The following is an 88,930-nucleotide window of genomic DNA, read 5'->3' as shown; positions in this document are numbered from 1 at the left end:
GAATCTGATTCGGAGGGAAGTTGAAGGACCTTCCGTCCTTCCGTCCCGGCCGGTCGGCCCGGACGCGGAGCTGTCCGTCGGGAGCCCGGGAAGTCCGAGGGTGCCGAGCCCGCCGCGTCCGACGGAGGGCATGGAGCTGCTGCTCGAACTGGGCCGTTGTGAACCGCGCATGGCGCTCGCGGGCAAGCCGCTGGCGGATCAGGCCGCCCGGGTGGAGGGGCTGCTCGCGGGCGGCTGGAGCCGGGACGCGTTGACGGGCATCCTGTCCGCCCCGCTCCCGGAGAAGATCACCCGAAGTGTCGGCGCCGTCCTGGCAGCCCGGCTGACGAAGGTGCCCCCGTTCCCGCCCGCCCACCGGCCGGCCGAAGCAACTGCCCCCGCTCCGGTGCCTCGCCCATCGAAGCCGGAGTGCGCCGGTCGGGACGGAATGTGCGGTCGATACGTCTCGGCGGTCGGGAAGTTGTGCTCGGCGTGCCGAGACTGAAGAGTGTTTTCCACTCTAGGCTGGCAGCATGGCACTTGACCCTGCGCTCCCGGTGGGACGGCGCATTCAGTACTACCGTGAGCGGGCGGGGAAGTCGCGCCCTGTGTTGGCTGCCCTGCTGGGGCGATCACCGGCATGGCTGAAGCAGATTGAGACCGGAGTCTTACTGCCGCCGCGTCTTCCGATGCTGATGAAGGTCGCCCAGCACCTGGGGATCACCGATCTGTCGGATCTGACCGGCGACGTGTCGATTCCTCGTACGCTTTACTCCGGCATAGAGCACGAGGCATTGGCCTCCGTTCGTCGGGCTGTCGATGGTGCACCGCTCGGTCTGGCCAGCGGGCCTGCGCCGAACCTGGATCACATTGCCGCGCAACTGTCTGCCGCGTGGCGGACGAGGATGACGCGGGGGGATCACCGTTCCGCGCTGGCCGCGCTGCTTCCGCCGCTCGTCTCGGCAGCATCGATCGCGGCGTCACACCCGGGGTGTTCTGACCGTCGGCGCGCTGAGGTGATGTATGCCAGTGCGCTTAATCTGACGCAGATGTACGCCGCGTTCCAGGGGGACGGCAACCTCGTCTGGAGAGTGGCGTCCACTGCGCTCGCCACAGCGCGGGCGTCGGGCGACCCGGGCGCCATCGGCCAGGCCTGCTGGTTCCTGGTGGAGGCGTTCCGGAAGTCGGGGCAGTGGGACAGCGCGCAGGCGATGACGGAGGATGCCCTCCGTCTGCTGGACCCGGTACGAGCCGAATCCCCACACCTGGCGGCAGCCTGGGCTGACATGGCCTTCCACGCCGCCATCACCCACGCCGTCGCGGGAGAGGGCGGCGAAGCGTGGGGGTGGATCGACAGGGCGTCCGCCGTGGCGCAGAGACTCCCGGCCGACTTCTGGAGCGCTCCGACGTCATGCTCTGTTCAGGCTGTTGCGTTCCACTCGGTCACGGTCGCAGTGGAGCTGCGCCAGGCCGGCACAGCACTGCGCTGGGCGCGTCAGCTGCCTGATGAAGAGATCAAGGCAGTCCCCCGGCGGGGACGGCATTTGATTGAGGTAGCGCGGGCACACGCACTTCGCGGGGATGCGGATCAGGTAGTGACCCTGCTGACGAGTGCCGTCGAGGTGGCACCTGAGACGGCCCGGTGGAATGAAGAGGCCCGTTCCATGGTGCGCGGGCTCGTCAACGGCCCACCAGTCGGCCAGGCGCAGGCAGCCGGTCGACGCCTGGCCGACGCCATCGGAGTCGCTGCCTGAAAACAGGGGGTAGAAACTCTGCCTCGCCTCCCCCGGAAGAGCCCGTAGCGTCGACTGACGTTACGGGCTCTTGGCATGAGGGAGTACTGATGGCATCGGAGACGCGGCGGCGCGGCAACCCGGTCAGGCCAATTCCCAAGCGGCAGAGCGGTATAGCGCCGAAGTCCTGGGTGCCGTTGGACGACTACCTGAACGCCCGGCGTCCCAGCGCCTTCGACAGCACTGCCGAGGAGCTGAGCAAGGCTGCTGTCCTCGCGTACTGCGAGTGCGTCAACTGCACTGTGGGAAGGTCGGCGTGAGTGCCTTCCTGCCGGTTCCGCCCGCCGAGCGCCGGGGGCGCGGGCCGTGGCGGTTCCTGGAGTGGACGCTTCAGGCCGACGTCACGCCGGACCGGCCTCCTGTCCGCCACCGGTTCCGGTGCGCGGGGGAGTACGAGGACGGTCAGCCGTGCGAGGAGGAGGGACCGGTCTGCGACGACTTCGCGGAAGCGCAGCGCTGGGCGTACCGGCACCTCAAGGTTCACCAGGATCACCGGAGCTACGAACACGTGGCCGTGACACCGTGGTTGATGGTGCCGGCGGAGGAACCCAGCTGATGAGTACTGCGAACAAGGCCGTCGCCAAACGCGTGTCGAACGCGGGCGCCGGGTGCGCCGAGTGCGCACGTCTCGCACAACAGGAGCGGGACGCCAGCGACGTATACGACTACTCCGCGGGCACCGACGCCCGGGTACGGATGCGCCGTCACCGAGACGAAACACACCGGTGACGGACGACGGCCTGGAGGACTACCGCTCCGCCGCGGAACAGGCCCGGCGGGGACTGCGTGACCCCCGCCGGCTCACCGCCGCCTACGCGGTGTCGGTGGCCGGCATCGCCGCGTTCATCGCAGTGCTGCTCATGCCGCGCACAGCCCCCTGACCACCTGACGTACCTACAAGAGAACAGAGTTCATGACCGCCTTCACGCTCCACAACGACGCCGGGGTCGACAGCGGCACCTACGACCGCATCAGCCGACTCCTGGCCAGGGCCGCGCCGCTGGCCGAGCGGCACTCCCGGCTGAGCCTGCCCGACCGGGCGAGCGTCCGCATCGTCTCCACGGAGCAGTTCGTCTCCTTGACGGCCGACCACGGTGAGTACACCATGCGACAGGCCGCCGACGCGTTCCCCGCCGGCTCCGGATCGCGTGACCGGGCGCTCGCCGAGGTCCAGGCGTGCCGGGACGGCTTCGAGCGGGCGGCCGCCCAGAGCTGGCCGATGGTCACGGCCGCCGTTGTCTGCCGGTCCACCGCCGGAGACCCGGAAATGATCACCATGCCCGAAGGGCACGCCGAAAGCCGCGCCACAGACCGCTACCTCACCGGCGCGTTCGCACACGAGTGGACCCACCTCGCCCAGAACAAGGTCTGGCCCGCCATGCCCTACGCCCACATACGAATCGCCCTCCAAGCCGACGCCGACGGCCTCCCACCCGAGCAGCGCCGCACCACCCACCACGTCATCGAAGGCCACGCCCAATGGGTCCAGCGCCAAACGGTCCAGGAACTGTGCGGCGTGGCCACCGCACAGCTCCGGCTGGACGGCGAACCGAAACCCACCAAACGATTCCGCCGCCTCAAAACGCAATCACCCCTGATCAGCATCTACGACCAGGGCGACGCCTTCATCAGCGCCCTCCACGACACCGGCGGACACCCCCTGATCGAACGCCTGCTCAGGAACGAAGACCTCCTGCCCACCCTCGGCGAGATCACCAACCCCACCACCTGGCTGGAACGCTACGCCCCGGCGATGAGCGGGGCGTGAGAACGGCGGCCCCGAACTGCCGCCAACCCCTGGGCCGGTCCGGCCGTCCGTAACCCCACGGAGGACGGCCGGACCATCAACGGTGCCAGTTCGTGGTGACGGAGCAGTCCGGCTGATGAGCGATCCGGAGAGAGCCACCGAGAGCGAGGCGCCGAAGCGACAGGCTGCCGCCGGTTCCGTCCTCTGGTCCCCTTCGGCGCCGTCGTGCATGTCGAACGCGGGTGGCCCTCGGTGGCGTTCGGGCGGCCGGGAACCGGAAGCGGAAGGATCGGTTTCGGCCAGTTGTGTCACGCGCGGATGCATTCGTCCCCGGCTGCGGCATGCTGTCCGCACAAGTTGTCGGTACTGGGACAAGGAGAAGGTCATGCGTCGAATAGCAGCCCTGGGCACCGGAGCGGCGCTGCTCGTGGCGGCGGGAGTGATGGCGGCGCCGCAGGCGTCGGCGACCTCGTACTGCTTCACGGACCAGGGCACCAACTGGGGCTCGGTGAGCTGCCAGACCACGGCCCCGAAGAACCACTGGCAGCTGGTGCTGGTCTGCGAGAGCAACACCGTCAAGGGGATCCGGCAGACGGTCACGGGCCTCTGGCACACCGGGGACGGGAGCGACAAGCTCTACTGTCCGAACGGTTACAGCGCGGCCCTCACCAACGTCAACAACGACAACTGACGCTACTGGCAGGGGTGTCGGCCCTCATCGCGCGATGGCGGGCCGGCCCCGGCCTCGGCCGGCCGCAGTACGCGCGTGCTTCTCCCTCCTCCTCGGGTGGGAGGCCCGGATACGGCGGGGGGACGACACAAGTTCACACTCTGAGGCGACGTCAGACGTGCTCCCGCGGATCTACCGTGCTCGGCATGACCAGACTCCGACGTACCGCCGTTGCCGTCCTGCTCGCGCTCGCTCTGCCGTTGCCGATCGCCGGGGCGGGTTCGGCCTTCGCCGCGCCCGCGCCCGCGTCCGCCGCGCCCGTTGCCGACACCGCTGCCGCGGGCCCGTCCGCCGGGCGGCTCGATCTGCCCCGCCCGACCGGCCGGCACGCGGTCGGCCGCAGCACGCTGCACCTCGTCGACCGGAACCGCCAGGACCCGTGGGTGCCGTCCGCGGGCCCGCGGCAGCTGATGGTGTCGATGTACTACCCGGCCAGGCCGGGGACGGGTGGGCCCGCCACGCCCTACCTGACCGCGGAGGAGGCCCGGCTGCTGCTCGGCGACCAGGTGCCGGGCGAGGGCATTCCGCCCGAGGTGGTCACCGGCCTGCACCCGTGGGCGCGCACGGACGCGCGTCCGGCGTCGGGCAGGTTCCCGCTGGTGGTCCTCTCGCCCGGGTTCACGCTGCCGCGCGCCACGCTCACCGGCCTCGCCGAGGACCTGGCCAGCCGCGGGTACGTCGTCGCCGCGGTCGACCACACCTACGAGACCTCCGGGACGACGTTCCCCGACGGCCGGACCCTCGCCTGCGCCATCTGCGACTACCCGGAGACGGACCGGACCGCGCTGGTGCCCCCGAGCCGGGCCAAGGACGTCTCCTTCGTGCTCGACCAGCTGACCGGCCGCCGGCCGGCCTGGCCGTACGCCCGCATGATCGACCGGGACCGGATCGGTATGGCCGGGCACTCCATCGGCGGCAACGCCGCCGCCTCCGCGATGACCGCCGACCGCCGGATCCGCGCGGGCGTGAACATGGACGGCAAGTTCTTCGACCCGGTGCCGTCGGCCGGGCTCGGTGGCCGCCCCTTCCTGATGCTCGGCACCCAGGCCGTCCACAGCACGACGGGCTGGGACACCAGCTGGCCCGAGGCCTGGACGCGCCTGGACGGCTGGAAGCGCTGGCTGACCGTCACCGGTTCCGACCACAGCAGCTTCACCGACTCGCCCGTCATCGCGGCGCGGGCGGGCTTTCCCGACCCCGAAGGGACGACGATCGCCCCGCTGCGGGCCGAGAAGGTCACCCGTGACCTTGTCGCCGCCTTCTTCGACCTTCAGCTGAAGGGCATTCCGCAGCGCCTGCTCGACGGCCCCTCGGCGGCGTACCCGGAGGTCGTCTTCCAGCGGCCCTGACACCGGCCCCCGCCCCGGCCCCGGCCCCCGCCCCGGCCCCGACTCCGGCGCCAGTCCCGGTCCTGACACCGATCCGGCGCCACCGGCCCACCGGCCCCGTCCGGCCGGTGGCGCCGGGTTCAGGCCGGTCCGCCGCTCCCGGACGGCGGCGGAACCCGGTCCGCCGGCTCCTCCGGCGGGCGGAAGGCCGCCGGGGCGGCGAAGGCGGCGCGGCGGGTGGCCCGGCGGAGGGCGCGCAGCAGGGGGGTGCCCAGGGAGAGGCAGAGGACGACGGTGAGGGCGGCGCGGGGGAGGTCCCAGCCGAGCGAGGTGGTGAGGCAGTAGGCGGCGAAGCGGACCAGGTTGGCGGAGAGCGGGTCGCCGGGGACGAAGGAGATGGAGCCGGAGAGGCCGGCGATGTAGGGCCAGCCCTGGAGGTTCATGACCGTGCCGTAGAGCAGGGAGGCGACCGCCCCGTAGCCGGCGAGCAGGGCGAGTTCGCGGCGGCCGCGCAGGGTGGCCGCGCCGGGCAGCAGGCCCGCGCCGAGGCAGACCCAGCCCATGGCGAGCATCTGGAACGGCAGCCAGGGGCCGACCCCGCCGGTCAGCAGCGCCGAGGCGAACATCGACAGGGAGCCGAGGACGAAGCCGAAGCCCGGGCCGAGTACCCGTCCGGAGAGGACCATCAGGAAGAACATCGGCTCCAGCCCGGCGGTGCCCGCGCCGAGCGGCCGCAGCGCCGCGCCGGCCGCGGCGAGCACACCGAGCAGGGCGACGGACTTGGCGTCCAGGCCGGGTGCGCCGCCGCCCGCCGTACGGCCCTCGGAGATCTGGGCGATCACCACGGCGAGCAGCAGCGGGAGGAGCAGGGCGAACAGCCAGGGGGCGTCGGTGGCGTGGCCGACCAGGGCGGACCGGGCCGAGGCGAGCAGCGGCCAGCCGAAGGCGACCACGCCGACGGCGGAGGTGAGCAGCAGGACGGCGACGGAGCGGCGGCCGAGCGGGACGGGGCGGTTCATGCCGGTACGCCCCCGGCGAGGGCCCGTTCGACCTGGTGGACGGTGAGCCAGGGGGAGGGCGCGAGGATCTTGGCGACCTGCGGGGCGAAGGCGGGGGAGGAGACCACCACATCGGGCGTCGGGCCGTCCGCGACGATCTCGCCGTCGGCCAGGACGGCCGTGCGGTGGGCGAGTTCGGCGGCCAGCTCGACGTCGTGGGTGGCCAGCAGGACGGCGTGCCCCTCGGCGGCGAGGGCGCGCAGGATCTCCACCAGGCGGGCCTTGGCGGCGTAGTCCAGGCCGCGGGTCGGCTCGTCGAGCAGCAGCAGCGGGGGCCGCGCGGTGAGGACGACGGCGAGGGCGAGGGTGAGCCGCTGGCCCTCGGAGAGGTCGCGCGGGTGGGCGGTGTCGGCGATCCCGGGCAGCAGCCGTTCGACCAGCGCCCGGCAGGTGCCGGGGTCGGCGCCCGCGTCGGTGTCGGCGGCGGCGCACTCGGCGGCGACGCTCTCCCCGTACAGCAGGTCGCGCGGGTCCTGCGGGACGAGGCCGACCTGCCGGATCAGCTCGGCGGGCCGGGTGCGGTGAGGGGTACGGCCGCCGACCCGGACGGTGCCGGAGGCGGGTGGGTGCAGGCCGACCAGGGTGCCGAGCAGGGTGGACTTGCCGGCGCCGTTGCGGCCCATCAGCGCCGTGATCTCGCCGGGGTGCAGGGCGAGGTCGACCCCGCGCAGGGCCGGGACGGGCCCGCGCTTCACCGCGAGGCGCTCGGCCACGGCGACGGGGGGCCCGGCGGGGGAGGGCGCGGCGGCGGGCCGTCGGCCGTCCAGCCGGGTGCGCAGCGGAGCGGCCCTGCGGCGGGCGTCGCGGACGGAGAGCGGCAGCGGGTGCCAGCCCGCCAGCCGGCCGAGGCCGACGACCGGCGGGTGGACGGGCGAGTGCGCCATCACCTCGGCCGGCTCGCCCAGGACGGGCGCCGAGCCGGGGGTGAGCAGCAGCACCTGGTCGGCGTACTGGACCACCCGCTCCAGCCGGTGCTCGGCCATCAGCACGGTGGTGCCGAGGTCGTGGACGAGCCGCTGCAGGACGGCCAGCACCTCCTCGGCGGCGCCGGGGTCGAGGGCGGAGGTGGGTTCGTCCAGGACGAGTACGCGCGGGTGGACGGTGAGCACCGAGCCGATGGCGACACGCTGCTGCTGGCCGCCGGAGAGCGAGGTGAGCGCCCGGTCGCGGAGTTCGGCCAGGCCGAGCAGGTCGAGGGTCTCCTCGACGCGGCGCCGCATCACGTCCGTCGGCAGGCCCAGGGACTCCATGCCGTAGGCGAGTTCGTCCTCGACCGTGTCGGTGACGAAGTGCGCCTGCGGGTCCTGGCCCACCGTGCCGACCAGGTCGGCGAGTTCGCGCGGGCGGTGGGTGCGGGTGTCGCGCCCGCCGACGGTGACCCGGCCGTGCAGCACGCCGCCGGTGAAGTGCGGCACCAGCCCGCTGACGGTGCCCAGCAGGGTGGACTTGCCGGAGCCGGACGGGCCCACCAGCAGGCAGAGTTCGCCCTCGGGGACGGTCAGGTCGACGCCGTCGAGCGCGGGGGCGGCGGTGTCGGCGTACTGGACGGAGACCTGCTCGAAGGTGATCACGAGGCCCTCCGGGGCGGGGTCGGGGTGGCGAACGCCGGTATCAGGCCGACGAGGACGGCGAGCACGGCGGCCAGCGGCAGCGCGGGGGCGGTCGGCGGGACGACGGTGGGGGCGAACGCGGCCGGGTCGCGGGTGGACAGCCAGATCAGCGAGCCGGCCACGGCGGCTCCCGAGCCGGCCGTCAGCCACTCGGGCAGTGACCACGGGTCAGGCCGGTAGCGGGTCCTGACGGAGCGTCGGCTGCCGAGCAGCAGTCCGGCGAAGGCGGCGGCCAGGCCCAGCAGCAGGACGGGCAGCGCCCAGCCGGTGCCGTCGGCGGTCAGCAGCCCGTACGCGGCGAGGCAGATGCCGAGCAGTCCGGCCAGGGTGAGGGCGGCGGTGGCCCGGGCGAGGCGCGGCGGGACGTCGGCGCTGCGGCCGAAGCCCCGGGTGTCCATCGCGGCGGCCAGCGCCACCGAGCGCTCCAGCGCGCCCTCCAGGACGGGCAGTCCGACGCTCAGCACGGCGGCGATGCCCCGGTCGGTGCGCCCGCGCAGCCGGCGGGCGGCGCGCAGCCGCTGGACGTCGGCGACCAGGTTGGGCGCGAAGGTCATCGCCACCACGACCGCCACGCCCGCCTCGTAGAGCGCGCCGGGCAGGGCGCGCAGCAGACGGGCCGGGCTGGCCAGGGCGTTGGCGGCGCCGACGCAGACCAGCAGGGTGGCCAGCCGCAGGCCGTCGTAGACCGCGGCGAGCAGCCCCTCGACGGTGACCCGGCCGCCGATCCGCACGCCCTGGGCCCAGGCGGGCAGCGGGACTTCGGGGAGGGTGAACAGGACGTGCGTCCCGGGGACGGGTGAGCCGAGCAGCACGGCGAAGACCAGGCGGATGCCGAGCACGATCAACCCGAGCCGCAGGAAGGCGCCGTAGGAGCGGGACCAGGGCGCGTCACCGCGCCGGGCGGCCACCACGTAGCCGGCGACGGCGGCGAGCAGGAGCAGCAGTACCGGGTTGGTGGTGCGGGTGGCCGCCGCGCCCAGCCCGAGCGCCCACAACCACCAGGCCCCGGGGTGCAGTTGGCGGGGGCCGGTGGGCGGTCGGGTGGCGCGGGCTGTGGTCACGGGAGGTCCAGGGGGAGGCGGCGGTGCGGAGGGGGCTGCGGAGGGGCGCCGTGTGGGCTCGGGCGGTTCAGCGGCGCCGGCGCGCCTGCCGGACGGCGCCGGCGGCCAGTGCGGCGACGAGCGCGCCGCCCGCGATCAGGCCGAGCTCGGGGCCGCTGCCGCCGGTGCCGCCGCCTCCGGAGCCGCCCCCGGAGCCGCCGCCCCCGGACGGCTGGTGCGCCGCGCCGAGCTGCTCGCCGCAGCCGGCCTTCGGGTAGCCGGCGATGGCGCAGAGCATGCCGTTGGTGTCGTAGCGCAGCGGTGGCACGACGGCGGCCAGCACCTCGGCCGAGCTCGCGCTCGTCGGGACGGCGGCGCAGGCGGTGCGGGGCTCCGGCGGGGTCTCGCCGGAGGCGGCGTCGGCGGCGGTGCCGAAGTCCAGCACCACGGCGACCCGCTTGCGCCCCGCCTGCTCGGGTGTCCCGGCGCAGGCGGTGGCGAAGTCCCCGGGGGTGCCGGGCCGGGCGGCGTCCTGTCCGCCGTCGGGGCTGACGGCGAACCGCCAGCCGTCCACGCTCCCGTCCGGCGGGACGTACACGGCGGGGCCCTGCTGCTGGTACGCCCAGCCGGTGCCGGACCACTTCCAGAACGACCAGTACCGGTACCCCGCGGCCTGGGCGGGCGCGGCGCCGAGCGTGAGCAGCAGCCCGGCGGTGAGCGCGGCGACCAGGGCCACCAGGGCGGCCGGCCGCCGGGCGGTGCCGGTGCCGTCAGTGGTGCCGGTAGTGGTGATGACAGGCGGGTGGTCCGGCCGGGTGGTCACGGCTTCAGGCCGCGCTTGCGCTGGAGGCTGAGGATCAGACCGCCGCCGACGCCGATCAGCAGGCCGACGCCGATCAGCCAGTACTGGCCCATGCCGCCGTCCTTCTTCCCGTCCTTCTTCGCGGCCGAGGCGGACGCCGAGGGCGCGGCGGTGGCGGCCTTGGGCGCCGGGCCGAGGGCGGTCAGCTGCGCGACCAGGTCGGCGCCGAAGGCGGCCGGGTCGCGCTGGGCGGCCTGGGCGACCAGCAGCAGGGTGGCGGTGGCGGAGGCGTCGGTGCCGCCCTTGGACCAGGTGCCGCCCTCCTTGGCCAGCCAGTCCACCGCGCCGGCGGCCTGCTGCGGGTGGCCGCCCTGGATCAGGCCGAGCGCGGCCCAGGCGGTGGCGGTGTAGTCGGGGGTGGGGGCGGCACCGGGGGTGGTCAGGGCCAGGTGCCCGCCGCCCGCCATGAGCTGCGCGGTGAGGTAGGCGCCGGCCGCCTCGGCGGAGTCGGCGCGCGGCACGGTCTTCTCGGTGGAGCCGTCGGCGCAGGTCAGGGCCTTGGGCGCGGCATCCGTCCGGTTGGTGTTGGCGACCGGCAGCCGCCCGCCCGCCGCCGCCGGCGCGGTCTGGGCGGTGGCCAGGGTGTTCGGGGCGAGCGCGCCGGCCGGGTCGGGCTGGTAGGCGAAGGCGCCGCGCTGGTCGGCGGGCGCGGCGCAGCCGAGCTGGAACAGGGCCAGCCCGTCGAAGGCGCTCCGGCCGTCCTTGGCGACCTGCGCCGGGTCCGCCTTGGCGGCGAACAGCGCGTTCACGGCCAGGCCGGTGGAGTTGGCGTCACCGGGGCTGCCGGGGTTGTACGCCCAGCTGCCGTCCGTGTTCTGGGTGGCCTTGAGCCACTGGACGCCCTTGTCGACGGTGTCCTGGTGGCCGCCGAGGGCGACCAGCGCCTGGATCGCGACGGCGGTCGCGTTGCTGTCCTCGGTCCTGGCGTCGCAGGCGGCGGCGGTGTCCGCGCGGAACGACGGCCAGCCCCCGTCCGCGCACTGCTGGCCGGTCAGCCAGGAGACGGCGGAGTCGGCCGGGGTCACCCTGGCGCCCGCCAGCGCGGTCAGGGCCAGCGACTGCCGCCACACCCCGTCGTACGTCGGGTCGCCCTTGCCGTACAGGCCGTCGGGGGCCGCGACGGGGCTCGGCGAGGGACTGTCGGCGAGGGCCGGCGCGGCGGCGGCGCCGGTCAGCAGCGCGGCGGACAGGGCGGCGGCGCCCAGGCGGGCGGCGGTGAGCATGGTGGGGGGAGCGCCTTTCGGTGAGCGGTGTGGTGGCCCGGGTGGGCCGTTCCGTAGTCCTCGACGGTGCCGGGCGGTGGTGTGCCCGGGTCGGCCGCTCGCCTCTCCCCGGGCGCTCCGACTCGCCCGGCCGTCCTGCGCGGGCTCACGGCTGCGGGGTCAGTGCCGGAGTCGCACCGGCTTTCCCCGGAGGAGAGGCGGATGGAGTTGTGCTTCCCGACGACTGTAGCCGCCGGGCCGGGGCGGCCGGAAAGCCGGCGGCTGGAACACGTTCCAGTCAGGGCAGGGAGAGCAGCCGGGCCGCGGTGTGCAGATCGGCGCGGACCTCGGCGATCGAGGAGCGGCCGGAGAGCCAGGAGACCAGGGCCGAGTGCCAGGTGTGCTCGATCACCCGGACGGCGGCGCGCTGGCTCTCGGTGGGCGGCCCGGACTGGCCGATCGCGTCCAGGATCAGCTGGCCGGTGGCCATGCTCACCCGGTCCACCTCGGTGCTCACCGACCGGTCGGCGAAGGACAGCGCCCGCACCATCGCCTCGGCCAGCAGCGGCTCGCGCTGGAGCGCGTGGAACGCCCGGGTCAGCGTCTCGGCGACCCGCGGCGCGGGCTCCCGCTCGCTCGGCGGATGCCGCCTGACCTGCTCCTGGAGGCCCTGCAACTGCTCCAGCATGACCGCGACCAGCAGGTGCACCTTGGACGGGAAGTACCGGTACAGGGTGCCGAGCGCCACCTGGGCGCCCTCCGCCACCTCCCGCATCTGCACCGCCTCGTACCCGCCCCGGGCGGCCAGCGCGGTCGCGGCCCGCAGGATCCGCCGTCGGCGTTCGGTCTGGCGGGCGGTCAGCGGGGGGTCGGCGGACGGGGTGGCGGCCGCGGGTGTCGCGGGGGTCACGGGCGAGGGCAAGGGGTGCTCCCGGGGCGCGGTAGTGGCGGTCTGCTCCAACGGATCCAGCAGGTCCAACGGGTCCAGCGGGGGTGAACGGGTTCAGCCGGTCCGACGGGTTCCGGGCGGGTCCCGGCGCCGTTCGCCGGCCGGGGTTCCGGCGTGGCGTGAATCACCGGCCCTGGCTTCTGACGGGAAGCTACGGGCCGGTATCTTCGAGGTCTCTCATTGTTCATATGGTCGACGGCAGGCTCCGCGCCACACTGAAACCTGATCTACTTTAGCGACCGGCAGCACAGACAGCAGCAGAGATATGGGGGCCGAGGATGACCGCGCAGCCGCTGCGGATTGCCCTGCTGTCCTACCGCGGCGACCCGTTCTGCGGCGGCCAGGGCGTGTACGTACGGCACCTCTCCCGGGAGCTGGCCAGACTCGGCCACCACGTGGACGTGATCGGGGCCCAGCCGTACCCCGTGCTGGACGAGGTCGAGGGGCCGGGCTCGGTCCGGCTGGTCGAGCTGCCCAGCCTGGACCTGTACCGCGCCGACGACCCCTTCCGCACCCCGGCGCTCGCCGAGTACCGCGGGCCGGTGGACGTGCTGGAGTTCGCCACCATGCGCACCGGCGGCTTCCCCGAGCCGCTGACCTTCTCGCTGCGCGCCCGCCGGTACCTCGCCCTGCACAAGGGCCGCTACGACGTGGTGCACGACAACCAGACCCTCGGCTACGGCCTGCTGGGCCTGGCCCGGCACGGCTTCCCGCTGGTCACCACGGTCCATCACCCGATCACCGTGGACCGGCGGCTGGAGCTGGACGCGGCCCCCGACCGGCTCAAGCGGCTCTCGCTGCGCCGCTGGTACGCCTTCACCCGGATGCAGCGCCGGGTCGCCGCCCGGCTGGACCACATCATCACCGTCTCCGAGACCTCCGGGCGCGAGATCGCCGAGCACCTCGGCGCCGCGCCGGGCGCGATCTCGGTGGTGCCGATCGGCGCCGACACCCGGCTCTGGTCCCCGTCCGAGCGGGTCGCCCGGGTGCCCGGCCGGATCGTCACCACCTCCAGTGCGGACGTCCCGCTCAAGGGCCTGGTCCACCTGGTCGAGGCGCTGGCCAAGGTCCGCACCGAGCGGGACGCGCACCTGGTGGTGGTCGGCAAGCCGCAGAAGGAGGACGGGCCGGTCGCCGAGACGGTGCGCCGGTTCGGCCTGGAGGGGCACATCGAGTTCCGCAGCGGCCTGACCGACCAGGAACTGGTCGACCTCTACCGCTCGGCCGAGGTGGCCTGTGTGCCGTCGCTGTACGAGGGCTTCTCGCTGCCCGCCGCCGAGGCGATGGCCACCGGCACCCCGCTGGTCGCCACCACCGGCGGGGCGATCCCCGAGGTGGCCGGGCCGGACGGCGAGACCTGCCTCGCGGTGCCGCCGGGCGACGCGTACGCGCTGGCGGCGGCGCTGGGGCGGCTGCTGGACGACCCGGGCCTGCGCTCGGCGCTCGGTGCGGCCGGACGCGAGCGGGTGCTCGCCCGGTTCACCTGGGAGCGGGCCGCCGAACTGACCGCCGAGGGCTACCGGGCGGCGATCGCCACCGGAGCCGGGCGGCGCGCCCGGTCGGGACCGGGCTGGCGGTACGTCCCCTGAGCGGCCCGCCGGGCGGCCCGCGCCGCACCACCGGCGGCCCGTCGGATTCACCTGACGAAGCGTCAAGAACGTGTGGTACCAAAGGAATGGGAGCCCGCAGTGCTGACCGTCGATTTCTCGCGCTTCCCGCTCGCCCCCGGCGACCGGGTGCTCGACCTGGGCTGCGGCGGGGGCCGGCACGCGTTCGAGTGCTACCGGCGCGGCGCCCGGGTGACCGCCCTCGACCAGAACGCCGAGGAGATCGCCGAGGTCAGGAAGTGGTTCGCCGCCATGGAGCAGGCCGGTGAGGCGCCCGAGGGCGCGTCGGCGGTCGCCGTCGAGGGCAACGCGCTGGCCCTGCCGTTCGAGGACGAGTACTTCGACAAGATCATCATCTCCGAGGTGATGGAGCACATCCCCGACGACAAGGGCGTGCTCAACGAGATGTTCCGGGTCCTCAAGCCCGGTGGCCTGCTCGCCGTCACCGTGCCGCGCTGGCTGCCCGAGAAGATCTGCTGGGCGCTCTCCGACGAGTACCACGAGGTCGAGGGCGGCCACATCCGGATCTACCGGGGCGACGAACTGCTCGACCGGCTGAAGGACGCCGGCCTGGAGCCGTACGGCACCCACCACGCGCACGCGCTGCACTCGCCGTACTGGTGGATCAAGTGCGCCGTCGGCGTGGACAACGACAAGGCGCTGCCGGTCAAGGCCTACCACCAGCTGCTGGTCTGGGACATCGTCGGTACCCCGGTGATCAGCACCCTCACCAAGGCGGCCGAGAAGGCCCTCAACCCCGTCATCGGCAAGAGCTTCGTCGCCTACGCGGCCAAGCCGAACCGGGCCGAGCCGAACCGCGCCGAGCCGAACCGGGCCGACGCGTGACCGCGGCCGTCCCCGAGGTGCTGCTGCTCGACGGGGTGCTCGACGCCGAGCAGGCCGCCGGGACCGTCCGCTCCATCCTCGCCGAGCAGCGCCCCGACGGCGCCATACCGTGGTTCACCGGTCACCACCTCGACCCGTGGGACCACACCGAGGCCGCGATGGCCCTGGACACGGCCGGCGAGCACGCCGCCGCCGAGGCCGCCTACCGCTGGCTGGCCGCCAACCAGAACCCCGACGGCTCCTGGTACGCCGCGTACGGCTACGGCCCCGGCGGCACCGACGGGCTGGTCTCCAACCCGTCCAAGGAGACCAACTTCTGCGCCTACATCGCCGTCGGCGTCTGGCACCACCACCTCAGCACCGGCGACGACACCTTCCTGGAGTGGATCTGGCCGGTCGTCAGACGCGCCCTGGACTTCATCGTCTCGCTGCGGCTGCCCGGCGGCCCGATCCCCTGGCGGCTCGACGAGCACGGCGCGGCGACCGACGAGGCGCTGCTCACCGGCTCGTCCAGCATCCTGCACGCGCTCCGCTGCGGCCTCGCCCTCGCCGACTACCTGGAGGAGCCGCAGCCCGACTGGGAGCTCGCGGCCGGGCGGCTGCGGCACGCCGTCGCCCACCACCCCGAGCGGTTCCTGGACAAGGACCGCTACTCGATGGACTGGTACTACCCGGTGCTCGGCACCGCGCTGCGCGGCCCGGCCGCAGTGGCGCGGATCGAACGGGACTGGGACCGCTTCGTCGTCCCCGGCCTCGGGGTGCGCTGCGTCAGCGACCGGCCGTGGGTGACCGGCGGCGAGAGCGCCGAGCTGGCCATGGCGCTCTGGGCGGTCGGCGAGTCCGACCGGGCGGTGGACATCCTGCGCTGGATCCAGCGGCTGCGGCACAGCGACGGCTCCTACTGGACCGGCTACGTCTTCGAGGACGACGCCGTCTGGCCCGAGGAGCGCACCACCTGGACCGCCGGGGCGCTGCTGCTGGCGGTCGCCGCGCTCGGCGGCGACCCGGCGACGGTGGCGGTCTTCGGCGGCGAGCAGCTCCCCGCCGGGCTGGTGGTCCAGGACTGCTGCTGAGCCCGCGCGCACACGCCGAAGGGGCGGGACCGGAGTAATCCGGTCCCGCCCCTTCGGCGTCGTGCGGGTACGGCGGGGTCAGCCGCGCTGGATGCCCGAGGTGTCGGCCAGCACGCCCTGGGCGCCGTCCTGGAGCTGCGCGACCAGCGCGGCGCCGCGCTGCTCGACCGCCAGGTACCAGGTGCCGGGAACCAGCTCGCCGACCGGGGCGCCGACCGGGTTGTCCTTCGGGGCCAGCGGACGCGGCGCCGGGACGGCGAACCAGAACGGCGCGAAGTCGGACGCCGGGGCCGGGGCCGGCACCGGGGCGGCCTGGGCCTGGGCGGTCTGGGCGGGCGCCGGAGCCTGCTGGGCCGCCTGCTGCGCGGAGGCGTCCTGCGGGTAGCCGTAGCCGGCGGGCTGGCCGCCGAACGCCGGGGCCGGCGCCTGGTGCGCGTCCTGGCCGGGCGCGGGGTAGCCGTACTGGCCGGGCTGGCCGGCCTGCGGGGCCGGGTAGCCGCCCGGGTAGCCCTGCACCGGGGCCGGGCGGTCGGTGACCAGCGGGACCTTCAGCGCGGGCACCAGCGGACCGGCCGCGGCGGCGCCGGCGAGGACCACCAGCGAGATGACGGCGAGCCAGGCGCCGATGCCGTGGTTCACGCCGTCCGGGCCACCGCCCAGGCCCCAGATTCCGGCCCAGAGCGCGGAGACGGCGAAGGCGATGCCCCACTGGTCCAGCCGCAGGCCGAGCACCTGGCGGCTGGTCGCGGCGGCACCCTGGAAACGCTGCACCAGGATCAGCACCGCGGCGAGGATGCCGAGCAGGAAGACGGAGGGCAGGACGGGGAACAGGATGGTGTCCCACGCGTTCTTGGACGTGTCCCCGCAGTACCGACCCTTGCAGTCCACGGTCCAGTACGGCAGGAAGGATGAGATGGCGAGCAGGACGGCCGCACCTGCGACGGCGGCGTCTCCCCTGCTGAGAGCGCGCAGATTCACTAACGTTCCCCTCGTGGTGTTGTCGTGGACGGCCCGGTTGGGCGGCCGTCCGACCGGCCGGAAAACTGCCGAACGGACCAAGAGCCTAGGGCCAACCGCCCCGCGGGCGCACAGCGGGCTCGGGAATGGGGCGAAGTCGTTGCAAACCACGCGGTCCGGACCGGCGCGCGGGCCTGCTAACGCGCGGTCAGAAACGTGGTCAGCGCGTCCGCGATGCCCTGGGCGGCCTGCTGGCGCCACTGAGGGTCCGTCATCCGTTCGGCGTCCGTCGGGTTGCGCATGTTACCGCACTCGATGAACACCTTCGGCACGGCCGAGAGGTTCAGTCCGCCGAGGTCGGAGCGGGTGTCCAGGCCCTCGCTCGCGATGTAGTCGGCGTACGGCTCACCGGTCGCCGTGCGGAAGGAGTCGCGCAGCAGCAGGCCGAGCCGGTGCGAGGGGGCGACGATCGCGGAGTTGTCCGCCTTACCGGCGACCACCCGGGCGGGCATGATCACGTGGAAGCCGCTGCCGCCGGCCGGGCCGCCGTCCCCGTGCACGGAGACCGCCACGTCGGCGTGCGCCTGGGCGCCGGCCCGGGCGCGCTCGTCGACGCACGGCCCCCACGGGCGGTCGCCCTCGTGGGCCAGGACCACGGTGGCGCCCCGGGCGGTCAGGATCGCGCGGGCCCGGCGGGTCACGTCCAGGGTGTACTCGGCCTCGGTGTAGCCGGCGTCGGTGGAGGTGCCGGTGGTGTCGCACTCCTTGCGGGCGTTGCCGACGTCGACCTGGCGGTTGATCTCGGTGGGATGGGTGAAGTTGCCGGGGTTGTGGCCCGGGTCGAGCAGGACGGTGCGGCCGGTCAGCGAGGTGGGGGCCGTTGACGCTGCCTGTGTCGTCGGTGCCGTTGGTGCCGCCGGGGTCTCGGCGGCGGCCGGGGTGTCCGAGGGGCTCGGGGGGCCGGACGGGGCCGGGGTGTCCGAGGGGACCGGGGTCGCCTCGGTGGCGGACGGGTCCGGCGGTGCGGCCTCCGGAGAGGTGACCGCCGGTGCGGCGGCGCCCGCCGGGGTGTCGTGGTGGACGGCCCGCCAGCCCAGCCAGCCGGCCAGGCAGAGCGGCACCACCGCCCCGGCCACGGTGGTGGCGCGCAGCAGGGCGGAGCGGCGGGACGGCTCCCCGTTCGGGCCGGTGCGATCGGGGGTGGTGCGGGTGGTGCGGGTCACTGGCGGGTCAGATCCTGTCCTGGGTCCGCGGGGTCAGACCGAAGGTGTCGGCGATCGCCTTCCACTTCGTCACGAAGTCCTTCTTCGCCTGGGTGGCCTGCGGGTTGAGCTCGTCGGCGTGCTTCTTGTCGGCGGTGGCCGGGGCCGTTCCGGAACAGCCCTGGGCCGCGACCGTGCGCGCCCAGCTCGCGTACGCCCGGTCGATGTCGGCGGAGAGCTGCCAGGCGGACTTCAGCGACTGCGTCGCGTCCGCGCCGCCGGGCAGGTCGGTGACGGTCAGGGCGCCGAGCTTGCGGAGCAGTTCGTCGCGCTGCTTGGCGCCGGTGTCGAAGACCTGCGCCGCGCTCTCGATGTCGGCCTTGGACGGGCAGCTGCTCACCTTGGCGACCGCGCTGCCGATCGGCGCCTTCGCGCTCTCGCCCTGGGCCAGCAGGTCGTCCAGCGCCTTGGCCTGGGCCTGCGCGCCGGGGCCGGCCGCACCGGCGGTGGGGCTCGCGCCCGGGCTCGCCGAGGCGGAGTCGGTGGGGCCCGGCGGCGTGGTGGCCGCCCCGCCCGGTGCGGGCGCCGGCGGGTTCCCGGCGGGCGTGGTGTCGGTGGCGGCGGGCGGGGCGGGGGCGGCCTGGTCCTTCGTGGAGCCGTCGTCCCGCACCGCCCAGAAGAGGCCGCCGCCGAGTGCCAGGACGACCAGCAGCGCGAAGCCGATCAGCAGCGGCGCCCGCTTGTTGCGGCCGCTGTCCTCGTCGTCGAGGTCCTCGTAGCCGGCCGGGTAGTCCGGCTGCGGCTGCCCGGGGTACGGGCCGTAGCCGTACGGGGGCTGCGGCGGGCCGGCGGGCGGGGCCGGGGGCTGCGGGTAGCCGTAGCCGCCGGAGGCCTGGGGGGCCGCGTGGCCGGGGAAGCCCGTGGCGGGCGGGGTGGCCCCGAGGTGGAGGGGGGCGGTCGGGGCGTCGTAGCCGCCGTCCACCGGGCCCGGGCCCGGGTACGGGCCGGCCGGCTGTGGCGGTGCGGCGGGCGGTGCGGCGGGCGGGGGTGTGGCTGCCGGGGGTGCGGGCTGCTGCTGCGGGCCGCGCACCCAGCCGCCGGCGCCGCCGCGCGCGGTGGGATCCCAGACCGCCGGCGCGGTGTTGTGCCGATCCGTCATTGCGCTAGCCCCCACCGTCTGCCCGATGCTCTGTCTGGTGCCGCTGCCGCTGCCGCGGGCGCCCCGTACGCCGCGCGGACACCGTACCGTTCGAGCCCCCGCCCGACAGCCCCGGCACGACGTTAGAGCATCCGCCGCCGCCCGTGGGACGGTCCGTCGATCCTGGGACCCCGGCGGATGCCCGCGGCCTCAGCCCGCGGCGCGCCGCAGCACCCGCAGCGAGCCCGTCACCGAGACCTCCTCGAACCCCTCGGCGAGCGCCCGCAGATACACCCGGTACGGCGCCTGGCCGCCGTCCGCCGGGTCGGGGAAGACGTCGTGCACCACCAGCAGGCCCCCGGGCGCCAGGTGCGGCGCCCAGCCCTCGTAGTCGCCGGTGGCGTGCTCGTCGGTGTGGCCGCCGTCGATGAAGACCAGGCCGAGCCGGCCGCCCCAGAGCGCCGCGATCTGCGGGGAGCGGCCGACCAGGGCGACCACGTGCTCCTCCAGCCCGGCCGCGTGCAGGGTGCGGCGGAACCGGGGGAGCGTGTCCATCCGGCCCACCTCCCGGTCCACCAGCGTCGGGTCGTGGTACTCCCAGCCGGGCTGCTGCTCCTCGGAGCCGCGGTGGTGGTCGACGGTCAGCGCCACCGTGCCGGTCTCCCGGGCGGCGGCGGCCAGCAGGATCGCCGAGCGGCCGCAGTACGTGCCGATCTCCAGCACCGGCAGACCGGTCCGGCGGGCCGCCGTCACCGCCGCCGCGTACAGCGCCAGGCCCTCGTCCACCGGCATGAACCCGGTCGCCGCCTCGAACGCCGACAGCACCTCGGGCGTCGGGCGGGTGCTCTCCAGGACGTCGGACATGGTGCGCTCCTTGCCGGGGGTCGGTGGGCGGTACCGCCCGCCGTCGGACCCTACTGGACGGTACGCCGGGGTGTCCCGCCCACCTGCCCGCCGCCCGTCCGTGGCCGGCCCGTCCGCCGTCAGCCCGCCAGCAGGACGCGGGCGACGCGTTCGCGGTGAGGGGCCAGCTCGGCGGTGATGGCGGTGAACTCGGCGGGGGTCGCGGTGATGGCAGCCGGTACCGGCGTGGACCGTTCGAGCAGCGCCAGCCGGAGATGGGTCGGCGGGTGGGTGGCGTCCACGGCGCACCGGTCCAGGGCGGAGCGGCGCCGCAGCCGCTCGCGCTCCAGCGGGGGGACGGCGGCGAGGTGGTCGCGCAGCCGCTCCCAGAGCGCGTCGGAGGCCGGGGTCAGGTCGCGCGTTGCCTCGGCGTGCGCTGCCCCGGCCCGGGCGGCCCCGGCGCGGGCGGCCATGCCGCGGCGGCCCGCCCGGGGGCGGTTCTGGTGGTCGGCCCGCAGCCGGGTGACCAGGGTGCCGACGGCCCCGCCGAGCAGCAGGGTCTCCAGCATCCCGCGGGCCGCCTCGGTGGACGCGGTCCGCGCGGCGAGGGTGTCCGCGTGGTACTCGGCCTGCTGCCCGGCCCGGGCGGTGAGCCGGTCGAGCAGCAGCAGGGCCCGCCAGAACAGCCAGGCGAGGCCGTGCAGCACCGCGCCGCTGATCAGCTCGGCGAACTGGAACAGCAGCCGCAGGCCGCCCGGCTACCCGGGGTGCTCGCGCGGCCGGGCGAGGTCGTGCCAGTGCGCCAGTGCGCCGATCGCGGAGGAGAGCCAGAGGCCGCGCCGGTGGTCGGCGTTGACCCGGTGGGCGAACTCGTGGCCGAGCAGGGCGATCCGCTGCTGCTCGTCGAGCGCCTCCCAGAGCGGCAGACCGAGGGTGAGAACGGTCCGCCGGCGCAGCCCCACCACCCCGATGCTCGCGTTGAACGACCCGTCGATCCGGATCACGCCGACCGGCCCCGTCCCGAGCTGCGCGGCGATCCGGTCCGCCAGGCCGTACAGGGCGGGCGCCCGGCGGCGGTCCAGCAGATGCTCGTCGCGCGGCACCCGGCCGAGCCTCGGGCGCAGCAGGACGACGACCGCGAGGGCGGCCGCGCCCAGGCACCTGAGCGGGGTGTTCCCGGTGACGAGCAGCCAGAGCGCCCAGCCGAACAGGGCGGCGGTGGCCAGGTGGACGACGGCGGCGACGGCGGCCGCGGCGAGCCAGTCGCGCCGGCCGGTGGCGGTGCCGCGCCCGGCGGCGAGCTCCCGGTAGAGCTGCTCGGCCCGGTCGGCGGCGGCCTGTTCGCGCCGGACGGCCCGGGTGCGTGCGGCCCCGCTCTTCTCCGTGGGCTCGGCCTCGGGCTCCGGTGCGAGGTTCCACTCGCACCGGGGGCACCAGACGGTGAAGCGCGGGTCGGCGTCCAGCCGCGCGGCGCAGCGCGGGCAGGTCCGGACGGAGTCGGCGGTGGTCGTGACAGGTGTGGACACGGCGGATGATCATGCCAGTGGGGGCCGACACCACGCACCCGGGTTCCGCCGGGTGGGTGGAACGCGTTCCAGTCCGGACGGGCGAGGCGTGCCAGAATCGGCCCGACCACCGATCCGCGGGGACCTCGGGAGCAGCTCCATGCGCGCAGCCATCCTGCACAAGACCGGCCAGGACACGCTCGACGTCCGCGACGACGTGCTGGCGGTCGGCTTCGGCCCCGGCAAGGTACGGGTCCGCCTGCGGGCGGCCGGCCTCTGCCACTCCGACCTCTCGGCGATGAGCGGCGTGCTGCCGCAGCCCGCGCCGTTCGTCCCCGGCCACGAGGGCGCCGGGGACGTGCTGGAGGTCGGCGAGGGCGTGAGCGGCGTCGCCGTCGGGGACCGGGTGGTGCTCTGCTGGATGGCGCCCTGCGGCCGCTGCGCCCACTGCGGGCGCGGGCGCGGCCACCTGTGCGTGGCCAGCCTGCGGCGGCTCGGCGCGCCCGCCTTCCGCTTCGGTGACGGCGGCCCGGACGGCCCGGTGGAGGCCTCGGGCTTCTACGGCACCGGCGCGTTCGCCGAGGAGGTGGTGGTCGACCAGGACGCGGTCATCGTGGTGCCGGCCGACCTGCCGTACGAGTCGGCCGCCCTGATCGGCTGCGGGGTGACCACGGGCGTCGGCGCGGCGGTCAACACCGCCCGGGTCGAGCCGGGTGCCTCGGTCGCGGTGCTCGGCGCGGGCGGGGTGGGCGTCGCGGCCGTGCAGGGCGCCCGGGTCTGCGGCGCGGGCCGGATCACCGTCGTCGACCCGGTCGTCTCGCGGCGGGAGCGGGCGCTCGCCTTCGGTGCCACCGACGCCCTCGCCCCCGAGGAGCTGAAGGCCGCCGCCAAGGCCCTGCCGGGCGGCGGGTACGACTACGTCTTCGAGGCGGTCGGCCGCGCGGCCACCGTCCGGGCCGGGTACGAGGCGGCCCGGCGCGGTGGCGCGGTGGTGGTGATCGGCGCCGGGGCGCAGGACGACCTGGCGCAGTTCGGCATGGGCGAGCTGTTCTTCAACGAGAAGCGGCTGCTGCCCTCGCTGTACGGCGGCGCGTCCGTGCCGAGCACCATCGCACTGGTGACCGGGCTGTGGCGGGCCGGGCGGATCGACCTGGCCGGGATGGTCACCCACCGGGTCGGGCTGGCGGACGTCAACGAGGCCGTCGCGCAGATGCGGAGCGGCGAGGCGCTGCGGACGGTGGTGACGTTCGACTGACGGCGGTTGCGCAGGCCGAACGGGACAGGGCCCGCCGTGGTCGGCGGGCCCTGTCCCGTTCGGCCTGCGCCGCGTGCGGCTTCGGTCAGCCCCGGTCGGTACCGGCGCCGAGCCGGTGGCGGCCGTGCGGGTCGGCCTCGGGACGGTCGTCGGCGGCGGAACGGCCGCGGTGACGACCGTGCGACGCGCTGTCCTCGGCCGTGGTCTCGTCGGCGTCGGTCCCGAGGGTCGTGGGTCCGGTGGTGTCGGTGAGGGTGTCGGACATCAGAATCGTCTTTTCCGTGCGAGGGTGCAGGTGCTTCGGCGCCTGGCCGGCGCCGCGGGCGCGATCGGGCGCCTGGTCGGGCGCCGGAAGCGCGCCACAGCCGGTGATCACGGCCCGCGTCCCGGCCACCATAACGGCCGGAACGGGCGAGATCCTATCGAGATCATGACGGGTGCCCGGTGACCGGCGCGGCACCGCGCGGGCCTGCCGACCCCCACCAGTGGCCGACCAGTTCGCGGTAGAGCGGGGACAGCACCTGGAGGTCGCCGTGGCGCGCGAGGACGCCGCGCCCGCCGTCCAGCAGCAGGACGCGGTCCGCGCGCAGGGCCGAACCGAGCCGGTGCGCCACCACGACGAGCGTTCCCGGCCGGGCGGCGAAGGCCCGTTCGACCCGGTCCTCGGCGGCGGCGTCCAGATGGCAGGTGGCCTCGTCGAGAACCACGACGGGCGCGGGGGAGAGATAGGTCCGTACCAGTGCCAGCAGTTGGCGCTCCCCGGCGGAGAGCGCGGCGGGGTCGGCGATCACGGCGTCCAGGCCGCCCAGCCGGGCGACGAGGGCTCCGGCGCCCAGCAGCTCGACCGCGTGGGTGAGCCGGGCCTCGGTGGGGGCGGCGAGCCAGGCCAGGTTGGCGCGGACCGGGCCCGGGAAGATGTACGCCTCCTGCGGCAGGAGCGCCACCAGGCGGGCGCGTTCGGGGCCGGGGAGGGTGTGCGGGCGGACGCCGGCCACGGTCAGCCCGCCGCCGAGCGGTGCGAGCAGGCCGGCCAGCAGCGCGGCGAGGGTGGACTTTCCCGTTCCGCTCGGGCCGACCACGGCCAGGTGCTCGCCTGGGGCCGTCGTCACGTCGAGGTTCGCGAACACCGGCTCGGCGCCCGGGCCGTGGGCGTAGCACAGGGAGGTGAGCCGGACGGTGGCGGTGGCCGCCGCCGCAGGTGCGCAGGGCGGCTCGGCCGGGCCGGGCCGGGGCGCTTCGGGCCCGGCCGGTTCGTGTTCGGCCGGTTCGTGTTCGGCCGGGTCGTGTTCGGCCGGGTCGGGGGAGGTGGCGGCCAGGCGGTCCAGTACGACCGCGAGGCCCAGCAGCCAGCCGCCGACCGTACCGGCCAGCGTCCGCACCGCCGGGTCGAGTTGTTGCAGCAGATAGGTGGTGACGCCGAGCAGCTCACCGGCCGTCAGCCCGCCCTCGTCGAGCAGCCAGGGCGCGGCCGCGACCACCGCGAGAACGGGCAGCCGCCCGCCGAGCGCGACCACCAGGGAGCGGAGCGCGGCGGCCCGGCCGAGTGCGCGGGAGGCGGCCGCGCTCGCCTCGGCGGTCGCCGTCAGCGCCTCGGCGACCCGCCGGTCCGCGCCCGTCGCCTGGATGTCGCGCAGCCCGTGCAGGGCGGGCGCGGCATCGGCGGCCAGGCGTTCCTCGGCGAGCACCACGGCCCGGCGGCGGGCCACGAGCGGGCGCAGCAGGCGGGCGAAGAGCGCGCCCGAGGCGAGCAGCGGCAGCAGGACCAGCGGCAGCACGGCCGGCGCGAGCAGCGCCAGACCGGCCAGGGCGGCCACCAGGGTGACCCCGACGCCGCGCAGGGTGCGCAGCAGGGTGGCGGTCAACTGGCGGGCGGATTCGACCTGTTCGGTGAGCCGGGCGACCTCGGCCGGGTCGGCGTGCGAGCGGGCGAGCGCACCCCGGACCACCCGCTCGACCAGGGCGTCCCGCAGCGGCTCGACCACGGCCGCCAGATGCGGGAACCCGGCCCGCGCCGCATAGGCGCGGACGGCGGTCGCCGCCCCGAACCCGGCCAGCCAGGCCACTCCGACACCGGGCCGCCCGGCGAGGAAGCCCTGGTCCACGGCGGCCGACACCATCAGCCCGGACAGCAGCGGCGGCACCGCCTCCGCTCCGGACCAGGCCAGCAGCCGGAGCAGCGGCCCCCGGGTGGTGGCGAGCCGGTGGGCCAGCAGGGCCCACCCGGGGGAGCGGGCGACGAGGAACCGGCGGGCCCCGGCGCGCGGGGAGCTGTGGCGGCCCATCAGGCGGTGGCCGCGTCGAGGGCGGCGCCGGAGAGGGCCGCGCCGGAGAGGACGGCGCGGTAGTCGGGGTCGGCCAGCAGTTCGGAGTGCGGGGCGAGGGCGCGCAGCCGGCCGCCGTCGAGCCAGGCGACCAGGTCGGCGCGGGCGGCCACCGTGCCGCGGTGGGCGACCGCCAGTCGGGTTCGTCCATGGGTGGCGCGGTCGAGGGCCTCGGTCACCTGGTACTCGGTGGCGAGGTCGAGCCCCGAGGTGGCGTCGTCCAGCACCACCACCCGGGTGGGGTGCGCCAACAGCCTTGTCAGTCCGAGGCGTTGAAGCTCTCCGCCGGATATTCGCAGTTCGTTCAGCGGGGTGTCCCAGCCCTTGGGCAGCCGCCGCAGGAAGCCGTCCGCGCGGGCCGCCGCGGCCTGTTCGGGGCCGGCGCCGTCCAGCGCCTCGCGCACCGTCCGGCCGACCAGTACGGGCCGTTCGAAGGCGTGGCCGACGGCGCGGCGCAGCTCGGACGCGGCCAGTTCGTCCACCGGGACGCCGTCGATCAGCACCCGGCCCTCGTCCGGGTCGCGCAGCCTGCCGGGCAGGGCCGCCAGCAGCGACTTGCCGCTGCCGGAGCTGCCGACCAGGGCGACCGTGCGGCCGCCCGGCACGGTGAGATCGACCGGTCCGAGCAGGACCCGGCCGCCCTCGCGCACCACCACGCCCCGGAAGACGAGCTCGCCGGTGCCGCCGTCCGGCAGGGCGCGCGCCCCGGTGGCCGCCGGGGCGAGGGCGAACAGTTCGTCGACCCGGGCCTGCCCGGCCCGCGCGTGGGCCACCCCGACCAGCGCCTCGATCTGCTCGAACAGCCCGGCCCCGAGCGCCGCCCAGCCCGCCGCCGCGGCCAGCGACCCGGGCGCCAGCGCGCCCGCCGCCACCTGCGCGCCGGCGGTGGCCAGCACCGCGACCTCGACCACGGCGATCAGCAGCGTCGCCTGCCACGCCGTCCGGCGCTGGGCGGACCAGAGCGCGTGCCCGGCCGCCGAGAGCGCGGGCAGCGGCGCCAGGACACGGACCGCCTCGCGCCGCTCGGCGCCGGCCGCGTGGATGCTGCGCAGCCCGGTCAGCGCACCGGTGAGCCGGGCGGCGAGGTCCGCCTGGACCTCCTGGTAACGGACGAACACCTGCCCGGCCTCCCGCAGGAACAGCCTGATCAGCACCACTCCGGGCACCACCCCGGCGAAGAAGGCCAGTGCCAGCCAGGGTGACAGCACCCCGAGCCCGACGATCGCGCCGGCCGAGGTGAACAGCGCGGTGGCGGCGCCGAGGGCGGCGGGCAGCCGGCCGCCCGCGTCGGCGGCGGAGCCCACCAGGCGCGCGGCCAGGTCGCCGGGGGGCGGCCCGCCGCGGAGCAGCCGGCCGCCGGGGCCGAGGGCGAGCAGCCGGCGGACCAGCCGTGCCCGCAGGGCGGCGGTGGCCTCGGCCGCGCAGGCCGGACCGGCCGCGGCGGCGACCGCGTTGGCGGCGGCGGCCGTCCCCAGGACGAGGACGAGCAGAACGAGGGCGCCGGGCCCGGGTTCACGGTCGAGCGCGGCGTCGACGGCCCCGGCGAGGGTGGCGGGCAGGGCCAGCGTGGTGGCGGCCTCGACGGGCAGGGCGACCGCCAGCGCGAGGGTCCAGCCGGTGGTGGGGCGGCGGGGCATGAAGGGCTCCCGTCGGGTGAGTGGTCGAAGGAGAGGGGGCGAAGTCGAGTGGACGAAGAAGAACGAGGAGGAGGGCGAACGGGTCGCCGGGAAGCAGGACGGCGCCGTCCCCGCCTGTCCGGACAGGCGGGAACGGCGCCCGCGGGTGCCGCGTGACTAGCTGATCGTGAAGATCAGGCAGGTCAGGATGAGACAGGTGTACTGGCAGCCGCCGCCGTGGCCGGTCAGCTCGACGGACTCGGTCTCCGGCAGCTCCTGGAGCGCCGCGAGGTCGGTCTCGAAGTCCACCATGTTCTCCATGATCGGGTTCCTCCCCTGGTACTTCCGCCCGCCGCGATCTGCTCTGCGGGCGTCGGGTGTTGCTCCCCGGGCGGCTCGGTCCGCCGCGCCGGGGTCCGTCCCCGGGCCGCAAGGCCCGGGAGTCTGTGGGGCCGGGTGGTTACCCCGGCCGGCCGGTCCGCAGGAAGGCGGCCAGCAGTTCGTGGAGCACGGCCGCGCCCTCCTCGGCCAGCACCTCGTGCCCGGCGCCGGCCGCCTCCACGTACCGGAAGTCGGCGCCCTCGGTGCGTCCGATCCGCAGCAGCTCGTGCCGCAGCGAACGGGACTGGCTCACCGGGACGACCTCGTCCCGGTCCCCGTGCACCACCAGCAGCGGTGCGCTCAGCCGGTGCGCGAGCTGGAGCACGTCCCGTGGTCCGCGGGCGTCCTCGATCGGCTCGCCGCCGCCCAGCCGGGTCGTCAACGCCCTGACGGGGGGCGCCGCTTCGGCCAGCAGCCGGCCGCCGGACAGGAACGGTGCGACCACCGCGCAGCGCGCGACCTGATCGGCGGGCGCGTGCGCGGCCGCCAGCAGGGCCAGGAACGCGCCGTAGCTGACGCCGAACAGGGCCGGCGGTTCCAGGCCCAGCGCGGCGCGCTGACCGGCGATGCCCTCCAGCAGGTACAGGATGTCGTCGAGGTCGGGACCGCCCCAGGCGCCCCGGATGGCCATCGCGTGCGCCACCCCGTAACCGGTGGAGCCGCGCTGGTTGGGCGCCACCACGGCCAGGCCCTCGGCCGCCATCCGCTGCAGTGCCGGATCGAACTCCAGCCGCCAGGCGTCCGCCGGGCCGCCGTGCAGTGCGAGCACCAGGTGCGGGCTGCTCAGCCAGCCGTCGCCGCCGTACACCACGGCCTCCATCGGCCCGGCCGGTCCGGCGAGTTCGAGGCTCTGCGCGGGCTGCCAGCGGCCGCCGTCGCACGGCGGGGTGCTGCCGTCCAGCCGCCAGCCGGGCAGCGGCGTCCGGGAGACGCGCGGTGCGCCGGGCTGCCAGGGCAGGATGGTGTCCCGCCACGGACCGGGCAGCCCCGAGCCGAGCGGCGCCAGTTGCAGGGGCAGCGGCACCGGTCCGGACACGGCGGTGGGCGGGCCGTGCCGCAGCAGCGCGTCCACGTCCAGGGTGGCCAGCGCGGCCGGGTGGTCGGGCGACGAGTACGGCAGCCGCAGTCCCGCCGCCGACCAGTGCCCGACCGCGCCGAGCCGGCCGGGCGGCACCGGCAGCGGGTCCAGCCGCCCGGCGGCGGGCTGCCACAGGGCGAGCGCCGAGCCGGCGCCGTGGTCGATCTGGACGACCACCCGGGCCCCGTCCGGCGCGGGCCGCAGGGCGACCGGCCGCAGGAACATGCCCGCCATGTGCAGCCGGTCCGGGAACCGCAGCGGTGCGTCCCCGCCCAGCACGCCCCAGCCGAGCCGGTCGGTGCCGGGCGCGTCGCTGCGCACCATCGCGAAGCGGCTGTCCGGGTCGAACAGCACCAGCCGGTCGTTGCTGCGCTCGCCGATCTCCAGCAGCGGGCTGACCGTGCCGTTGCGCAGATCCAGTACCACGGTGCGGACGGTTCCGGCGCTGACCCGGTCGAGCGCCAGCAGGGCCCCGGTGTGGTCGAGCCAGACGCCGCCGCCGTGCAACCCGGGGATCTCGGCGAGCTGTTGGGGCTCGCTGCCGTCGGCGCGCACCAGCCACACGGTGGTGGCAGGCCGGGTGTCGGTGCCCAGGACGAGCGCGACCGGCGCGCGGGCGGCGTTCGGCGGACGGGGGTCGCCCGGGGCCGCCGGGATCGGCAGCAGCCGCAGTCCGGGCATCCGGATGGAGGCCAACTGCCTTTCCATGGTGGCTGGTTCACGGCCGTCCACGGAGGCCCGGAGCTGCACCAGGTCGTGCCGTTCGCCGTCGTGCCGGCAGACCAGCACCGAGCCGTCCGGCAGCGCGATCAGCTGCGAGCGCAGGCTCTCGGACCGGTTCCCGGGCAGCGGCAGCGGGGTCGGCAGGGCGGGCCCGACCGGCGGCAGGTGCCAGCTCTCCGCGTACCAGCCGCCGTCGGCGGCGGAGGCCAGACAGGCCGCGTGGCTGCCGCCGGCCGCGAAGGTGAAGCTGAGGCGACGCAGGGCCTGCGTCGCGGAACGGGTGGCCACGTTCATGCCGCACTCGTCTCGTTCGGGCCCGGCCGGGTGCGGCCGGTCGTCCGGGGGTGGCGGGCCGCGGCGGGCGGCACCGGGTCCACCCAGAGCCGGGGGCCGCCGTGCCGCAGCCGCAGCAGGAAGGCGAGCGCGCCCGCCGTGCCCGTGCCGTACGCGGTGGCGCAGCCGGTACCGGTCTCGTCCGGCAGCACCAGCAGTCCGTCCCGCAGGGCCGACCTGGCGGCGATCAGCTGCGCCAACTCCTCGGCCCCGGAGCGGAATTCCGCCTCACCGGTGGCCTCGGCCAGGTCGAGCAGGTACTCGCCGCCGCCGGCCAGCCCGTGGCAGGCGCTGACACCGCTGTGCCAGCGCCCGGCCAGCACCGCCCGCCCGGCGGCGAGGGCGAGTTCGTACGCGGTGGCGTCGCCGGTGGCCTGCCAGAGCCGGATCAGGAAGCTGCCGGCGCCGGAGGAGCCGCTGCACCAGTGCGCCAGCCGGACGTGCTCCGGGTCGCCCGCGCTCTGCGGCCACCAGGCGGTCCACGGTGCGCCGTCGCCGTTGTCGCCGTCGCCCCGGCGGGCGGTGGCCGCGAGGGTGCGCCCGGCCTCGGCGGCGCCGGCGAGCAGCGCCGCGTCGCCGGTGGCCTCGGCGGCGGCGAGCAGGAAGGCGCCGATCCCGGCGACCCCGTGGGCGAATCCGAGGTGGGTGATCCCGGCCAGCGCCGAGTCGAAGTCGCGCGGCACCGGCCAGACCGTGCCGTACGGCTCGCGCCGGGCGGCGGCGAGCAGCGCGTGCCCGCAGCGGGCGGCCCGGTCCAGGAACTCCCGGCCGTCGTCGTTCGCACCGGCGTCGTCGTTCCCGTCGGCGCCCTCGGGCAAGGGTGCCGCGGAGAGGCGGAGCTGGAGGAGGCCGGAGCCGGCCGCGCCGTGGCAGACGTCCGGGTTGGGCCAGGTCACCGGGATCCGGCGGGCCAGGGCGGTGGCGCGCTCGGCGAGCGGGCGGTCGGCCAGGGCCCCGGCGGCGTCGAGCAGTGCCCAGGCGACGCCGGAGCGGCCGAAGTGCAGCCCGGGCAGGACGACCGGCTCGGCGGCGCACCGGCGCTCGATCCACTCGGCGGCGGTCCGCGCCGTCCGCCGGGCCTCCGCGCGTATCCCGTCCGGCAGCCCGTCGGCGAGCGCCGCCCGGGCGAGCAGGGCGAGCACCCCGGCGGCGCCGTGCTGCACATTGCACGGGTCCGACCGCTGCCCGGCCGGCACGACGGGCCAGAGCCGGTCCGGCCGCTCGGGTGTGGCGCTCACGGCGAGATGCCGCAGCCCGTCGTGCAGCACCCGGTCGACGACGGCCGCGTCGCGCTCCCGGGCGGTCGTCTCGGTCCGCGCGGGTCCGTCCATGGGTCCGCTGGTGGGCTCGGGCCCGGCCGCGAGCGCCGCCCGTGCCTCGTCGAGGCTCCAGCGCCGCTCCGGCTCCCGCGCCCGGAGCCCGAGGACGACCGGGGCGAGCCGCCGGGCGGTGCCGCCGGCCCGGGCGGCGAGGGCGAGCCAGCGGCCCAGGCGGTCGGCGACCGGGCGGGCGTGCGGCAGGTCCTCGGGGAGCAGTGGATCGTGACCGGTGGCGAGCAGGAAGAACAGCCCGCCGAGCGCGTACAGATCGGCGGCCGGCTCGGCCCTGCGGCTGCCGTCGGTCACCAGGGCGAGCCGCCCAGGCCCCTGTTCGGGTGCGCGGTAGCCGGGGGTGCCGGCCGAACCGGCCCGGGTGCCGGCCTCGGCGGCCAGCTCCAGGTCCACCAGCCGCAGCGAGCCGTCGGGCCGGACCAGCACGTTGCCGGGGGAGAGGTCGCGCAGCACCAGCCCCTGGGCGTGCACCCGCTCGACCAGGTCGAGCAGGGCGTGGGCGAGCGGTCCGGCCTCGGCCCAGTCCACGTCCGGGCTGCCGTCGCGCCGCAGCCGTGCGGCGACCCAGGCGCCCAGCGGCTGCCCGGCGATTCGTTCCTGCACCAGGAACAGCGAGTCGTCCTGCTCGATCAGTTCGACCGGGCGCGGCGCCAGCCCCTGCCCGTCCAGCCGGGCCAGCATCGCGGCCTCGTGGCGCAGTGCCGTCCTGGCGTCGGTGCCGGAGCGGTCGACCTCGATGTGCGCGCGGGCCTGCTTGACCACGACCTCCGCGCCGCCGCCCGCGTCCCGTCCGAGGAAGACGCCGCCCTTGGCGCCGTGCCGGACGGCGGCGGTGAGCGCGTACCGTCCGGCGAGCAGCACCCCGCCGGCCCGCTTCGCGGCGGCCGGCTTCGGCGTACCGGTGGCCGGCCCGCGCTCACCGCCGCCGTCCGGAGGGCCGCCCGCCAGCGGGTCGCGCGCCCACGGCGGGCAGCGGTACGAGGCGCCGCGCACGTCCTCGACCCGCTCCCCGGCGGGTCCGTGCAGGATCGACCGGTACGCGCCGTCGTTGCCCAGCTCGGCGCGGGCCGCGAAGGCGCCGTACCGGTAGTGGACCCGGCTGCCGGGCCGGTACGGCCGGTCGGAGAGCACCACCGGGCCGGGCCGGCCGGCCGTCGCCCGGTGCAGCGCGGCGGCGAGCCGCCGGAACTGCTCGTCGTCCCGGGGGTAGACGGTGATGAACTTGCCCGCAGATCCCCGGTCGCTGTTACGGGAGTTGAGCTCGTGCAGCCGCTCCGGACCGGCGGCGAACTTGAAGGTGCACGGGTCGCCGGCCAGCACTCCGGCGACGGCCGCCAGCACCGCGCCGCCGACCTCGGACGCCGCGCTGACGTGCAGCTTCCAGCCCTGTCCTGCGGGCTCTTCCGGGACGCCTCCCGCGGTCGGCCTGGCCGTGCACCAGAAGCCCTCGACGGTGACGTCCCAGTCGCCGCCTCCCCGGCCCCCGGCGCCGGCCAGCGCCGTCCGCGCGACCTCCGGCCACGGGCCGGCCGCATCCGGCCCGTGGCCCGCCGATCCCCTGTCCCCGGCCGTACGCAGCGATGTGCCCGCCCCCATCCGCATTCACACCCCTTCGTCTCGGCCGCCGCCCGCCGGTGCCCACTGCTCCGGCACCCGGGCGCACGGCCACGGCCTGATCGGTTTCTCGGAAGTACGGGAGCGCCGCCCCGGCCGCGTCCGCCCCGGGCCCGGTCACACCTGGACCCGCTCTTCGGCGGAGCGCCGTCCCGACCCCCCGGGTCGGGGCAACTCCCGTTCGCAGAACTGAAGTTACTTTCGAGACGGGGGAGGCTCAACGCGAAGGCGGTCACTTCACTCGTAAGGGTGATCTGGAACGGGTTTCGAATATGTGCGAACGGGCCGGTGTGAGCAGCGCCCGCCCGGCACCCCGGCGCGCGGCGCCCCCGGGGCGCCGTCCGAACACCTCGAACCGCAGGTTGACGCGCACCCGGGCGTCCGCCGCGCCCCCGCCGCACAGCGGGCCGCGGCCCGGCCGGCGGCCCGACCGCCCCCGCGCGCACGGTAGTCTCGACAGGTGCCGAAACTGTCCGACGTCATCACCGCGCTCGAAGAGGTCTACCCGCCGCAGTGGGCGGAGTCCTGGGACGCCGTCGGCCTGGTCTGCGGAGACCCTCAGGCCGAGGTCCGTCGCGTGCTGTTCGCCGTCGACCCCGTGCAGACGGTCGTCGACGAGGCCGTCGAGTGGGGTGCCGACCTGGTGGTCACCCACCACCCCCTCTATCTGCGCGGCACCACGAGCGTCGCCGCCACCACCTTCAAGGGCCGGGTCGTGCACACCCTGATCCGGCACGGGATCGCCCTGCACGTCGCGCACACCAACGCCGACCACGCCGACCCGGGCGTCTCGGACGCGCTCGCCGAGGCCGTCGGAGTGCGGGTCACCGGCCCGCTGATCCCGGACCCGACCGACCCGCTGGGCCGTCGCGGTACCGGGCGGATCGGCCTGCTGGAGCCCCCGCTCACCCTCTCCGCCTTCGCCGCGCAGGTCGCCGCCGGCCTGCCGGCCACCGCCGCCGGCGTCCGGATCTCCGGCGACCCGGACCGGCTGGTCGGCCGGGTCGCGGTGTGCGGCGGCTCGGGCGACAGCTTCTTCGCCGAGGTGCGGGCGGCCGGCGTGGACGCCTACCTCACCGCCGACCTGCGCCACCACCCGGCCTCCGAGGCCGCCGAGGCGTCGCCGGTCGCGCTGGTCGACGCCGCGCACTGGGCCACCGAGTGGCCCTGGCTCACCCTGGCCGAGCGGGCTCTGCACCGGGCCGCCGACGCGTCCGGCTGGGCCGTGGAGACCAAGGTCTCCCACCGGGTCACCGACCCGTGGACCGCGCACGCCCCCATGTCCTTCACCGCCTGACCCGATTCACAGGAGCTCTCCGCTTGAACGCCGCGCCCGCCGACCAGATCCGCCTGCTCGACCTCCAGGCCATCGACTCGAAGCTCGACCAGCTGGCCCACCGGCGTCGCAGCCTGCCCGAGCACGCCGAGATCGAGAAGGCCACCGCCGACCACACCGCGCTCAAGGACCTGGTGGTCGCCGCCCAGGCCCAGCAGGGCGACACCGCCCGTGAGCTGACCAAGGCCGAGCAGGACGTCGAGCAGGTCCGCGCCCGGTCCGCCCGCAACCAGCAGCGGCTGGACTCCGGCGCGATCACCTCGCCGAAGGACCTGGAGAACCTCCAGCACGAGATCGGCTCGCTCGCCAAGCGCCAGGGCGACCTGGAAGAGGTCGTCCTGGAGATCATGGAGCGCCTGGAGTCCGCGCAGACCCGGGTGACCGAGCTGGGCGCGCGGCTGGAGCACTCGACCATCGTCCTCACCGAGGCCGAGGGCCGCCGCGACGCCGCGTTCGCCGAGATCGACGCCGAGGCGGAGAAGGTCAGGCGCGACCGCGAGGCCGTCGCCGCCGTCGTCCCGGCCGACCTGCTCAAGCTCTACACCCGCCTGCGCGAGCAGCAGGGCGGCGTCGGGGCGGCCCGCCTCTACCAGCGCCGCTGCGAGGGCTGCCGGGTCGAGTTCGCCGTCTCCGACCTGAACGCCATCAAGGCCGAGCCCAAGGACGCGGTGGTCCGCTGCGACAACTGCGGCCGCATCCTGGTGCGCACCCCCGACTCGGGCATCTGATCCGGTGGCGGGGCGCAGGTTCATCGTCGAGGCGGACGGCGGTTCCCGGGGCAACCCGGGGCCGGCCGGCTACGGCGCGGTGGTCCGGGACGGTGACACCGGCCAGATCATCGCCGAGGCCGCCGAGTTCATCGGCCACGCCACCAACAACGTCGCCGAGTACAAGGGCCTGATCGCCGGTCTCAGGGCGGCCAGGGAGCTCGACCCGGACGCCTCGGTGGACGTCCGGATGGACTCCAAGCTGGTCGTCGAGCAGATGTCCGGCCGCTGGAAGATCAAGCACCCCGACATGCAGCCGCTCGCCGCCGAGGCGCGCACCGTCCTGCCGCGCGGCCAGGTCAAGTACACCTGGATCCCGCGCGAGCGGAACAAGGACGCCGACCGGCTGGCCAACGAGGCGATGGACGCGGGCCGGGCCGGCCGGCAGTGGGAGCCGAAGGCGGCCGGGGCCGTTGCCGCGGGTGCCACCACCACCACCGCCGTCGCCGTCGCCGAGGAGCCGCCGCTGGAGACCGCCGCGCCCAAGGTGGGCTGGGCGGCCTCCGCCGACCTCGGCACCCCGACCACCTTCGTCCTGCTCCGCCACGGCGAGACGGCCCTCACCCCGGAGAAGCGGTTCTCCGGCAGCGGCGGCAGCGACCCGGAGCTCTCCGAGAAGGGCCGCTGGCAGGCCGAGCGGGCCGCCGAGGCGCTGGCCGCGCGCGGCAGCGTCCAGGCCGTGGTCAGCTCCCCGATGCGCCGCACCCGGGAGACCGCCGAGACCGTCGCGGCCCGGCTGGGCCTGGAGGTCCGGTACGAGGAAGGGCTGCGCGAGGTCGACTTCGGCGACTGGGAGGGCCTGACCTTCGCCGAGGTGCAGCAGCGCTACCCGGACGACCTCAACGCCTGGCTGCGCTCCACCAAGGCCAAGCCGACCGGCAGCGCCGAGAGCTTCACCACCCTCACCCACCGGGCCGGGGTCGCCCGCGACAAGATCCTCGCCCGCCACCCCGGCAAGACGGTGCTGGTGGTCTCGCACGTCAGCCCGATCAAGACGCTGGTCCGGCTGGCGCTCGGCGCCCCGCCGGACTCGCTCTACCGGATGGAGCTGTCGGCCGCCTCGCTCTGCGCCGTCCAGTACTACGCGGACGGCAACGCCTCGGTGCGGCTGCTCAACGACACCGGCCACCTGCGCTGACCGCCCGGGGAGGCGGGGCGCCCGCCCCGCCTCCCCGGCGCCTCAGTGCACCTCGGTGACCACCACGTCCAGCTGCCACGGCTTGCGGGCGGTGCCCTCGGCCGCGACCTCCACCCGGTGGCCCAGCTCCGCCAGCGCGTCCACCAGCTCGCCGGGCGTCTTCGGCTCGGCGCCCGCGACCAGCAGGTCGCGCACCAGCCGGCCCTTGGTGGCCTTGTTGAAGTGGCTCACCACCGAGCGCTTCAGCACCCCCGCGACCTCGCGCTCGTGCAGCACCCGCACGGTCGCCGTCCGGGAGGCCACCTCGCCGGCCGGCTTCCACGCCGCCGCGTACGCGGAACTGCGCAGATCCAGGACCAGCCCGTCCGTCACCTCCGGCAGCACGGACGCCATCGCGCTCCGCCAGTACGCCCCGAGCGCCCCCGGTCCGGGGAGTTTCACACCCATCGAGCAGCGGTAGGGCGGGATCCGGTCGCCGATCCGCACCGCTCCCCAGAGGCCGGAGAACACCAGCAGCGAACGTTCGGCCCGGTCGTACGCGGCCTCGTCCAGCGTGGCCAGGCCGAGGTTGTCGAAGAGCACCCCGGTGTACACCTCGCCGGCCGGCAGCGCGCCCGCCGTCGGCAGGCCCGCGTTGCGCGCGAGCTCGCCGCGCAGGCCCGGGCTCAGCCCGAGCACCTCGGCGGCGGTGTCCTGGTCGCCCCGGCAGAGCCCGACCAGGGCGTCCAGCACCTGCGCGCGCGCCGCCGTCAGCCCGGGCAGCGAGAGCCGGTCGAGCGCCACCGGCACCCCGCCCCCGGACGCGGCCTTGCCCTCCGAGGGCGGCAACAGCACCAGCACAGCGGACTCCTCAACGGTTTGCGGTGGATCAACGGCTCGCGCTGGATCAACGGTTTGCGGTGGACAACCCCGCCACCCTACGCAAAAGCCGGCCCGGCACGGCACCTCACCTGGGGCCCGGCCCCCGGCCCGCCGCCGCGACCACGGCCGCCCCGGCCCCGAGTGCCAGGCAGAGCGGCGAGTAGTAGCGGACGTTCAGCCGCCTGAACCGCTCGGTGCGCTCGGTCAGCCCGCCGAACACCAGCGGCCCGGCCGCGCCGCGCGCCAGCAGCACCCCGGCCACCGCCCGGACGCCCGCCCGGCGCACCCACCGCGGCCCCGCGGCCGGCAGCACCCCGGCCTCCGCGCCCACCAGGCAGGCGGCCGTTCCGAGCGCGCCGGCCACCGCGAGGCAGGCCGCCGCCGACGGCGCCCCCTCGCCCGCCCCGACCATCGTCTCCGCGAACTCCTCCGGCGTCCGCAGCGGCCACGGCGTCACCGCCCACAGCGCGTGCAGCGCCCCCGTCGCCGCCAGCGCCCCGGCCACCGCCGTACCCGTCACCCGAACCGCGTCCATCGGCCGAACCCCCTGTGATCATTGTTCCTCCGGCCACCCTACGAGCACTTACGCCCTCCTCCCCGAAGCCCTTCGCCGGCTGATTCACTGGGCCGCACGGCTGTCACCCCTCTACCGTGGGGCGGAGAAGGAGCGTGACGAGATGACCCTGCACCCCCTGGACCTGGTCCCCGGCGACGACGACGCGGTGGAGGAGTCCCTGGCCGTCCGCCTGCCCGCCGACCTGCCACCGCAGACCCGGCAGGCCCTGGAGTTCGCGCTGCGTGCGGCGGCGCAGGCCGTGATGGCCGGGCGGATCAGGGTCACCGAGGCGCCGGGGGCGGACCGCGCCGAGCTGGTCCTCGAGGTCCGTCAGTCGGAGGTGCCGCCGTCCCTCACCGAGCCGTCCCTCACCGAGCCGGCCCGGCCCGGCCGGGAGGAGCGCCGGGCCGCCCTGGTGAACCGCATCCGCGAGGCCAACGCCGAGACACTGGAGAGGCTCGCGGACCTGTGACCGCCCAGGACGGGACGCGCCGGGTCGAGTACCTCGACCTGGAGGACGTCAGCTACCTCGCCGGCGGCCCGCGGAACATCCGCGACCTCGGCGCCCTGCTCGCGGCCCTCGGCCGGCCGCAGGCGAGCCTCTTCGGGGGCGACGCCTACCCCGACCTCTGGACCAAGGCCGCCGCCCTCGGCCAGAGCCTCGCCCGCAACCACCCGCTGATCGACCGGAACAAGCGCACCGCCTTCGAGGCCATGCTGCTCTTCCTCGACTACAACGCCGAGCCCTACACCGACCCGCACCCCGACGCCGCCGTCGCCTTCATGCTGCGCCTGGCCACCGGGGGCTACGACGACGCCGTGGCCCTCGCCGCCAAGGACCTCCGCGCGCTGCTCGGCCGCTGACCGGGGGCCGGCCGGCCGGGTACCCCGGCGGGACCGGCGCGCCCCGCGTCCGGTTCCGCCGGGAATCACCCGATTCGCCCTACGCTGCCTGCATGCCACGCCGAAAACTGCGCGTCAAGGCCGCCGACTCCGCCCGGATCAACGCCGAACTGGCCGAGCTGCGCGCCCGCCTGGAGATCCACACCGAGTGGCCCGAAGCGGTACTGGCCGAGGCGGAGGAGGCGGCCGACGCACCGCGGCGGCCCGAGGACGACGCCACCGAACTCTCGCTGTTCACCGTCGACCCGCCCGGCTCCCGCGACCTCGACCAGGCGATGCACCTCGCCCACCGGCCCGGCGGCGGCTACCGGGTGCACTACGCGATCGCCGACGTCGCCGCCTTCGTCCGCCCCGGCGGGGCGATCGACACCGAGGCGCGCCGCCGCGTCCAGACCCTCTACTTCCCCGACCACCCCGTCCCGCTGCACCCCGCCCGGCTCTCCGAGGACGCCGCCAGCCTGCTGCCGGGGGAGACCCGCCCGGCCCTGCTCTGGCAGCTCGACCTGGACGCCGACGGCGCCCTCGTCCTCGCCGACCTGCGCCGCGCCCTGGTCCGCTCCCGCCGCCGGCTCGACTACGCCGGCGTCCAGCGCGCCCTGGACGCCGGCGGCGCCGACGAACAGCTCGCGCTGCTCGCCGCCGTCGGCCGACTGCGCGAGGAGCGGGAACGCGCCCGCGGCGGGATCAGCCTGCCCGTCCCCGAACAGGAGATCGAGGAGACCCCGCGCGGCTACCTCCTCGGCTACCGCGCGCCCACCCCCGCCGAGGGCTGGAACGCCCAGATCTCCCTGCTCACCGGCCTGGCCGCGGCCGACCTCATGCTGGACGCCGGCGTCGGCCTGCTGCGTACCCTGCCCGCCGCCCCCGCCACCGCGTACCAGCGGCTGCGCCTGGTCGCCCGCGCGCTCGACATCGACTGGCCGGACACCCTCCCGTACCCCGACCTGATCCGCTCCCTCGATCCGGACCTCCCGCTGCACGCCGCCTTCCTCAACGAGTGCACCGGACTGCTGCGCGGCGCCGGCTACCGCGCCTTCGACGAGGCCCGGGGCCTGCCCGCCCCCGCCGACCCGGCCCATGCCGCGCTCGCCGCCCCGTACGCGCACTGCACCGCGCCGCTGCGCCGCCTCGGCGACCGCTTCGCCCAGGAGGTCTGCGCGGCCGTCGCCGCCGGCGACGAAGTCCCCGGCTGGGCCCGCGAGGCGCTGCCCGCCGTCCCCGTGCTGATGGCCGGCGGGGACCGCCGCTCCGCCGAGGTCGAGCGGGCCTGCGTGGACCTGGTGGAGGCGGAACTGCTGGCCGGGCGGGAGGGCGAGGACTTCACCGCCGTGGTCGTCGACGTGGACGGGGAACGGCCGGGGTACGGCACCGTCCAGCTGCGCGAGCCCGCCGTCCGGGCCCGCTGCGACGCTGCTGGGGACGGCGCTGGGGACGGTGACGGGGACGGTGACGGGGACGGCCGCGACGGCGGTCCCGGCCGGGCCGGTCTGCCGCTCGGCGGCCTGATCCGGGTCCGGCTCACGGTGGCCGATCCCGCCACCCGGACGGTCCGCTTCGCCGCCGTCTGACCCGTCCGGGTGGGAGGATCGACCCGTGGCCCATCCGATCCCCTCCCGTACGCCGACCCCTTCGGGCACGGAGTTCACCGCGCTCGGTCGGCGCCGCAGGCTGCTGATCCTCGCGATCTGCTGTCTGAGCCTGTTCATCGTCGGGCTCGACAACACGGTGGTGAACATCGCGCTCCCGGCGATCCAGAAGGACCTGGACGCCCCGGCCTCCGGCCTGCAGTGGATCATCGACGCCTACACCCTGGTGCTGGCCTCGCTGCTGATGCTGTTCGGCTCGGTCGCCGACCGGTTCGGCCGCCGCCGGGTGTTCCAGACCGGGTTGCTGCTCTTCGTGCTCGGCTCGCTGCTCTGCAGCCTGGCGCCCAGCCTGGAGTGGCTGGTGGTGTTCCGCGCGGTGCAGGCGGTCGGCGGCTCGATGCTCAACCCGGTGGCGATGTCGATCATCACCAACACCTTCACCGAGCCGGCCGAACGGGCCCGGGCGATCGGCGTCTGGGGCGGCGTGGTCGGCATCTCCATGGCGCTCGGCCCGCTGCTCGGCGGCTTCCTGGTGGACGGCGCGGGCTGGCCGTCGATCTTCCTGATCAACATCCCGATCGGTCTGGCCGCCTGTCTGCTGACCGCCCGCTACGTCCCCGAGTCGCGCGCCCCCAGGCCCCGGCGGCTGGACCCGGGCGGGCAGCTGCTGATGGTGGTGCTGCTCGGCTGCGGCACCGCCGCGATCATCGAGGGCCCCGGGCACGGCTGGACGTCCCCGCTGATCCTCGGACTCGCCGCCGCCGCCGTCGCGGCGCTGATCGCCTTCCCGCTCTGGGAACGGCGGGTCGCCGAACCGCTGGTGGACCCGAGGTTCTTCCGCAGCGCGCCGTTCACCGGTGCCACCGTGACGGCCGTCTGCGCCTTCTCCGCGCTCGGCGGCTTTCTCTTCCTCAACACCCTCTACCTCCAGGACGTCCGCCACTACAGCCCGGTCGAGGCCGGGCTCTGGACGCTGCCGATGGCCGGGATGATGCTGGTCTGCGCGCCGCTGTCGGGCCGGATCGTCGGGGGCCGGGGCCCGCGCGGCCCGCTGGTCGCGGCTGGCCTCGGGCTCACCGCCAGCGGCATCCTGCTCACCCGGCTCGCCGCCGACTCCCCGCCGGCCCTGCTGCTGGTCGCGTACGCGCTGTTCGGCTTCGGCTTCGGCATGGTCAACGCGCCGATCACCAACGCCGCCGTCTCCGGCATGCCGCGCGCCCAGGCGGGCGTGGCCGCGGCGGTCGCCTCCACCAGCCGGCAGGTCGGCCAGTCGCTGGGCGTCGCGGTGATCGGCACCGTGGTCACCTCGGCCGTGGTCGGCCCGTTCACCACCGGCTTCGCCCCGGCCAGCCACGCCGGCTGGTGGATCGTGGCGGCGCTGGGCGTCGCGATCCTCGTCCTGGGCCTGGTCACCACCACCGCCTGGGCCACCGGCACCGCCGCCCGGGTGGCCGCCTGCTTCGGCGCCGAACCGCCCGCGCCCGGCCCCGGGGTGCGGGAGGCCTCGTCCGAGCGGCTACCATGACCACTACGGCGGACGAGCCGGCCGGGCGGTCGCGACGGGTCCTCAGGGGCTCGCCGAGGAACGTCCGGGCTCCACAGAGCAGGGTGGTGGGTAACGCCCACCCGGGGTGACCCGCGGGACAGTGCCACAGAAAACAGACCGCCCACCGCCTCGGCGGCGGGTAAGGGTGAAACGGTGGTGTAAGAGACCACCAGCGACCGAGGTGACTCGGCCGGCTAGGTAAACCCCACCTGGAGCAAGGTCAAGATCGGTGCCCTCGGGCGCCGTGCGCGGATGTCCGAGGGCTGCTCGCCCGAGTCCGCGGGTAGACCGCACGAGGCTGTCGGCAACGGCAGCCCTAGATGGATGGCCGCCTCCCCGGGCCGCGCAAGCAACCCGGGAGACAGAACCCGGCGTATAAGGCCGACTCGTCCGCCGCCTAGCTTGAGTGAGGCCCCCCGACCTGCAAAACAGCAGGTCAGGGGGCCTCAGGCTTTGAGCCACCCCGGGTTGTCAATCCAGGGTGGTTCTGCCCGTTCGGGGCCGTTTCTTGGCGCTCTGTGGCGATGGTGTGGCGGTGGTCGCGACCGGATTACCGCTCCGTCTGCCTGAGAACCAGGTCACGATAGGGGAGTGAAACCGTCGGGTGGCCGACGATGCCCAGGGCCTTCTCGATCTCCTCGACCAGCTCAGCGGCGCCGTCCGGGGTGGCCCGGATCACCTCCGTCTCCACGAAGACACCCGCCCCAGCCACGGTGTCGATGCTGACGGAGACACCGGGGATCTCCGGGTGGCGGTGGGTGACGCGGGTCTTCACCACCCGGACCAGTTCCCGCATACCGATGTTGAGAAGAAGCCGTTCGGCGCTGATCGCCTGAGCGGCCCCGGCGAGGATCGCGTTAGTCTCGACCTTGGACACCATGTCGTCCTCGCGGTGCGTGGTGCCGTTGGAAGCGGGCTTGTAGGTGATCTCAGCGAAGTCGCCCCGCCGCCGAACCCGCAGGCACTCGACAGTCTCCAGGTAGTCGACGTCCAGCCTGCTGTAGTAGGTGTCCTCCTCGGTCACGGGCGCTTCCGTCACCGTGGCGAGGAACTGCGAGAGCGCGATGTCCGTGCACTCGTCGAAGATGTCCCCGTCGACCGTGAAGTGATCGCCGTAGCGCTCGCTCAGCGCGTGCATCATGCGCTTCTGCGACTCGGGCAGCCACTCGGCGTCCGTCAGGCGGTAGTGAACCCGCTTGTGCCCCGTCCGGGCGTCGATCCAGTCCGCCGCCATCTGCCCATCGAGGAACGGCACGAAGCCGAGGGCCCCGGACCGCCAGATGTGGTCCCGGAAGGTGATGTAGTGCCGCTGGACCTCGCGGAAGATCCCGACCGGCGCGGAGACGAACGCGGCCGTTCCGGTCGCGAGCTCACCGACGGGGACGATGCGGGAGTCCTGGCGGGTGACCACCTCGTCGTGGGCGCCGTGGTACGGGTGCGTTCCCTCCCGGAGGTACTGCGGCAAGAACATGCGGAGGAACTGAATCCAAGACCTGGCGGCGAAGGTCTGCACCGAGCGTTCATGCAGCGACGTACCGTCGACGGCGTACACGTCGCGGTAAGCGAAGAGGCCGCCCGGCCGGAGCACGGTCGGGATGGTGCGGATCATCGAGTGGAGCCCGTTGTAGCCGCCGCCGTAGCTGTAGACCTCGTGCAGCAGCGCGGACGCGCTGATCACGTCGACGGGCTCCGGCAGCAGCGTCCCGATGTCCTGGGCGAACCCGCTGACGAGTTCGACCGTGCCGACCTTCTGGAACTCGGTCATCGCCTCGTTGAGCGAGGCCGAAACGACGCCGGGAACCTCGACAAGCGTGAGGTCCACACCTCGATGCGTGCTGCCGCCGGTAGCGAGCTGCGAAGCAAGGAAGATGACCGCCGAGCCGCCACCCGGCCCGATCTCGACCGCCTTCGGGCGGTCGCTCCGAACCCGCTGGAGGGCTTGGTAGGCCAGAAAGCCCTTCTCCTCCCCATGCGCGTTCGCGGCCACGTCGAGGTAGCCGGCATCCGTCTTCGACTCGGTGGCGAACTTCGATCCGTTCAACTGTCCACCCCAGAATTCGAGTTGGTTTGCTGGATCGCTTACTTGGAGTCCCGTGCTCGGGCGGCGTCGAGCTTCCGCCGTAGCCGGTAGCGCCGTGCGAGCTGGCGCCGAGACGAGCTGAACATCGTCACGGGCCAGGTGAACTGGAGGTACACGCCCCACATCCACGCAAGGGTGTTGCGTGGTTCCGTGACCAGAGAGCGAAGAGCACGGCCGATGACGACCGCGCGTGTGGGCCTCACGAGGCGAGCCCCTTCTGGGCCCTCGTACGGGCGGGGCCGTAGACGGGAAGCAGCTCCGGCGTCGGCTCAACCTGCTCGACCTCGCCGGGCAAGGTGGTCCACTCGATGCCGCCTCGACGGGGGCGGAGGTAGACCAGACCTCCCCTCGTCTCCATGCAGACGCCCTCGCAACCGAGATTGGCGCGGTCCCTAACGACCTCGCCGGTCTTCGGCTGATAGATCACCGCGTGAGACCTCTTGCGAACCGCCACTACAGCTCCCTAGAGCACAAGCTTCGTGTCCTAGGGCAGAAGGTAGAGCTTGGGGAAGTGCTTTCGGGTCGAATGTCGGTGCACTAGTGTGTTCCTGAGTGACTATCACCTCGACCGAGGAGTAGCGCATGGCCAGCCCAAAGACGTTCACCGCGATCGCTGACCACTACCGGCAGGCGATCCTCACAGGCGAACTTGTGTCCGGTGAGAAGCTCCCCACGAACAGGGAGATGTGCCAGCGGTGGAACGTGGCGACAGCAACCGTCAGTAGGGCCTTGAACCAGCTGCTGGTTGAAGGACTCATCAGGACCAGCCCCCGCGGAACCTTCGTGGCGGACGAAGCGACGGCAACCGCGACGGGACGGGATCGGCTGTCGATGGTCCAGCGGCTGAGGTCCAGCCTGACGGAAGGCGAGACCAGCCGGGTCACGGCGGCCGAGTTGGTTGTTCCGCCCCTGTACGTGCAGGACATCTTCAGTCTCGACCCCGGCGACCAGCTTGTACGACGTGAGTACGTCGCCGGGCGTGGCAAGACCCGCACCATGCTGGCGGTGGTCTGGTATCCGGCGCACTTCGCTGCGTTGGTGCCCGACTTGCTCTCGACCGCGCCCAGCAAGAATGCAGGGCTCGCCGCGAAGGTGCTTGAGGCATCCGGCCGGACGATCACGCATGCCCGGGACGACGTGCACGCCCGGGAGTGTGATGCCCGGGAGGCATCGGCGTTGGGGCTCCGCGTGGGATCGCCGGTGCTGGGAGGGGTTCACCGCTGGTCTGATGATGAGGGCGTGATCGAGTTCGGCCTCTGGGTCGTGCCAACACGAGTCACGATCGGCTACGAGTACGGCACCTGAGTAGCTGGCCTCGGATCACTACCGAACGAAAGAACCGCCCCGGCCGAGTTGGCCGGGGCGGTTTGCTTTGTTTCGAGCGTTCAGAGCAGCGCCAGGAACGGGTTCCCGGTCACGACCGGCTCAGGGCGGGGAGTGGGAGCGGACACGGGAACCGGGGGCGTGGTCTTGGCTGGGCGGTAGGTGTCCATGCGGACCACGGTGGCCGGGCGTTCGTCACGCTGAGTCTGCGGCCGGCTGTTCGGAGCGTGACCGGCCTCCTCCTCTGTGAGGGTGTAGACCGTGGACGGGCGACCGAGGCCGGAGCGGTCCAGGGTGACCTTCACTCCGGGCAGTGCCTTGACCTCATCGGCGGAGGCACCCACGTACGGCAGCAGTTCGGAGGACTTCGCCTTGCCCCCGTGCATCTCGATCCGGGCTCGGACCTTCTCCGCCAGTGTCGGCACCCGGCGGGTGGGCTTGGCAGTCGCCGCCGTGCCACCGGTGATGTTGACCGCGCAGCGGACGCTGTAGCGCACCAGGGAGAAGGCGGCGGCCAGACAGGCGGGGTCGATCACCTCCAGCCGCTCAGAGGCGGCCAGGCAGGCCGCCACCCGGATGGTTTGTTCGGCCGTCCGCTCGACGTACACGGCCTGTGCCTCGGGAAGGTTCTCCGAGATGATCCGGGCGTACCGGCGGATGACCTTCCACAGCGGCCGGGCGTCCTCTCCGAGGCTGATCACGTGGCTGTCCCCGGCCGCCCAGTAGTAGGCCTGAGTCAGATCCCACCCGTTCACCTCAGGCAGGGTGGCCTCGTCGTCGTCCAGCATCGGCACGGCCCCCAGCGTGAAGGGCATGATGCGGTTGTAGCTGCCTCCGGCCGCTTCCGTAGCCCCGATGTACTTGGACCAATCCGAAGGCGTTATGTGAGCATGGAATACGACCGCCGGATCGTCCACGCTTTGGGCCTCGGCCTTCGTGGTGTTCCGGATGGGGGCCCCGTCCCAAGCGCTTCGGAGCTTGGCGGTGAAGCTGGCATCGCGCCGCACACGTCGCAGGACCTCCGACCACTCTTCCTCCACCACCAGGGCCCGGACGTCGCGTCCGGCCTCCGTCTTCTCCGTGGCCTCCACCTGTTCGGCAAGGTAATTCACCAGGCTCGCACCGGAAGTGATCCCGGACGTGGTGTGAGTCTCCAGGAAGCGGCCAAGGGCAGGTTTCATGATGTGCTGGGCGGCCCGCAGAGCCGTGCCCTTCCCCTTGCCCGTGCCACCGACCAACGCACTCCAGACCAGGGCCGGACGGGCATTGCCCCGGCTGGACACCTTCACCGTCTGGCCGATGGCAGCACTCCAGAACGAGAGGGCCGCTACGTAGATGCCGACCGGATCGCACTCGACGTACGGGCTGACCTTCTCGACGGCCCGGCCGATGGGCCCGTACAGGGCGATGGTGCTCAACTTCTCTTATCCTGAGACTGGTTGGGATCGGGTGGCCGGGCCGACCCCGGCCACCCAGGTACGTGCTGCTGGTCAGGCCGCTTGCTTGGCTGCCACCCGGTATGCGTGGCGGACCGATGCGGGGATGGGACCCTTGGCGTTCACCGTGTAGCCCTGAGCCTTGGCCCAGTCACGTATGGCCTGCGCTTCGGACTTGGCCTTGACGGCCTGAGCGTCCACCTTCACCGGTTCGGGAAGGGGGTCACCGCCCCTGAACTCTCCGGCGCACACGGCGTCACGGAACGCACCCGGCCGCGTGGCGTCAAAGCAGAGAAGCCCGTACTCAACTGCGTCTTGCAGCTTCTTAGTTGCTCGCTCCGCGCCCTCACCGCAGATGATCAGAACGGTGCTGCTGTCCGCACGGCCCACCACCTCATAGCCCAGGTTGCGGACGGCCCCCCGCGCGTCGTCCCACTCGTACCCGGGGATCTCACCGGACACCATCACGGTCGGACGGGCCCCCGGCTCAGCCTCGGTCGCGTCGTCCTCTCCGGCATCGTCCTGGTGGTCCTGCTCGGCCTCCGTCACGGACGGCTCATCGGTGATAGTCACGGCTGGTTCGGCAGCAACCGTGAGGTTCCCCCGAGGTGCGGAAGGTTGCCGGACATGACCTGATAGGTCGCGAGAAGGGAGCCTCTGCCATGGCTGCACCGATGAAGTACCCCAATGCCGCGTAGTTAAGGGGCGGTTGGGCCGGTCAAGACCACGTCCGGGTGGTTTTCCAGTCCGCCGAAGGCAGCGGTGGAGATCATGAAGGCGGGACCCCGGGTAGAGCCAGGAAGCCGACCAAGGTCTTCCTGCCCGAAGGGGTCCCGTTGTCCGATGATTGTGCCACTGTCGTGCTTGCTCGTACCGTCACCATCGCGAAGGGTCTGTACGCGCCGGGACATCTGGGGGAGTTGACCCGGCAGATTCCCTTCGAAAAGACATTCAAGAGAGCCCTGGCCGTTGCGGGCCTTCCGGCGGACTTCCGGTTCCACGACCTTCGCCACAGCTTCGCCTCCCACGCCCTCGATCAAGGCGTGCCGGAGGCGACCGTGCAGCTCTACATGGGCCACGCCTCGGCGGAGGAGCTGAAGGGCACCTACCACCACCAGGTGAAGGGAGCGGCGGCCCGGGACCGGAAGGCCCTCGAAACGGTCTTCTTCACGGAGACCAGGACGTTGCGATCCCGGATGTCGTGGAGGTGGACGACGAGGAGGCGGCCTGATGCGTGGCGGTTGGCCGGGGCGTGGCGATCGCGTGGCGATCCGGCCCCGACGGATGACATCGCCGCAGCTCACAGCTCATATGGCGACAGTTCCCGGCGTATAAGGCCGCCTCGTCCGCCCCCTGACTTGAGGCAATGCCCCTGACCTGCGCTTTCGCAGATCAGGGGTCATTTGTCCTTCGCGGCGTGGCACGCATGCGCCGATGATGGCAGCCGGTGCTCTCGCTCACGGGGCCTTGGCGTAGTCAGTCGTATCCTTCACCTGCCGGTACACGGCATCACCGACCCAGTGGCAGTACAGCGACGTTCCTGGAATCGAAAGTCGGGGGGAGTGCTGCCCCGCCGAGGACCAGGCCGCGACCTCGGCCCGCGGCTTCCGGTTGTTGTTGAGGGCGGCGACGAACTCCAGCGCGGGCTTGAGATCGGTATCGGCCGACATCATGATGCCGATGTCGTATGCGTCCTGGGAGGCCAGGGCGACGAAGTCGACGGCCAGCTGGACATCGATGCCCTTCTCCTGAGCGGGGTCCGCCGGCCACCCCTGCGGGTATCGCAACGGCCGGGTCACCAGGTGTACCAAGGGGTCGCGTTGCCACATGGCGTGCTGGCGACGGGACGCGCCGTATGAACCGGGCTGTTTCGTCGCGTCCGGCTGTCCACGGTAGATCCGGACCTGGGTCAGCTGCCTGTCATAAGGGCTGTCCCGGGTGATGTGCTGGGCCAGCGCCACTGGGTTGACATGACCGCAGGGCTGAGGGTTCCCAGTGGCTGTGGAATCGGCGACGCGCGCCTCCGTAGACGTTCTGGTAGTCCAGGAAGACGATGACCCGGTCCGGCACGCGCCCCTCCCCGCGGGGCGCTCCAGGCCCCCAGGAACGAAATAATCCCCGCCAGTGCGGGCTATGCCCGGACGGCGGGGAGGAATGCCTCAAATATAGGCGTGGGCGAGCCGAACGCGCAGCCGGAGCGCCACCCAGGGGTGAGACCTGCGTCACATTCGCTCGAACGGGTGGCCAAAGATGCTGCCGGATTCGAGTCCGCAGTGGGCGATCGACAACCGGTTCGATCGGTGGCAGGCCGCCTCCGCCCCCTCTTCCCCCCTGGCCCGGTCAGCCCGGGTGGGCGCCGACCGCGTCGCGGATCCGGTCGCCCAGGCCGCCGTTGACGCGGGCGCAGTTGGCGCAGCAGAAGAACCGGCCGGACACCTCGACGCCGTGGCCGACGATCCGGACCTGGCAGTGTTCGCAACGCGGCGCGAGCTTCTCCATCGCGCACTCGAAGCTGTCGAAGGTGTACACGTCGCCGGTGATCGTCTTGATCTCGAAGGCCAGCCAGTAGTCGTTGGAGCAGACGTCGCAGACCGCCATGGGGCCGTCTCCCTTTCCTGGTACGGGGCTTGCTGTCGGGGCCGGGCGGCCGGGTGGGCCGCTCGGTCCCTCCCAGTGTCGGAGCCGCCCCCGGGAGCGGCCACCCGGCGCGGGCGATCAGGCGGACGGGCGGGCGAGGGCCCGCGGTCAGGCCGACCGGGCGGCCAGCTCCTCCAGCGCCCGGACGGCCGGCTCGGCGGCGTCGGCGGCGACGAACAGGTGGTCGTGATGGAACCCGGCCACCACGTTGCAGCTGATCCCCTCCTCGGCGAGCCGGCCGGCCACGGCGGCGGTCAGGCCGACGGCCTCCAGCGCCGAGTGGATCCGCAGCGTGATCCAGGCCGCCACGTACTCGTAGCGCAGTCCGAGCGCGTCCGCCTCCTCCTGCGCCACCACCACCGTCACCCCCTCCGGTTCGGCGACGGTGACCACCGGCCGCATCCCGGCGGGCACCTTCGCGGGCAGCGTGCAGTACACGTACCGCCCCGGGTTGAGCTGCGGGTGCATCCCGCGCAGCAACGTCGCAAGATCTCTTTCACCGGCCATGCCCGCCACCGTAGCGGCTCGGCCCGGGCGGGGGCGGTCCCGGCGGATGTGACGTTCAGGGAGAGTCGACACCACCCGGTCGGTCCAGCCGGGGTCCGAGGCCTCCTCCGGGAGGGCGGTCGTGACGGGGCGGCGTTCCCGGGGCGTCGGCCCAGGAGGCTTGCGGCGCTCGGCAGGTCAGGTCCTCGGCCGGGAGTCTGCCCGTGGTCAGATAGGCCGTGAGGCTCTTGTCCGCACAGGAGTTGGAGCCGTGGACGATGTGCCCCTCGCCTCCGGCGACGGTGACCATCCGGGAGCCGCGCAGGGCCCGGTGCATCCCCTGGCCGCCGGCCAGGGGCGTTCCGGGGTCCCACTCGTTCTGCAGGATCAGTGCACCGACCTTGTTGTTCACCGTTGTCCCGGGCTCGCTGCCCTCCTTCCAGAAGGCACACGGCTTGATGTTGGACGCGAAATCGCCGTACAGCGGATACCGGGCCTTGTCGCGGATCGCGTCGCGGCGGTACTGCTCGGGGTCGCGCGGCCACGTACGGGTGTCGGCGCACAGGACAGCCCAAGCGCTCGCGGCCTCGTTGTCCGGGGGAACGTCACGGGCGAAGGCCGGCGGGACGGGGCCCGGGATCCGCTCGGGGGTGCCGGACGGGGCCGGCTTCCTGCCCTCGGCCGCCTTCTTCAGCCGGGCGACCCATTCGGCGGCGGTCTGAACGTGGAAGAACGTGGCGTGCTCGGCGCGGATGCCGTCACCGGTGAGGGGCTTCCCGTCGGCGTCGATGGGCTTGCGGTCGGCCTGGGCGACCAGGTCCCAGAAGGTCTTGCGGACCTCGGCCGGGGAATCACCCAGGTTGTACGTCGTGTGCCGCTCGGCAGTCCATTCGCTCCATCGCGTGAAGGCGGCCTCGGTCCCCTCCGCCATCTCCTGGAACATGCCCCGCCAGATCCGTGCGGGGTCGGTCGCGCTGTCCAGCACGAACCGGTCGGTCCGCCGGGGGAACATCTGCGTGTAGACGGCGCCGAGGTAGGTGCCGTAGGAGAACCCCAGGTAGGAGATCTTCTTCTCGCCCAGCACGGCACGGATGACGTCCATGTCGCGAGCGGTGTTGCGGGTGGTGAGGTGCCGCAGTGTGTCACCCCCCTTGGCCCGGCACTTGTCGGCCACCGTGCGCGCCCACTCCACATCCGCCGCGAATGTCCCGGCCCTGTAGGGGCGTTCAAAGTTCTGTTCGTCGTCGGTCAGACCGCAGCTGACGGGAGAGCTCTGTCCGACGCCCCTCGGGTCGAATCCGATGAGGTCGTACCGTTTCCTGACTTCCTCGGGGAGGTTCAATTCCGGGTCGACAGGCAGATTCAGGCCCGGCCCGCCGGGGCCGCCGGGGTTGAGCAGCAGAACGCCGCGACGTTCCTCCGCACTGCCGGCCGTCAGCCGGGATATCGCGATGTCGGTCTTCTTGCCACCGGGATCGCTGTAGTCCAGCGGCACCTTGAGAGTCGCGCACCGATAGGTGGCGGGGCTCCCCGCGGCGCAGCGTTGCCACCGCGGCTTCTGCTGCGTGTACTGCCACAGCGGGTCCTTGGCCGCGGAGGCCTCGGACGCGGAGGAGGCTGTTGCGGGAGTAAGCGCCGAAACGAGAGTTGCCACGGCGCCGGCAGCCAGAAGAGATGCTGTTCGTCTGTTTCGCACGATCATGCTCGTCCTTGCCGGGGAGGGGTTGCTGGTCAGGACACGATCCTGGTTTCCGGGGCCTCGGGTGCGCATCGCGGGAAGGCGGGAGAAAACGCTCCCTCGATCGGGGGAGATCGCCGGTGGGCTGCCCGGCCATACTGACGATCACGATCAGGGGAATCCGGCCGTTGCTGCGCGGCTCCACGTATGCGGGTGCGTTGTTCGCCTACTGCGGGGCGCTGGCGAGTCTGCCGTTGCTGCCTTTCGCCATGCTGCCGGCGCTGGCGTGGCGGTCCGCTCCCTACGGGGTTCAGTTCGTGCTGACCCTGTTGGTCCGGGCGGCGCTGATCGTCGTGGTCGGGCTGGCCCGCACCTGTGCTTTGCGTCGATCCGGTGGCGGCGCGGGCGGCTCTGCGTGGTATCGAGGAGTCGGCCCGGGCCGCGTTGGAGGACCTGGACTATGTGCTGGGTGTGTTGCGTGAGGAGGAGCCGGGGACGGCGCCGGCGCGGACTCTGGAGGATCTGCCCGAGTTGCTGGACCGGTTGCGGTGCGCGGGTGCGGTGGTGGAGCCGGAGCGGGGACGGGCACGGGGGCGGGTGTCTTTCCGACGTCCGGGCACGGTCTGCCGGGGCTGGCCGACCCTGCCGGCACCCCCGTGACACTCCCGGTACCCGCCCGTGCAGCGCTGGTGACGCCCGGGGCCGAGGACATCGCCGTTGGCTCCGGCGGCGTCAGGCCGGGTGGATGAGGCGGCTTTCGTAGGCGAAGACCACGGCCTGTATCCGGTCGCGGAGTTCGAGCTTGTGCAGGATTCGCCCCAGATGGGACTTCACGGTCGCCTCCGCGAGGTACAGGGTGGCCGCGATCTCGGTGTTGGACAGGCCGCGGCCCACCTGGACGAGCACCTCGCGTTCACGGGCGCTGAGCCGGCTCAGCCGTTCGTCGCGGTCGGCGCTGCTGCCGTCGGGGATGTGCGGGCGGAGGTTCTCCAGCAGGCGTCGGGTGATCCGCGGGGAGACCACCGCGTCGCCCGCGGCGACGCTGCGTATCGCGGTGAGAAATTCCTCGGGCCTGGTGTTTTTCAGCAGGAAGCCCGAGGCTCCGGCGTTGAGTCCGGCGAAGGCGTATTCATCCAGGTCGAAGGTGGTGAGGATCAGCACTCTGCTCTGCGGGGAGATCCTGATGACCTGTCGGGTCGCCTCGATCCCGTCGGTCCCGGGCATCCGGACGTCCATGAGGACGACATCGGGGCGCAGCTCCCGGGCGAGGCGGATGGCCTGGGCGCCGTCCGCGGCTTCGCCGACCGGTGCCATGTCGGGCTGGGCCTCCAGGACCGTGCTGAAGGCCATCCGGAGCAGCGCTTCGTCGTCGGCGATCAGGATGCGGATCGTCATGCGGACGCCGCTCCGCTGCTGCCGAGGAAGAGGAGGGTATGGACTCCCCAGCCGCCGCCCGGAAGCGGTCCGGCCCGCAACTTCCCCCCGTAGGCGGCCGAGCGCTCGCGCATGCCGGGGATGCCGTGGCCGGATGGTGTGGCGGCGGGAAGTGGCGGGCAGGGGCCGCTGTCGGTGACGTCCACGGTGACGGTCTCGGTTGAGCACCGTATCCGGACCTTCGCGTGTGTGCCGGTGGGTGTGTGCTTGAGGGAGTTGGTCAAGGCTTCCTGTACCAGGCGGTAGACGGTGAGTTGTGCGGTGGCGGGTATGTGGGTGTGGCCGCCGTGGACCTCGAGGCGGGTCGGCAGCCCGGCAGCGCACATCTGGTCGGCGAGGGTCTCCAGTTGTGCGATGCCGGGCAACGGGTGGCGCTCCGCGTCCGGTTCGTCGGTCCGCAGGATGCCCAACGAGCGCCGCATGTCGGTCAGGGCCTGTCGGCCTGTCTCGGAGACCTGGAGCATCGCGGTGGTGGTCCGGTCGGGCGACCGGTGCTGCGCGTAGACGGCGGCGTCGGTGAGCGCGACCATGACGGACAGGTTGTGGGTGACGATGTCGTGCATCTCCCGGGTGATGCGTGTCCTTTCCTCGGCGACGGCCAGTCGCGCCTGCTGTTCCTGTTCCTGCTCCAGGCGTGCGGCCCGTTCCTCCAGGGCCGCGAGGTAGGCGCGCGTGGTCCGCACATTCACACCGAGGACGGCGGCGGCGACGGCCATCGCGGTGACCGCGACGAAGGGGGTCAGGAATGCGCCTTCCGCCGCCCAGCGCAGGCAGGCCAGAAGGACCCCGGCCTCCACGATGGCACCGGCGACAAGCGTGCCGCGCCGGCCCGAGTTCGCGGCCGCCGTGTAGAGAGCCACCAGCAAGGCGATGTCCGCCGGCAGTTGGACGTCCATCAGCCACTGGACGAAGGCCGCGGCCGCCACGGCGCCGAACACCGTGAGCGGGGCCCGGCGCCGCCACACCAGGGGCAGCGCAAGGGCGGCGGTGAGGGCCACGGCCGCCGGCAGCTCTTGCGGCGCGCGTGTGGTCACGACGTTGAAGAGGAGAAGCGTCGGCAGCAGCGAGTCCCACACCACGGGCGGCAGCCGGGAGCCCCAGCGCCCGGCGGCTGTCATCAGTCGCGCCGCTCGTGCGGAGGCCAGGTCGGCGTACCCGGTCAGCCGTAAGGCTGTCCTCGCCCACCGCACCCGGTCCCGGTGGCGTACCCGGTGGGCATGGCCGGGTTCCGCGGCCGCCTCGGTCATCACACGTCCCTGTCGATTCGGCATCATGGTGGCCCCGGCCAGGGCTGCCACCGCGTACAGCCGGATCCGGGCCGAGTACGGGGAACGTACGCCTCGCGCTGCCCGGCACGTACCGCAGCCCTGTCACGGTAGGCCGCGGGCCCCGCGAAGCACATGAGCCCACCGTCTGATGGCACCGTGCCGGGATACGACCGCAGGAGGAGTCCCGCCACCTCCCGTGGTCGCAGGGCGGCCGCTGATCCGGCGTGCTCGATTGCTGCTCCGGTTGCACGGGGACCCGCCACGGATTGCGACCCCGGTCGCACACGATGGCGACCCGGGATCGATGTGGCAGCGCATACCCGGCGCCGAGTATGGCCGGGTGACCGAGATCATCGCGGGACTGTACATGTCCCCCCTGGAAATCCTTGCCTTGCTGGGCGCCGTCGCACTGGTGGTGGCGCGCTGGCTTCCCCCCGCCGCCCGCCCACGCGTCACGATCGCGGCGGGGGCGGTTCTCGTGCTGTCCGCGGTCCTGCTGAGTGCGGCGGGGATCCGCTGGCAGATGCTGCCGGTACTGGCAGGCGCTGCCTTCGCGTTGCCGTTCGCCTTCTCTCCCCTGCTGCGACGCCGTACCGGCCGGCCGGCGTGGCGGGCCCGCTGGTGGCTGGCGTTGCCGGGATCGGTGGCCTGCGTCGGCCTGGTCGCCACGGGCCCGGTGGCCGCCTGGGCCTTTCCCGTACCCGTGTTCCCCGAGCCGTCGGGCGACTTCGCGGTTGGCACCCGCGTGGTGCAGTGGACCGACCCGGGCCGCCCCGAGACCTTCACCGCCGATCCGGACGACCGGCGCACCGTCGTGGCCCAGCTCTGGTACCCCGCGCAGAAGAGCCCCGCAGGCGCGCAGCGGGCCCAGTACCTCGGACGCACGGAGGCCGAGGCGCGCACCGTCTCCGACGCCCTCGCCCGCGGAGTAGGCCTGCCGGGCTTCCTGGTCGACGGTGTTCCGCGTGCCCGCACCCATTCGGTCTTCAACGCCCCGGTGGCCGGTGGGGGCGAACGGTTCCCGGTCGTGCTGTTCTCTCCCGGGTCGGGCGGAGTGCGCACCCAGAACACCGCCTGGGCGGAGGAACTGGCCAGCCACGGCTATGTGGTCGCCGCCCTCGACCACCCGTACGACTCCGCCGCCGTCGTCCTCGCCGACGGCCGGACGATCACCACCGAGACCGCCTCCAGCGGCGACCCGGACGAGGACGACAAGCTGGCGGCCGACTGGACAGCGGTCCGAGCCGCCGACCTCAGCTTCGTCCTCACCCAGCTGGACAGTCTGGACCGAGGTGAGATCGCCGGCCCGCTGAGCGGACGCCTGGACACCAGCCGGGTCGCGGTGACCGGCCACTCCATGGGGGGTGCTGCCGCCCTGCAGGCGGCCCGGCAGGATCGCCGGTTCGACGCCGTCATCGATCTGGACGGCTACCCCCACGGCCCCACCTCGCCCTCCCTCGACCGGCCGACGCTCGCGCTCACCCAGGCCGTCACCCCGGGAACCGACCCGCGCTACGTACCCCGCCTCACCGAGGTGCTCAAGTCCAGCACCGTGACGAGCTACCGGCTCACCATCCCCGGCGCCGCACATCTCACTTTCATGGACGGCCCTCTGTATCTGCCGCCCGTGCCCTCGATAGTCGGCTCCCTGGGCCGCACCGAGAGCCCGCGCGTCGTCGCCGCAGCCACCCTCGCCTTCCTGGACGCCGTTCTACAGGACAAACCCGGCGACCTGGCGGGCGTTCTGCCGGCCTACGGCAACCTCAGCGTCTACCACCCGGACAACGGCCGCTGATCAGCCGTTCCGGGGCACGTACGACTGCCGGACGAGGACGACGAGATCATCGACCCCGGACGGCCGCGCTCGAACCGCTGGTAGGCGGACCGTGTCGGGGAGCGTTGACGAGCGACAGTCACCGATATATCGTCGAGATATCGAGACAGTTACTCGACGACTGTCCGGACAGACCGGGAGGTGGGCGCGATGCGCTCAGGGAGGCGATTTCGTGAGGAGGGCCCGCGCGGCGGACGGCGCCGTGGACCGGGCCCGGAGTTCGGGGGGATGCCCGGGGAGGGGTTCGAGGGCCGGGAGGCGTTCGGCTCCTTCGGGCCGCTGTTCGGCGGGGGCGGTCCGGGCCGTCCGGTCGGCGGGCCGTTCGGTCACGGCTTCGGCGGGCACGGCGGGCGCGGGCACGGTCCGCGTGGCCGGCGCGGCGGACGGGCCCGGCGCGGGGACGTCCGGGCGTCGCTGCTGGCGCTGCTCAAGGAACGGCCGATGCACGGCTACGAGATGATCGCGGAGATCACCGAGCGGACCGGCGGGGCCTGGCGGCCGAGCCCGGGCTCGATCTACCCCAACCTCCAGCTGCTGGAGGAGGAGGGTCTGATCACCGCCGAGGAGGTCGGTGGCAAGCGACTGGTCTCGCTCACCGAGGCCGGCCGGGCCCAGGCCGAGGCGGGGCCCGCCGAGCCGTGGGCGGAGGCCGGCCGCGAGGTCGACTGGGAGGCCGTCCAGGAGGTCGGTCAGGCGCTCGGCGCGGTCGACCACGCGATCCGGCAGGTCATGGCGACCGGCACCGAGGCGCAGCGCGCCAAGGGTCTGGCCGTGCTCAACGAGGCCCGCAAGAAGCTGTATCTGATCCTCGCCGAGGACGCCTGAGCCGAGGACGCGTGACCGGTCGGGGCGAGCGGGCGGGCGGTGCCGCCGCTCAGGGGCGGATGGCGAACAGCCCCAGGCACACGAGCAGCAGCACCGCCCAGCCGAACCAGAGCCAGCCGTCCGATCCGAAGGCGGCGCAGTAGGCGCCGACCACCACCAGCAGCGCGGAGGTCAGCCAGACCGCCTGCCGGTTGCGGCGCGTCGCAGCCCGGGGTGTCGCCCTGGGGCGGGGGTGTCGTACGGTCTTCGCCATCGCCGTCCTCCCGGGGGGAGCGGCGGTCACCCGGAGGCGCGGTCGGTGGCCGCCTCGTCGAACTCGTAGCGCCAGAACCAGCCGGCACCCCGCTGCTGCTTGGCCCTGACGTACACCAGTGTGCGCGCCGGACTGTCCCCGTGCGAGGGAACCGGCACCTTGTACGTCCTGGGCACGCCGTACATCGGCCCCAGGGGGATCGGCAGGATCCGGCCGTCCAGGGGGCCGCCGACGAATTCGGTGTCCGCGCTCTTCACTCCACCAGGGTCTCACCTCGCCGCGATTCCCCCGGCGGCCCGGGTCGGCGAGGGGGAGGGGTGGTGGCGGGCCGGTGGCGGGAGTGTGACCGGAGAGGCACCGCCCCCGGTCATCCGCAGGCCCCGCGCACCCTTATCCTTCCTGTACGCCCTCGGGGTTCACCCGGGTCAGCGGGCCTGTACGGGCCGGGTGAGGCGCACATCGGCGCGCCCGCCGAGGCGCAGCCTGCGTGCTGCCGCGACTCCGTACCGTGACCCGGCGTCGGCCGTCCGGCAACCCCGGGCACTGGTCGGCAGGGCGCGGACGACAGGGCCGAGCACCACCCCGGGAAGCAGCGGGGGGCGCCGTGCGTTGCGTCCAGTGGTACGTCGAATGCTGTGTCACACCAGGCATGGCAGTGCGCGGAAGGGGCCCGATGGAAGCCGGCAGCAGGTGGACGACCTGGTGGCAGAAGCGTGAGCGGCAGCGGGCCCGGTCGGGTGACGTGGACAGCCCCGCCGCCAGACTGGACCAGCTGCTCGGCGCCGTACGCGCCGGTTTCCCGCTCGCACCCGCCGCGCATCCGGCCGGCTACCGGTGTTCCTGTGACCGGGTGGCCTGCCCGGCCCCCGCCCAGCACCCGGTCTCCTTCGCCTGGCAGACCCAGGCGACCACCGACCCGGAGCAGCTCGCCCGCTGGCTCTCCCGCGACCCGCGGGCCAACTTCGTCACCGCCACCGGCCGCGCCCACGACGTGCTGGACGTGTCGGCCGAGGCCGGCCGGCTCGCCCTGGAGCGGCTCGCCGCGCTGGGCGTCGAGGGCCCGGTGGCCGCCGTCGGCGAGGACCGCTACCTCTTCTTCACCGCCACCAGGGGCACCCCGGTCGACGAGGACGAGTGGTGGCCGAGCGCGCTGGACTCCACGCCGGACACCATGTCCGAGCACCCCGGTCTGCGCTGGCACTGCCGCGGCTCGTACACCCTGCTGCCGCCCGCCGCGCTGCCGGACGGCTCCGAGGTGCGCTGGCTGCGCGGGCCCGAGCAGCCCCTGCCGGACCCACTGCGCGTCCTGGACGTGCTGACCGACGCCTGCACCGAGGTGGGCGCGGTCGCCGAGGAGCAGTGGCTCATCGGCTGAGGCCCGCGCCCACCTGGGCCGCCGCGACGGCCACGGCTACGGCCGCCGCGACGGCTACGGCAGGGTGAGGATCTCCGCGCCGTCGGCCGTGACCACCAGCGTGTGCTCGAACTGGGCGGTGCGCTTGCGGTCCTTGGTGACGACCGTCCAGCCGTCCGCCCAGATCTCGTAGTCGTAGGTGCCCAGGGTCAGCATCGGCTCGATGGTGAACGTCATCCCGCGCTTGATCACCTCGGTGGCCCGCTCGCTGTCGTAGTGCGGGATGATCAGGCCGGAGTGGAACGACGTGTTGATGCCGTGCCCGGTGAAGTCCCGTACCACGCCGTAGTCGAAACGCTTGGCGTAGGACTCGATGACCCGCCCGATCACGTTGATCTGGCGGCCCGGCTTGACCGCCTTGATGGCCCGGTTGAGCGCCTCCCGGGTGCGCTCGACCAGCAGCCGGGACTCCTCGTCCACATCGCCGCACAGATAGGTGGCGTTGAGGTCGCCGTGCACCCCGTGGATGTACGCGGTGGCGTCGATGTTGACGATGTCACCGTCCTGGAGGACGGTCGAGTCCGGGATGCCGTGGCAGATCACCTCGTTGATCGAGGTGCAGACCGACTTGGGGAAGCCCCGGTAGCCGAGGTCGGACGGGTAGGCGCCGTGGTCGCACATGTAGGTGTGGGCGACGGCGTCCAGCGCGTCCGTGGTGACGCCCGGCGCGATCAGCTTCGCGGCCTCCTCCATCGCCCGCGCGGCGATCCGGCTCGCGATCCGCATCTTCTCGATGGTCTCGTCGGTCTGCACCTCGGGCCCGGTGTAGGGCGTCGGTGCGGGCCGGCCGACGTACTCGGGGCGGGCGATGTGCGCCGGGACCTTGCGGGTGGGGGACTGGATGCCGGGTACGAGAGCCATGGCCGCGAGTCTAGCCGCCGGGCCGGACCCGGCCGGGGGTGTGCGGGACAGGTGGGGCCGGGGAATGATCGGTATGACGCATCCGTCGACGGGAGTGACCACCATGCCCCTGGGATTCCATCGCAAGCCGACCGGCAAGCCCGGCGAATGGTTCTACTGCATCAAGCACGCCAAGGTGGAGGAGGGGCCGGAATGCCCCGCCAAGGACCGCCTCGGCCCGTACGCCAGCCGCGAGGAGGCGGCCCACGCGCTGGAGATCGCCGACGAGCGCAACCGCGAGTGGACCAGTGACCAGCGCTGGAACGACAAGCCCGCGGACGGCGACGCGCGGTAGCCGGCCCGGCCTCAGGCGGCCGGCCCGGCGGCGGCCGCCCCCTGCCCGTCCTGCTCGCGCTCCGACCTCTCGGCCTTCTCGTGTTCGGCGCGGACGGCGGCCGCGTGCGGGTCGGTGCGGTCGTCGTAGGCCAGCAGGCTGGGCAGGGCGGCGGCGAGGGCGAGCACACCCACCACGCACGCGATCCCGCCGGCCCAGACCGAGGCGCGGACGCCGACCAGCCCCGCCATGCCGCCGGCCCGGACCTGCCCGAGCTGCGGGCCGATCGAGTAGCTGAGCAGCTCCACCCCGGCCATCCGGCCGCGCACCCCGTCGGGGATGGACTGGTTCCACATGGTGGAGCGGGCGATGCCGCTGATCTGGTCGGCGCCGCCGGCCAGGGCCAGACAGAGCAGCACCGGCCAGACGCTGCCGGACAGCCCGGCCAGGGCCATCGCCGTGCCCCAGACGAGCGCCGCGACCACCAGCAGCCGGCCGTGCCGGTGGATCCGTGAAGTCCACCCGCTGGTCGCCGAGACCAGCAGCGCGCCGACCGCCTCGGCGGCGTACATCGGGCCCAGCGCCCAGTCCGCGCCCAGCTCCGAGGCGAGGAACGGGAAGATCGCCACCGGGAAGGCGAACAGCATCGCGCAGGTGTCGATGGCGTAGGTGCCCAGCAGGTCCTTGCGGCTCCAGGCGTACCGCACCCCGGTGAGGACGGCCCGGACGGAAGGCTTCTCGGCGCCGGTGGGCGGCGGCACCGCGCGGATCCGGGCGAGCAGCAGCAGCGAGGCACCGAAGGTCAGCGCGTCCAGCGCGTACGCGGTCTGCACCCCGGCGAACGCCACGATGATCCCGGCCAGCGCCGGGCCGATCACCGAACCGGCGTTGCGGTACAGGGAGTTGAGCGCGAAGGCGGCGGTCAGCTGGTCGTGCGGGACGATCCGCGGGGTGAGCGAGTCCAGCGCCGGGCGCTGGAGGCCGTCGGCGGCGGCGACCAGCGCGGCCACCAGGTAGACGGGCCAGAGCAGCGGGGTCGGCAGCAGCGCGTTGAGCAGCAGCAGACCGGTGAGCAGGGCGAGCCCGGCCTCGGAGAACAGCACCAGCCGGCGGCGGTCCAGCGCGTCGGCGAGGGCGCCGCCCCAGAGCCCGAAGACGATCAGCGGCACCAGTTCGAAGGCGCCGACCAGACCCACCGCGAAGGACGAGCCGGTGAGCTCCTTGATCTGCATCGGCACCGCGACATACGTCAGATAGCTGCCGAGGCTGGTGACGCACCCGGAGAGCCAGAGCAGCCGGAAGTCCGGTGAGGAGTGCCAGGGGGCCAGGTCGGGGCGGAGGGAACGCAGGAGCGTCCGCAGCCGTCCGTGCGGGGGTGGTTCGGCGTCGTTCACGAACGGACATCCTCGGCCGCCCGTGCCCGCCGCCGCAACGGGTTTTTCCCGCCGGGAGCGGCCGTCGGCGGGCCGGTGCGGTGCCGGTGCCGGGGGCCGTCGGCGGGCCGGGCCCGCGGTTCACCAGCGGCTGATCGCGGGCCCGGCGGTGAGCCGCCCGGCGAGGTCGGCCAGCCGGCCGAGGGCGGAGCGGCGGGCCGCCGGCCGCCCGGCGGCGGCGCTGACCAGGTGCTGGGCGAGGTCGAACGGCTCCTCCTCGGCCGTTCCGACCGCCAGCCGCTCGTGCGCGAGGCCCGCCAGCTCACCGGCGGCGGCGGGACCGGCGCCCTCCAGCGCGAGCACCGTCGCGCCCTGGCGGCGGGCGTCCTGCACCCGCTCCAGCAGCGGTTCGCCGGCCGTCGCCGGGGCCACCACCAGCACCGTGGCGCCGCGCCCGGCCCCGGTGAGCCGCCCCAGGTCCTGCGCCAGATGGGCCGGGGCCCGGGCCGGCACCCGGTGGCGCAGCAGGGTCGGCGCCAGCCGGGGGACGTCCGACCAGGCGGCCTCGTCCCGCAGATGGGCGGCCAGGTGCCAGGGCTCGTACGCCTCGGTGCCGACCAGCAGAAGTTCGCCCGCACCGCGCCGGGAGACCGCGTGCCGCAGCGAGCCGGCGAAGCCGCCGACCGCCTCCAGCCAGCCCGTTCCCGCCAGGCGCTCCCCGAGTGCCGAAACTCTCACCGCGTCCATGCGGCCCAGAATGCCGCGCGGGACCGGGTGTTTGACAGGATCGGCCCATGACTTCCCTCGATTCAGCGACAAACCCGGCCCATGAGCTGCCGGACGTCTCGCAGCTGGTGGTCGGTGTCCTCGGCGGCACCGGCGACCAGGGGCGGGGGCTGGCCCACCGGCTCGCCAAGGCCGGCCAGCAGGTGATCATCGGCTCCCGGCACGCGGCCCGCGCGGAGGCCTCGGCCGCCGAACTCGGCCTCGGCGTCCGCGGCGCCGACAACGCGGCCACCGCGCGCGACAGCGACATCGTGATCGTCGCGGTGCCGTGGGACGGTCACGCCGCCACCCTCTCCGCCCTGCGCGAGGAGCTGGCCGGCAAGATCGTGGTGGACTGCGTCAACCCGCTCGGCTTCGACAAGCAGGGCGCGTACGCGCTGGTGCCGGAGGAGGGCAGCGCCGCCCAGCAGGCCGCCGCCCTGCTGCCGGACTCCCGGGTCACCGCCGCCTTCCACCACCTCTCGGCGGTGCTGCTCCAGGACGAGTCGGTGGAGCGGATCGACACCGATGTGATGGTGCTCGGCGACGAGCGCGCCGCCACCGACGTCGTACAGGCGCTGGCCGGCCGGATCCCGGGGATGCGCGGCATCTTCGCGGGCCGGCTGCGCAACGCCCACCAGGTGGAGTCGCTGGTGGCGAACCTGATCTCGGTCAACCGCCGTTACAAGGCGCACGCGGGCCTGCGGATCACCGACGTGTGACACCCCCGGCGCCGGCCTCACCCCTGGACCGCGTCCGGAGGTGAGGTCGGCGACAATGGGGGCCGACCGTTTCCGGCCCTAGGAGCCCTTCGCCATGCCCCGCACGTCCCGCTACGCCCTGATCGTCGTCGTTCTCGCGGTCGCCGCCGCCGTGGTCTCCCTGGTGCAGGGCTTCTGGCTGGGCCTGATCTGGATCCCGCTGGCGGGCGTGGCCAGCAACGTCCTGTGGCTGAACCTGCGCCGGGCGAAGCTGGCGAAGGCCGCGGCCGAGCGCGCCTGAGGCCCCGCGCCCAGGCCCCGGCGCGCTGGTTCCTACCGAAACGCGCTAGTTCTTCCAGAAGGTGAACAGCTCCCGGCCGAACACCGCGTACGCCCGGTCGACGCCGAACACGTCCATCAGACCGTAGACGGCGTCGAAGAAGAAACGGTTCACCTCCGGCTGCCACAGCAGGGCGAACACGGCCAGCATCCCGTACGGCGCGAACGGCTCGACCGCGCGCCTGGTCCCGTAGGAGAGCCAGGGCTCGATGATCCCGTAGCCGTCGAGACCGGGCACCGGCAGCAGGTTCAGCAGGGCCGCGCTCAGCTGCAGCATGCCGAGGAAGCCCAGCGCCAGGGCGAGCGGCGAGACGGCCAGCTCCTGGCCGTGCCAGACGGCGTGCACCTTCGGGTCGTCCAGCCAGCCCGCGCCGACCGGGACCAGCAGCAGGGCCGCGCAGACCACGTTGACCAGCGGGCCGGCCGCCGAGATCAGGCTGTGCTTGAGCCGCCCGCTGATCCGGTGCCGCTCGATCCAGACCGAACCACCGGGCAGGCCGATGCCGCCGAGGATCACGAAGACGATCGGCAGGACGAAGCTGAGCAGCACGTTCGCGTACTTGAGCGGGTTGAGCGTCAGATAGCCCTTGGCGCCGACGGTGAGGTCGCCGCCGTGCATCGCGGTGCGCGCGTGCGCGTACTCGTGCAGGCAGAGCGAGACCATCCAGCCCGCCACCACGAACAGGAAGACGCCGAACGAGGCGTTCCCGTAACCCGCGTAGACGGCCCAGCCGGACGTGCCCAGGATCGCGAGGAGCGCCCAGAACACCGGACTGATCCGGCGCTCCTCGCTGCGTGAGCGCTGCGTTGCGGCGAAGGTCATGGTGTGGGTGCTCCGGGAGTGTCGGGGGTGCGGGCAGAGGACCGATCATGCCGGGCGGGCCCGTCGCCGGACAAGCCGTCCCAGGTGAACGTACGGCAGCCCGGTCCCGGTTCCGGACGGGGACAAATGTGCGTGCGCACCGGCGGGCATCGACCAGAATGGGCGGGTGCACTACGGCATCCTCGGAACCACCACGGCCCACCATGACGACGGCACGCCCGTCCCGCTCGGCGGAGCCCGGCTGCGGGCGCTGCTCACCGCGCTGGCCCTGCGGCAGGGGCGGCCGGTCCCGGCCGACCTGCTGGTGGACGAGGTGTGGGACGCCGAACCGCCGCAGGACTCCTCCGCCGCGCTGCAGACCCTGGTCGGCCGGCTGCGGCGCACCATCGGCCGCGCCGAGGTCGGCTCCGGCCCGGCCGGCTACTGGCTCACCGACCCGCGGACCGACCTGGCCGAGTTCCAGCGGCTCTCCACCGAGGGCCGCCGGGCCCTGGAGAACGGCGACCACCCGCTGGCCGCCGAGCGGCTGCGGGCCGCCCTGGCGCTCTGGCGCGGCCCCGCCCTGGCCGACCTGCCCGACCGCGGCGGCCCCGCCACCCGGCTGGAGGCGCAGCGCGACGAGGCCTGCCGGCACCGCATCACCGCCGACCTCGGCCTCGGCCGGGCCGCCGACCTCACCGCGGAGCTGGCCGAGCTGTGCGAGCGGCAGCCGCTGGACGAGTCGCTGCAGTACCTGATGGTCCGGGCGCTGCACGAGAGCGGCCGCACCGCCGAGGCGCTGCGCCACTACGAACGGACCAGGCGCGCCCTGGCGGACGAGCTCGGTGCCGACCCGGGCCGCCGGCTCCAGCTGCTCCACGCCGAGCTGCTGGCCCCGGCGGACCGGCCCGAGCAGCCCGCGGCCCCCGTGCGGCCCGGGCCGCCGCCGGAGGCGCCCCCGGCCCGCAGCGCGGGCAATCTGCGCGGCCGGCTCACCAGCTTCGTCGGCCGGGAGAGCGATCTCGCCGCCCTGCGCGCCACCCTGACGGGCAGTCGGCTGGTCACCCTGACCGGTCCCGGCGGCTCCGGCAAGACCAGGCTCTCGGTCGAGGCCGGCCGCGCCGAACAGGCCGCCGGGTCCTGGCCGGACGGCGTCTGGCTGGCCGAGCTCGCCCCGCTGGAGAGCCCGGCCGCCGTCCCGGCCGCGGTGGTTTCCGCGCTCGGCCTGCGCGAGACCCTCCTGCACACCGGCGGCATGGTCGCCGAGGTGATCGAGCCCCGTACCGACGACCCGGTCCGCCGGCTGGTCGAGCACTGCGGCCGCCGCCGGATGCTGCTCGTCCTGGACAACTGCGAGCACCTGGTCCAGGCCGCCGCCGACCTGGCCGACCGGCTGCTCGCCGAGTGCCCCGGCCTGACCGTGCTCGCCACCAGCCGCGAGCCGCTCGGTGTCCCCGGTGAGACCGTCCTGCCGGTCGAGCCGCTGCCCGACCCGGTGGCCCTGCGCCTGCTCGCCGAGCGCGCCGCCGCCGCCCGCCCGGGCTTCGACCCGCGGCGCGAACCGGAGGCCTGCGCCGAGATCTGCCACCGGCTGGACGGCCTGCCGCTGGCCATCGAACTGGCCGCCGCCCGGCTGCGGGTGATGACGGCCCGCCAGATCGCCGACCGCCTGGACGGCCGGTTCGCCCTGCTCACCGCCGGCAGCCGCACCCTGCTGCCGCGCCAGCAGACCCTGCGCGCGGTGGTCGACTGGAGCTGGGACCTGCTCGGCAAGCGCGAACGGGCGGTCCTGCGCCGGCTGTCGGTGTTCGCCGGCGGCTGGACGCTGGAGGACGCCGAGGCGATCTGCGCCGACGACGCCGACGTCCCCCGCGAGGAGGTCGCCGACCTGCTGCTCTCGCTGGTCGACAAGTCCCTGCTGGTCGCCGACCTCGGCGGGGGCGGACCGCCGCGCTACCGGATGCTGGAGACCATCCACGAGTACGCCGTCGAGCGGCTGGCCGGGGCGGCCGAGCGGGACGAGACCGAACGCCGCCACGTCGCGCACTTCCGCGCGCTGGTGTGCGCCGCCGAGGAGCGCATCCACGGGCCGGAGCAGCTGGACTGGCTGGCGGTGCTGGAGCGCGAGCAGGACAACATCCGGGCCGCGCTGCGCCGCGCGGTGGACCGCGGCGACGAGCAGGAGGGCCTGGCCCTCGCGCTCGGCATGAGCTGGTACTGGTCGCTGCGCGGCTTCAGCCTGGAGGCCCGGGGCTGGTACGACGCGGTGGCGGCGCTCGGCCCGGACCCGTTCGCCCCGGACGCCCCGCCGCCGGTGCCGCTGGACCGGCACGTGCTGGCGTACGGCCTGCCGATGCCCGAGGGGGTCGCGGCGGAGACCCGCCGGATGGTCGCGATGTACCGGCTGGTCGGCCTGTTCGAGGGGAACCTGGAGGTCCTGGGGGACCAGGAGGCGATAGCCATCTCGCAGCGCATGATCGACGTGTACACCCCGGAGCTGCCGCAGGGGTACCGGTTCCCCGGGCTGATGCGGGTGTTCGGGGCCTTCCTGGTCGGCCGGCTGGACCTGATGAAGGAGCTCCTGGAGGACGCGGTGGAGGGCTGCCGGGTCCACGGCGGGCCCGGTGACCTGGCGTTCATCCTGCAGGTCCGGGCCAAGGTGATGAACGACTGGCCGGGCGGCCTCGAACAGAGCGTCCGGGACGGCGAGGAGTCGCTGGAGCTGTACCGCCGGAGCAGCGACCTCTGGGGGATGTCCCAGGCCTACGCGGCCCGGGGCGAGTCGATGGCCAACCAGGGCCGGTCGCGGGAGGCCGCCGACGCGTACCGGCGGGCGATCGAGCTGGCCGAGGAGCTGGGCGCCCCGCAGGAGGTGCCGATGCTGCGGGTGCATCTGGGCAGTGCGCTGCTGGAGGAGAGCCTCGACGAGGGCGAACGGGTCATCCGGGCGGCCCTCGTCTCCATCGACGGGCCCGGGCCCAACCAGGCCGCCAACGGCGCGCTCCTCTTCGGCCGTCTGATGCTCTGTGGGATCCATGCCCAGCGCGGCGAGTACGAGCAGGCGCTGGCCGAACTGGAGCTGCTGGACCAGGGCCGGGTCGGCGCGTTCGCCCCCGGCCTGGTCGGCGGGCTGCTGACGACCACCCGGGGCTGGATCCTGGCCCGGGCCGGCGATCCCGAGCAGGGGCTCGAACTGCTCCGGCGAGGGCGGTCGTTGCTGAGCTCGATGCACACCGCCAGCGGCTTCGGCGAGCACATGACGGTCATGGTGGCGCCCGCGGCCGTCGGCGTGCTGCAGGCCTTCGCCGAGCGCGACGGCGATCCGGAACCGGCCCGTCGGGCCGCGGTACTGCTGGGTGCGCACGCCGGGCTGAACGGTCCGAAGGGCAGCTACCTGGACCGCCGGGAGCGGGAGCGCGCCGAGGAAGGGCTGCGCGCCCTGCTCGGGGACGAGGGTTACGAGGCGGCGCTCGCCGAGGGCCACGGCCTCACCCCGGTGCAGACCGCCGAGCTGCTGGACCGGCTGGTCGTCCCGCCCACGGGCTGACCGGCCGTCCGCTCCCGGCCGCCCCGGGAACGGGCCGGGAAAGGACCGGCCGGCCGGCCTCGGGGCCCGTCCCCCCCCGAAGCCGGCCGACCGGTGGATCGACGGCCCGCGGTCACGTCCGCTTGCGGAACCGGGCCACCGCGAGCGGTGCGAAGACCGCGGTGATGCCGGCCGACCAGACCAGCACGATCAGCACCGGATGGGCCACCGCGCCCTGGCCGTTGAGCAGGCCGCGGCAGGCGTCGGCGAGCGCGGAGAGCGGGTTGTACCGGGTGAAGGCCTGCAGCCAGCCCGGCATGGTGTCGACCGGGGCGAAGATCGAGCTGCCGAACTGCATCGGCATCAGGACCAGCATCGAGACGCCCTGGACGGCCTGGGCGCTGCGCAGCGCCATGCCCAGCAGCATCGAGATCCAGACGACCGACATCCCGAAGAGCAGCGACAGGCCGATCGCGGCCAGCAGCTCCAGCGGGCCGGTCTTCACCTCGAAGCCGATGCAGAGCGAGAAGACGATCATGATGGTGAAGGAGAGCAGGGCCCGGCAGGTCTCCGCCGCGATCTTGGAGAGCAGGACGGAGGCCCGGCCGATCGGCAGGGTGCGGAAGCGGTCCATCACCCCGGTCTGGAAGTCGCTGTTCAGCCCGGTGCCGACGGCCATCGCCAGGGTGATGCCGGTCTGCCCGAGCAGGCCCGGGATCATGTACTGCTTGTAGGCGTCCTGGTTGCCGGAGACGGCTCCGCCGAACACGTAGACGAACAGCACGGTGAAGATGATCGGCATCAGCACCGCGTCGAACATCGACTCCGGGTCGGCCTTGATCCGCATCAGGTTGCGGCGGGTCAGCGCGCCGATGTGCCGGAAGGTGCCGGCCAGACCGATCCGGCTGTCCTCCGCCCGGGCGGGGGCGAGTGTGGCGGTGCTCATGCGACGGGCTCCTTGACGAGGCGGGGGGCGGTGTCCGCGGCGGCCGCGGGCTTGCCGGTGATGGTGAGGAAGACCTCGTCGAGGCTGGGCACCTTGGTGTCGATGCCGGCGATGGCGAAGCCCCGGGTGCCGAGCACCCCGACCACGGCGGTGAGCTGCTTCTCCCCGGTGATCGGCACCGAGAGCAGGCCGGTGTCGGCGGAGAAGGTGGCGGTGACCCCGGTGTCGTGCAGGCAGCGGGCCATCTCGGGCAGCTCGGCCGGGTGGGCCGGGCGGACCTGGAGGGTCTGGCCGCCGACCCTGGCCTTGAGTTCGGCGACGCCGCCGGCGGCGATCACCCGGCCCTTGTCGATCACGGTCAGCTCGTCGGCGAGCTGCTCGGCCTCCTCCATGTACTGGGTGGTGAGCAGCACGGTGGTGCCCTCGGCGACCATCCGCTGCACCTCGTCCCAGACCTCGTTGCGGGTCCGCGGGTCCAGGCCGGTGGTGGGCTCGTCCAGGTAGAGCACCCGGGGGCTGCCGATCATGCTGGCGGCCAGGTCGAGGCGGCGGCGCATGCCGCCGGAGTAGGTCTTGGCGACGCGCTTGGCGGCGTCGGTGAGCGAGAAGCGCTCCAGCAGCTCGGTGGCGCGGGCCTTGGCGTCCCGGCGGGAGAGGTCCAGCAGCCGGCCGATCAGGTAGAGGTTCTCGTAGCCGGAGAGCAGTTCGTCGACGGAGGCGTACTGGCCGGTCAGCCCGATGGTGCGGCGCAGCTGCTTCGGCTGGCGCAGCACGTCGTAGCCGCCGACGACGGCGGTGCCGGCGTCCGGCTTGATCAGGGTCGACAGGATGCGGACCAGGGTCGTCTTGCCGGCCCCGTTCGGGCCGAGCACACCGAGCACGGTGCCTTCGCGGACGGTGAGGTCGACACCGTCGAGCGCTTTGGTGGCGCCGTAGTGCTTGACGATGCCGTGGACCTCGACGGCGTTGCCTGCGGCGGGCCCCCGGTCGTTCGGGGCGGTGGCGATGCGTGTCATGCCTTCAGGCTGTCCGGTCCCGCTGTCAGCGGTCTGTCGCCGCCCGGTCGGACCGGTCGGCCCGCTGTCGGTTCGCTGTCGGCTCGCTGTCACGGCGCCGTCGGCGGGTGCCGGGAGACGACAGGAGCCCCGCTCCACGGGGAGCGGGGCTCTGCTGTCGGCGGCGTCCGCCGGCCGGTCAGTGGAAGGTGTGCTCCGGCGCCGGGAAGGTGCCGGCCGTCACCTCGGCGGCGAACTCGCGGGCGGCGTCGCCGAGTACGGCCCGCAGGTTGGCGTACTGCTTGACGAACTTGGGCACCCGGCCCGCCGTCATGCCGGCCATGTCGGTCCAGACCAGGACCTGGGCGTCGGTGTCCACGCCCGCGCCGATCCCGACGGTCGGGATCGCCAGCTGCTCGGTGACCTGGGCGGCCAGTTCGGCGGGCACGGCCTCCAGCACGACGGAGAAGGCGCCGGACTGCTGGACGGCCTTGGCGTCGCGCAGCAGCTGGTGGGCCGCCTCGTCGCCGCGGCCCTGGACGGGGTAGCCGCCGAAGGCGTGCACGGACTGCGGGGTGAGACCGATGTGCGCCATCACCGGGATGCCGGCCTCGACCAGCAGCTCGATCGAGCGGGCGCTGCGCTCGCCGCCCTCCAGCTTGACGGCGCCGACCCCGGCCTCCTTCATCAGCCGGGCCGCGTTGTGCATGGCCTGGGCCGGGGACTCCTGGTACGAGCCGAACGGCAGATCGGCGACGATCATGGCGCGCTTGGTGCCGCGGACGACGGCGGCGGCGAGCATCACCATCTGATCCATGGTCACCGGCACGGTGGTCTCGTAGCCGAGGTGGCAGTTGCCGGCCGAGTCGCCGACCAGCAGGACGGGGATCCCGGCCTCGTCGAAGACGCCGGCCGTCAGGGCGTCGTAGGCGGTGAGCATCGACCACCGCTCGCCGCGCTGCTTGGCCGCGGCGAGATCGCGGACGGTGACGCGGCGGTTGGTGACCCCGCCGTAGAGGGTGGTGGTCGACGCCTGGTTCTGGGCAGGCGAAGGCGAAGAAGCGTTCATCGAACGGGCTCCTGAAGGTTTGTCGTCTCGTGGCGCCGTGCGGCGTCCCCGGATCACCTCCATGCTTGCACGCCTCGGCGCGGGCGCAAAGAGGCGTGCGCGCCGTTCGGTGCGATCTGCCGCACACCGGTCTTTGCCCGGTCTTTACGAAACGGAGTCGTCTCGTATCGAAAGTCGCGCTACTCTGGTCCGGGGGTTACGAGACGTATGCGACTCGGAAATTCCCGCCAGTGTCACGCCACCACGGACGGGAACACCAATGACCACCGCAGCCGCGCCACCCCGCGTGCCGGAAGCAATCCACCGTCGGCGCTGGGCCATCCTGGGCACCCTGGTGCTCGCCCTGCTCGTCGTCGTGCTCGACAACTCGATCCTCAACGTCGCGATGAAGACCATCGCGTCCCCGGCGCCCACCGGTCTCGGCGCCAGCCAGAGCGACCTGGAATGGTCGATCAACTCGTACACCCTGGTCTTCGCCGGGCTGCTGTTCACCTCGGGCCTGCTCGGCGACCGCTTCGGCCGCAAGCGCGCGCTGCTGGCCGGCATGGTGGTCTTCGGCGTCGCCTCGCTGCTGTCCGCGCTGGCCGCCTCGCCGGGTGAACTCATCGGCTACCGCGCCCTGATGGGCGTCGGCGGCGCGCTGGCGATGCCCGCCACGCTCGCCATCATCATGAACGTCTTCGACCGTTCCGAGCAGCCCAAGGCGATCGGCATCTGGGCCGGCGCGGTCGGCCTGGCCATCGCGATCGGCCCGATCACCGGCGGCCTGCTGATCGAGCACTTCTGGTGGGGCTCGGTCTTCCTGATCAACGTCCCGATCGTGATCGTCGCCCTGGTCGCGATGGTGCTGCTGGTCCCCGAGTCCAAGGACCCGAAGCCGGGCCGACTCGACCCGGTCGGGGTGCTGCTCTCGATCATCGGCCTGGTCTCGCTGATCTACGGCATCATCAAGGGCGGCGAGCTGGCCGACTTCACCGCCGTCGGCGCCTGGGTGCCGATGCTGGTCGGCGTGGTGGCCCTGGCCGCCTTCGTCTGGTTCGAGAAGCACACCGCGCACCCCGCGCTGGACGTCACCTGGTTCCGCAACAAGGTGTTCAGCGCCTCCGTGGTCGTGGTCGGTGTGGTCTTCTTCGCGCTGATGGGCGTCTCCTTCTTCGGCGTCTTCTACATACAGAGCGTGCGCGGCTACAGCGCGCTCCAGGCCGGTCTGCTGATGCTGCCGCTGGCCGCCGCGCAGCTGCTGTTCGCCCCCCGCGCCCGGCTGGTGGTCGACCGCATCGGCATCCGCGCCACCTGCGCCGGCGGCATGGTGCTGATCGCCCTCGGCTTCCTCGGCTACCTGCTGCTGGATGTCACCACGCCGATCTGGGTCCTGATCGTGCTCGGCCTGCTGATGGGTTCGGGCATGGCGCACGTCATGCCGCCGGTCACCGTCGCGATCATGGCCTCGCTGCCGCGCGAGAAGGCCGGCGCCGGCTCGGCGATCAACAACACCTTCCGCCAGGTCGGCGGCTCGCTCGGGGTCGCCGTGCTCGGCGCGGTGCTCTCCACCGTCTACCGCGACGGCATGGCCGACAAGCTGGACCACCTGCCGACCGAGGCCCTGCGGGAGAAGGCCGGCGAGTCCCTGGAGGCCACCCGGGCCATCGCCGGGAAGCTCGGGCCGCAGGGCGCCGAGCTGATCGGTCCGGCCAACGACTCCTTCATCAACGCCATGCACGTGGTGGCCGGAATATCCGCCGGCGTCACCGCCGTCGGTGCCCTGCTGGCCTGGTTCCTGCTCCCTGGCCGGATCACCGGCGGCCCCGGCGGGGCCCCGGCCGCCGCCGAGCAGACGGCGGGCGGCTCCGGGCCGGCCCGGGAGACGGAGGCGGCGGGCGCCTGACCTGCGGTCGCTGGGCGAGAATGGGGCCCTGTCACTCCGGGTACGTCTGGGGCGGCAGGGCCACCGTCGGTGCCACGCGGCTACCGCCGGGCCCCGTCCACGGACGACAATCGGAAACGGAACGGCTCCGCGCGTCCGCGAACGCCCGGAACACGCAGAGAGAAGAGCGGGGATGAAGACGGACACCACGGCCGAGACGCCCTGTGCCGCCCCGCGCCGGGGCCGCCCGCGCAGTGAGGCGGCCGAGCAGGCGATCTTCACCGCGGTCGAGGAGCTGATGGCGGGCGGCACCACGCTGTCCGAGCTGACCATCGAGGGCATCGCCACCGCCGCCGGAGTCGGCAAGGCCACCATCTACCGGCGCTGGCCCAACAAGGAGGCCCTGCTGGTCGACATGGTCAGCCGGCTGGAGGCCCCGGTGCCCGATTCGACCGGCGACTCCGTCCGGGACGACCTGATCGCGATGATCGAGTACATGCGGATCCGCGGTCTGGCCAAGCGCTCCCGATGGGTGCTCAAGGCTGCCCTCGGCCAGATGCACAGCTGGCCCGAGCTGCACGCCGCCTACCGCGCCCGGGTGATCACGCCGCGCCGGCAGATGGCGCAGAAGGTGATCCGGCGCGGCATCGCCGAGGGGGCGCTCCGCTCCGACCTCGACGAGGAACTGCTCGGCGACCTGCTGCTGGGCCCGATCCTCGCCCGCAGCGTGCTCTGGGACGACTCCGACCTGGACGATCCAGGGCTGGCCGCCCGGATGATCGACGCCCTGCTCAGCGGGCTCGCCCCGCAGCCCGGGAGCCGTTAGGGCTCGTCCGCGGCCGTCGGGCGTGGCATGACTCACCAAACGGACCGCGCCGGAACCCGTCCGGCGGGCCCCGCGTCTGTCCCGACATAGGCTGAGCCGGGAATCCGATCAAACCGGCACCAGTCCGGCAGTCGTCCGCACCTCGCGCGGATCCGGCGTCGGACCGGCAGACGGCACGAACGACGGGAGCCACGGAATGGCGCAGGCGGACAGGGCGGACCGGCCTACGGCACCGGTGGCGGAGAACGGCGGGAGCGGCCCGGCCATCGCCGGGGGCCCTGGCATCAACGGGGTCGGCATCAACGGGTTCGGTGGCACCGGTGGCGGCACCGGCGGCTTCCTCGGGCTCCGGCACTGGGGCCGGGACGGCCGGGGGAGCACCACCTGGCGGCGCGGCCTGGTCATCGCCCTCCTCGCCGGGCTCGCCGCCGCCCTGCTGGCCTTCCACTCCGAGGTGCCCAACAGCGTCGGCAACCTCGGCAGTCTGCTGGAGACCTTCCTGCCCTGGCTGGGCCTGGCCGTCCCGGTGCTGCTGGTGCCCGCCCTGCTGCGGCGCTCAGCCACCGCCCTGCTCGCGCTGCTGCTGCCCGCGCTGATCTGGTTCAACCTGTTCGGCGGGCTGCTCAGCGACCGGAGCGGCGGCACCGGCGACTGGACGGTGGTCAGCCACAACGTGGCCGCCGCCAACACCGACCCGCAGGGCACCGTGAAGCTGCTCAACGACTCGGGCGCCCAGATCGTCGCCCTCCAGGAGCTCGCCGGAAAGCCGCTGCGCACCTACGAGAGCGGGCTGGCCGACACCTACCCGTACCACGTGGTGGAGGGCACGGTCGGCCTCTGGTCGAAGTACCCGATCGGCGACGTGTCCGTGGTGGACATCAGGATGGGCTGGACCAGGGCCTTCCGTGCCCAGGTCACCACCCCGCAGGGCCCGGTCGCGGTGTACGTCGCGCACCTGCCGTCGGTCCGGCTCAAGGCCGAGGGCGGCTTCACCGTCGACCAGCGGGACGTCAGCGCGCAGGCGCTCGGCGACGCGATCCAGGCCGAGCCGCTGAAGAAGGTGCTGCTGCTCGGCGACCTCAACGGCACCATGAACGACCGCAGCCTGGCGCCGGTCACCTCGCAGATGCGCTCGGCCCAGGGCGCCGCCGGGGACGGCTTCGGCTTCAGCTGGCCGGCCGGCTTCCCGATGGCCAGGATCGACCAGATCATGAGCAAGGGCGGCCTGCGGCCCACCGACTCCCGCACCCTGGGCCGGGACGGCAGCGACCACCTCGCGGTGGCCGCCACCTACCGGTACTAGCCGCGCCGCCAGCGGTTGGTGATCGGCAGCCGGCGGTCCCGGCCGAAGCCCTTGACGGAGATCTTCGGGCCCGGCGGGTACTGCCGGCGCTTGTACTCGGCGGTGTCGACCAGCCGTACCACCCGGTCCACCACCGCCGGGTCGAAGCCGGCCGCCACGATCGCGTCGCGGCCCTGGTCGCCCTCGACGTACAGGTCGAGCACGGTGTCCAGCAGGTCGTAGTCGGGCAGCGAGTCGCTGTCCACCTGGTCCGGCCGCAGTTCGGCGGACGGCGGCTTGCTGATGGTGTTCTCCGGGATCGGCGGCACCTCGCCGCGCCGCTCGGCCTCCTCGTTGCGCCAGCGGGCGAGCCGGAAGATCAGCGACTTGTAGACGTCCTTGATCGGCCCGTACGCGCCCACCGAGTCGCCGTACAGCGTGGAGTAGCCGACCGCCAGCTCGCTCTTGTTGCCGGGCGCGAGCACGATGTGCCCCTCCTGGTTGGAGATCGCCATCAGCAGGGTGCCGCGCAGCCGGGACTGCAGGTTCTCCTCGGCCAGCCCGGTCAGCTCGGTGGCCGCCAGGTAGGCGTCGAACATCGGGGCGATCGACACGGTCCGGAAGTGCAGCCCGGTCCGGCGGGCCAGCTCGGCGGCGTCGTCCCTGGAGTGCTGCGAGGAGTAGCGGCTCGGCATCGAGACGCAGTACACGTTCCCGGCGCCGATCGCGTCCACCGCGATGGCGGCCACCAGGGCCGAGTCGATGCCGCCGGAGAGGCCGATCAGCACCGACCGGAAGCCGTTCTTGGTGACGTACGCCCGGGTGCCGGCGACCAGCGCGGCCCAGATCTCCGCCTCGTCCGAGACCCGGGGCGCCACCTCGGCGGTCAGCGTCCCCCACCCTTCGGCCGGGGGGACCTTGATGGCCGGGGCCGGCCGGGGCTCGCCGGCCAGCTCGGTGCGGACCAGGTGCAGCCCGTCGCTGAGCAGCAGGCCGTCGGTCTGGTCGCTGCCGGAGGCCGGCAGGTCGAGGTCGAGGACCAGCAGGTGCTCCTCGAACTGGGGGGAGCGGGCCAGCACCTCGCCGTCCGCGCCGACCACGATCGAGTCGCCGTCGAAGACCAGCTCGTCCTGGCCGCCGACCATGTTGACGTACGCCAGCGGGCAGCCCGCCTCGGCGGCCCGGCGCCGGACCAGCTCCAGCCGGACGTCGTCCTTGTTCCGCTCGTACGGCGAGCCGTTGATCACCAGCAGCAGGCCGGCCCCGGCCTCGCGGGCGGCGGTGACCCGGCCGCCGTCCTGCCAGATGTCCTCGCAGATCGCCAGCGCCACGTCCACCCCGTGCAGCCGCAGCACCGGCAGCTGGTCGCCGGGGACGAACCAGCGGTACTCGTCGAACACGCCGTAGTTGGGCAGGTGGTGCTTGGCGAACCGGGTGGCCACCTCGCCCCGGTACAGCACCGCCGCGCAGTTCTGCGGCGACCCGGCGGGCCGGCCGAACCGCGGCGAGGCGTGCTCGGAGCGTCCGAGGTACCCGACCACCACCGGCACCTCGCCCAGGCCCTCGTCGGCCAGCCGCGCGGCCAGCCCGACCAGCGCCGAGCGGGACGCCTCGACGAACGAACGGCGCAGGGCGAGGTCCTCGACCGGGTACCCGGTCAGGGCCATCTCGGGGAAGGCGACCAGCTGGGCACCGGCGTCGGCGGCCTGCCTGGTCCAGCGCACCACCTCATCGCTGTTGCGGGCGATGTCACCGACCCACGGGTCGATCTGGCTCAGGGCGAGACGGAGATTGGGCATGGCTCCGAGTGTAATCGTCGATCTGACGCAATGTCTCCGCCGGGGGGTCACCACTGCCCTCCCGCGCGGTGATCGGACATGATGGGGGAAGCCGCTCCCGGGTGGCTTCCGGGCGTAACGCGAACGTAAAGAGCAGAGGTGAGACTGTCCCCATGGGCAAGCAGCAGGAGTTCGTGCTTCGTACGCTCGAGGAGCGTGACATCCGGTTCGTCCGGCTGTGGTTCACCGATGTACTGGGGTTCCTGAAGTCGGTCGCGGTGGCGCCGGCGGAGCTGGAGCAGGCCTTCGAGGAGGGCATCGGCTTCGACGGCTCGGCGATCGAGGGCTTCGCCCGGGTCTACGAGTCCGACATGATCGCCAAGCCGGACCCGACCACGTTCCAGATCCTGCCGTGGCGCTCGGAGACACCGGGGACCGCCCGGATGTTCTGCGACATCCTGATGCCGGACGGCTCGCCGTCCTTCGCCGACCCCCGGTTCGTGCTGAAGCGGACCCTGGAGAAGGCGTCCGCCCTCGGGTTCACCTTCTACACCCACCCCGAGATCGAGTTCTTCCTGCTGAAGAACCTGCCCGGCGACGGCACCGCGCCGATCCCCGCCGACCAGTCCGGCTACTTCGACCACACCCCGCGCGGGGTGGGCCACGACTTCCGCCGCCAGGCGATCACCATGCTGGAGTCGATGGGCATCTCGGTGGAGTTCTCCCACCACGAGGGCGCACCCGGCCAGCAGGAGATCGACCTGCGCTACGCCGACGCGCTCTCCACCGCGGACAACATCATGACCTTCCGCCTGGTCATGAAGGAGGTCGCACTGGAACAGGGCGTGCACGCCAGCTTCATGCCGAAGCCGTTCTCCGACCACCCGGGCTCCGGCATGCACACCCACCTCTCCCTCTTCGAGGGCGACCGCAACGCCTTCCACGAGTCCGGCGCCGAGTACCAGCTCTCCAAGGTCGGCCGGTCCTTCATCGCAGGCCTGCTGAAGTACGCCGCCGAGACGGCCGCCGTCACCAACCAGTGGGTGAACTCCTACAAGCGCATCTGGGGCGGCTCGCAGCGCACCGCCGGCGCCGGCGGCGAGGCCCCGTCGTACATCTGCTGGGGCCACAACAACCGCTCGGCCCTGATCCGGGTGCCGATGTACAAGCCCGGCAAGCAGGGCTCCACCCGGATCGAAGTCCGCTCGCTGGACACCGGCTGCAACCCCTACCTGGCCTACGCCGTCACCCTCGCCGCCGGCCTCAAGGGCATCGAGGAGGGCCTCGAACTCCCGCCCGGCGCCGACGACGACGTCTGGGCGCTCACCGACGCCGAGCGCCGCGCCCTGGGCATCCAGCCGATGCCGCAGAACCTCGGCGAGGCCATCGACCTGATGCAGCGCAGCGAACTCGTCGCCGAGACCCTCGGCGAGCACGTCTTCGACTTCTTCCTCCGCAACAAGCGCCAGGAGTGGGAGGAGTACCGCTCCGAGGTCACCCCGTTCGAGCTGCGCAAGAACCTCCAGGTGCTCTGAGCCCGGGACGGGCGGGCCGGGCCGGCCGGAGCCCGGACCGCCCGGCCCGGTGCCGTCGGCGGCACGGCGGGGCCGGGCCGCGTAACCTGCTGAAGCAGGTCGGAGCCGGGAGCCGGAGGGGCGATGACGGTGGAGGAGCAGCGGGCCGGGAGCCGGATCAGCCGGCCGGAGATCAGACTGGTCCGGCGCGGGTTCACCGATCCCGCGCAGGCCGTACGGCTGCTCGCCGGGCCGGGGCTGGAGGAGCTCGCCGACGACCCGCTGCTGCTGGACGCGCTCGGCGCCACCGCCGACCCGGACCTCGCGCTGCTCGGGCTGGCCCGGCTGCTGGAGGCCGCCGACGCCACCGACCGGCACACCCTGCGGGACACCCTCGCCACCTCCAAGCCGCTGCGCGACCGCCTGCTCGGCGTGCTCGGCGCGTCCACCGCGCTCGCCGACCACCTGGCCCGGCACCCGCACGACTGGCACGCCCTGGTCACCTTCGAGCTGCGCGACATGCACCCCGGTCCGGAGGACTTCCTGCGCGCGCTCCACCAGGGCGTCCGGGAGAACGAGGGCGGCAGCCCGGCGGACGCGCTGCGGATCGCCTACCGCCGCTGCCTGCTGGCCATCGCCGCCCGCGACCTCACCGGCACCACCGACCTCACCCAGACCGCCGCCGAACTCGCCGACCTGGCCGGCGCCACCCTGCAGACCGCCCTCGACATCGCCGCCGAGCAGGACCCGGACGCCGCCCGCGCCTGCCGGCTCGCCGTCATCGGCATGGGCAAGTGCGGCGGCCGGGAGCTCAACTACGTCTCCGACGTCGACGTCATCTTCGTCGCCGAAGCGCGCGAGGGCGTCGACGAGCAGGAGGCGGTGAAGGCCGCCACCCGGCTCGCCGCCGCCCTCACCCGGCTCTGCGCCGACACCACCGGCGAGGGCACCATCTGGCCGGTGGACGCCAACCTGCGCCCCGAGGGCCGCAACGGCCCGCTGGTCCGCACCCTGGCCAGCCACCTCGCGTACTACCAGCGCTGGGCCAAGACCTGGGAGTTCCAGGCCCTGCTCAAGGCGCGCCCGGTCGCCGGGGACGCCGAACTCGGCCTCGCCTACCTGACGGAGCTGGCCCCGCTGGTCTGGCAGGCCGCCGCCCGGGAGAACTTCGTGGCCGACGTGCAGCAGATGCGCCGCCGGGTGGTCGACTCCATCCCCGCCACCGAGCTGGACCGCCAGCTCAAGCTCGGCCCGGGCGGCCTGCGGGACGTCGAGTTCTCCGTCCAGCTGCTCCAGCTGGTCCACGGCCGCACCGACCCGGCGCTGCGCAGCGGCAACACCCTGGAGGCGCTGGCCGCGCTCTCCCGGGGCGGCTACGTCGGCCGGGCCGACGCCGCCTCGCTGGACGCCGCCTACCGCTTCCTGCGCTCGCTGGAACACCGCATCCAGCTGCACCGGCTGCGCCGCACCCATCTGATGCCCAAGGGCGAGGAGGATCTGCGCCGCCTCGCCCGCTCCCTCGCCCCGCTGATCAACGGCGACACCCGGACCGACCCGGTCGCCGCCCTGCAGCGCGAGTGGAAGCGGCACGCCGTCGAGGTCCGCCGGCTGCACGAGAAGCTGTTCTACCGCCCGCTGCTGGACGCCGTCGCCGAGCTCCCGCCCGGCGCCGCCGGCCTCACCCCGGACGCGGCCCGCGCCCGGCTGGAGGCGCTCGGCTACGCCGACCCGGCCGCCGCGCTGCGCCACCTCGCCGCGCTCGCCTCCGGCGTCAGCCGCAAGGCGGCCATCCAGCGGACCCTGCTGCCGGTCCTGCTCGGCTGGTTCGCCGACTCCGCCGACCCGGACGCCGGGCTGCTCAACTTCCGCCAGGTCTCCGACGCGCTCGGCCGCACCCCCTGGTACCTGCGGCTGCTGCGGGACGAGAGCGCCGCCGCCGAGCAGCTGGCCCGGGTCCTCTCGGCCGGCCGCCTCGCGCCCGACCTGCTGCTGCGCGCCCCCGAGGCGGTCGCCATGCTCGGCGACCGGCAGGGCCTGGTGCCGCGCGGGAGGCCCGCTCTCGAACAGGAGATACTGGCCGCCGTCGGCCGGGCCGGCACCACCGCCGGGGCGGTCGCCGCCGCCCGCTCGGTCCGGCGCCGCGAGCTGTTCCGCACCGCCGCCGCCGATGTCCTCGGCCGGTTCGGCGACGACCCCGGCGCGGCCCTGGACACCGTCGGCGAGGCGCTCACCGCGCTCAACGCGGCCACCCTGCAGGGCGCTCTGCGCGCCTGCGTGGCCGGCTGGGAGGCCCAGCACGGCGCCCTGCCGACCCGGATCTCGGTGATCGCGATGGGCCGGTTCGGCGGGCACGAGATGGGCTACGGCTCCGACGCGGACGTGCTCTTCGTCCACGAGCCGCTGCTCGGCTCCCTGGAGCACGACGCGGCCCGGGCCGCCCAGAGCATCTGCCACGAGCTGCGCACACTGCTCGGGGCACCGTCCACCGAGCCGCCGCTGCTGGTCGACGCCGACCTGCGCCCGGAGGGCCGCAACGGCCCGCTGGTGCGCACCCTCGCCTCGTACGCGGCGTACTACCGGCGCTGGTCGCACGCCTGGGAGAGCCAGGCGCTGCTGCGGGCCGAGCCGGCGGCCGGGGACGAGGCGCTGGGGGAGCGGTTCCGGCAGCTGATCGACCCGCTGCGCTACCCGGGCACCGGGGTGTCCGAGCGGGACCTGGTGGAGATCCGCCGGATCAAGGCGAGGATCGAGACCGAGCGGCTGCCGCGCGGCGCCGACCCGACCACCCACACCAAGATCGGCCGGGGCGGTCTGGCGGACGTGGAGTGGACGGTCCAGCTGCTCCAGCTCCAGCACGGGCACCGGGTACCGGCGCTGCGCACCACCCGGACCAGGGCGGCGCTGGCCGCGGCCGCCGGGGCGGGGCTGGTCGGGGCCGAGGACGCGGCGGTGCTGGACGCCGCCTGGGTGCTGGCCTCCCGGGTGCGCGGCGCGGTGATGCTGGTGCGCGGCCGGCCCGGCGACAGCTTCCCCGGGGACGCCCGCGAGCTGGCCGGGGTGGCCCGCTACCTCGGGTACGGGGCCGGGCACAGCGGCGAGCTGGTGGACGACTACCGGCGCACCACCCGGCGGGCCCGGGCGGTGGTGGAGCGGCTGTTCTACGGCTGAGGCGGCGCGGGCCGGGACGGGCCTCGCGAGGAGGCCGCCGGGACGGCGAAGGGCCCGCGGAGACGGATCTCCGCGGGCCCTTCGTACCGGGGCCAGGACCGGGGTCAGGACCGCCGGGCGCTCATGGCGGGCTCGCTCCACTGCTCCGGGACGGTGACCGGTGCCTCCACCGTCTCCCGGGCCGGTGCCCTGGGCAGCCGGTAGGGCCAGACGTGGTAGATCAGCCGGGCCGCGACGAAGCCGATCATGAGGCAGATCTCACCGCCGACGGCGTCCATCCAGAAGTGGTTGGCGGTCGAGACGATCACCACCAGGGTGGCGATCGGGTAGAGCAGGCCGAGGGCCCTGGCCCAGGACGCCCGGGCCAGGAAGAAGATCGTCAGACCGCACCACATCGACCACCCGATATGCATCGAGGGCATCGCCGCGAACTGGTTGGAGACGTGCTTGGCCGGTCCGGAGGCCATCGAGCCCCAGGTGTGGTGGACGGCGACGGTGTCGATGAAACCGCCGTCGGTCATCAGCCGGGGCGGCGCCAGCGGGAAGAAGAAGAAGCCGACCAGGGCGATGCCGGTGGTGACGAACAGCACCGTGCGGGCCGCGACGTAGCGGCCGGGGTGCCAGCGGTAGAGCCAGACCAGGACGCCGATCGTCACGACGAAGTGCAGCGTCGCGTAGTAGTAGTTCATCCCCACGATCAGCCACCCGACGCTGTCCACCGCGTGGTTGACCGAGCGCTCCACGGCGATGCCGAGGTTCTGCTCGAACTCCCAGATCCAGCCGGCGTGCTTCTGGGCGACCGTGGCCTGCTCGGGGACGGCGTTGCGGACCAGGGAGTAGATCCAGTAGCTGATCCCGATCAGTGCCAGCTCGAACCAGATCCGCGGGCGGGCCGGCGACCGGCGCTGCTCGCGGATGCGGCCGCGCAGCGCGGCCGTACGGGACTGGGGCGGTCGGGTGGCTCCGTCGGGAGTCCGGCCGGATGAGGCCTGGCCCGCTTCGGAACCGCCACCGCGCGCCGCACCGGCGCGCTCGGCGCCGCTCTGCTGGATCTCGGTCGGTTCCCCCATGGACGAGAAGTCTGCCAGACGTCCCGTAGCCGTCTGCTCATCCTCCGGAAGTGGATTCTTCACCAGCTGTCCCCCTTGAGGGCTAGGGGGCGGATCCCACCGGGGCGGGGGGTGCGATCGGGTCTGGTGCGAACCGGTGGGACGGGCATGCGTCCCATTGTCACGCCGACCGGATCGGACCGGGCAGTCGGGGGTCCGGACACGGCGCGAAAGGCCAGGTTTCCCAGCACGAAACGGTTTCAGCATCTTGCTGAAACATATTGCAGGCCGCTAGCGTCCTGGAAACTCGATCACCCCTTTCCCTCGCAAGGGAGCCCTCAGTGGCCGATGTCCCGCCCCGCCGCCGGCGGAGCACCACCCCGCACCGCAGACCCGGCCGGACGGCCGCGCTGCTCGCCGCCTCGCTGACCGCCGCCACCCTCGGCGGCACCCCCGCGGCCCTCGCCGCGGCCCCGCCCGGTCCGCCCTCGGACGCCGCGCTCGCCGCCACCGCCGGGCGGCACGACCTCACCCGGGAGCAGTTCTACTTCGTCCTGCCGGACCGCTTCGCCAACGGGGACCAGGGCAACGACACCGGAGGCATCGTCGGCGGCCGGCTGGAGAACGGCTTCGACCCCGCCGACAAGGGCTTCTACCACGGCGGCGACCTGGCCGGCCTGATCCAGCGGCTCGACTACATCCAGGACCTCGGGACCACCGCGATCTGGATGGCCCCGATCTTCAAGAACAAGCCGGTCCAGGGCGCCGGCGACCCCGGGGGAGCGTCGGCCGGCTACCACGGTTACTGGATCACCGACTTCACCCAGGTCGACCCGCACTTCGGCACCAACGACCAGCTCAAGGAGCTGATAGCCAAGGCGCACGCGCGGGGCATCAAGGTCTTCTTCGACGTCATCACCAACCACACCGCCGACGTCGTCGACTACCAGCAGAAGCAGTACGGCTACCGCTCCACCGGCGCCTACCCGGTGCTGGACACCGAGGGCAACCCGGTCGACGAGACCTCCGTCGCGGACCGGGGCGCCCCCTGGCCGAAGCTGACCAAGGACTCCTTCCCCTACTCCCCGGTCTTCCGCAACCCGGCCGACGCCACCGCCAAGACCCCGTCCTGGCTCAACGACCCCTCGCTCTACCACAACCGGGGCGACTCCACCTTCGTCGGCGAGTCCGCCACCGAGGGCGACTTCTCCGGCCTGGACGACCTCGACACCCAGAACCCCAAGGTGGTCAAGGGTTTCGAGAAGGTCTACCAGCAGTGGGTCGAGGACGCCGGCGTGGACGGCTTCCGGATCGACACCGTCAAGCACGTCAACATGGCCTTCTGGCAGCAGTGGGCGCCCGCGCTCAAGGACTTCGCCGCCAAGCAGGGCAACAAGAAGTTCTTCATGTTCGGCGAGGTCTACTCCGGCGACCCGGCGGTCACCTCGCCGTACGTCACCAAGGGGAAGCTCCAGGCCACGCTGGACTTCCCGTTCCAGAACGCCGCCCGCTCCTACGTCTCCCAGGGCGGCTCGGCGAAGAACCTCGCCGACGTCTACGGCCAGGACTACCGCTACACCACCGCCGACACCGACGCCTACGAGCTGCCGACCTTCCTCGGCAACCACGACATGGGCCGCTTCGGCTCCTTCCTGCAGAGCGACAACCCGGGCGCCGGCGAGGCGGCCCTGCTGAAGAAGGACCGGCTCGCCAACGAGCTGATGTTCCTCACCCGCGGCCAGCCCGTCGTCTACTACGGCGACGAACAGGGCTTCACCGGCGCGGGCGGCGACAAGGACGCCCGGCAGGACCTGTTCGCCTCCAGAACCCCCTCCTACAACAGCGACCGGGTGCTCGGCGGCACCGCGGGCTCCGCCGACCGCTACGGCCGGGGCGGCGAGCTGTACCAGGGCATCGCCGGCCTGGCCAAGCTGCGCCGCGACCACCCGGCGCTCGCCGACGGCGCCCAGATCGAGCGGTACGCCGCCGACGGCGCGGGCGTGTACGCCTTCTCCCGGATCGACGCGGGGCAGCAGGTCGAGTACCTGGTCGCGGTCAACAACGCCACCGAGGCGAAGACCGTCACCCTGGACACCTTCTCGGCCGGCCAGGGCTTCGACCGGATCTACCCGGCGGCGGGGGAGCGGCTGACCAGCGGCGCGGACCGCAAGGTCACCGTCACCGTCCCGGCGCTCTCCTCGGTCGTCCTCAAGGCGGCCGGGAGGATCGCCCCGGTCGCGGCGGCCCCGCGGCTCACCCTGGCACCTCCGGCCGACGGTTCCAGCGGCACCGTCACCATCGGGGCGGCGGCCGACGGCGGCGGCTTCGACCGGGTCACCTTCGCCGCGCAGGTCGGCACCGCGCCCTGGCAGGTGCTCGGCACCGCCGACAGCGGTTCGTCCGGCTCCGCCGGCGGCGGACTCTTCCGGGTCACCCAGGACCTGGGCGCCGTGCCGCCCGGCACCGTCGTCCGCTACAAGGCCGTCGTGCAGGACTCCAGCGGCCATCTGCGCTCCGCCACCGGCGCCTTCACCACCGGCGCCCCCGCGCCCACGCCGGTGCCCAGCGCCACCGCCCGCCCGTACGCCGTCGTGCACTACCAGCGCAAGAACGGCGACTACGACGGCTGGAACCTCTACGCCTGGGGCGACCTCGCCGAGGGCGAGGCCACCCAGTGGCCCGCCGGGCACGGGTTCACCGGCCGTGACGCGTACGGCGCCTTCGCGTACGTGAAGCTGCGCAGCGGTGCCTCGGACGTCGGCTTCGTCGTCGAGAAGGACGGCGTCAAGGACGTGGACGCCGACCGCCACCTCGATGTCGGCGCCACCGGCGAGATCTGGCTCAAGGAGGGCGACCCGACCGTCCGCACCGCCAACCCCGGCCCGGTCGACACCCAGCCCGCCGACACCGCCGTCATCCACTACAACCGGGCCGACGGCGACTACGACGGCTGGGGCCTGCACGACTGGACCGGCGCCGCCAAGCCCACCGACTGGGGCAACCCGCTGCTGCCGGTGCGCCGCGACGCCTTCGGCGCCGTCTTCGAGGTGCCGCTCGCCCCCGGCGCTACCAGCCTCAGCTACATCCTGCACCGGGGCAACGACAAGGACCTGCCGAACGACCAGTCGCTGGACCTCGCCGTCAACGGCCGCGAGGTCTGGATCCTCGGCGGCCGGGAGGGCTACCTGCTGCCGCAGAACGCCGCCGCCTCCGCGCAACTGGACCTCGGCTCCGCCAGGGCCCAGTGGATCGACGCCAGGACGGTGGTGGTGCCCGCCGGCTACGGCGCCAACGACGCCGCGCTGGCCGGCGGCACCAGCGCCCAGCTGGTGTACGACCCCGAGGGCGGCATCCGCGCGGAGCGGGGCGCGCTGACCAGGCCCGGCCGGTGGATCCGGCTGGAGCCCGCCGCGGGCGGTCTCACCGACGCGCAGAAGGCCAAGTACCCGCATCTGGCGGGCTACCGGGCCTTCACCGTGGACGCCCGCGACGCCGCCCGGGTCCCTGTCGCGCTCCGTGGCCAGCTGCTCTTCACCGAGCACCTGCCCAGCGGCGCGGTCCTGGCGGCCACCGGGGTGCAGATCCCCGGCGTCCTGGACGACCTGTACGCCCGCCGCACCGGCCGGGTCGACTTCGGCCCGGCGTACTACCACGGCAAGGTGGCGCTCTCGGTCTGGGCGCCGACCGCGCAGGAGGTCTCCGTCCAGCTCTTCGACAGCGCGGCCGGCGGTACCCCGAAGACGGTGCCGCTGAAGCTCGACGAGGAGACCGGGGTCTGGGAACTCGTCCGCGACAAGGCCGAACTGGACGGCAAGTACTACCTGTACCAGGTGAAGGTCTGGGCGCCGTCCGTCCAGCGGCTGGTGACCAACACCGTCACCGACCCGTACTCGGTGGCGCTCGCCGCCGACTCGAAGCGGAGTCTGGTCGCCGACCTCGCCGCCAGGGAGCTCAAGCCGCAGGGCTGGGAGAACCACGCCGTCCCGAAGGCCGTCCCGCCCGCGCGGCAGCAGATCCAGGAACTGCACGTCCGGGACTTCTCGGTGGAGGACACCACCGTGCCGGCCGGCGAGCGCGGCACCTACCTGGCCTTCACCGAGTCCGAGTCGGCGGGCATGCGGCACCTGCGCGAGCTCGCCAAGGCCGGGGTGACCACCGTCCACCTGCTGCCGACCTTCGACATCGCCACCATCCGGGAGAACCGGGCCGAGCAGAAGCTGCCGGCCTGCGACCTCGCGTCCCTCGCGGCGGACAGCGAGAAGCAGCAGGAGTGCGTGGCGGCCGTCGCCGCCGACGACGCCTACAACTGGGGCTACGACCCGCTGCACTACAACGTGCCGGAGGGCTCGTACGCGACCGACCCCGGGGGCACCGCCCGGACCGTGCAGTTCCGGCAGATGGTGCAGGCGATCCACGCGGCCGGACTGCGCGTGGTGCTGGACGTGGTCTACAACCACACCGCCGCGAGCGGGCAGGCCGAGCACTCGGTGCTGGACCGGGTGGTCCCCGGCTACTACCAGCGGCTCGACGCCAACGGCAAGGTCACCACGGACAGTTGCTGCGCCGACACCGCGCCCGAGCACGCCATGATGAACCGGCTGGTGGTGGACTCCGTCACCACCTGGGCCCGCGAGTACAAGGTGGACGGCTTCCGCTTCGACCTGATGGGCCTGGACCCGAAGTCCACCATGCTGGACGTGCAGGCCGCGCTGCGCGGGATGACGCCGGACTCGGACGGCGTCGACGGGAAGAACGTCTTCCTCTACGGCGAGGGCTGGAACTTCGGCGCGGTCGCGAACAACGCCCGCTTCGAGCAGGCCACCCAGCTGAACATGGCCGGCACCGGCATCGCCACCTTCGACGACCGGATCCGGGACGCGGCGCGCGGCGGCAACTTCCAGCTCTCCTCCGCCCCGCAGCAGGGCTTCGCCTCGGGCCTGTACACCGACCCGAACGGCTCGCCCGACAACGGGACCGCGGAGCAGCAGAAGGCCCGGCTGCTGCACCAGATGGACCAGCTGAAGGTGGCGCTCACCGGCAACCTGGCCGGCTACTCCTTCACCGACAGCTCCGGACGGGCCGTCACCGGCGCGGGCGTCGATTACAACGGCGCCCCGACCGGCTACGCGGCCAGGCCCGGCGAGTCGGTGGAGTACGTGGACGCGCACGACAACGCCGACCTGTTCGACGCGCTGGCGTACAAGCTCCCGGTGGGCACCGCGCCCGCCGACCGGGCCCGGATGCAGGCGCTCGCGCTGTCGCTGACCGCCCTGACCCAGGGCCTGGGCTTCGCCCAAGCCGGCAGCGACCTGCTGCGCTCCAAGTCGCTGGACGCCAACTCCTACGACTCGGGGGACTGGTTCAACGCCATCCACTGGGACCCGGCCCAGGGCAACGGCTGGGGCCGGGGCGTGCCGATGGCGGCCGACAACCAGGAGATGTGGCCGACCGCCAAGTCCCTGCTGGCCGACCCGAGGCTGACGGTGGGGGCCGCCGACATCCGGGCGGCCACCGCGCAGTACCAGCAGTTCCTGCGGATCAAGCAGTCCTCGCCGCTGTTCTCGCTGCCCACCCTCGCCGAGGTCCAGCGGCGGCTCTCCTACCCGCTCTCCGGCACGCCCGGCGAGACCCCCGGGGTGATCACCCTGCACCTGGACGGCACCGGGCTGAAGGGCGCGGAGAAGGGTGTCACCGTGGTGTTCAACGCCACGCCCACCGCGCAGGGCCAGACGGTGGCCGCCCTGAAGGGGACGGCCCAGGCCCTGCACCCGGTTCAGGCGGGCGGCGGTGACCAGGTGGTCGGCCGGTCCGGCTTCGACCCGGCGACCGGCACCTTCACCGTGCCGGGCCGCACCGTGGCGGTGTTCGTCCAGAGCTGACGGACGGCCGGCACCGGGCCCCGCGCCGCCACCTCGGCGGTGCGGGGCCCGGTGCGTTTCCGGACGGCCGGTGGCCGAAAGCGGCCGCTGGCACGGCCGGAAAGGCGAGGTGCCGCGCGACCCGGGCACCGCTGTCCAGTATCCGGACCCGGATCGGGCCCGGAGTGCTGGTCAGTGCCCGCCGGAAGTGATCGAACTCTTTCGGTGGTAATGAAACCCATGGTCGTAAGTTCCCGTACCCGTAACACAGTTGGCGGTTCGGTGGATGAACGGGCGGAGTTGCTAATCGGCCAATCCCTGGCATGCATCTGTCATTAACGGCTCGTTTGCTGCCACGATTCCTCCGGCTGCAGACGTGGGGGCCCCACCCCCGGTGCAGCTGTCCCAGGTCAGGTACAGCGCATCCCCCCCTGTAACTCACCTTCGCTCCGTCACCGCACCCGCGCCGCACACCGGCGGCGGGGGCCCCCACTGTGCCGCAACCCTGCGGCCAGGTTCTCTCCACCGGGCGCGCACCCCGCGCCGGTCGGAAAAGGAGTCCGCATGTCCCGCTACACCCAGGCCCGGAAGGCAGCGGTTGTCATGGCCGCAACCACCGCGCTGCTGGTGACCGGCATCCCGGTCATCGCGCAGGCGGCCACCCCCGACGTGCCGGCCGCCGGCCCGCAGTCGGTGGCGAACCGGGCGCAGCTGATCGCCACCGCGACCCAGCAGTCCGCCACCCTCGCCCAGACCCTGGGCCTGGGCAGCGAGGAGAAGCTGGTCACCAAGGACGTCGTCCAGGACGCGGACGGCACCCGTCACCTGCGCTACGAGCGCACCCTGAACGGCCTTCCGGTACTCGGCGGCGATCTGGTGGTGCACCAGAGCGCGAGCGGCGCGACCAAGGGCGTGGACCGGGCGAGCACCGCCGCGCTGACCGGCGTGAGCACCTCGCCGAAGCTGGCCGCGCCCACGGCGCAGTCCGCCGCGCTGGCCGCCGAGTCGGGCTCCGCACTGGACACCGCGCCCCGTCTGGTCGTGTGGGCCGCCGGTGAAAGCCCGCGACTGGCCTGGGAGACCGTGGTCTCCTCCATCGGGTCCGACGGTACCCCGAGCAAGCTGCACGTGGTCACCGACGCCACCACCGGCCAGGTCATCCAGAAGTTCGAGGGCATCCAGACCGGCACCGGCAAGGGCGTCTTCGTCGGCAACGTCAACATCGGTACCACACAGTCGGGTTCGACCTACCAGCTGAAGGACGCCACCCGCGGTGGGATGTACACCACCAACCTGAACCACGGGACGTCCGGCACCGGAACCCTCTACAGCAAGTCCACCGACAGCTGGGGCGACGGCACCGCCGCCAACGGCGAGTCGGCCGCGGTCGACGCCCACTACGGTGTCGCGGCCACCTGGGACTACTACAAGAACACCTTCGGCCGCAACGGCATCCGCAACGACGGGGTCGGCGCCTACAGCCGCGTCCACTACGGCAACAACTACGTGAACGCCTTCTGGGACGACTCCTGCTTCTGCATGACCTACGGCGACGGCTCCGGGAACACCCACCCGCTGACCGAACTCGACGTCGCGGGCCACGAGATGAGCCACGGCGTCACCGCGGCCACCGCCAACCTCAACTACTCGGGCGAGTCCGGCGGCCTCAACGAGGCCACCTCGGACATCATGGGCACGATGGTGGAGTTCTCCGCCAACATCCCCACCGACAACCCCGACTACCTGATCGGCGAGCTGATCGACATCAACGGGGACGGCACGCCGCTCCGTTACATGGACAAGCCCTCCAAGGACGGCGCCTCGGCCGACTACTGGTCCTCCACAGTCGGCAACAAGGACGTCCACTACTCCTCGGGCGTCGCCAACCACTTCTTCTACCTGCTCTCCGAGGGCAGCGGCGCCAAGGTCATCAACGGCGTCAGCTACAACTCGCCGACCCAGGGGAACATCACCGTCACCGGCATCGGCCGGGACAAGGCGGCGGCGGTCTGGTACCGCGCGCTCACCGTCTACATGACCTCCACCACCAACTACGCTGCGGCGCGCACCGCGACGCTCAGCGCGGCCACCGACCTGTACGGCGCGAGCAGCGCCGAGTACAACGCGGTCGCCACCGCCTGGGCGGGCGTCAACGTCGGCTCCGTGCCCAGCGGCGGCGTCACCGTCACCAACCCGGGCAACCAGTCCACCGCGCTGAACGGCTCGGCCAACCTGCAGATCACGGCCACCGGTGGCACCGCGCCGCTCGGCTACTCGGCCACCGGGCTGCCGACCGGCCTGTCGATCAACGCCTCGACCGGCAAGATCACCGGCACCGCCACCGCCGCCGGCACCTACAACGTGACCGTCACCGCCAAGGACGCCGCCAACAAGACCGGCTCCACCAGCTTCACCTGGA

75 protein-coding genes, 1 other RNA gene and 1 riboswitch are annotated in these 88,930 nt (G+C 73.6%); of the genes, 35 read left to right on the top strand and 41 right to left on the bottom strand.

What is annotated here, in order from left to right:
* Positions 1-512 precede the first annotated feature (512 nt).
* The 7 genes from AB0P06_RS22820 to AB0P06_RS22790 all read left to right on the top strand — a co-directional run bounded on the left by AB0P06_RS22820 (position 513) and on the right by AB0P06_RS22790 (position 5,598).
* Positions 513-1,733 (top strand): helix-turn-helix domain-containing protein, encoded by a 1,221-nt coding sequence (locus AB0P06_RS22820; protein WP_363610103.1) that lies wholly within the window; start codon positions 513-515, stop codon positions 1,731-1,733.
* A gap of 89 nt (positions 1,734-1,822) precedes the next feature.
* On the top strand, positions 1,823-2,032 hold the full coding sequence (locus tag AB0P06_RS22815) for a hypothetical protein (protein ID WP_363610101.1): 210 nt from the start codon (positions 1,823-1,825) through the stop codon (positions 2,030-2,032).
* Positions 2,029-2,328, top strand: coding sequence for a hypothetical protein (locus AB0P06_RS22810; RefSeq protein WP_363610099.1), 300 nt, complete (start codon positions 2,029-2,031; stop codon positions 2,326-2,328). Before AB0P06_RS22815 ends, AB0P06_RS22810 begins: the two co-directional genes overlap by 4 nt.
* Positions 2,329-2,497: 169 nt before the next feature.
* On the top strand, positions 2,498-2,653 hold the full coding sequence (locus AB0P06_RS22805) for a hypothetical protein (RefSeq protein ID WP_363610097.1): 156 nt from the start codon (positions 2,498-2,500) through the stop codon (positions 2,651-2,653).
* Between the two features lie 32 nt (positions 2,654-2,685).
* Positions 2,686-3,540 carry a hypothetical protein gene (locus AB0P06_RS22800; protein ID WP_363610095.1) on the top strand — a complete coding sequence of 285 codons (855 nt, stop codon included), beginning with the start codon at positions 2,686-2,688 and terminating at the stop codon, positions 3,538-3,540.
* Positions 3,541-3,904: 364 nt separating this feature from the next.
* Positions 3,905-4,210, top strand: coding sequence for a hypothetical protein (locus tag AB0P06_RS22795; protein WP_363610093.1), 306 nt, complete (start codon positions 3,905-3,907; stop codon positions 4,208-4,210).
* 185 nt (positions 4,211-4,395) lie between these two features.
* Entirely contained in the window at positions 4,396-5,598 is a 1,203-nt protein-coding gene (locus tag AB0P06_RS22790) for an alpha/beta hydrolase (RefSeq protein ID WP_363610091.1), read from the top strand.
* Positions 5,599-5,717: 119 nt separating this feature from the next.
* Here the strand turns inward: AB0P06_RS22790 and AB0P06_RS22785 are convergent, their stop codons facing one another.
* From AB0P06_RS22785 to AB0P06_RS22760, 6 genes are all read right to left on the bottom strand, one after another.
* Positions 5,718-6,596, bottom strand: a complete 879-nt coding sequence (locus AB0P06_RS22785; protein ID WP_363610089.1) for an ECF transporter S component — start codon at positions 6,594-6,596, stop codon at positions 5,718-5,720.
* Positions 6,593-8,206 carry an ATP-binding cassette domain-containing protein gene (locus AB0P06_RS22780; protein WP_363610087.1) on the bottom strand — a complete coding sequence of 538 codons (1,614 nt, stop codon included), beginning with the start codon at positions 8,204-8,206 and terminating at the stop codon, positions 6,593-6,595. Before AB0P06_RS22780 ends, AB0P06_RS22785 begins: the two co-directional genes overlap by 4 nt.
* A complete protein-coding gene (locus AB0P06_RS22775; RefSeq protein WP_363610085.1) occupies positions 8,203-9,306 on the bottom strand; it encodes a CbiQ family ECF transporter T component in 1,104 nt (367 codons plus the stop codon). Before AB0P06_RS22775 ends, AB0P06_RS22780 begins: the two co-directional genes overlap by 4 nt.
* 67 nt (positions 9,307-9,373) lie before the next feature.
* The gene (locus AB0P06_RS22770; protein ID WP_363610109.1) at positions 9,374-10,024 is read right to left on the bottom strand and encodes an SCO2322 family protein; all 651 of its coding nucleotides are present in this window, start codon (positions 10,022-10,024) and stop codon (positions 9,374-9,376) included.
* A gap of 80 nt (positions 10,025-10,104) precedes the next feature.
* The gene (locus AB0P06_RS22765) at positions 10,105-11,370 is read right to left on the bottom strand and encodes a prenyltransferase/squalene oxidase repeat-containing protein (protein WP_363610083.1); all 1,266 of its coding nucleotides are present in this window, start codon (positions 11,368-11,370) and stop codon (positions 10,105-10,107) included.
* Positions 11,371-11,486: 116 nt separating this feature from the next.
* Positions 11,487-11,551: riboswitch (cobalamin riboswitch) on the bottom strand.
* Positions 11,552-11,647: 96 nt separating this feature from the next.
* Positions 11,648-12,271 carry a TetR family transcriptional regulator gene (locus AB0P06_RS22760; RefSeq protein WP_363610081.1) on the bottom strand — a complete coding sequence of 208 codons (624 nt, stop codon included), beginning with the start codon at positions 12,269-12,271 and terminating at the stop codon, positions 11,648-11,650.
* 305 nt (positions 12,272-12,576) lie between these two features.
* Between AB0P06_RS22760 and AB0P06_RS22755 the strand changes: the two genes are divergently transcribed.
* From AB0P06_RS22755 to AB0P06_RS22745, 3 genes are all read left to right on the top strand, one after another.
* Complete coding sequence (locus tag AB0P06_RS22755; protein ID WP_363610079.1) at positions 12,577-13,887, top strand: glycosyltransferase family 4 protein; 1,311 nt, start codon at positions 12,577-12,579, stop codon at positions 13,885-13,887.
* A 99-nt stretch (positions 13,888-13,986) separates the two neighbouring features.
* A complete protein-coding gene (locus AB0P06_RS22750; RefSeq protein WP_363610077.1) occupies positions 13,987-14,751 on the top strand; it encodes a class I SAM-dependent methyltransferase in 765 nt (254 codons plus the stop codon).
* The gene (locus AB0P06_RS22745; RefSeq protein WP_363610075.1) at positions 14,748-15,824 is read left to right on the top strand and encodes a prenyltransferase; all 1,077 of its coding nucleotides are present in this window, start codon (positions 14,748-14,750) and stop codon (positions 15,822-15,824) included. The genes AB0P06_RS22750 and AB0P06_RS22745 overlap by 4 nt, the downstream gene beginning before the upstream one ends.
* A 78-nt stretch (positions 15,825-15,902) precedes the next feature.
* Here AB0P06_RS22745 and AB0P06_RS22740 read toward each other — a convergent pair whose 3' ends face one another.
* From AB0P06_RS22740 to AB0P06_RS22715, 6 genes are all read right to left on the bottom strand, one after another.
* Positions 15,903-16,802 carry a hypothetical protein gene (locus AB0P06_RS22740; RefSeq protein WP_363610073.1) on the bottom strand — a complete coding sequence of 300 codons (900 nt, stop codon included), beginning with the start codon at positions 16,800-16,802 and terminating at the stop codon, positions 15,903-15,905.
* Positions 16,803-16,978: 176 nt separating this feature from the next.
* Positions 16,979-18,004 (bottom strand): N-acetylmuramoyl-L-alanine amidase, encoded by a 1,026-nt coding sequence (locus AB0P06_RS22735; protein ID WP_363610071.1) that lies wholly within the window; start codon positions 18,002-18,004, stop codon positions 16,979-16,981.
* Positions 18,005-18,011: 7 nt separating this feature from the next.
* Positions 18,012-19,142 (bottom strand): hypothetical protein, encoded by a 1,131-nt coding sequence (locus AB0P06_RS22730; RefSeq protein ID WP_363610069.1) that lies wholly within the window; start codon positions 19,140-19,142, stop codon positions 18,012-18,014.
* Between the two features lie 189 nt (positions 19,143-19,331).
* Positions 19,332-19,985 (bottom strand): class I SAM-dependent methyltransferase, encoded by a 654-nt coding sequence (locus tag AB0P06_RS22725; RefSeq protein ID WP_363610067.1) that lies wholly within the window; start codon positions 19,983-19,985, stop codon positions 19,332-19,334.
* Between the two features lie 119 nt (positions 19,986-20,104).
* Positions 20,105-20,671, bottom strand: a complete 567-nt coding sequence (locus AB0P06_RS22720; protein WP_363610065.1) for a hypothetical protein — start codon at positions 20,669-20,671, stop codon at positions 20,105-20,107.
* A 51-nt stretch (positions 20,672-20,722) separates the two neighbouring features.
* Positions 20,723-21,490, bottom strand: a complete 768-nt coding sequence (locus AB0P06_RS22715) for a M48 family metalloprotease (RefSeq protein ID WP_363610063.1) — start codon at positions 21,488-21,490, stop codon at positions 20,723-20,725.
* Between the two features lie 139 nt (positions 21,491-21,629).
* Between AB0P06_RS22715 and AB0P06_RS22710 the strand changes: the two genes are divergently transcribed.
* Positions 21,630-22,724 carry an alcohol dehydrogenase catalytic domain-containing protein gene (locus AB0P06_RS22710; RefSeq protein ID WP_363610061.1) on the top strand — a complete coding sequence of 365 codons (1,095 nt, stop codon included), beginning with the start codon at positions 21,630-21,632 and terminating at the stop codon, positions 22,722-22,724.
* Between the two features lie 85 nt (positions 22,725-22,809).
* Here the strand turns inward: AB0P06_RS22710 and AB0P06_RS22705 are convergent, their stop codons facing one another.
* From AB0P06_RS22705 to lanL, 6 genes are all read right to left on the bottom strand, one after another.
* On the bottom strand, positions 22,810-22,989 hold the full coding sequence (locus AB0P06_RS22705; protein WP_363610059.1) for a hypothetical protein: 180 nt from the start codon (positions 22,987-22,989) through the stop codon (positions 22,810-22,812).
* A 163-nt stretch (positions 22,990-23,152) separates the two neighbouring features.
* Positions 23,153-25,006, bottom strand: coding sequence for an ABC transporter ATP-binding protein (locus AB0P06_RS22700; protein WP_363610057.1), 1,854 nt, complete (start codon positions 25,004-25,006; stop codon positions 23,153-23,155).
* On the bottom strand, positions 25,006-26,682 hold the full coding sequence (locus AB0P06_RS22695; RefSeq protein WP_363610055.1) for an ABC transporter ATP-binding protein: 1,677 nt from the start codon (positions 26,680-26,682) through the stop codon (positions 25,006-25,008). The genes AB0P06_RS22700 and AB0P06_RS22695 overlap by 1 nt, the downstream gene beginning before the upstream one ends.
* Before the next feature lie 156 nt (positions 26,683-26,838).
* Positions 26,839-26,982, bottom strand: a complete 144-nt coding sequence (locus tag AB0P06_RS22690) for a VenA family class IV lanthipeptide (RefSeq protein ID WP_153882823.1) — start codon at positions 26,980-26,982, stop codon at positions 26,839-26,841.
* A gap of 139 nt (positions 26,983-27,121) precedes the next feature.
* Positions 27,122-29,137 carry an alpha/beta fold hydrolase gene (locus tag AB0P06_RS22685; protein ID WP_363610052.1) on the bottom strand — a complete coding sequence of 672 codons (2,016 nt, stop codon included), beginning with the start codon at positions 29,135-29,137 and terminating at the stop codon, positions 27,122-27,124.
* Positions 29,134-32,103: a class IV lanthionine synthetase LanL gene (gene lanL, locus AB0P06_RS22680; RefSeq protein WP_363610050.1), complete on the bottom strand. Its 2,970-nt coding sequence runs from the start codon at positions 32,101-32,103 to the stop codon at positions 29,134-29,136. The genes AB0P06_RS22685 and lanL overlap by 4 nt, the downstream gene beginning before the upstream one ends.
* A 478-nt stretch (positions 32,104-32,581) precedes the next feature.
* Between lanL and AB0P06_RS22675 the strand changes: the two genes are divergently transcribed.
* The 3 genes from AB0P06_RS22675 to AB0P06_RS22665 are packed head-to-tail and all read left to right on the top strand — an operon-like array spanning position 32,582 to position 35,362.
* A complete protein-coding gene (locus tag AB0P06_RS22675; RefSeq protein WP_363610048.1) occupies positions 32,582-33,418 on the top strand; it encodes a Nif3-like dinuclear metal center hexameric protein in 837 nt (278 codons plus the stop codon).
* Between the two features lie 23 nt (positions 33,419-33,441).
* On the top strand, positions 33,442-34,185 hold the full coding sequence (locus AB0P06_RS22670; protein ID WP_363610047.1) for a C4-type zinc ribbon domain-containing protein: 744 nt from the start codon (positions 33,442-33,444) through the stop codon (positions 34,183-34,185).
* Between the two features lie 4 nt (positions 34,186-34,189).
* Positions 34,190-35,362: a bifunctional RNase H/acid phosphatase gene (locus AB0P06_RS22665; RefSeq protein WP_363610045.1), complete on the top strand. Its 1,173-nt coding sequence runs from the start codon at positions 34,190-34,192 to the stop codon at positions 35,360-35,362.
* Positions 35,363-35,404: 42 nt separating this feature from the next.
* On the opposite strand, the gene yaaA is transcribed toward AB0P06_RS22665, so the two are convergent.
* Positions 35,405-36,202, bottom strand: a complete 798-nt coding sequence (yaaA, locus tag AB0P06_RS22660) for a peroxide stress protein YaaA (RefSeq protein ID WP_363610043.1) — start codon at positions 36,200-36,202, stop codon at positions 35,405-35,407.
* Positions 36,203-36,308: 106 nt separating this feature from the next.
* On the bottom strand, positions 36,309-36,758 hold the full coding sequence (locus AB0P06_RS22655) for a DUF3995 domain-containing protein (protein WP_363610041.1): 450 nt from the start codon (positions 36,756-36,758) through the stop codon (positions 36,309-36,311).
* A gap of 142 nt (positions 36,759-36,900) precedes the next feature.
* On the opposite strand from AB0P06_RS22655, the gene AB0P06_RS22650 reads away from it, so the two are divergent.
* The 5 genes from AB0P06_RS22650 (at position 36,901) to rnpB (ending at position 41,207) form a co-directional block, all read left to right on the top strand.
* Positions 36,901-37,251 carry a hypothetical protein gene (locus AB0P06_RS22650; protein WP_363610039.1) on the top strand — a complete coding sequence of 117 codons (351 nt, stop codon included), beginning with the start codon at positions 36,901-36,903 and terminating at the stop codon, positions 37,249-37,251.
* The gene (locus AB0P06_RS22645; protein ID WP_363610037.1) at positions 37,248-37,643 is read left to right on the top strand and encodes a Fic family protein; all 396 of its coding nucleotides are present in this window, start codon (positions 37,248-37,250) and stop codon (positions 37,641-37,643) included. The genes AB0P06_RS22650 and AB0P06_RS22645 overlap by 4 nt, the downstream gene beginning before the upstream one ends.
* A gap of 92 nt (positions 37,644-37,735) precedes the next feature.
* A complete protein-coding gene (locus tag AB0P06_RS22640; protein ID WP_363610035.1) occupies positions 37,736-39,250 on the top strand; it encodes an RNB domain-containing ribonuclease in 1,515 nt (504 codons plus the stop codon).
* 37 nt (positions 39,251-39,287) lie between these two features.
* A complete protein-coding gene (locus AB0P06_RS22635; protein ID WP_363610107.1) occupies positions 39,288-40,793 on the top strand; it encodes an MFS transporter in 1,506 nt (501 codons plus the stop codon).
* 13 nt (positions 40,794-40,806) lie between these two features.
* Positions 40,807-41,207, top strand: an RNA gene (gene rnpB / locus AB0P06_RS22630) — RNase P RNA component class A.
* 157 nt (positions 41,208-41,364) lie between these two features.
* Here rnpB and AB0P06_RS22625 read toward each other — a convergent pair.
* Both AB0P06_RS22625 and AB0P06_RS22620 read right to left on the bottom strand, forming a co-directional pair.
* Positions 41,365-42,855: a CYTH domain-containing protein gene (locus AB0P06_RS22625; RefSeq protein ID WP_363610033.1), complete on the bottom strand. Its 1,491-nt coding sequence runs from the start codon at positions 42,853-42,855 to the stop codon at positions 41,365-41,367.
* Between the two features lie 238 nt (positions 42,856-43,093).
* Complete coding sequence (locus tag AB0P06_RS22620; RefSeq protein WP_363610031.1) at positions 43,094-43,321, bottom strand: hypothetical protein; 228 nt, start codon at positions 43,319-43,321, stop codon at positions 43,094-43,096.
* A gap of 155 nt (positions 43,322-43,476) precedes the next feature.
* On the opposite strand from AB0P06_RS22620, the gene AB0P06_RS22615 reads away from it, so the two are divergent.
* Entirely contained in the window at positions 43,477-44,199 is a 723-nt protein-coding gene (locus AB0P06_RS22615; protein ID WP_363610029.1) for a GntR family transcriptional regulator, read from the top strand.
* An 80-nt stretch (positions 44,200-44,279) separates the two neighbouring features.
* Here AB0P06_RS22615 and AB0P06_RS22610 read toward each other — a convergent pair whose 3' ends face one another.
* A complete protein-coding gene (locus tag AB0P06_RS22610; RefSeq protein WP_363610026.1) occupies positions 44,280-45,635 on the bottom strand; it encodes a DUF3987 domain-containing protein in 1,356 nt (451 codons plus the stop codon).
* A gap of 72 nt (positions 45,636-45,707) precedes the next feature.
* Complete coding sequence (locus AB0P06_RS22605; protein ID WP_363610023.1) at positions 45,708-46,202, bottom strand: histone-like nucleoid-structuring protein Lsr2; 495 nt, start codon at positions 46,200-46,202, stop codon at positions 45,708-45,710.
* Positions 46,203-46,513: 311 nt separating this feature from the next.
* On the opposite strand from AB0P06_RS22605, the gene AB0P06_RS22600 reads away from it, so the two are divergent.
* Entirely contained in the window at positions 46,514-47,029 is a 516-nt protein-coding gene (locus tag AB0P06_RS22600; protein ID WP_363610021.1) for a tyrosine-type recombinase/integrase, read from the top strand.
* An 81-nt stretch (positions 47,030-47,110) separates the two neighbouring features.
* Here the strand turns inward: AB0P06_RS22600 and AB0P06_RS22595 are convergent, their stop codons facing one another.
* The 6 genes from AB0P06_RS22595 to AB0P06_RS22570 all read right to left on the bottom strand — a co-directional run bounded on the left by AB0P06_RS22595 (position 47,111) and on the right by AB0P06_RS22570 (position 53,006).
* Positions 47,111-47,749 (bottom strand): NYN domain-containing protein, encoded by a 639-nt coding sequence (locus tag AB0P06_RS22595; RefSeq protein WP_363610105.1) that lies wholly within the window; start codon positions 47,747-47,749, stop codon positions 47,111-47,113.
* A 244-nt stretch (positions 47,750-47,993) separates the two neighbouring features.
* A complete protein-coding gene (locus AB0P06_RS22590; RefSeq protein ID WP_363610019.1) occupies positions 47,994-48,251 on the bottom strand; it encodes a Prokaryotic metallothionein in 258 nt (85 codons plus the stop codon).
* A 147-nt stretch (positions 48,252-48,398) separates the two neighbouring features.
* The gene (locus tag AB0P06_RS22585) at positions 48,399-48,797 is read right to left on the bottom strand and encodes an ACT domain-containing protein (RefSeq protein WP_363610017.1); all 399 of its coding nucleotides are present in this window, start codon (positions 48,795-48,797) and stop codon (positions 48,399-48,401) included.
* A gap of 55 nt (positions 48,798-48,852) precedes the next feature.
* Positions 48,853-50,478 (bottom strand): alpha/beta hydrolase, encoded by a 1,626-nt coding sequence (locus tag AB0P06_RS22580; RefSeq protein ID WP_363610015.1) that lies wholly within the window; start codon positions 50,476-50,478, stop codon positions 48,853-48,855.
* A 708-nt stretch (positions 50,479-51,186) separates the two neighbouring features.
* Positions 51,187-51,849 (bottom strand): response regulator transcription factor, encoded by a 663-nt coding sequence (locus tag AB0P06_RS22575; protein WP_363610013.1) that lies wholly within the window; start codon positions 51,847-51,849, stop codon positions 51,187-51,189.
* On the bottom strand, positions 51,846-53,006 hold the full coding sequence (locus tag AB0P06_RS22570; protein WP_363610011.1) for a histidine kinase: 1,161 nt from the start codon (positions 53,004-53,006) through the stop codon (positions 51,846-51,848). The genes AB0P06_RS22575 and AB0P06_RS22570 overlap by 4 nt, the downstream gene beginning before the upstream one ends.
* Positions 53,007-53,460: 454 nt before the next feature.
* Between AB0P06_RS22570 and AB0P06_RS22565 the strand changes: the two genes are divergently transcribed.
* Both AB0P06_RS22565 and AB0P06_RS22560 read left to right on the top strand, forming a co-directional pair.
* The gene (locus AB0P06_RS22565; RefSeq protein ID WP_363610009.1) at positions 53,461-54,951 is read left to right on the top strand and encodes a dienelactone hydrolase family protein; all 1,491 of its coding nucleotides are present in this window, start codon (positions 53,461-53,463) and stop codon (positions 54,949-54,951) included.
* A gap of 267 nt (positions 54,952-55,218) precedes the next feature.
* A complete protein-coding gene (locus tag AB0P06_RS22560) occupies positions 55,219-55,815 on the top strand; it encodes a PadR family transcriptional regulator (protein ID WP_363610007.1) in 597 nt (198 codons plus the stop codon).
* Between the two features lie 49 nt (positions 55,816-55,864).
* Here the strand turns inward: AB0P06_RS22560 and AB0P06_RS22555 are convergent, their stop codons facing one another.
* The gene (locus AB0P06_RS22555; protein WP_363610111.1) at positions 55,865-56,068 is read right to left on the bottom strand and encodes a hypothetical protein; all 204 of its coding nucleotides are present in this window, start codon (positions 56,066-56,068) and stop codon (positions 55,865-55,867) included.
* 26 nt (positions 56,069-56,094) lie between these two features.
* The gene (locus AB0P06_RS22550; RefSeq protein ID WP_363610005.1) at positions 56,095-56,325 is read right to left on the bottom strand and encodes a hypothetical protein; all 231 of its coding nucleotides are present in this window, start codon (positions 56,323-56,325) and stop codon (positions 56,095-56,097) included.
* Between the two features lie 416 nt (positions 56,326-56,741).
* Here AB0P06_RS22550 and AB0P06_RS22545 point away from each other — a divergent pair, with 416 nt between their 5' ends.
* A complete protein-coding gene (locus AB0P06_RS22545; protein ID WP_363610003.1) occupies positions 56,742-57,443 on the top strand; it encodes a bifunctional DNA primase/polymerase in 702 nt (233 codons plus the stop codon).
* Positions 57,444-57,497: 54 nt separating this feature from the next.
* On the opposite strand, the gene map is transcribed toward AB0P06_RS22545, so the two are convergent.
* Positions 57,498-58,343, bottom strand: coding sequence for a type I methionyl aminopeptidase (gene map / locus AB0P06_RS22540; RefSeq protein WP_363610001.1), 846 nt, complete (start codon positions 58,341-58,343; stop codon positions 57,498-57,500).
* A 103-nt stretch (positions 58,344-58,446) separates the two neighbouring features.
* Here map and AB0P06_RS22535 point away from each other — a divergent pair, with 103 nt between their 5' ends.
* Entirely contained in the window at positions 58,447-58,677 is a 231-nt protein-coding gene (locus tag AB0P06_RS22535; RefSeq protein ID WP_363609999.1) for a hypothetical protein, read from the top strand.
* Positions 58,678-58,688: 11 nt separating this feature from the next.
* On the opposite strand, the gene AB0P06_RS22530 is transcribed toward AB0P06_RS22535, so the two are convergent.
* Entirely contained in the window at positions 58,689-60,050 is a 1,362-nt protein-coding gene (locus tag AB0P06_RS22530; protein WP_363609997.1) for an MFS transporter, read from the bottom strand.
* Positions 60,051-60,170: 120 nt separating this feature from the next.
* Positions 60,171-60,776: a hypothetical protein gene (locus AB0P06_RS22525; RefSeq protein ID WP_363609995.1), complete on the bottom strand. Its 606-nt coding sequence runs from the start codon at positions 60,774-60,776 to the stop codon at positions 60,171-60,173.
* 47 nt (positions 60,777-60,823) lie between these two features.
* Between AB0P06_RS22525 and npdG the strand changes: the two genes are divergently transcribed.
* Both npdG and AB0P06_RS22515 read left to right on the top strand, forming a co-directional pair.
* Positions 60,824-61,516: an NADPH-dependent F420 reductase gene (gene npdG / locus AB0P06_RS22520; protein WP_363609993.1), complete on the top strand. Its 693-nt coding sequence runs from the start codon at positions 60,824-60,826 to the stop codon at positions 61,514-61,516.
* Between the two features lie 94 nt (positions 61,517-61,610).
* A complete protein-coding gene (locus AB0P06_RS22515) occupies positions 61,611-61,796 on the top strand; it encodes a hypothetical protein (RefSeq protein WP_363609991.1) in 186 nt (61 codons plus the stop codon).
* Between the two features lie 45 nt (positions 61,797-61,841).
* Here AB0P06_RS22515 and AB0P06_RS22510 read toward each other — a convergent pair whose 3' ends face one another.
* On the bottom strand, positions 61,842-62,657 hold the full coding sequence (locus AB0P06_RS22510; protein ID WP_363609989.1) for a site-2 protease family protein: 816 nt from the start codon (positions 62,655-62,657) through the stop codon (positions 61,842-61,844).
* A 166-nt stretch (positions 62,658-62,823) separates the two neighbouring features.
* On the opposite strand from AB0P06_RS22510, the gene AB0P06_RS22505 reads away from it, so the two are divergent.
* Positions 62,824-66,183, top strand: a complete 3,360-nt coding sequence (locus AB0P06_RS22505) for a BTAD domain-containing putative transcriptional regulator (RefSeq protein ID WP_363609987.1) — start codon at positions 62,824-62,826, stop codon at positions 66,181-66,183.
* A gap of 112 nt (positions 66,184-66,295) precedes the next feature.
* Here the strand turns inward: AB0P06_RS22505 and AB0P06_RS22500 are convergent, their stop codons facing one another.
* The 3 genes from AB0P06_RS22500 to panB all read right to left on the bottom strand — a co-directional run bounded on the left by AB0P06_RS22500 (position 66,296) and on the right by panB (position 69,172).
* Entirely contained in the window at positions 66,296-67,108 is an 813-nt protein-coding gene (locus AB0P06_RS22500) for an ABC transporter permease (protein ID WP_363609985.1), read from the bottom strand.
* Positions 67,105-68,124 carry an ATP-binding cassette domain-containing protein gene (locus AB0P06_RS22495; protein ID WP_363609983.1) on the bottom strand — a complete coding sequence of 340 codons (1,020 nt, stop codon included), beginning with the start codon at positions 68,122-68,124 and terminating at the stop codon, positions 67,105-67,107. The genes AB0P06_RS22500 and AB0P06_RS22495 overlap by 4 nt, the downstream gene beginning before the upstream one ends.
* 178 nt (positions 68,125-68,302) lie before the next feature.
* On the bottom strand, positions 68,303-69,172 hold the full coding sequence (gene panB, locus AB0P06_RS22490) for a 3-methyl-2-oxobutanoate hydroxymethyltransferase (RefSeq protein ID WP_363609981.1): 870 nt from the start codon (positions 69,170-69,172) through the stop codon (positions 68,303-68,305).
* Positions 69,173-69,431: 259 nt separating this feature from the next.
* Between panB and AB0P06_RS22485 the strand changes: the two genes are divergently transcribed.
* The 3 genes from AB0P06_RS22485 (at position 69,432) to AB0P06_RS22475 (ending at position 73,165) form a co-directional block, all read left to right on the top strand.
* Positions 69,432-71,057: an MFS transporter gene (locus AB0P06_RS22485; protein WP_363609979.1), complete on the top strand. Its 1,626-nt coding sequence runs from the start codon at positions 69,432-69,434 to the stop codon at positions 71,055-71,057.
* Between the two features lie 172 nt (positions 71,058-71,229).
* Positions 71,230-71,862, top strand: coding sequence for a TetR/AcrR family transcriptional regulator (locus tag AB0P06_RS22480; protein ID WP_363609977.1), 633 nt, complete (start codon positions 71,230-71,232; stop codon positions 71,860-71,862).
* 196 nt (positions 71,863-72,058) lie between these two features.
* A complete protein-coding gene (locus tag AB0P06_RS22475) occupies positions 72,059-73,165 on the top strand; it encodes an endonuclease/exonuclease/phosphatase family protein (RefSeq protein WP_363609975.1) in 1,107 nt (368 codons plus the stop codon).
* Here the strand turns inward: AB0P06_RS22475 and AB0P06_RS22470 are convergent.
* Entirely contained in the window at positions 73,162-74,943 is a 1,782-nt protein-coding gene (locus AB0P06_RS22470; RefSeq protein ID WP_363609973.1) for an NAD+ synthase, read from the bottom strand. The two genes, AB0P06_RS22475 and AB0P06_RS22470, sit on opposite strands and share 4 nt — an antisense overlap.
* Positions 74,944-75,095: 152 nt before the next feature.
* On the opposite strand from AB0P06_RS22470, the gene AB0P06_RS22465 reads away from it, so the two are divergent.
* A complete protein-coding gene (locus AB0P06_RS22465; RefSeq protein WP_363609971.1) occupies positions 75,096-76,457 on the top strand; it encodes a glutamine synthetase family protein in 1,362 nt (453 codons plus the stop codon).
* Between the two features lie 123 nt (positions 76,458-76,580).
* Positions 76,581-79,604, top strand: a complete 3,024-nt coding sequence (locus AB0P06_RS22460) for a bifunctional [glutamine synthetase] adenylyltransferase/[glutamine synthetase]-adenylyl-L-tyrosine phosphorylase (protein ID WP_363609969.1) — start codon at positions 76,581-76,583, stop codon at positions 79,602-79,604.
* Between the two features lie 104 nt (positions 79,605-79,708).
* Here the strand turns inward: AB0P06_RS22460 and AB0P06_RS22455 are convergent, their stop codons facing one another.
* On the bottom strand, positions 79,709-80,674 hold the full coding sequence (locus tag AB0P06_RS22455) for a phosphatase PAP2 family protein (RefSeq protein WP_363609967.1): 966 nt from the start codon (positions 80,672-80,674) through the stop codon (positions 79,709-79,711).
* Positions 80,675-80,994: 320 nt separating this feature from the next.
* Between AB0P06_RS22455 and pulA the strand changes: the two genes are divergently transcribed.
* Positions 80,995-86,532 (top strand): pullulanase-type alpha-1,6-glucosidase, encoded by a 5,538-nt coding sequence (pulA, locus tag AB0P06_RS22450; RefSeq protein ID WP_363609965.1) that lies wholly within the window; start codon positions 80,995-80,997, stop codon positions 86,530-86,532.
* 543 nt (positions 86,533-87,075) lie between these two features.
* The coding region (locus AB0P06_RS22445; RefSeq protein ID WP_363609963.1) for a M4 family metallopeptidase at positions 87,076-88,930 on the top strand (1,855 nt) is incomplete at its 3' end.

The organism is Kitasatospora sp. NPDC088351 (assembly GCF_040685575.1).
In the GTDB taxonomy this organism is placed as follows: Bacteria; Actinomycetota; Actinomycetes; order Streptomycetales; family Streptomycetaceae; genus Kitasatospora.
Note: the sequence above shows the minus strand (reverse complement) of the source record. Positions and strands in the feature narration are given on the sequence as shown.

Excerpts from the sequence above, each read along its gene's own strand:
- AB0P06_RS22475 (WP_363609975.1), top strand. The coding sequence starts at position 72,059 with ATGGCGCAGGCGGACAGGGCGGACCGGCCTACGGCACCGGTGGCGGAG.
- AB0P06_RS22470 (WP_363609973.1), bottom strand. The coding sequence starts at position 74,943 with ATGCCCAATCTCCGTCTCGCCCTGAGCCAGATCGACCCGTGGGTCGGT.
- AB0P06_RS22565 (WP_363610009.1), top strand. The coding sequence starts at position 53,461 with ATGTGGCAGCGCATACCCGGCGCCGAGTATGGCCGGGTGACCGAGATC.
- panB (WP_363609981.1), bottom strand. The coding sequence starts at position 69,172 with ATGAACGCTTCTTCGCCTTCGCCTGCCCAGAACCAGGCGTCGACCACC.
- AB0P06_RS22465 (WP_363609971.1), top strand. The coding sequence starts at position 75,096 with ATGGGCAAGCAGCAGGAGTTCGTGCTTCGTACGCTCGAGGAGCGTGAC.
- AB0P06_RS22580 (WP_363610015.1), bottom strand. The coding sequence starts at position 50,478 with ATGATCGTGCGAAACAGACGAACAGCATCTCTTCTGGCTGCCGGCGCC.
- lanL (WP_363610050.1), bottom strand. The coding sequence starts at position 32,103 with ATGGGGGCGGGCACATCGCTGCGTACGGCCGGGGACAGGGGATCGGCG.
- AB0P06_RS22525 (WP_363609995.1), bottom strand. The coding sequence starts at position 60,776 with ATGGACGCGGTGAGAGTTTCGGCACTCGGGGAGCGCCTGGCGGGAACG.
- AB0P06_RS22765 (WP_363610083.1), bottom strand. The coding sequence starts at position 11,370 with ATGCTCACCGCCGCCCGCCTGGGCGCCGCCGCCCTGTCCGCCGCGCTG.
- AB0P06_RS22655 (WP_363610041.1), bottom strand. The coding sequence starts at position 36,758 with ATGGACGCGGTTCGGGTGACGGGTACGGCGGTGGCCGGGGCGCTGGCG.
- AB0P06_RS22500 (WP_363609985.1), bottom strand. The coding sequence starts at position 67,108 with ATGAGCACCGCCACACTCGCCCCCGCCCGGGCGGAGGACAGCCGGATC.
- AB0P06_RS22755 (WP_363610079.1), top strand. The coding sequence starts at position 12,577 with ATGACCGCGCAGCCGCTGCGGATTGCCCTGCTGTCCTACCGCGGCGAC.
- AB0P06_RS22650 (WP_363610039.1), top strand. The coding sequence starts at position 36,901 with ATGACCCTGCACCCCCTGGACCTGGTCCCCGGCGACGACGACGCGGTG.
- AB0P06_RS22460 (WP_363609969.1), top strand. The coding sequence starts at position 76,581 with ATGACGGTGGAGGAGCAGCGGGCCGGGAGCCGGATCAGCCGGCCGGAG.
- AB0P06_RS22785 (WP_363610089.1), bottom strand. The coding sequence starts at position 6,596 with ATGAACCGCCCCGTCCCGCTCGGCCGCCGCTCCGTCGCCGTCCTGCTG.
- AB0P06_RS22685 (WP_363610052.1), bottom strand. The coding sequence starts at position 29,137 with ATGAACGTGGCCACCCGTTCCGCGACGCAGGCCCTGCGTCGCCTCAGC.
- AB0P06_RS22695 (WP_363610055.1), bottom strand. The coding sequence starts at position 26,682 with ATGCCCCGCCGCCCCACCACCGGCTGGACCCTCGCGCTGGCGGTCGCC.
- npdG (WP_363609993.1), top strand. The coding sequence starts at position 60,824 with ATGACTTCCCTCGATTCAGCGACAAACCCGGCCCATGAGCTGCCGGAC.
- AB0P06_RS22535 (WP_363609999.1), top strand. The coding sequence starts at position 58,447 with ATGCCCCTGGGATTCCATCGCAAGCCGACCGGCAAGCCCGGCGAATGG.
- AB0P06_RS22545 (WP_363610003.1), top strand. The coding sequence starts at position 56,742 with ATGGAAGCCGGCAGCAGGTGGACGACCTGGTGGCAGAAGCGTGAGCGG.
- AB0P06_RS22575 (WP_363610013.1), bottom strand. The coding sequence starts at position 51,849 with ATGACGATCCGCATCCTGATCGCCGACGACGAAGCGCTGCTCCGGATG.
- AB0P06_RS22820 (WP_363610103.1), top strand. The coding sequence starts at position 513 with ATGGCACTTGACCCTGCGCTCCCGGTGGGACGGCGCATTCAGTACTAC.
- AB0P06_RS22570 (WP_363610011.1), bottom strand. The coding sequence starts at position 53,006 with ATGACAGCCGCCGGGCGCTGGGGCTCCCGGCTGCCGCCCGTGGTGTGG.
- AB0P06_RS22690 (WP_153882823.1), bottom strand. The coding sequence starts at position 26,982 with ATGGAGAACATGGTGGACTTCGAGACCGACCTCGCGGCGCTCCAGGAG.
- AB0P06_RS22590 (WP_363610019.1), bottom strand. The coding sequence starts at position 48,251 with ATGGCGGTCTGCGACGTCTGCTCCAACGACTACTGGCTGGCCTTCGAG.
- AB0P06_RS22585 (WP_363610017.1), bottom strand. The coding sequence starts at position 48,797 with ATGGCCGGTGAAAGAGATCTTGCGACGTTGCTGCGCGGGATGCACCCG.
- AB0P06_RS22560 (WP_363610007.1), top strand. The coding sequence starts at position 55,219 with ATGCCCGGGGAGGGGTTCGAGGGCCGGGAGGCGTTCGGCTCCTTCGGG.
- AB0P06_RS22725 (WP_363610067.1), bottom strand. The coding sequence starts at position 19,985 with ATGTCCGACGTCCTGGAGAGCACCCGCCCGACGCCCGAGGTGCTGTCG.
- AB0P06_RS22700 (WP_363610057.1), bottom strand. The coding sequence starts at position 25,006 with ATGGGCCGCCACAGCTCCCCGCGCGCCGGGGCCCGCCGGTTCCTCGTC.
- map (WP_363610001.1), bottom strand. The coding sequence starts at position 58,343 with ATGGCTCTCGTACCCGGCATCCAGTCCCCCACCCGCAAGGTCCCGGCG.
- AB0P06_RS22705 (WP_363610059.1), bottom strand. The coding sequence starts at position 22,989 with ATGTCCGACACCCTCACCGACACCACCGGACCCACGACCCTCGGGACC.
- AB0P06_RS22485 (WP_363609979.1), top strand. The coding sequence starts at position 69,432 with ATGACCACCGCAGCCGCGCCACCCCGCGTGCCGGAAGCAATCCACCGT.
- AB0P06_RS22480 (WP_363609977.1), top strand. The coding sequence starts at position 71,230 with ATGAAGACGGACACCACGGCCGAGACGCCCTGTGCCGCCCCGCGCCGG.
- AB0P06_RS22800 (WP_363610095.1), top strand. The coding sequence starts at position 2,686 with ATGACCGCCTTCACGCTCCACAACGACGCCGGGGTCGACAGCGGCACC.
- AB0P06_RS22495 (WP_363609983.1), bottom strand. The coding sequence starts at position 68,124 with ATGACACGCATCGCCACCGCCCCGAACGACCGGGGGCCCGCCGCAGGC.
- AB0P06_RS22615 (WP_363610029.1), top strand. The coding sequence starts at position 43,477 with ATGGCCAGCCCAAAGACGTTCACCGCGATCGCTGACCACTACCGGCAG.
- AB0P06_RS22555 (WP_363610111.1), bottom strand. The coding sequence starts at position 56,068 with ATGGCGAAGACCGTACGACACCCCCGCCCCAGGGCGACACCCCGGGCT.
- AB0P06_RS22640 (WP_363610035.1), top strand. The coding sequence starts at position 37,736 with ATGCCACGCCGAAAACTGCGCGTCAAGGCCGCCGACTCCGCCCGGATC.
- AB0P06_RS22455 (WP_363609967.1), bottom strand. The coding sequence starts at position 80,674 with ATGGGGGAACCGACCGAGATCCAGCAGAGCGGCGCCGAGCGCGCCGGT.
- AB0P06_RS22795 (WP_363610093.1), top strand. The coding sequence starts at position 3,905 with ATGCGTCGAATAGCAGCCCTGGGCACCGGAGCGGCGCTGCTCGTGGCG.
- AB0P06_RS22710 (WP_363610061.1), top strand. The coding sequence starts at position 21,630 with ATGCGCGCAGCCATCCTGCACAAGACCGGCCAGGACACGCTCGACGTC.
- AB0P06_RS22515 (WP_363609991.1), top strand. The coding sequence starts at position 61,611 with ATGCCCCGCACGTCCCGCTACGCCCTGATCGTCGTCGTTCTCGCGGTC.
- AB0P06_RS22510 (WP_363609989.1), bottom strand. The coding sequence starts at position 62,657 with ATGACCTTCGCCGCAACGCAGCGCTCACGCAGCGAGGAGCGCCGGATC.
- AB0P06_RS22730 (WP_363610069.1), bottom strand. The coding sequence starts at position 19,142 with ATGACGGATCGGCACAACACCGCGCCGGCGGTCTGGGATCCCACCGCG.
- AB0P06_RS22815 (WP_363610101.1), top strand. The coding sequence starts at position 1,823 with ATGGCATCGGAGACGCGGCGGCGCGGCAACCCGGTCAGGCCAATTCCC.
- AB0P06_RS22790 (WP_363610091.1), top strand. The coding sequence starts at position 4,396 with ATGACCAGACTCCGACGTACCGCCGTTGCCGTCCTGCTCGCGCTCGCT.